This window comes from Coleofasciculus sp. (assembly GCF_046565525.1).
Taxonomy (GTDB): Bacteria; Cyanobacteriota; Cyanobacteriia; order Cyanobacteriales; family Coleofasciculaceae; genus Coleofasciculus.
This window is the reverse complement of record NZ_JBKHUP010000014.1, coordinates 1-97,650: the sequence shown is the minus strand read 5'-3', so window position 1 is coordinate 97,650 and position 97,650 is coordinate 1. Positions and strand designations below refer to the sequence as shown.

The 97,650-nt window shown below is 45.3% G+C and carries 94 protein-coding genes, 9 pseudogenes and 1 CRISPR repeat array; of the genes and pseudogenes, 58 read left to right on the top strand and 45 right to left on the bottom strand.

The features are described 5' to 3' along the window. Nucleotides 1-91: 91 nt before the first annotated feature. Complete coding sequence (lipA, locus tag ACLGGO_RS07550; RefSeq protein ID WP_446418831.1) at nt 92-1,021, bottom strand: lipoyl synthase; 930 nt, start codon at nt 1,019-1,021, stop codon at nt 92-94. 826 nt (nt 1,022-1,847) lie between these two features. Here lipA and ACLGGO_RS07545 point away from each other — a divergent pair. Beyond that, a complete protein-coding gene (locus tag ACLGGO_RS07545) occupies nt 1,848-2,402 on the top strand; it encodes a response regulator (RefSeq protein WP_446339268.1) in 555 nt (184 codons plus the stop codon). Nucleotides 2,403-2,438: 36 nt separating this feature from the next. After that, complete coding sequence (locus tag ACLGGO_RS07540; RefSeq protein WP_446418830.1) at nt 2,439-3,209, top strand: tryptophan-rich sensory protein; 771 nt, start codon at nt 2,439-2,441, stop codon at nt 3,207-3,209. Between the two features lie 65 nt (nt 3,210-3,274). On the opposite strand, the gene ACLGGO_RS07535 is transcribed toward ACLGGO_RS07540, so the two are convergent. The 4 genes from ACLGGO_RS07535 to ACLGGO_RS07520 form a co-directional block, all read right to left on the bottom strand. After that, nucleotides 3,275-4,162: a hypothetical protein gene (locus tag ACLGGO_RS07535; RefSeq protein ID WP_446339270.1), complete on the bottom strand. Its 888-nt coding sequence runs from the start codon at nt 4,160-4,162 to the stop codon at nt 3,275-3,277. 65 nt (nt 4,163-4,227) lie between these two features. Further along, nucleotides 4,228-4,737, bottom strand: a complete 510-nt coding sequence (locus tag ACLGGO_RS07530) for a hypothetical protein (protein ID WP_446339271.1) — start codon at nt 4,735-4,737, stop codon at nt 4,228-4,230. 32 nt (nt 4,738-4,769) lie between these two features. Beyond that, nucleotides 4,770-5,129 carry a hypothetical protein gene (locus ACLGGO_RS07525; RefSeq protein ID WP_446418829.1) on the bottom strand — a complete coding sequence of 120 codons (360 nt, stop codon included), beginning with the start codon at nt 5,127-5,129 and terminating at the stop codon, nt 4,770-4,772. Between the two features lie 78 nt (nt 5,130-5,207). Beyond that, nucleotides 5,208-5,456 (bottom strand): hypothetical protein, encoded by a 249-nt coding sequence (locus ACLGGO_RS07520; protein WP_446418828.1) that lies wholly within the window; start codon nt 5,454-5,456, stop codon nt 5,208-5,210. Between the two features lie 114 nt (nt 5,457-5,570). On the opposite strand from ACLGGO_RS07520, the gene ACLGGO_RS07515 reads away from it, so the two are divergent. From ACLGGO_RS07515 to ACLGGO_RS07495, 5 genes and pseudogenes are all read left to right on the top strand, one after another. Then, nucleotides 5,571-5,816, top strand: coding sequence for a helix-turn-helix domain-containing protein (locus ACLGGO_RS07515; protein WP_446418827.1), 246 nt, complete (start codon nt 5,571-5,573; stop codon nt 5,814-5,816). Between the two features lie 53 nt (nt 5,817-5,869). Continuing rightward, nucleotides 5,870-6,091 (top strand): annotated as a pseudogene (locus ACLGGO_RS07510) (helix-turn-helix domain-containing protein); the annotation flags it as partial. Between the two features lie 24 nt (nt 6,092-6,115). Beyond that, the gene (locus ACLGGO_RS07505) at nt 6,116-6,355 is read left to right on the top strand and encodes a helix-turn-helix domain-containing protein (protein WP_446418836.1); all 240 of its coding nucleotides are present in this window, start codon (nt 6,116-6,118) and stop codon (nt 6,353-6,355) included. A 153-nt stretch (nt 6,356-6,508) separates the two neighbouring features. Then, a complete protein-coding gene (locus tag ACLGGO_RS07500) occupies nt 6,509-7,525 on the top strand; it encodes an AAA family ATPase (protein WP_446418826.1) in 1,017 nt (338 codons plus the stop codon). Next, nucleotides 7,522-8,037 carry a hypothetical protein gene (locus tag ACLGGO_RS07495; protein ID WP_446418825.1) on the top strand — a complete coding sequence of 172 codons (516 nt, stop codon included), beginning with the start codon at nt 7,522-7,524 and terminating at the stop codon, nt 8,035-8,037. Before ACLGGO_RS07500 ends, ACLGGO_RS07495 begins: the two co-directional genes overlap by 4 nt. 85 nt (nt 8,038-8,122) lie before the next feature. Here ACLGGO_RS07495 and ACLGGO_RS07490 read toward each other — a convergent pair. Then, a pseudogene (locus tag ACLGGO_RS07490) lies at nt 8,123-8,545 on the bottom strand (class I SAM-dependent methyltransferase); the annotation flags it as partial. Between the two features lie 351 nt (nt 8,546-8,896). On the opposite strand from ACLGGO_RS07490, the gene ACLGGO_RS07485 reads away from it, so the two are divergent. The 4 genes from ACLGGO_RS07485 to ACLGGO_RS07470 all read left to right on the top strand — a co-directional run bounded on the left by ACLGGO_RS07485 (nt 8,897) and on the right by ACLGGO_RS07470 (nt 13,840). Next, the gene (locus tag ACLGGO_RS07485) at nt 8,897-10,597 is read left to right on the top strand and encodes an ABC-F family ATP-binding cassette domain-containing protein (protein ID WP_446418824.1); all 1,701 of its coding nucleotides are present in this window, start codon (nt 8,897-8,899) and stop codon (nt 10,595-10,597) included. Nucleotides 10,598-11,023: 426 nt separating this feature from the next. After that, nucleotides 11,024-12,622 (top strand): 2,3-bisphosphoglycerate-independent phosphoglycerate mutase, encoded by a 1,599-nt coding sequence (gene gpmI, locus ACLGGO_RS07480; protein WP_446418823.1) that lies wholly within the window; start codon nt 11,024-11,026, stop codon nt 12,620-12,622. A 63-nt stretch (nt 12,623-12,685) separates the two neighbouring features. Further along, on the top strand, nt 12,686-12,916 hold the full coding sequence (gene secG / locus ACLGGO_RS07475) for a preprotein translocase subunit SecG (protein WP_044209019.1): 231 nt from the start codon (nt 12,686-12,688) through the stop codon (nt 12,914-12,916). Nucleotides 12,917-12,955: 39 nt separating this feature from the next. Next, the gene (locus ACLGGO_RS07470) at nt 12,956-13,840 is read left to right on the top strand and encodes a peptidase (protein WP_446418822.1); all 885 of its coding nucleotides are present in this window, start codon (nt 12,956-12,958) and stop codon (nt 13,838-13,840) included. 93 nt (nt 13,841-13,933) lie between these two features. Here ACLGGO_RS07470 and ACLGGO_RS07465 read toward each other — a convergent pair whose 3' ends face one another. The 4 genes from ACLGGO_RS07465 to ACLGGO_RS07450 form a co-directional block, all read right to left on the bottom strand. After that, nucleotides 13,934-14,614, bottom strand: coding sequence for a tetratricopeptide repeat protein (locus tag ACLGGO_RS07465; protein WP_446418821.1), 681 nt, complete (start codon nt 14,612-14,614; stop codon nt 13,934-13,936). Nucleotides 14,615-15,014: 400 nt separating this feature from the next. After that, nucleotides 15,015-15,197, bottom strand: coding sequence for a hypothetical protein (locus ACLGGO_RS07460; protein ID WP_446359415.1), 183 nt, complete (start codon nt 15,195-15,197; stop codon nt 15,015-15,017). 48 nt (nt 15,198-15,245) lie between these two features. Next, nucleotides 15,246-17,237, bottom strand: a complete 1,992-nt coding sequence (locus ACLGGO_RS07455; protein WP_446418820.1) for an ATP-binding cassette domain-containing protein — start codon at nt 17,235-17,237, stop codon at nt 15,246-15,248. A 144-nt stretch (nt 17,238-17,381) separates the two neighbouring features. Continuing rightward, nucleotides 17,382-18,662, bottom strand: coding sequence for an HlyD family secretion protein (locus tag ACLGGO_RS07450; RefSeq protein ID WP_446418819.1), 1,281 nt, complete (start codon nt 18,660-18,662; stop codon nt 17,382-17,384). 365 nt (nt 18,663-19,027) lie between these two features. Between ACLGGO_RS07450 and ACLGGO_RS07445 the strand changes: the two genes are divergently transcribed. Then, complete coding sequence (locus tag ACLGGO_RS07445; protein ID WP_446418818.1) at nt 19,028-19,639, top strand: TetR/AcrR family transcriptional regulator; 612 nt, start codon at nt 19,028-19,030, stop codon at nt 19,637-19,639. Between the two features lie 18 nt (nt 19,640-19,657). Here the strand turns inward: ACLGGO_RS07445 and ACLGGO_RS07440 are convergent, their stop codons facing one another. Next, nucleotides 19,658-21,136 (bottom strand): CoA-acylating methylmalonate-semialdehyde dehydrogenase, encoded by a 1,479-nt coding sequence (locus tag ACLGGO_RS07440; RefSeq protein WP_446339293.1) that lies wholly within the window; start codon nt 21,134-21,136, stop codon nt 19,658-19,660. A 161-nt stretch (nt 21,137-21,297) separates the two neighbouring features. After that, the gene (locus ACLGGO_RS07435; RefSeq protein ID WP_446335538.1) at nt 21,298-22,395 is read right to left on the bottom strand and encodes a nuclear transport factor 2 family protein; all 1,098 of its coding nucleotides are present in this window, start codon (nt 22,393-22,395) and stop codon (nt 21,298-21,300) included. Here ACLGGO_RS07435 and murG point away from each other — a divergent pair. The 18 genes and pseudogenes from murG (at nt 22,385) to ACLGGO_RS07345 (ending at nt 38,507) form a co-directional block, all read left to right on the top strand. Further along, a complete protein-coding gene (gene murG / locus ACLGGO_RS07430) occupies nt 22,385-23,452 on the top strand; it encodes an undecaprenyldiphospho-muramoylpentapeptide beta-N-acetylglucosaminyltransferase (protein ID WP_446335537.1) in 1,068 nt (355 codons plus the stop codon). The genes ACLGGO_RS07435 and murG overlap by 11 nt on opposite strands. 244 nt (nt 23,453-23,696) lie before the next feature. After that, the gene (locus ACLGGO_RS07425; RefSeq protein WP_446335536.1) at nt 23,697-24,026 is read left to right on the top strand and encodes a hypothetical protein; all 330 of its coding nucleotides are present in this window, start codon (nt 23,697-23,699) and stop codon (nt 24,024-24,026) included. Between the two features lie 24 nt (nt 24,027-24,050). Further along, nucleotides 24,051-24,506 (top strand): annotated as a pseudogene (locus tag ACLGGO_RS07420) (tetratricopeptide repeat protein); the annotation flags it as partial. Nucleotides 24,507-24,514: 8 nt separating this feature from the next. After that, entirely contained in the window at nt 24,515-24,697 is a 183-nt protein-coding gene (locus tag ACLGGO_RS07415; protein WP_446418817.1) for a hypothetical protein, read from the top strand. Nucleotides 24,698-24,998: 301 nt separating this feature from the next. Then, a pseudogene (locus ACLGGO_RS07410) lies at nt 24,999-25,575 on the top strand (APC family permease); the annotation flags it as partial. Nucleotides 25,576-25,757: 182 nt separating this feature from the next. Further along, nucleotides 25,758-26,486, top strand: a complete 729-nt coding sequence (locus tag ACLGGO_RS07405) for an RNA-guided endonuclease InsQ/TnpB family protein (protein WP_446418816.1) — start codon at nt 25,758-25,760, stop codon at nt 26,484-26,486. An 80-nt stretch (nt 26,487-26,566) separates the two neighbouring features. Beyond that, nucleotides 26,567-28,933: a hypothetical protein gene (locus ACLGGO_RS07400; protein ID WP_446418815.1), complete on the top strand. Its 2,367-nt coding sequence runs from the start codon at nt 26,567-26,569 to the stop codon at nt 28,931-28,933. 105 nt (nt 28,934-29,038) lie between these two features. Further along, complete coding sequence (locus ACLGGO_RS07395; protein WP_446336123.1) at nt 29,039-29,452, top strand: XisH family protein; 414 nt, start codon at nt 29,039-29,041, stop codon at nt 29,450-29,452. Continuing rightward, on the top strand, nt 29,443-29,778 hold the full coding sequence (locus ACLGGO_RS07390) for an element excision factor XisI family protein (protein ID WP_446336107.1): 336 nt from the start codon (nt 29,443-29,445) through the stop codon (nt 29,776-29,778). The genes ACLGGO_RS07395 and ACLGGO_RS07390 overlap by 10 nt, the downstream gene beginning before the upstream one ends. A 94-nt stretch (nt 29,779-29,872) precedes the next feature. Further along, a complete protein-coding gene (locus ACLGGO_RS07385) occupies nt 29,873-32,086 on the top strand; it encodes a type I restriction-modification system subunit M (RefSeq protein ID WP_446418814.1) in 2,214 nt (737 codons plus the stop codon). 43 nt (nt 32,087-32,129) lie between these two features. Continuing rightward, nucleotides 32,130-32,420 (top strand): type II toxin-antitoxin system Phd/YefM family antitoxin, encoded by a 291-nt coding sequence (locus ACLGGO_RS07380; protein WP_446418813.1) that lies wholly within the window; start codon nt 32,130-32,132, stop codon nt 32,418-32,420. Beyond that, on the top strand, nt 32,404-32,730 hold the full coding sequence (locus ACLGGO_RS07375) for a type II toxin-antitoxin system RelE/ParE family toxin (protein ID WP_446418812.1): 327 nt from the start codon (nt 32,404-32,406) through the stop codon (nt 32,728-32,730). Before ACLGGO_RS07380 ends, ACLGGO_RS07375 begins: the two co-directional genes overlap by 17 nt. A gap of 19 nt (nt 32,731-32,749) precedes the next feature. Continuing rightward, the gene (locus tag ACLGGO_RS07370) at nt 32,750-33,067 is read left to right on the top strand and encodes a hypothetical protein (protein WP_446418811.1); all 318 of its coding nucleotides are present in this window, start codon (nt 32,750-32,752) and stop codon (nt 33,065-33,067) included. A gap of 62 nt (nt 33,068-33,129) precedes the next feature. Further along, nucleotides 33,130-34,479 (top strand): restriction endonuclease subunit S, encoded by a 1,350-nt coding sequence (locus ACLGGO_RS07365; RefSeq protein WP_446418810.1) that lies wholly within the window; start codon nt 33,130-33,132, stop codon nt 34,477-34,479. A gap of 8 nt (nt 34,480-34,487) precedes the next feature. Continuing rightward, the gene (locus ACLGGO_RS07360; protein ID WP_446362415.1) at nt 34,488-34,727 is read left to right on the top strand and encodes an antitoxin; all 240 of its coding nucleotides are present in this window, start codon (nt 34,488-34,490) and stop codon (nt 34,725-34,727) included. Nucleotides 34,728-34,763: 36 nt separating this feature from the next. Next, complete coding sequence (locus ACLGGO_RS07355) at nt 34,764-34,979, top strand: hypothetical protein (protein WP_446347925.1); 216 nt, start codon at nt 34,764-34,766, stop codon at nt 34,977-34,979. 129 nt (nt 34,980-35,108) lie between these two features. Continuing rightward, nucleotides 35,109-35,345, top strand: a complete 237-nt coding sequence (locus ACLGGO_RS07350) for a PIN domain-containing protein (RefSeq protein WP_446347924.1) — start codon at nt 35,109-35,111, stop codon at nt 35,343-35,345. Between the two features lie 141 nt (nt 35,346-35,486). Further along, complete coding sequence (locus ACLGGO_RS07345; protein ID WP_446418809.1) at nt 35,487-38,507, top strand: type I restriction endonuclease subunit R; 3,021 nt, start codon at nt 35,487-35,489, stop codon at nt 38,505-38,507. Nucleotides 38,508-38,739: 232 nt separating this feature from the next. On the opposite strand, the gene ACLGGO_RS07340 is transcribed toward ACLGGO_RS07345, so the two are convergent. From ACLGGO_RS07340 to ACLGGO_RS07305, 8 genes are all read right to left on the bottom strand, one after another. Then, nucleotides 38,740-39,543 (bottom strand): hypothetical protein, encoded by an 804-nt coding sequence (locus tag ACLGGO_RS07340; protein WP_446418808.1) that lies wholly within the window; start codon nt 39,541-39,543, stop codon nt 38,740-38,742. 128 nt (nt 39,544-39,671) lie between these two features. After that, the gene (locus ACLGGO_RS07335; protein ID WP_446418807.1) at nt 39,672-39,938 is read right to left on the bottom strand and encodes a hypothetical protein; all 267 of its coding nucleotides are present in this window, start codon (nt 39,936-39,938) and stop codon (nt 39,672-39,674) included. 101 nt (nt 39,939-40,039) lie between these two features. Beyond that, nucleotides 40,040-40,651: a hypothetical protein gene (locus ACLGGO_RS07330; RefSeq protein WP_446418806.1), complete on the bottom strand. Its 612-nt coding sequence runs from the start codon at nt 40,649-40,651 to the stop codon at nt 40,040-40,042. A gap of 85 nt (nt 40,652-40,736) precedes the next feature. Further along, nucleotides 40,737-41,378: a Uma2 family endonuclease gene (locus ACLGGO_RS07325; RefSeq protein WP_446418835.1), complete on the bottom strand. Its 642-nt coding sequence runs from the start codon at nt 41,376-41,378 to the stop codon at nt 40,737-40,739. Between the two features lie 213 nt (nt 41,379-41,591). Next, a complete protein-coding gene (locus tag ACLGGO_RS07320; RefSeq protein WP_446336120.1) occupies nt 41,592-42,656 on the bottom strand; it encodes a fatty acid desaturase in 1,065 nt (354 codons plus the stop codon). A 194-nt stretch (nt 42,657-42,850) separates the two neighbouring features. Further along, nucleotides 42,851-43,099, bottom strand: coding sequence for a hypothetical protein (locus ACLGGO_RS07315; protein ID WP_446336121.1), 249 nt, complete (start codon nt 43,097-43,099; stop codon nt 42,851-42,853). Nucleotides 43,100-43,324: 225 nt separating this feature from the next. Next, complete coding sequence (locus tag ACLGGO_RS07310) at nt 43,325-43,528, bottom strand: hypothetical protein (RefSeq protein WP_446418805.1); 204 nt, start codon at nt 43,526-43,528, stop codon at nt 43,325-43,327. Nucleotides 43,529-43,539: 11 nt separating this feature from the next. Next, nucleotides 43,540-44,202, bottom strand: coding sequence for a class I SAM-dependent methyltransferase (locus ACLGGO_RS07305; protein ID WP_446337461.1), 663 nt, complete (start codon nt 44,200-44,202; stop codon nt 43,540-43,542). A gap of 75 nt (nt 44,203-44,277) precedes the next feature. Between ACLGGO_RS07305 and ACLGGO_RS07300 the strand changes: the two genes are divergently transcribed. From ACLGGO_RS07300 to ACLGGO_RS07290, 3 genes are all read left to right on the top strand, one after another. Next, on the top strand, nt 44,278-44,841 hold the full coding sequence (locus ACLGGO_RS07300; protein WP_446418804.1) for a hypothetical protein: 564 nt from the start codon (nt 44,278-44,280) through the stop codon (nt 44,839-44,841). 121 nt (nt 44,842-44,962) lie between these two features. Beyond that, nucleotides 44,963-45,382 carry a BlaI/MecI/CopY family transcriptional regulator gene (locus tag ACLGGO_RS07295; protein ID WP_446418834.1) on the top strand — a complete coding sequence of 140 codons (420 nt, stop codon included), beginning with the start codon at nt 44,963-44,965 and terminating at the stop codon, nt 45,380-45,382. Beyond that, nucleotides 45,382-46,224: a M56 family metallopeptidase gene (locus ACLGGO_RS07290; protein ID WP_446418833.1), complete on the top strand. Its 843-nt coding sequence runs from the start codon at nt 45,382-45,384 to the stop codon at nt 46,222-46,224. The genes ACLGGO_RS07295 and ACLGGO_RS07290 overlap by 1 nt, the downstream gene beginning before the upstream one ends. Nucleotides 46,225-46,252: 28 nt before the next feature. Here the strand turns inward: ACLGGO_RS07290 and ACLGGO_RS07285 are convergent, their stop codons facing one another. Further along, on the bottom strand, nt 46,253-46,594 hold the full coding sequence (locus ACLGGO_RS07285) for a hypothetical protein (protein ID WP_446418803.1): 342 nt from the start codon (nt 46,592-46,594) through the stop codon (nt 46,253-46,255). Nucleotides 46,595-46,857: 263 nt separating this feature from the next. Then, nucleotides 46,858-47,916: an anthranilate phosphoribosyltransferase family protein gene (locus ACLGGO_RS07280; RefSeq protein WP_446418802.1), complete on the bottom strand. Its 1,059-nt coding sequence runs from the start codon at nt 47,914-47,916 to the stop codon at nt 46,858-46,860. A gap of 233 nt (nt 47,917-48,149) precedes the next feature. Between ACLGGO_RS07280 and ACLGGO_RS07275 the strand changes: the two genes are divergently transcribed. After that, nucleotides 48,150-48,353 carry a hypothetical protein gene (locus ACLGGO_RS07275; protein WP_446337457.1) on the top strand — a complete coding sequence of 68 codons (204 nt, stop codon included), beginning with the start codon at nt 48,150-48,152 and terminating at the stop codon, nt 48,351-48,353. Nucleotides 48,354-48,451: 98 nt separating this feature from the next. Next, nucleotides 48,452-48,889, top strand: coding sequence for a hypothetical protein (locus ACLGGO_RS07270; protein ID WP_446418801.1), 438 nt, complete (start codon nt 48,452-48,454; stop codon nt 48,887-48,889). 209 nt (nt 48,890-49,098) lie between these two features. On the opposite strand, the gene ACLGGO_RS07265 is transcribed toward ACLGGO_RS07270, so the two are convergent. Beyond that, nucleotides 49,099-51,000, bottom strand: coding sequence for a ferredoxin--nitrite reductase (locus ACLGGO_RS07265; protein ID WP_446337455.1), 1,902 nt, complete (start codon nt 50,998-51,000; stop codon nt 49,099-49,101). A gap of 251 nt (nt 51,001-51,251) precedes the next feature. Between ACLGGO_RS07265 and ACLGGO_RS07260 the strand changes: the two genes are divergently transcribed. Beyond that, entirely contained in the window at nt 51,252-52,448 is a 1,197-nt protein-coding gene (locus tag ACLGGO_RS07260) for a HEAT repeat domain-containing protein (protein ID WP_446418800.1), read from the top strand. Between the two features lie 225 nt (nt 52,449-52,673). Here the strand turns inward: ACLGGO_RS07260 and ACLGGO_RS07255 are convergent, their stop codons facing one another. From ACLGGO_RS07255 to ACLGGO_RS07230, 6 genes and pseudogenes are all read right to left on the bottom strand, one after another. Then, nucleotides 52,674-53,117, bottom strand: a complete 444-nt coding sequence (locus ACLGGO_RS07255) for an HNH endonuclease (protein ID WP_446354065.1) — start codon at nt 53,115-53,117, stop codon at nt 52,674-52,676. Further along, nucleotides 53,036-53,356, bottom strand: a complete 321-nt coding sequence (locus ACLGGO_RS07250; protein ID WP_446418799.1) for a hypothetical protein — start codon at nt 53,354-53,356, stop codon at nt 53,036-53,038. The genes ACLGGO_RS07255 and ACLGGO_RS07250 overlap by 82 nt, the downstream gene beginning before the upstream one ends. A gap of 66 nt (nt 53,357-53,422) precedes the next feature. Beyond that, nucleotides 53,423-54,220 carry a DUF4058 family protein gene (locus ACLGGO_RS07245; protein WP_446337453.1) on the bottom strand — a complete coding sequence of 266 codons (798 nt, stop codon included), beginning with the start codon at nt 54,218-54,220 and terminating at the stop codon, nt 53,423-53,425. A gap of 622 nt (nt 54,221-54,842) precedes the next feature. Further along, complete coding sequence (gene fdhD, locus ACLGGO_RS07240; RefSeq protein WP_446418798.1) at nt 54,843-55,676, bottom strand: formate dehydrogenase accessory sulfurtransferase FdhD; 834 nt, start codon at nt 55,674-55,676, stop codon at nt 54,843-54,845. 77 nt (nt 55,677-55,753) lie between these two features. After that, nucleotides 55,754-57,160, bottom strand: a pseudogene (locus ACLGGO_RS07235) (molybdopterin-dependent oxidoreductase); the annotation flags it as partial. A 358-nt stretch (nt 57,161-57,518) separates the two neighbouring features. Next, nucleotides 57,519-57,746: pseudogene (locus ACLGGO_RS07230) on the bottom strand (FdhF/YdeP family oxidoreductase); the annotation flags it as partial. A 97-nt stretch (nt 57,747-57,843) separates the two neighbouring features. On the opposite strand from ACLGGO_RS07230, the gene ACLGGO_RS07225 reads away from it, so the two are divergent. After that, entirely contained in the window at nt 57,844-58,569 is a 726-nt protein-coding gene (locus ACLGGO_RS07225) for a sulfite exporter TauE/SafE family protein (protein WP_446418797.1), read from the top strand. 50 nt (nt 58,570-58,619) lie between these two features. On the opposite strand, the gene pip is transcribed toward ACLGGO_RS07225, so the two are convergent. Continuing rightward, entirely contained in the window at nt 58,620-59,570 is a 951-nt protein-coding gene (gene pip, locus ACLGGO_RS07220) for a prolyl aminopeptidase (protein WP_446418796.1), read from the bottom strand. Between the two features lie 26 nt (nt 59,571-59,596). Between pip and ACLGGO_RS07215 the strand changes: the two genes are divergently transcribed. Together ACLGGO_RS07215 and ACLGGO_RS07210 are read left to right on the top strand one after the other, a co-directional pair. Next, the gene (locus tag ACLGGO_RS07215) at nt 59,597-60,493 is read left to right on the top strand and encodes a hypothetical protein (RefSeq protein WP_446418795.1); all 897 of its coding nucleotides are present in this window, start codon (nt 59,597-59,599) and stop codon (nt 60,491-60,493) included. A gap of 159 nt (nt 60,494-60,652) precedes the next feature. Further along, nucleotides 60,653-61,270: a DUF3859 domain-containing protein gene (locus tag ACLGGO_RS07210; RefSeq protein ID WP_446418794.1), complete on the top strand. Its 618-nt coding sequence runs from the start codon at nt 60,653-60,655 to the stop codon at nt 61,268-61,270. A 6-nt stretch (nt 61,271-61,276) separates the two neighbouring features. Here the strand turns inward: ACLGGO_RS07210 and ACLGGO_RS07205 are convergent, their stop codons facing one another. Continuing rightward, the gene (locus tag ACLGGO_RS07205; RefSeq protein ID WP_446418793.1) at nt 61,277-62,119 is read right to left on the bottom strand and encodes a Uma2 family endonuclease; all 843 of its coding nucleotides are present in this window, start codon (nt 62,117-62,119) and stop codon (nt 61,277-61,279) included. A 381-nt stretch (nt 62,120-62,500) separates the two neighbouring features. On the opposite strand from ACLGGO_RS07205, the gene ACLGGO_RS07200 reads away from it, so the two are divergent. The 4 genes and pseudogenes from ACLGGO_RS07200 to ACLGGO_RS07185 all read left to right on the top strand — a co-directional run bounded on the left by ACLGGO_RS07200 (nt 62,501) and on the right by ACLGGO_RS07185 (nt 68,391). Continuing rightward, nucleotides 62,501-64,285 (top strand): asparagine synthetase B family protein, encoded by a 1,785-nt coding sequence (locus ACLGGO_RS07200; RefSeq protein WP_446418792.1) that lies wholly within the window; start codon nt 62,501-62,503, stop codon nt 64,283-64,285. Between the two features lie 15 nt (nt 64,286-64,300). Beyond that, a pseudogene (locus tag ACLGGO_RS07195) lies at nt 64,301-64,462 on the top strand (CRISPR-associated endonuclease Cas2); the annotation flags it as partial. A 249-nt stretch (nt 64,463-64,711) separates the two neighbouring features. After that, nucleotides 64,712-65,684: direct repeats of the CRISPR family, unit length 37 nt; unit sequence GTCAAAATCCTCTATAATCCCTATCAGGGATTGAAAC. Nucleotides 65,685-65,750: 66 nt separating this feature from the next. Beyond that, on the top strand, nt 65,751-66,926 hold the full coding sequence (locus tag ACLGGO_RS07190) for a diaminopimelate decarboxylase family protein (RefSeq protein WP_446418791.1): 1,176 nt from the start codon (nt 65,751-65,753) through the stop codon (nt 66,924-66,926). 190 nt (nt 66,927-67,116) lie between these two features. Further along, a complete protein-coding gene (locus ACLGGO_RS07185) occupies nt 67,117-68,391 on the top strand; it encodes an MFS transporter permease (RefSeq protein ID WP_446418790.1) in 1,275 nt (424 codons plus the stop codon). Between the two features lie 152 nt (nt 68,392-68,543). On the opposite strand, the gene ACLGGO_RS07180 is transcribed toward ACLGGO_RS07185, so the two are convergent. Then, entirely contained in the window at nt 68,544-70,262 is a 1,719-nt protein-coding gene (locus ACLGGO_RS07180) for an asparagine synthetase B family protein (protein ID WP_446418789.1), read from the bottom strand. A 131-nt stretch (nt 70,263-70,393) separates the two neighbouring features. Here ACLGGO_RS07180 and ACLGGO_RS07175 point away from each other — a divergent pair, with 131 nt between their 5' ends. Then, nucleotides 70,394-71,752: a TrpB-like pyridoxal phosphate-dependent enzyme gene (locus ACLGGO_RS07175; protein ID WP_446337442.1), complete on the top strand. Its 1,359-nt coding sequence runs from the start codon at nt 70,394-70,396 to the stop codon at nt 71,750-71,752. A gap of 10 nt (nt 71,753-71,762) precedes the next feature. Here the strand turns inward: ACLGGO_RS07175 and ACLGGO_RS07170 are convergent, their stop codons facing one another. Both ACLGGO_RS07170 and ACLGGO_RS07165 read right to left on the bottom strand, forming a co-directional pair. Beyond that, on the bottom strand, nt 71,763-72,356 hold the full coding sequence (locus tag ACLGGO_RS07170) for a hypothetical protein (RefSeq protein ID WP_446418788.1): 594 nt from the start codon (nt 72,354-72,356) through the stop codon (nt 71,763-71,765). 83 nt (nt 72,357-72,439) lie between these two features. Beyond that, nucleotides 72,440-74,464, bottom strand: a complete 2,025-nt coding sequence (locus ACLGGO_RS07165; RefSeq protein WP_446418787.1) for a cellulase family glycosylhydrolase — start codon at nt 74,462-74,464, stop codon at nt 72,440-72,442. A gap of 614 nt (nt 74,465-75,078) precedes the next feature. On the opposite strand from ACLGGO_RS07165, the gene ACLGGO_RS07160 reads away from it, so the two are divergent. Then, nucleotides 75,079-75,972: a hypothetical protein gene (locus ACLGGO_RS07160; RefSeq protein ID WP_446339454.1), complete on the top strand. Its 894-nt coding sequence runs from the start codon at nt 75,079-75,081 to the stop codon at nt 75,970-75,972. A gap of 139 nt (nt 75,973-76,111) precedes the next feature. Here ACLGGO_RS07160 and ACLGGO_RS07155 read toward each other — a convergent pair whose 3' ends face one another. After that, complete coding sequence (locus ACLGGO_RS07155; RefSeq protein ID WP_446354097.1) at nt 76,112-76,474, bottom strand: hypothetical protein; 363 nt, start codon at nt 76,472-76,474, stop codon at nt 76,112-76,114. 454 nt (nt 76,475-76,928) lie between these two features. Between ACLGGO_RS07155 and ACLGGO_RS07150 the strand changes: the two genes are divergently transcribed. The 6 genes from ACLGGO_RS07150 (at nt 76,929) to ACLGGO_RS07125 (ending at nt 83,445) form a co-directional block, all read left to right on the top strand. Continuing rightward, nucleotides 76,929-78,947 (top strand): M48 family metalloprotease, encoded by a 2,019-nt coding sequence (locus ACLGGO_RS07150; RefSeq protein WP_446418786.1) that lies wholly within the window; start codon nt 76,929-76,931, stop codon nt 78,945-78,947. A gap of 226 nt (nt 78,948-79,173) precedes the next feature. Then, entirely contained in the window at nt 79,174-80,280 is a 1,107-nt protein-coding gene (locus tag ACLGGO_RS07145) for a S1 family peptidase (RefSeq protein ID WP_446418785.1), read from the top strand. A gap of 132 nt (nt 80,281-80,412) precedes the next feature. Next, nucleotides 80,413-81,144 (top strand): hypothetical protein, encoded by a 732-nt coding sequence (locus tag ACLGGO_RS07140; protein ID WP_446418784.1) that lies wholly within the window; start codon nt 80,413-80,415, stop codon nt 81,142-81,144. Nucleotides 81,145-81,424: 280 nt separating this feature from the next. After that, entirely contained in the window at nt 81,425-82,522 is a 1,098-nt protein-coding gene (locus tag ACLGGO_RS07135; RefSeq protein WP_446418783.1) for a hypothetical protein, read from the top strand. Nucleotides 82,523-82,708: 186 nt separating this feature from the next. Next, nucleotides 82,709-82,960, top strand: coding sequence for a UPF0175 family protein (locus ACLGGO_RS07130; protein ID WP_446365775.1), 252 nt, complete (start codon nt 82,709-82,711; stop codon nt 82,958-82,960). Further along, the gene (locus tag ACLGGO_RS07125) at nt 82,957-83,445 is read left to right on the top strand and encodes a DUF3368 domain-containing protein (protein ID WP_446418782.1); all 489 of its coding nucleotides are present in this window, start codon (nt 82,957-82,959) and stop codon (nt 83,443-83,445) included. Before ACLGGO_RS07130 ends, ACLGGO_RS07125 begins: the two co-directional genes overlap by 4 nt. Nucleotides 83,446-83,499: 54 nt before the next feature. Here the strand turns inward: ACLGGO_RS07125 and ACLGGO_RS07120 are convergent, their stop codons facing one another. Continuing rightward, nucleotides 83,500-83,868 (bottom strand): pentapeptide repeat-containing protein, encoded by a 369-nt coding sequence (locus ACLGGO_RS07120; RefSeq protein WP_446365779.1) that lies wholly within the window; start codon nt 83,866-83,868, stop codon nt 83,500-83,502. A 184-nt stretch (nt 83,869-84,052) separates the two neighbouring features. Between ACLGGO_RS07120 and ACLGGO_RS07115 the strand changes: the two genes are divergently transcribed. Further along, nucleotides 84,053-84,412 carry a DUF4342 domain-containing protein gene (locus ACLGGO_RS07115; protein WP_446418781.1) on the top strand — a complete coding sequence of 120 codons (360 nt, stop codon included), beginning with the start codon at nt 84,053-84,055 and terminating at the stop codon, nt 84,410-84,412. 186 nt (nt 84,413-84,598) lie between these two features. Here ACLGGO_RS07115 and ACLGGO_RS07110 read toward each other — a convergent pair whose 3' ends face one another. Continuing rightward, a complete protein-coding gene (locus ACLGGO_RS07110; RefSeq protein ID WP_446418780.1) occupies nt 84,599-85,369 on the bottom strand; it encodes a hypothetical protein in 771 nt (256 codons plus the stop codon). A gap of 703 nt (nt 85,370-86,072) precedes the next feature. On the opposite strand from ACLGGO_RS07110, the gene ACLGGO_RS07105 reads away from it, so the two are divergent. Beyond that, nucleotides 86,073-89,237, top strand: coding sequence for a DEAD/DEAH box helicase (locus ACLGGO_RS07105; protein WP_446418779.1), 3,165 nt, complete (start codon nt 86,073-86,075; stop codon nt 89,235-89,237). A gap of 118 nt (nt 89,238-89,355) precedes the next feature. Here ACLGGO_RS07105 and ACLGGO_RS07100 read toward each other — a convergent pair whose 3' ends face one another. Continuing rightward, nucleotides 89,356-89,691, bottom strand: coding sequence for an element excision factor XisI family protein (locus tag ACLGGO_RS07100; RefSeq protein WP_446418778.1), 336 nt, complete (start codon nt 89,689-89,691; stop codon nt 89,356-89,358). Continuing rightward, nucleotides 89,679-90,095, bottom strand: a complete 417-nt coding sequence (locus ACLGGO_RS07095) for a XisH family protein (protein ID WP_446418777.1) — start codon at nt 90,093-90,095, stop codon at nt 89,679-89,681. The genes ACLGGO_RS07100 and ACLGGO_RS07095 overlap by 13 nt, the downstream gene beginning before the upstream one ends. Nucleotides 90,096-90,688: 593 nt before the next feature. Between ACLGGO_RS07095 and ACLGGO_RS07090 the strand changes: the two are divergent. The 3 genes and pseudogenes from ACLGGO_RS07090 to ACLGGO_RS07080 all read left to right on the top strand — a co-directional run. Next, a pseudogene (locus tag ACLGGO_RS07090) lies at nt 90,689-90,886 on the top strand (hypothetical protein); the annotation flags it as partial. A gap of 102 nt (nt 90,887-90,988) precedes the next feature. Beyond that, a complete protein-coding gene (locus ACLGGO_RS07085; protein ID WP_446418776.1) occupies nt 90,989-91,234 on the top strand; it encodes a UPF0175 family protein in 246 nt (81 codons plus the stop codon). Continuing rightward, complete coding sequence (locus ACLGGO_RS07080) at nt 91,231-91,722, top strand: DUF3368 domain-containing protein (RefSeq protein WP_446418832.1); 492 nt, start codon at nt 91,231-91,233, stop codon at nt 91,720-91,722. The genes ACLGGO_RS07085 and ACLGGO_RS07080 overlap by 4 nt, the downstream gene beginning before the upstream one ends. Nucleotides 91,723-91,811: 89 nt before the next feature. Here ACLGGO_RS07080 and ACLGGO_RS07075 read toward each other — a convergent pair whose 3' ends face one another. Then, nucleotides 91,812-91,994, bottom strand: coding sequence for a hypothetical protein (locus tag ACLGGO_RS07075; protein ID WP_446418775.1), 183 nt, complete (start codon nt 91,992-91,994; stop codon nt 91,812-91,814). A 4-nt stretch (nt 91,995-91,998) separates the two neighbouring features. Then, nucleotides 91,999-93,369 (bottom strand): AAA family ATPase, encoded by a 1,371-nt coding sequence (locus ACLGGO_RS07070; protein WP_446418774.1) that lies wholly within the window; start codon nt 93,367-93,369, stop codon nt 91,999-92,001. A gap of 251 nt (nt 93,370-93,620) precedes the next feature. Here ACLGGO_RS07070 and ACLGGO_RS07065 point away from each other — a divergent pair, with 251 nt between their 5' ends. Beyond that, nucleotides 93,621-93,905, top strand: coding sequence for a hypothetical protein (locus ACLGGO_RS07065; RefSeq protein WP_446418773.1), 285 nt, complete (start codon nt 93,621-93,623; stop codon nt 93,903-93,905). Nucleotides 93,906-94,011: 106 nt separating this feature from the next. Then, nucleotides 94,012-94,911: a radical SAM protein gene (locus ACLGGO_RS07060; RefSeq protein ID WP_446418772.1), complete on the top strand. Its 900-nt coding sequence runs from the start codon at nt 94,012-94,014 to the stop codon at nt 94,909-94,911. A 58-nt stretch (nt 94,912-94,969) separates the two neighbouring features. Here the strand turns inward: ACLGGO_RS07060 and ACLGGO_RS07055 are convergent, their stop codons facing one another. The 4 genes and pseudogenes from ACLGGO_RS07055 to ACLGGO_RS07040 form a co-directional block, all read right to left on the bottom strand. Next, entirely contained in the window at nt 94,970-95,221 is a 252-nt protein-coding gene (locus ACLGGO_RS07055; RefSeq protein WP_446418771.1) for a hypothetical protein, read from the bottom strand. After that, nucleotides 95,218-95,463: a UPF0175 family protein gene (locus ACLGGO_RS07050; protein WP_446353033.1), complete on the bottom strand. Its 246-nt coding sequence runs from the start codon at nt 95,461-95,463 to the stop codon at nt 95,218-95,220. The genes ACLGGO_RS07055 and ACLGGO_RS07050 overlap by 4 nt, the downstream gene beginning before the upstream one ends. Nucleotides 95,464-95,789: 326 nt before the next feature. Continuing rightward, entirely contained in the window at nt 95,790-97,334 is a 1,545-nt protein-coding gene (crtH, locus tag ACLGGO_RS07045; protein WP_446418770.1) for a carotenoid isomerase, read from the bottom strand. 130 nt (nt 97,335-97,464) lie between these two features. Then, nucleotides 97,465-97,650: pseudogene (locus ACLGGO_RS07040) on the bottom strand (hypothetical protein); the annotation flags it as partial.

Genomic DNA, 97,650 nt, shown 5'->3' with positions numbered 1-97,650 from the left:
AACGTCCTATGGGATACCAGGAGTCACTGAGAAGCCCGCGCTCTATGCTTGCCGCATGAGCGTCGGGAGTATGTCACCATGGTATCATCTGTCATTCACCCGCGTGGTAGGAACTGCGAACCAAGGGACCGGAACGGACGTGAGTGAAACCCATGTCTTTGGCGATCGCACCGAGTCGGTCAAATTCCTCTGGTGTCCAATAGCGTTGCACTCTCAGGTGTTCTAGAGAGGGACGCATGTATTGTCCTAGGGTGAGGCGATCGCATTCAGCGCGGCGCAAATCCTCCATGGCTTCTATCACCTCAGCTTCCGTCTCTCCATGTCCCAACATCAATCCTGACTTCGTGGGAATTGTCGGGTCAAGGGTTTTGACGAGGCGCAGAACATCCAGCGATCGCTCATATTGGGCACCCCGGCGCACTTGTCCTTGCAGTCGTTTTACGGTTTCAATGTTGTGGTTATAACAAGCTGGATGCGCCTGAACCACCTTTTTCACCCGTTGGCGCTGCAACTCAGTTGGAGTTTGATTGTCTGTACCTCTCCCGCCCCAAAAGTCTGCCGTTAGCACCTCAATTTGGGTATCTGGATTCAGTCGCCGGATGGCATCCATTGTGGCAACAAACCAACCTGCGCCCTGATCCGGTAAATCATCTCGCGCTACTGATGTCAGTACCACATACTGCAATCCCAATAACTGAACCGATTCAGCAATTTTCTGGGGTTCTTCCGGGTCAAGGGGCATAGGAGAATGACCCTTATCCACTTGACAAAAAGCACAAGCACGGGTACAGGTTGGACCCATTAGCAAAAAGGTCGCCGTTTTGTTAGCGTAACACTCCCCCCGATTGGGACAGCGCCCCTCTTCACAGATCGTGTGAATTTGCCGTTGTTTAACAATGCGCTGCACCGTAGAGATATCACTGGCGTTACCAATGGGGCGTCGCAACCAAGTCGGTAGGGCAGTAATTTCCTCTCGCCAAAGGTTTTTAGTAGACAGATTGGGTTGAGTAGGCAAATCCATAGTAATTTTGATGAGCTATCAGCAAGAGTGTTACTCTTTACGATACAAATGGTAAAGCATTTTACTCGGACTCTGATTCGATCCGAGTTTTGCTCTCAACCAACCAAGCAGATTAATCTAGAATCATGGACAGTCAGGAACCCCACGCCTAAAGGCGGGGGCTTGGAATAAAGCCCATACCTGACCAGCCTAAGACCTACGCGGTCTACGTTATGCCCAAGAGTTAAAGTTCGTACCTACAAATTCGTAGCTAGTTTGTAGCTCTACAACTCCAGCATTAAACAGGCTTACAGGGTTAAACCAGTGTGTTGGAGATAGTACCGAGGCATAACTTATGCGAAGCTAACGTCACTCCGGAAACGGAAGTTAGGGGCAACCATACCCCAAAAATTAACCCCTATGCGTACAGCTTGAAAACACGAGTCTGTAATTGCCCAGACGAAAGGTGAATGCAATACATCGAACGCGGCAAGTAAATCCAAGGCGGTAGGGGTTTCAATTCAAATATGCAGTCGTCTACACGAGGGTAATGGATACCAACAGCTTCTCACTCAAAGGAAGTCCTGTCGGACTGCTGTTTATGTAAGAGGGCAAGATCCTCCCCATACATAAATGACAGGGGTTTCCATTCGCCCCCTTACCAACCTCAATTTTCGATGAGTGCTTTTGGGTTCGATCTCAAAACAGCAAAAGAGTTACAGGTGTGGGTCGGTCATCCGTTGTTTTCCCGGAAACAGACTCTGTAAGGTCTGTCTGAGTGGAATTATGGGGTCTGCTCTACCTGGGCTTAAGACGTTTTTCTTTTATCTCTCCAAAGGAGTCAGTCGTGGCAAGCCATAAAATATTAGTTATTGATGACAGTCGAGTCATCCGGATGCGCGTTAAAGAAATGTTGCCGCCCGGTAACTTTGAAGTGCTAGAAGCCAAAGATGGTATTGAAGGTCTCAATCTAATCCATCAGGAGCATCCCAATCTAATTATGTTAGATTTCCTGCTCCCTAAAATGAGCGGTTGGGAGGTTTTCCAACAAATTCAAAGTGATGGTACTCTCCAGAGCATTCCTTTGGTATTAATGTCAGGTCGCAAGGAAGAAGTAACGGAAAAAATACCTGAGCCATTTGAGTATTTTGCCTTTGTCGAAAAGCCCTTTGAAAAGAAGCAACTGGTTGATGCGATTAAGGAAGCGATGGCAAAGGCTAAAAAACGCCCAGTCATGGCTGTGCCGCCCAAAGAAGAAGTTCCTGCGGCTGAAGCTCCCGGTGTTTCATCAGACGAAGTTCAAGCCTTAAATGCAAAAATTGAACATTTACAGGCAGAAATTGATGGGTTGAAGAAACAAATGGGACAGCTCGTGGCATTTATTAAACAAAAACTTAAGTGACCTCCAGCATTACCGAGATTTTAACTCGGCAGTAACATGAAACAGTTCAACTCTTTAAACCCAGATCGCCTTAGGCAAGTTCTCACGTTAAGTGCTATCCTCGCTGCTTTTGGCATTAATATCTGGGCAAATATCGCACCGATTGGTGGACTGACAATCGGCGAAATCTCCAATACTATTTTTGGAGAGATTAAGATTATCCCAGCCAGCTATGCCTTTGCCATCTGGGGAATTATTTATCTGGGTTTGATTAGTTTGGGCATCTATCAGGTACTGCCCAACCAGGAGCAAAATCCTCATTTGCGCCAGATGGGCTATAGTTTAGTGCTGGCGAGTTTTGCCCAGATTGCTTGGGTGTTTCTGTTCCAGTATCGCCAGTTCGCGCTGTCGCTGGTGGCGATGCTGGGGATTTTAGTGCCACTGATTCGAGTTTATTTGCGGTTGGGTATTGGTTCTGTCAGGGTGTCTCGGAAGCAGAAATGGTATGTTCACATTCCTGTGAGTATCTATTTGGCGTGGATCAGTGTAGCCACAATTCTGAATGTAGCAATTGTACTCTACGACCTCGGCTGGAGTGGGTGGGGGATTGACCCTTCAGCGTGGACGGCAATTGTCCTACTTGTCGGGGCGGTAATCACAGCAACGGTGATTATTCAGCGATCGGATATTGCCTTTCCCCTAGTAATTGCTTGGGCATATATTGCGATCGCACTGCGTCATACAGATACCCCACTGATTTCCGGAGTCGCTGGGGGATTCGCGATCGCGCTTTTGTTATTCGCTGGGTTGAAACATTACCGCCACTGACATTCTCTGTGGCTTGCGCGATGATGATCTCGTAGGCGATGGCTATGAATGGGGTATTTCATTTATCAAATTTCAGCCGCTGCTCGTTCGATTAAACGACGGGCGACGGTTTGAGTGCCAGTATGTTCGTAATAATTCGTTGACGTGTCTAAGAATGCGGCAAGATAGTCCAACTTATCATCCGCAATTTCCACAAATCCTTGCAGGTGATTAACCACCTTTTTGGGTGTCAACCCTCTCGCGGCGACGACACCCCCCATCCAACCTTTTACCGCATCGAAGCTTTCCCCAATAAAGTTCAGCTTTCCTTGAGAACTATTTCCTGGAATTAAGCTGCTGATTTGTTGGAAGGTTGAATTTTGTTCTAAGCGAGAGGGACTTAACCCAGAAAGAGTCGATTGCGCCACTTGAATGAAATCTGGTCCCAGGGGAATCAACCCATCAATACAGATGAGTCCCGCCATCCGGATCATTGACTCACCGCTATAATCGGCTAAAGCATTGACAAAATCCCCAATACTGTCTCCAGGAATGCCATTAATTTGACAAAACGCCACCAATTCTGCCACAACTTTTAAACACAGATCGATGGTTTGTGCCGTATCAGCTTTGGGTGTCAACCGATTTAAAAATCCCAGCAATGAAACTCGTTCACCAATTTTGTTGGCTAAAGCAGCCGCACCGAGAGCGAAATCCGCACTATCAACGGATTGAAAAAGCCAAATTGCCCGTTGATAGCCTTGGGATTTGTCATTATAGAGCCAAAGAGCGCGTTCACTAATATCCTGAATTAATGCCGGATCATCTTCACCTGTAACCTCGCGCACGGTATTTTCAAAGCCGACTACATTTTGCCAATCACCGGGAGCAACAAAGTCTAAGGCTTTCAAGACGGAAACGGTTAGCCCACCTTGAGGTAAGTTATCAACTAATTCAATAATAGATTTACTCACGTAAAGTCTCCTATAAATCGTTTCAATGATATCTTTAGTTTGTTCCCAATGACCAATGACCAATTTTATTTGAGTTGGGATAATCCTTGCAGGTCAAATTTTTCCAACCAAGCCTCGCGATCGCTAGGGGTAAAGGAGTCGTCACGGGATTGGACTTTGACTTGGAAGCGATCGCGAACTAGAATCGCAGTTTGTGTCTTCCCCTGTTCTACACCGGGATAGCCTGCAATTGTTTTAGTGCTATCCTGGAATTTCTTAGCCGCACTGGGGTTATTGGCTAAATCATTAATCGATAGCACCGCCACATCCTTGCCATCCTGTTTCAACTTCGCTTCGGCAAATCCGGTTTTCTCTTGGGCAAATATTCGCTGGTAATCACCGCTAGGGTTGGGGAAGAATTTATTAAATTGCCCTCCAGCCAAAGGTTCGCCTGTGGGCGCCTGAGTGGGTTGCTCAGTGCTAGTTTGAGGTGCTTGGGTAGAAGGTGGGGGAGCGGTGGATGGTGCGGCACAAGCCGTTACCAGTAAAAATAGGGAGAGTGATAAAGCGGTGAGGATTTTACCTATTCTTGACATTAGGGTTATCTTTTTAATCGTGTTTGCCGAGATTACCTCATTTTGCCATAGCGATCGCGCAAATACGTTTGCCGTTGTTGCCAGATGGCTTCGAGTCGAGAAAAGCCTTCTTCTGTATATCGTTGAGATTCTTGGTGGATGAGTAACCACAGGGTATTGAGGGTTTCCAGGTTTGGGCAGAAGCGGATTAAGGAACGACAAGCGGTAATCCACTGTTCTAGCTTGCGGTAACTAATAAAGTAACCGCCCAATCCTTCGATATGTACCCAGAGGACGTTATACCACTTTTCCCAGTTGAGGATACGCTTTGGGTTAATGTTCAGGTATTTGGCAATTTGTTGGAGGGTGATGACAAAGGTTTGGGGATTGATGCGGTGGCGTAAGGGTTGCATAACTATTCGTGATTTGAGATGAGTGTCTTGTTCCCCCTTGTTAGCGACAGAAGGGGGTTAGGTTATTTTTGCTACCGATTAGTCAACCTGAATACGGCGACTCAGGATACTCATTACCTCACCAGGATTTTGAGTCGGCTGAGGTTTGCTCCATTCACTGACTTGGGCGTAGCCAAGGCGGTAAAAGGTGTGAATGGTGTTACTGACGCCTTGGGGAGTGCTAATGACTAAGACTTTGAGGGGGACTCGATTGGGTTCTGATGCTGGATTGGCAGGGAGAGGGGTTTGCTGGTTGGGGGTTGGGTTGGGAATAAACTCTTGTGTCATAGGGATTTAACTGCTTTTTTTGTTTTGTTCCATATATGTAACATTGTGATCATACCTTAGTTTTCCATATATGGAACATTTACTCAGTTATGAGCCTCTGACACAATCTGAGGCATGGGAAAAGCAGGCAAAGCACTCAAACAGGTCTTGGAAAGTTATGGCATTACCCAAAATCGATTAGCCGTGGTAATGCAAGTTGGGCGTTCTAATGTTCACCGCTGGGTTTATGAGGTGGCAGATCCCGTCGGCGATGCCATCCTAGAAATTAGGAAGGGACTGAAGACGATTAATTCAGCAGCAGCAGAAGAGTTCATTCGTTTGTATCTGGATGAGTCAGAGGAGGATGAGGAACAGTCTTAGAGAAGGTGTTTTGTTAGCATTTCGCCTTCATGAGCCTTTGACAAAATTTAGGCATGGGAAAAGCAGGGACAGTACTAAAGCAAGTGTTGGAAGCCTATGGCATTAGCCAAAATAAGTTGGCGGTGGCGATGGGTATTGGGCGTTCTAGTATCAACCGTTGGGTTAATGAAAATCGAGATCCAGGAGGTGATGCCATCTTAGAAATTAGAAAAGGACTCAATAAGATTAATCCGGCAGCAGCCGAGGAGTTTATTGGCTTGTATTTAGATGAGTCATTTGCTTCTGGCACTATAGAAACCATGCGAAAGGCAGGAAAATCTTTAAGACAGGTGTTGGAAGCTTACGGCATTAGCCAAAATAAGTTGGCGATAGCAATGGGTATTGGGCGATCAACAATTCACCATTGGGTCAATGAAAGTCGAGATTCAGGAGGTGATGCCATTCTCGAAATTAGGAAAGGGCTGAATAAGCTTAATCCAACGGCAGCCGAGGAGTTCATTAGGTTGTATCTGGATGAGTCAGATGAGGATGAGAATTAGTTGACCGAGAGTAGTAAGCTGTAATGCTATGAGTGCGATCAAATCGCGTCAGTTCAATCAACCTGTTCAGATTATCATAAAGAGAGCATAGCTAATCCACTCTGGCTGTTGTCGAGTTAAACTTACCGTGCAGAAAGTCGAGAGAAATAACCCATGCTAAACAGCCTTCAACTCAAAAATTTTGGTCCGATAGACCAGCTTCAGTGCGAACACTTAGGCAATATTAACTTAATTATTGGTGAAAATAGCACAGGTAAAACAATATTACTCAAGGCTCTTTACAGTGCCATGCGAACATTGGAAACCTATCAACGGGGCAATGAACCGCGCAGCGCTGAAGAAATACTGGCAGACAAACTGTACTGGACATTCGAGACGATAAAAATCGGCGAACTCGTGAGAAAAGGAGCGGATGAACCTTTATTATTCAAGATTAACGTTAATCATCAAAATTTTATCTATACTTTTGGCAGAGATACAACCAAGACTATTCAGAACTTAGATAATCATGTTACACCCCGCGATAGTAACTCAATTTTTCTACCCACCAAAGAAGTTCTTTCTCTGCACTCAATCATTTTAGAAACTCGTGAACAGGACAAAGAATTTGGGTTTGATGATACCTACCTGGATCTAGCCCGCGCCTTGCGTCAATCTCCTAAAGGTGGCAGAAATTATAGAGAATTTGCTGAATCGCGCAAAAACCTAAAACATATATTAGACGGCAGAATTGAGTATGACGAACTATCAGGAATTTGGCAATTTAAGAAAGGCAATCAAAAGTTCTCTATTGGAGTGACGGCAGAAGGCATCAAGAAAATTTCGATTCTCGATACTTTACTCGGAAACCGCTATCTTGATCCGCAATCCGTCATTTTTATTGATGAACCAGAAGCCGCGCTGCATCCAAACGCTATTTCAAAATTATTGGACATCATCGCTATGTTAGCGAAATGCGGAATCCAGTTTTTCATGGCAAGTCACTCTTACTTTGTGATCAAAAAATTATTTCTCATCGCTCAACAACAAAATGAAATTTCAATCAAAATCATTTCAACTAATCCTGAAGAGTGGACTATTGCCGATCTAAAAGATGGTTTGCCGAGTAATCCTATTATTGATGAATCTATCCAACTTTACAAAGAAGAAGTGAGGCTGGCTTTTCAATGACCACTCAACCGATTATTGAATCTGGAATGACGTTCGGACCCTATCCAGAAGGACATTGCTTCCATATTGAAAAAAGTCAAACCTACCAAGTCATCCAGGAGGGCGTTAAGATAGCAGAGCTTTTGTTGCTACATCCTCCCAATTCACCAAAGGTATTGATTATTGAAGCAAAATCTAGTTCACCTCGTCCTGAAACACAACCAGGGTTTGACGATTTTATCGAAGAAATCAGAGAGAAATTGACAAACGGACTGAATCTCTGTATTGCAACTTGCTTAAAACGCCATGCAACATGGACAGAATTACCTTCTCTCTTTCAGACACTCGATTTAGAAAAAATTGATTTTCGCTTACTATTAGTAATCAATGGACATAAGGAAGAATGGCTTCCACCATTACAGGACGCCCTAAAAAAAGCACTAAAATCGACCGTAAAAACTTTGCATTTATCGGCAAATTCTGTGGTCGTGCTAAATCACACATTAGCTCAACAACAAGGATTAATTCGCTAAGAGTTAAATACCAACTAATGCCTTGAATAGCAATAACTAAAATTATCAAGATTTATTCAATGACAAGATGTGATATATTGCTGCCATCGAAAATGAAAACACCCCCAGGTTCTAATGCATTATAAACACGATAAAATAGCTGGATTAGTGAAGCGCGATCGCTCTTTGGATCAAACAGGTAATTCAGGCATTCACCAATGGAGGTTACAGCATTACAGGCGGGGATATCTACATTGAACAGTGACTCAACCTGAAACTCCGCTTCTGGCACTCGGGTTCGTGCTATGGCGATCATTGACTCAGAACTATCAACGCCGAAAACGTGGTAACCTGCCTTTACCAGTTTTTGCGCCCATAATCCACTACCACAACCCAAATCCACCACTAAGCCTTCTCCTATTTGGTTTTGAGCGAGGATTGCCAATATACCAGGTGCAGATTTAAGGGCGTAATCCCGAAACCCGACATCATGGATATATGCCAAGTCTTCTTTGTATCCCTTTTCCATATTTGCTAATCCCGCAACACCATCTAGACTCTCGGTTCAGTAATCGAAACCGATGCTAAAATTCCTGAAAAGCTGTAACAAATGATACCTAAATCCCTTCTTTTATGACAAAGGGCGGGTTGTGTTGAGAGGTTATCGGTCGATACCCAAATAAACCGCTAAACCCGCCCCTACCACTGACTGGTTACGTTTTTCAGGTTGCACCAACGACGCCCTGGATTATGGCGGTCAGAACCCATAAATAGATCCATTAAATTTTGTTACGATAAACACGGATAGAGAGTCAGCGGCGCACCCAAAACGTCGGGTATCTCAATCTCCCTGCTGTAATCTGCTTGAGACAATACACCCATGCTGAGACTAGAACACATTAGTAAAATTTATCCCACTGGCGAAGTTCTCAAGGATGTCAACTGGGAAGTCAAACCGGGCGATCGCATTGGTTTAGTTGGCGTGAATGGTGCGGGTAAATCTACTCAACTCAAGATTATTGCTGGGGAGATAGAACCCACGGCGGGAGAAGTCATCCGCCCTACCAGTCTACACATCGCTTACCTCACCCAAGAATTTGAAGTCGATCCCAGTCGCACGGTTCGCGAAGAATTTTGGACGGTATTTACACAAGCCAACCAAGTACAGCATAATCTGGCGCAGGTGCAACGGGACATGGAAACCGCTGCTCCCGATCAACTCGATCGCCTAATCCACAAGCTGGATAAATTGCAGCGTCAGTTTGAAGCCCTCGATGGGTACTCTCTAGAAGCGCAAATCGAGAAGATATTACCGGAAATGGGATTTGCCCCTGAAGACGGCGATCGCTTAGTTAGCGCGTTCAGTGGTGGTTGGCAAATGCGGATGAGTTTGGGCAAAATCCTGCTGCAAAGCCCTGACATCCTCCTATTGGATGAACCGACAAACCACATCGATTTAGAAACCATCGAATGGTTAGAAAATTACCTGAAAGGATTAAAAACCCCGATGGTGATAGTATCCCATGACCGGGAATTTCTAGATCGCCTCTGTACCCAGATTGTGGAAACTGAACGCGGCGTCTCTACCACCTACTTGGGTAATTATTCGGCGTACTTGCAGCAAAAAGCTGAGATGCAAGAATCCCAACTCAGCTCCTATGAGCGTCAACAAAAAGAACTGGAAAAGCAGCAAGCCTTTGTTGAACGATTCCGCGCTAGTGCAACCCGCAGCACCCAAGCAAAAAGCCGTGAGAAACAGTTAGAAAAAGTTGAACGCATTGAAGCACCAACGGGTAGCTTAAAAAGCTTACATTTTCGCTTTCCCCCAGCCCCTCGGAGTGGTCGCGAGGTTGTCAATATTAAGGAATTGGTACATACCTACGACGACAAGATTCTTTTCCTCGGTGCAGACTTGCTAGTTGAACGGGGCGATCGCATCGCTTTCTTAGGACCGAATGGATCAGGCAAATCCACGCTATTACACCTAATGATGGGTATGGAAAACGCCACAGAAGGGATTGTGGAACTGGGTCAGCATAATGTGATTCCCGGCTATTTTGAGCAAAATCAAGCCGAAGCGCTGGAGTTAACTAAAAGTGTCATGGAAACCATCCATGATGAAGTTCCCGATTGGAAAAATGAAGACGTTCGTACCTTATTAGGGCGATTTCTCTTTAGTGGTGAAACAGTCTTCAAAAAAGTCGAATCCCTGAGTGGGGGAGAAAAAGCCCGTCTGGCTTTAGCAAAAATGCTGCTACGTCCCGCAAATTTACTCCTATTGGATGAGCCAACCAATCACCTGGATATCCCCGCCAAAGAGATGTTAGAGGAAGCCCTCCAGCATTATGATGGTACCGTGATTATTGTCTCCCATGACCGTTATTTTATTTCCCAAGTGGCGACGAAAATTGTCGAAATTCGTGATGGCGAGTTCCGAACTTATCTAGGTGATTATCACTACTACCTCGATAAAATTGCCGAAGAGAAAGAACAGGCAAGATTAGCCGCGATCGCCGCCGAAAAAGCTGCCAAGAAAGCGGCAAAAGCTGCCAAGAATAAAGCAGCGGCTAAAGGTCAATAAACCAACGTAGACCCGTACCGTGACCTGTCTGTCCTATCAGGGATTAATCGGAATTTTTTCCTATCCCTGATAGACAAAACCTGCCCTCACCGCTATACCAAATCCGATCAAGTTACCCCCTTTTGCCACAGCGATTAAAATCGCTGCTACACAAACAAAGTCCGCCTTTATAACCTAGGTATAAAGGCGGTGGCTAATCCAGATTTGGTATTACTCATGATAGAAGACCGGGCTAATTGAGAACAGTGTCAATAAGTATTATTTCTATAGAGTTTATCGAAAAGGAGGACTCTAGAGAAAGAAAATCTAGCTAATTTTTCGGGCTAAACGCCTAAAAACCCAAAAGAAAGGCAAAGATTAGCTATCAACTGAAGAAACTAATGATATCATAGCGGTGAAATTAGTGTAGGAATAAAGAGCGATACTATGATGCAAGCACCTGTATCTCCTGTGGTGCTAGTCATCTTGGACGGCTGGGGCTACCGCGAAGCAATGGATGGAAATGCCATTGCCATCGCTCGAACCCCTGTGATGGATAGCCTTTTGGCGGCTTATCCCAGTACAACCATTCGGACATCTGGTAAAGACGTAGGTCTACCAGAGGGTCAAATGGGTAACTCGGAAGTGGGTCACCTGAATATTGGTGCTGGGCGTGTCGTCCCCCAAGAACTAGTTCGCATCTCAGATGCTGTGGAAGATGGTTCTATCCATGAGAATGCAGCCCTGCAGAAATTGAGCCAAGAACTTAAGCATCAAGGTGGTAAGTTACACCTGATTGGCTTGTGTTCAGACGGTGGTGTGCATTCTCATATCAACCATCTGCTGGGATTACTGGATTTTGCTAAATCCCAAGGATTCTCTGATGTTTGTGTTCACGCCATTATGGATGGTCGTGATACCAACCCTAACTCCGGGATCAGCTATCTTCATACCATTCAAGAGCATATTGACAAAATCGGCATTGGACGCATTGCCACCATTAGTGGTCGCTACTATGCCATGGATCGAGATCATCGCTGGGATCGCATCCAAAAAGCTTACGACATAATCACCCAGGATGGGAATGGGGATGGTCGTAGTCCGGTTGAGGTGATGCAAGCGTCTTATCAGGCGGACATTACCGACGAGTTTATTCTACCCACTCGGATTACGTCTGGTGCAGTGGAACCGGGGGATGGGATGATTTTCTATAACTTCCGTCCCGATCGCGCCAGACAACTGACCCAAGTATTCACCGATCCGGACTTTAGCGCATTTGAACGGGAACTGATTAAACCTCTAGCCTTTGCCACGTTTACTCAGTATGATCCCAACTTCCCGGTTTTGGTGGCATTTGAGCCGCAGAACTTGAATAATATCCTCGGCGAAGTCATCGCCCGTAAGGGGTTGCGCCAATTCCGCACCGCTGAAACTGAAAAGTACGCCCATGTTACGTACTTTTTTAATGGCGGTTTAGAATTACCCTTTGAAGGAGAGGATCGGGAACTCATTCCCAGTCCCATGGTGTCAACCTATGATCGCGCCCCCGCCATGTCCGCCGTAGAGGTGACGGAAGTGGCGGTAAAGGCGATCAGCAAAATGATTTACTCCTTGGTGGTGATCAACTACGCCAATCCGGATATGGTTGGACATACAGGAAATACACAAGCCTGTGTGAAAGCCGTTGAAACGGTGGATCACTGCTTGGGGCGGTTGATTGAGAATATCAACAAAGTTGGCGGAACCGCGATCATTATCGCCGATCACGGGAATGCGGAATACATGCAAGATGAACAAGGCAATCCTTGGACCGCTCACACAACTAACCCTGTACCCTTTATTCTGATAGAAGGGGAAAAATTAAAAATCCCTGGACATGGCACCGAAGTTGCCCTGCGTAGCGATGGACGTTTGGCAGATATTGCCCCGACGATTCTGGACATCTTACAACTACCACAACCGGCAGAAATGACGGGACGTTCTATGATTAAACCAGTGGAGTTTGATGTGCGGAAGAATCGAACGCCAGTACGAGTTGCCTTGTAGTCTTTGGTCTGGGACGAAAACAACAAGACCAAATTTCCATTGACAAGTAAGCCAGAATCAAGTATGACCAGTCAAGTTCTGCAAATTATTTGGGCAGCATCTGCTCTAGGTTTGATTGTTTTAGTGTTGCTTCATAGTCCGAAAGGGGATGGTATTGGTGGGATTGGCGGTCAAGCCCAACTGTTCACCAGTGCCAAAAGTGCAGAAACTGCCCTCAACCGGGTGACTTGGGTGCTTGCCATTATCTTTATTGGCTTGACCATTGTTCTGAGTGCAGGGTGGTTGAATCAGTGATATCTTCCCCCACTGAATCGAACAAGCAACGAATTTGGGATGAGAAAAATTACCGCTCCCAAGCTGAGGCGTTTCCTCCATAGCACCAGGAAACGTCTCTTGTGGATAGCGATCTTGACCAGTGGTTTAATTCTGTTACTATCGATATCTTGGCATGTCCCTGGGATTCCGTTCTCTCTCCCAACTCCTCAACCTCACCCCCTCCCCCAAACATTGGCGCAGTGGGATGATCAAACTGGTGTCGGTGATTATTTTACGGAGATTAAGTTAACCCCGGTGGAGTATCTGGTTTGGTCGCAGTTTCCGGTTCAGGTTTATATTGAACAACCCAGAGAATCAGCGGAATCTTCGGCTAGTGCTCAACGATTCCATAGTTGGTACAATGCCGTGTTACAAGCGGTAGAGGAATGGACTGTCTATTTGCCCTTACAGGTGGTTTCTGAGACAGAATCTGCAGATATTACAATTGTGCGATCGCGTCCCCCTCTGCAAGCCTCCTTTAACCGCGAAACCCAACGATTTGAGAACATTCGCGCCCGTACTGCAGAAACTCGCTACGAATTTTATCTGCGTCCAGGAGTGAAGGAACCACGGGATATTTTAGCACATAAGTTTACCATTTATCTGAGTCCCCACCAAACGGTAGACTATACCCTAGCCACGGCTCGTCATGAAATAGGACATGCTTTGGGGATTTGGGGTCATTCTCCAGTGGAAACGGATACGATGTACTATTCCCAGGTTCGCCATCCCCCGGAAATCTCCGTGCGGGATATCAACACGCTCAAACGAATTTACCAGCAGCCCACTCGCTTAGGATGGGCGGTGACACCTACAAAGCAGGGGGAGCAGGGGGAGCAGGGGGCGCTTAATACCAGACTCCAGATAAAAATGGGTGAGGATAAAAACGAAACATCGGTGTAGGATTTCGGTTGGGGTTGTTGTACGGAAATCGCGGTGGCGGTTAAGCCGCTAATCGCTAGTCCAATTCCAGCTAAGGCGATAGTATGTTTGAGGTCAGATTTCAGGGCTTGGCTTTGGTATAGCCAGCGCCACACCCCGGTTGAACCAAGCTTCGTGGTCATCAGGTTTGATTTGAAGGGCTTTATCATAAGATGCGACAGCACCGAGAAAATCCCCATCTAGCCATTGCTGACACCCTCGATGAAGCCACCATTCTGCCTGATCACTATCGCTATTTTCAATAGAACTAATTGACTCTAGAGGCGATGTCTCAGCCGATACCCTCTTCCTTGGTTCCACCGCCGCCACTTCCTCCCCTTTCCCCGCAGGTTTCATTAACAAATCCCTACCAATTTCTGCGGCTATTTCCCCCAATTCCCCACACCCTACCCGACTCAACCGCACTAACTGCGACGCCAACTGATGATCCGCCTCTGGCAATTTCAGTAACTGCTTCCCATACTCTCGCAGCCACGCTTTAAAATAGCGGTCATTCATCCGATGTCCTAAATGCTGGAATACCTCTTCTGAGTTCCATCCCTGACTTACCCCAGTTAGCAGTTGCCCAAATAGCTGCTGATAGTCTGCATCACTGAGGGGTTGACGTTTCACCCGCCTGTGTGGTTTCTGTTTGAGGAAGGGTGGTAATATGGGCTGAATTAGCCGGATTAGCCAGCGCCAAAACTGCTTCACCATTGGCTTGTCGAAAAGGGGGTATTGTTTCTGGCTTTTCACGGGAAGTCTAGAAACCTGAGTCGGGGCGGGTTTAGTTACTTATGGGTGCAACCGAAAAGATAGTAGTGAAACCCGCCCCTACACGCATTGCGCCACATACCGTGAAAAGTCTGGGTATTGTTTTAGTGTATATCGTTTATTTATCAGGATTGGGTCGGATGCGATCGCGGCTTTTCTATTCATTCGCCATTTAAGTCAAGGGCGACCCGATACAATTGAGTGGATGGGTGGTGTTCATTGATGCAGACAGGTCGCCCCTACAGTATATTTATGATTGGGTGACTACAGGGGGCTAATTGATTCCCGTGGGATTTAGAAACCTGCGAAGGCAGGTTTTGTTTGTGTAGATGCGGTTTTAACCGCCCCATCCGAGAGCGCCTGATGGGGGATCTTCAGTGTCCTATCCTAATTTGACGAAAATTGCCTGCACCAGCTTCACCAGTTCAAAGGTGACAAAGATTGCGAGAATAGCTGTAACCAAGCTATTTAAGACGCGATTATTGCCATAGCCAAACACAGAGGCACTAAATTTGATCAACACAAAGGCGAGACAGGTAATGACGGCAAGTTGCAAAAAAGTCATAGGTTCTGGTTTAACTAAGTATTTTTGCTGATTAGACTATATTACCAATTAATCGACTGAGGGTGACTGGGTGCGTTGGACAATGCCAATAAAAGCATCTTCTAGAGAAAACGGAATCGATCGCAACGACTCAATTTTAATACCTGCATCGTCTAACACAGAGCGGACTTGGGGGATTTCCCCATCGGGATGATCCAGAACCAAGTGCAAGCGATCGCCAAATATTGACACCCGCCATGAGTCTATCTTACTTTTGAGTAAGTTTGAGGCATTTTGCGTCTGGTCAGTCACCACCTCAATCAACTGACCCGGTTGTGCGGCTTTAATTTCACTAGGCGAACCCTGCGCCACTACCTCACCCGCCACCATAAACCCCATGCGATTACATTGTTCGGCTTCTTCCAAATAATGGGTTGTGACTAACACCGCCGTTCCTGAACGGGCAAACTGATTAATAAACCGCCAAAACTGACGCCGCGCCAACGGATCAACCCCGGAGGTTGGTTCATCCAAAAAAAAAATTTCCGGTTCATGCATCACCGACGCACCAAACGCCACTCGCTGCTTCCATCCCCCCGGTAATCGCCCGGTGAGGATATTCTCTTTTCCGACTAACCCACAAGTGGCTAATACCCAATCAATCTTCGTGGGGCGTAGTCGCCGGGGTACACCGTAAACTCCACAATAAAATTCTAGATTCTGGATGATTGTTAAGTCATCATACAGGGTAAATTTTTGACTCATATACCCAATGCGTCGCCGCAACTTGCTACTGCGGAGGTTATGAGTTTGTCCGGCTAAAGACATGGTTCCCGATGTCGCCGGAATTAAGCCACACAGCATTTTAATGGTTGTTGTTTTCCCTGCACCATTTGCTCCGAGTAATCCATAAATATCTCCATATTTAATTTCTAAATTAACACCTTTAACGGCTTGAAATTCACCAAATAATTTCTTTAAATTATTCGCCCCAATCGCAATAGAATTGGCAGAGATAGACGATGATTGATTACCCGTTTTAACCCCATCGCCTCCTTGAGCAGAGACGTAGAATGCTACGTCTCTACAATCTTTGTGCCGAGGAAAGGGGATAAATTCCGGTTCCTTCCCCGCCGCCCGCAGACGTTTAACAAAGACGTTTTCTAACGTGGGATCAGCGATTTGAATACTGTTTATTTCTAATTGCTGTTGACGCAAGCGATCGCGAATTTCTGCTTCTCCATCCGTCGCGTCTTCCACCAGCACATCCAGTCTATCCCCAAAGGTTTGCACATCAACAATGGAAGTCTGTTGAGTGGGTATCGTCTCATCGTGCAAAACCGCCTCAGCCGCTTCAATATTCGCCGTTCGCACCTCCAGTCGTTGCAATCCCAGACTCTCTCGCAATTGGGAAAGCGTACCAATTTCCTGGATTTGACCCTCATACATTAACGCAATGCGATCGCACCGTTCGGCTTCATCGAGGTAGGGCGTCGCGACTACAATGGTTACACCTTCACTCGCAACAGTAGCCAGAACATCCCAGAATTCCCGCCGAGATACCGGATCAACCCCTGTTGTCGGTTCATCTAAGAGCAAAACCTCCGGTTGAGCGATGAGCGCACAACAGAGGGCTAGTTTTTGTTTCATCCCCCCAGAAAGTTGTCCCGCTAAACGATCAGCGAATTGCTGCAAATTCATTAACTGCAAATATTTGCGGCGGCGCTGCTGAAATAAATCGGCTGGAACCTGACGCAATCCGGCACTATAGCGCAAGTTTTCATCAATACTTAGATCGAGGTAAAGGGAGAATTGTTGGGTTAAATAACCACTTAAAATGCGGGCGTCACGCGGGGATTTTTCCAGGATTTTTACTTGTCCTCCTGATGCGTCCATCACCCCACCTAAAATATGGAAGGTTGTGGTTTTTCCCGCGCCATCGGGACCAATTAAGCCAAAAATCTCCCCGCGCTGAACTGTAAAATTAATGCCTTTGACGGCGAGGAGTTTGCCGTAGCGTTTGTATAATCCTTGAACTTGAATTACATGGTGGTCATTCATTGTTTATTGTTCATTGATATTTGGGGATTGGGCGAAGCATTCGCGTTGAAAGTTTAGTAGGAATCCGACGGATCTGGGCGCGAATGCTTCGCCCCTACATGCCCCTACAAACCCCTACGTGCCCCTACATGCCCCTACATGCCCCTACGAATGAACCTCTTCCTCTAACAGGATTTCTGCATCGGCTGGCATTCCGGGTTTGGCAAATCCTTCGGGATTATCAATCCTAATTTTTACGCCAAAGACTTGCTTGACGCGATCTTCTTTAAAGTAAATATTTTCTGGCGTAAAAGAGGCTTGGGTGTCAATTTCGGTTACCGTTGCACTTAGGGGTTGTTCTGGGAATGAATCTAGATAAACTTTGGCTTTTTGACCCACCCGAACTTTGCCAATATCGCCTTCGGGAATATAGCCGCGTAAATAAACCTCATCTAGATCGAGTACAGTAATCAGGTGTTGACCCGCTGCGATCACTTCTCCGGGTTCAACGGTGCGAGTCAAGACGGTGCCTTGAATGGGACTGGTGAGGGTAAGGTCGTTTATTTTAGCTGCGATCGCATCCTGGGCGGCTTGGGCTTGTTTGATGTCAGACTCGGCGGCGGCGAGTTGGGCGCGGGCTTGGTCTAGCTGCTTGTTGAGGGCGTTGATTTGCGCTTGAGCGATCGCGGGATTCAGTCGGCTGGTTTGGGCTTGTTCGAGTTCCCCTTGAGCCGCGTTAACTTGTCTGCGGTTCGCTTCTACCACGGCTTGTTGAGCGGCGACAGCCGATTGCAGGGTGTTTACTTTGGTTTGGGCTTGGTCGAATTGCTGTTGGGAAATCACGCCACCTCTGAGGAGTTGGGTGAAGCGATCGCGATCGGTTTTGGCTAGAGTTAATTCAGCTTGAGCCTGTTGCAACTGGGCTATGGCTTGGCTGAGTTGCGCCTCAGCCGTCGCGACGCTAGCATTGGCTTGGGAAATGCGCCCACTGGCGTTTTGTTGAGTTTGTTGTAGATTTAGGGTGGCTTCTTGCAGGCGACTCATCAGCACATCAATCTGTAGACGCGCTTGGCGTTCCTGTTGTTGCGTCGCTTCTACCCGGGCTTTGGCTTGTCTGAGTTGGGCTTGAATTTCATCATCATCAAGCCTGACAATGGTTTGACCTGCGCTGACGTTATTCCCTTCCCGTACTGCAACCGACTCGACTTTACCGGGGACTTTCGCACCAATATCCGTTTCGTAGCCTTCAATGCGACCACTCAGTTGCAGGGTTTCATCGGTTGGGGATGGAGTTAAAAAATACCAGGTTGCGGCGGCGACACCGGCGATTAACAACCCGGCTGGGATGAGCAAACGGGGTGAGAGTTTGCCCTTGGGTTTGGCAAATTTGCCTGATTCAGGGGCTTTTTGCTCTTGTTCTTCGCGGGGTGAGAGGGTCTGAGTCATCGTATTTACCTCTCTGGCGAGGGGAGGGTTATTAAATAAGAGGGGGTGACGACCGTTTAAGTGCTGGATTTGAAATTTTTTATATCAAACCAAACTGTACGGTCTATATATTGTTATAGTAGACTGTACAGTTTGATAAAGTCAAGCATCAGTCTCGTTTCACCAACCGCCTTGGGTTTCAACCCAAGGAACCAAAAGCTGGCATTTGTCTGGAGACGACTACAACTCTTATCTCTTATTCAGTCAGCTTTAGCTGACTTGAGTTTTTAGCCAAGAACTTGAGTTCTTGGCGGGTGTTAAGGCTGACGTCTGACTTCGCGAGTACCAGGAACCCTATAGTCTGAGCAGTACCACATTTCCAAACCATGTCACGATCAAAAAACAGCGAATCAAACCGAAAGAGTAGGGTCGATAAAGCCGAACAAATCCTCAACGGAGCCACCCAAGAGTTTCTCAAACACGGCTATGCGGCGACAAGCATGGATCGAGTCGCCGCCGCTGCTAAGGTGTCTAAGCAAACCCTCTATAGTTATTTTCAAGACAAAGAAACTCTATTCACCACGTTAATAGAGCGTATGGCAAAAGGGCGGTTTCAGTTAGTCTTTGGTTCTGTACCGCTACAAGGAGAACCCCAAACTGTGCTGCGACAGTTGGTTAAAACTGGGCTAAGTCGCATTGCTACAGATCAAGAATATTTATCCTTTGTCCGGGTGGTAATTGCCGAGTCGGGACGCTTTCCTCACCTGGCGCAAGTGTTTGTCAGCAATATTACCAAACCCGCCCTGGAAACGTTAACGCTGTACTTTGCATCTCATCCACAACTCAAGATTGCTGATCCTCAAGCCAGCGCCCGAATTTTTGTCGGGTCGATTATTGCATTCGTGTTGACGCAGGAGGTTCTGCATGGGAAGGAGTTAATGCCAATGGATAGCGATCGCCTGATTGATAGTTTAATTCATTCGGTGCTTCACCAGTAGGTCTATTTTAAGGTTCCTTTAGAACTGACGTGACCAATCTTGAAACCAGCGTTCTACCACAACTTTTGTCTGGGTAAAAAACTCCACAGCTTGTCGCCCCTGTCCATGTAAATCCCCATAAAAACTATCTTTCCAACCACTAAACGGAAAGAATGCCATCGGTGCAGCTACACCAATATTAATGCCAATATTCCCCGCTTCGGCTTCATAACGAAACTGTCGCGCTGCTGCACCACTGGTGGTAAATAAACATGCCATATTGCCCCATTGACCCCGGTTCACCAATGCGATCGCGTCCTCTATAGTGTCGAGATGCATTAAACTTAACACCGGACCAAATATTTCAGTTTGAGAAATAGAACTGTCGGGGTTGACATTTTGCAGGATTGTGGGTCGAATAAAATTCCCTTGCTCATAACCGGAAATCTTGGCATTGCGCCCGTCTACTAACACCTTTGCTCCTTCATCCGCGCCCTGTTGAATCAATCCCTCAATCCGGCTTTGACTGTCACGGCTAATCACCGGTCCCATTTCCACCCCTTCATCCAACCCATAGCCAACGACACGAGTTTGAGCGGCTGACGCGATCGCGTCTGTGAAACTATGCCGTGCTTCCCCCACTGTAACTGCCACAGACGCCGCCAGACAACGTTGTCCCGCACAGCCAAAGGCACTATCGGCAGCAATTCGAGTTGTCATTTCCATATCCGCATCGGGGAGGACAATGAGGGGATTTTTCGCCCCTCCCTGACATTGCACTCGCTTGCCGTGGGCGGCTCCTTTGCTGTATACATACTGTGCCACCGGGGATGAGCCAACAAAACTAATGGCGCGAATGGTTGGGTGTTCTAAAATCGCATCCACTACCGAAGCAGCCCCATTCACCAGATTCACCACTCCGTTGGGTAATCCCGTCGCCTCTAATAATTCAAACACCTTTTGCATCGTCAACGGTACTTTTTCCGAGGGTTTAACGATACAGGTATTCCCGCAGGCGATCGCATAAGGTAAAAACCAGAAGGGAATCATACCCGGAAAATTGAATGGCGCAATAATGGCTGTCACTCCCACCGGTTGACGAATCATGATTTCATCAATCCCTCGGGCAACATCTTCTAGATTGTATCCCTGCATCAGCATTGGAATACCACAGGCGACTTCCACATTTTCAATTGCCCGTCGTAATTCTGCTTTTGACTCCTTTAGGGTTTTACCGCATTCCAGGGTAATTGTACGGGCTAATTCATCTAAATTGTCTTCTAATAAAACCTTGAGTTTAAACAGATATTGTACTCGGGTTGGTGGAGGAATCCGACGCCAATTTGTGAAAGCGACAGCCGCCGCCTCCGTCGCCGCTTCTACATCATCTTTAGGCGATAAAGGAACTCGCGTTAAGACATCAGTCGTAGCTGGGTTAACAACCTGAAGCGATTCGGTGGCGCTGGAGGGACACCATTTGCCATTGATATAGTTCGGTAACAGATTTTTTAGATGCACCGTCGGTTCTCCAGAAGTAATAATTAACGGTATTCGTCATGCGTCATGCGTCATGCGTCATTGGTATGTAGGGGCGAAGCATTCGCGCCCAAATATATCGGTTGTTTACTAAACTCTCAACGCGAATGCTTCGCCCAACCCCCAGATCAAATGTTCGCCAATCACCGATCAACAACATTCAAGCGTCGAGTAATCATAGTCATCCCATCACCCCGAATCAATACGGCTGAAATCCAGCGATCCTGGGGGTTTAAGGGCGCTCGTCCCACTTTAAAGATGCCGCCTGCGGATAGTAAATCCAATTCAAAGTCACTGGGTTGGCTGTAGCGATCGCGACTGATCGGTTCTTCTAAGGCTGTTCCCAATAGCAGGTTATCTCCTAGGGGTTCTTGGACGATCACATCAAAGTTAAACGACTGACCAATACGCACCTGTTCCGGTAGAATCACTTGCAGGTTAGGGGGATTGACCCCAGAGGTGAGTTGGGAACGTTCTGCCAAAATTTCCGAGGAAACGATTTTTTGGTTTTCGTAGCGTTGGCGCGATCGCAACGTGGATTCGAGTTTAATCATCGTACCGCCGTTTGGCTGAGTTCCGGTTACGGTGGTTACTGTTTCCGCCACCATACCATCGCCTTGATTTTCCCAAGACTGTAACTCGGTGCGATACATCAATTGGGGATAGCGTTCCCACAGTTGCTTCAGGGCTTCCTCCATCTGGACGTGAGTCAAGCCATCAGAATGTTTAAAATCCTGGCTATAGAACTGCATCACACCCTGCACATCTTGGCGATTTGCTGCTGCATCGATTTGCGCCAGGAGTTCTTTTAGCTGAGGTGGGGCGGTTGCGGGATCTTCTGCTTTTGTCGCGGTTGCCCATCCCACAGTTAAACCCACCGCCAAGAACAAAATCATTGACCCATTCAGGGAATACGCCTTGGTTTTCGCACTCAAGGAACCTGACTTTTCACACCCTGGGGAGAATTCAAAGCCGCTCTCTAACCCCCCTTTCAAAGGGGGGCAAGGGGGGATGGAGAGAGGTTTTCTATATCCCGTGAAAAGGACACTCAAGGAACGGGAAACGCGACGAAATAAATTGACCGGATGGTGCATTAGGGGCATCGTAGGAAATAGTTTAATAAAGAAATTGGCTTCCAATTGGACAGATAAAATGGTATATTCGCTTGCTTTACTACCAATTCTCGATTTTAACTCGACAGAATAGTCGCCTTTAGGAGGAACAACGACCTTGGCTGACACTCCAATTCGCTTATTGATTGCTGCCAGTGGCACAGGAGGACATTTATTTCCGGCGCTGGCGCTAGCTCAACAGTTACCAGAGTACCAAATTGAGTGGCTGGGCGTGCCGAACCGTGTGGAACAATCGGTGATTCCCCAACACTATCCCCTGCACAAGATTCCTGTCGAAGGCTTTCAGAAACCTTTGGGACTAAATACAGTTCGCATTTTTGGACGCCTCGTGGGTTCTATTCGACAGGTGCAGCGACTCATCCAAACCCGGCAATTTGATGCTCTGTTTACCACAGGCGGTTATATTGCAGGACCTGCGATCGTCGCGGCACGTTTACAGGGATTGCCTGTTATTTTACACGAATCCAACGCCATTCCCGGAAAAGTCACCCGCTGGCTGAGTCCCTTGTGTAATCAGGTGGCGCTAGGATTTGACGCCGCCTCGAAGTATTTACCCAAAGCCCATACTGTCACCGTTGGTACACCCGTTCGGGCTGATTTTAGGAAGCCTCAGCCCTTAGATTTACCGATTCCCGAAAATGTGCCTTTAATCGTCGTGGTTGGCGGTTCCCAAGGAGCGGTGAGTGTGAATCAACTCGTGCGTCAATGCGCCAAGACTTGGTTTGAATTGGGCGCTTGGATGGTACATTTAACCGGCGAGAAAGATCCAGACGCTTCCACTTTAGAGCATCCCCACTATATCGAAATGCCTTTTTATAACAACATGGCAGCCCTACTACAACGGGCGAATTTAGCCATTAGTCGGGCGGGTGCAGGTTCGTTAACGGAACTGGCGATAACGGGGACACCGGCTATTTTAATTCCTTATCCTTACGCCGCAGAAGATCACCAAAGCTTTAATGCCGCTAGTTTTGCCCAAAAGGGAGCGGCTCTTGTTTTTCCTCAATCTGAACTCACCCCCGAATTACTCGAAAGTAAGGTTTCCTATTTGCTCAAATCTCCCGAAATTCTCCAGCAAATGGCAGAAAAAGCTGCATCGTTAGCGGTAACGGATAGTGCGGAACAATTAGCCACGTTGGTGCGTAGGCTGGTGGAGAAAAAATAAGATAGCTTGGCGGTTAAAACCGCAGCTACACAAACGAAACCTGCCTACGCAGGTTTGATATCTGTTGTCGAATTTGCGATGTCGATATTTTCCAGGATATCCCACTGTAATACACCAAAACAAGAGTAGAACAGAGCTTTCTCAGGTTAAAGGATGACCTGGTTTTGTCTAGCACAAGTCCAGTTATGGGTAAATGGGTCTAGACTTTTAGAAACTTGGAGCAACACCTTAGTGAAAAATACTCATGATACGTCAAACTGAAGGAGCAGGATTTAAACTTGCCGCCACTGCCATTATCTGGGGATTTGCCACGGGAATGCTAGGGATTTGCATTCCATTAGTTTCGATGACTGAAAATGGTGTTATTTTACCATTAGCGGTGATTATAGGAGCTAGTTTCACTACGACCGTAGTTTGGTTATCGTTCAATCGAGTATCTAGAAACACAGTGGAGTTGAGCAACAATATTGAGTCGTTAAAGGAACAGGAAGCGATTTTAGACACTATGGATAACCATGAAAACTTTGATGAGCCAAATAGTATAAAACTACTGAAACCTAGAGATAATAGCTAGAAAACCATTACCTTCAAACGGATCATGGACTGGATTACTTTACTGCGATCGCAACAAACCGATTTTATTCAACGGCTGAAATCTGGACATCTGCTGCATTGTGATGTAGAAGGACAGCACAGCGAGTTAACGGTTATCTCCGGTGAGAGATTGACACAGCTAAGAGACTTTTGTTGGCAGATGGCGGAAAAGTATAAACGCAATTCTTCCGTTCGTGATGTCTTTATTAACAACCTGAAGGGAAAACTAGCTGAGGAAGTTGTTAAAGCGCGTTTAGGTGATTGGGTGACTGAGATTGACTATGAACAACGGTTAGGTGGTGACGGTAAAGTTGATTTTATGCTGACTTGTGCACCGGATGTTGGCATTCAAGTTAAATCACGGTATGGCAGTATTGATACAGTTCAATGGTCAATTAGTCCTGAAGAAGCCTATAAAAATCATGTCTTAGTTTGTATTTTAATTCAAGAGGAGGTGAATGTCGTGAAATGCTTAGACAGCAGTGTCATTTAATATCCTTTGATGGCAAGGTTGCTTGCATAGGAATTCATACCAAAACTTTGTTAAAATTAGTTGAAGAGAAACTACCAAATATTCAAGCTGCTTTTAAGCATGTTTGCCATTCCGATATTAAAGTAAGGTTTAAGGTAGCCACACCAGATAAAGACTAAACATTCAAAGACTTAAGTTCACAAGTAGTCACAGTAGCCACCTTACTATCATAACCTGAATCTAGGTAAAAAAGAGAGCGATCGCGCTAATTTTATTGCACTGAATTCAGGCTGGTGGGCATTGCCCACCCTACAGTATATTAAGGATTTCGGCGATACCAAAATGCACGTTTTTCAGTGCCATTAAGCCAAAATCCCCTCAATTTCTTGTCGCCTGTATCGTAGATCACTCGACACGAAATTCTACCCCATCATACTTGGTACGATAAGCAGCATAATGATTACTCAGGGAAGTATCTTTATGCCAAAATCCAACGCGCCACCCTCGCTAAAACGAGAATTGGATCTCCGGGGTGCTATCCTAGTCGGACTGGGTTCAATGGTGGGAACCGGGGTATTTGTCAGTATTGGTATCGCCGCTGGCGTCGCTGGAACCGGGGTAATCTTAGCCGTCGCGATCGCAAGCCTTACTCGCCGCCTGTAATGGGTTAAGTAGCGCCCAACTCGCGGCGAATCATTCCGTTAGTGGGGGAACTTATGAATATGGTTATCGCTATCTTACCCCTTGGCTGGGCTTTACTGCCGGTTGGATGTTCCTCTTAGCGAAAACAGCATCAGCGGCGACGGCGGCTTTGGGCTTTGCGGGTTATTTGTTAAATGCATTGCGTCTGGATACGAATCAATGGTTAGTTCCCATGGCGCTGGTTACAGTGGTTATCTTGACGCTAATTGTCTTAGGGGGAATTCGCCGTTCTAACCTAACTAACCTAATTATCGTTTCTATTACCCTACTCTCGCTGATGATCTTTATTATCACGGGTTTACCTCACATTACCCCTGGGAATTTTATCCCTTTTTTCCCAGACGACACCTCAGATAAAAGTGCGATCGCGTCGTTACAGGATAGCGATGGTGAAAGCCCCTGTGTTTCAACCAGGGGATGAAACTTTCGCGTTGCGTTCAGCAAAGCAACTTTAGTTGCGAGTTTAATCTATCCTGATAACACTCAATTAATAGTGTAGTATAATGAGTGTTAGATACATGGCAAACGCCCTAGCAAATGTTTACTTTAATTTACGAGTTTAAACTAAAACCAACTAGCGCTCAAATAACCATCTTTGAGGAATGGCTAGAGCAGTGCCGTAGGGTATACAACTACGCTTTAACTGAGCGCAAGAATTGGGTTAATTCTCGCAAATGTCCGGTAAATGCTTGCTCAATTAAAAGTGAGTACATCATACCAGCCGACAAAGAAGCGCCTAATTATTCAAGTCAATGTGAAAATCTAACCCAAGCTAAAAAGAGTATCCCTGAGCTAAAACAGGTACACTCACAAGTGCTACAGCAAACCCTCAAGCGGCTACAGTTAGCGTTTGAGGGGATGTGGAAGAATGGGCGGGGATTTCCACGGTACAAGAAAGCGGGTCGGATGCGGTCATTCGTGTTTCCCAGTTTGAACAATCAGCCCATTGAGGGAAGGTATGTCAAGCTACCCAAAATTGGGTTAGTCAAGTTCAACCAATCCCGCCCAATACCTGATGATGCACTCATCAAACAGGCACGGATTGTGAAACGGGCATCCGGTTGGTATGTACAGCTCACCTTGCAACACAAGTGTCAGCATTGCGGGTATACGGCTAATCGGGATGTTGCCGCCGCTCAAGTAGTCGAGATTAGAGGTAGGACAGCCGTGGGACACACGGTGGTTAAGCTTTCTGAGGGTAAAGGTTCCGTCCTAGAAGACGATAAACTCTGCCTCCCTGTGACGGAAGAATCCCCCGCGTTTTAACCGGGGGAGTGTCAAACAATCACTAATTCAGTGCAGCGATGATCGGTGATAATAGGTCAGCAGGTGAAAGGGGGAAGCGATTGTCCGGAGTCACAAAGAGACGCCAACGACGACGAGTCCAGAAAAAATCCTCAGCTAATGGCTGTCTAGTCGCATTCGGTGCGATCGCAGCATTAATCGCCACGGGTGCGATCGTTACTGGGGGAATATGGCTAGGGATTCGCCTGATGATTGATCCCAATGCGGCGATCTGGCTGAATCGCATCTTACCCGGATGGACAAAGATTCCCATCGCCGATGCTTCACCCCCGCAAACCCTGGCAACGATACGCGACGAGTTGCGCCAAAATGGGTTAATTGCTGGAGAACTTGTATCACTCAATACAGGGGAAACCTATAGAGAAACCCCCATCCTATTACCGATATTAAAATCTCAACCGAACTGTCAAACCAATTGCCAAAAAATTGTCGAACTGAGACTCTATCAACCCGTCGAATTCCAGAAAACAGACCTCGCTTACCAACTGGTCACTCAGCTAGCCATCAACGAACCCGAAGAGTATTTTGTCCTCTCCTCCACCGACGCAATTAATGGGAGTGCATCTCGTTCCCTAGCCTTTACTCAATTTAACCGTTTAGAAAATAAAGCCCCCGCCACAGGATTTTGGTTTAACCTTTGGGGAGTTCGCCTCACCGATGAATCCCCGAAAACTTACGGACAAATACTCCATTACAACCCCGAACAAATGCACCTGAGTGTTCTGTTGGAATGGCAAAGTCCCACGGATAGTCCACCCTATTGGCAACAAGTCACCGGTGAATCAACCCCAGAATTAGTGATTAATCAAACGGTGGGTTTAGAACCCAAATTCCAGGTGTACCAGGTTCAACCTCGCCAGTTTCTTCTCAATCCAATTCAATTAACCGAAATTTCTCTGAATACATTGGCTTCCGATAGTCCCACCTATCGCAATTCCTTAATGTTAGCCCGGAATGGGTTATGGTCTTTGGCATATCGACGATTGCAACAAGATGAGAAAAACACTGAGTCGGCGACAGTCCAAGCGCAACTGGATGTGATTCGACTTCATGCCCAATTTACTGAAGCCCAAGCCAACCAAACTTGGGCAAGTCAAGGACAACAAGTTCTAGCCTATCTCATTGATGGACGCTGGACAGATGCCTTGCAGGTATTTCAAACCGCCGCCTTGAATGGTTCCGCCCAAGACATTGCCAATTTACTCAAAACCGATACAGAGGGATTATGGCGACGGGTAGAAGCTGCCCTCAATATTAGTCCTAATGATCGCACAGTAAAAACCTGGGGGGCTTTAATTCTCGCCGCCCAAGAAGGGCGGGCTAAAGCCATTTCTTGGTTGCAGCAACTCCCACCCCCTGAATCAGAATCCGATCAGCCTCAACTGGATAATGATGCCCAGATTTATGCTTATCTCGATTCTCTGGATGTCGCGTTAGCCCAAGCCCCACCCATCATCCCTCATTTAAGTCAAATTTTAGGTACTGCACAATCGATTGAAACTGTCAAGCCTGAAGATTGGCGACAACCGGAAGTGGGAAATGGTACAGCAACATTTCCTGTATCATTCACCGCCCAATCCTCAATCCCTAATCCCCAATCCCTAGTTCTCCAAAAAGCACCCCAACAGGTTTGGTATCAGATAGAAGTGGCGGCGTTTAATGATGGTCAGCGCTGGCGTCAAACGCCATTTAGAGACTTGCAATTACCAACCGTTGCACCAACTCAGCGTCTTTGGCAATATCTCGGCTTAGATACTGATCCGCGCCTGCAAATCGCCGTCTGGTCGGCGGAGGGACGCCAGGAGACTATCGTCGCGACTGTCCAAGCGGTGTCCTATCGAGAGGGTGTGATCCAGCTTTTAGCCGCAGGACAAGCCTTACCTAGCCCAGAAAATAGCCGTCCTATGGCATATTCTCAAACAGCGCTACGCTGGCTAGAACCCGGTTCAATTAGCTTGTCGGATCTCAACCAACTTCAGCCGCAATGGGTAGCGGCAATATTACCAACACTGTGGCAGGAATTAGTCAAAAGTGGCAAGCGATCGCCCGAAGTCGAACCCACTATCCCGATGATGCTGCAAGAGATCGGACATTGGTTAGTACAGCCTCTGGATTTGACCGGGAATAATGAACCGGAAGCTGTTTTAACCCTGTATGAGGATCTATCGAGTACCAGCCAAACATTGAATATCAAACGCCCGGAAACGAACACGCAGCAATATAAACCTCGGACATTAATATTTTCGGAGAAGGGGGCGTTACTCTACAGTGAATTTTCCACCCATGGGAGTACATCACTGACTGCGATCGCGGATTTGGGTGATGGGGGAACGGCGGCGTTAGTCCTAGCGGGTGAGAATAAATATAGCCTTAAGCGTTGGTCAGATCAGCGCAAAAGTTTTGAGTAAAAGCAGATTGATCATCCTTGGCATTGTGCTAACGTTTCACTGCAAGTCAGGATGGTATTCGTGCTACAATTAAAACCCAAAATACTAAATTGCAAAATTAGTTAGATAGTGGCTAAAGATCTTTTTCATGATGCAGTTAAAAACGGATTGGAAAAAGAGGGTTGGGTGATTACCGATGATCCTCTGAGAATTCGAGCAGGTAGGGTTGATATGCGAATCGATTTGGGCGCAGAAAGACTCATAGCGGCGGAGAAAGGAGAAGAAAAGATAGCGGTTGAGATTAAAAGCTTTATTACACCGTCAAATATTTCTGAATTTCATACGGCTGTCGGTCAATTTCTTAACTATCGTGTCGCTTTAGAAGAACAACAGCCGGACAGGGTTTTATATTTAGCTGTTCCCCTAGGTACTTATCAAACATTTTTTAACCTGCCATTTGTGGAAACTATCATTGAGCGCTTTCAACTCAGGTTGCTGGTTTATGAGCCTAAAGATGAGGTGGTTTTAGAATGGAAATGATCGAACAATATCGTACCTACATCCAACAGTTATTAAGTGACTATGCGAAAGGAAGTCCATCGGATGACGAAGTGGAAACAGAACTAATTTTTGACAAAGAACGGGATCATTATCAGGTTGTTTATACGGGTTGGAAAAATCGCCAGCCGATGTATGGGTGCGTATTGCATCTGAATATTAAAAATGGGAAAATTTGGATACAGTATGATGGAACAGAAATTGGTATAGCCAATGAATTGGTCAAGTTGGGTGTCCCAAAAGAGGATATTGTTTTGGCATTTCATGAACCTTTTGTGAGGCAATATACAGGGTTTGCTGTGGGTTAATTCAACCTGTAGAGGTGACCTGCTTGCACGAATTAACAACCAGCGATAATAGAAACTTGGCACAATAAAACATAACTAAGATTATTAACCCTCTATGACGACTACTGTACAAAACGCCAATCATCAAGAGTTAGTCGGCTTGATCTGGAGTATCGCCGATAAACTCCGAGGTCCCTACCGCCCCCCTCAGTATCGTCAGGTGATGTTACCGATGATTGTGCTGCGTCGTCTTGATTCTGTCCTAGAACCCACTAAGGAAGCCGTTTTAGCAGCCAAAACCAAGTATGAGAAAGTCTTGACGGGGGAGGCGTTTGAGAAGGCGATCGCGAAAGTTGCGATCGGGGGCGATCGCCAACAGCCTTTGTATAACCTCAGCGAGTTTACCTTTAAGAAGCTTTTGGGGGACTCGGAAGGATTAGCCGATAACCTCCGCGCCTATATTAATGGCTTTTCTCCCCTGGCGCGGGACATCTTCGATAAGTTTGACTTTGACAAGCAGATTCAGAAACTCGATGAAGCCAATCGCCTCTATGAAGTGATGCAAGCGATCGCGAGTCCGGATGTAGATTTGTCTCCGGCGCATCTCTCGAATCTACAAATGGGGTATTTGTTCGAGGAATTGGTGAGGAAGTTTAATGAACAAGCAAACGAAGAAGCCGGAGACCATTTTACCCCCCGTGAAGTGATTCGCCTGATGGTGAATTTGGTTTTCTGTGAGGAAGAGGATGTCTTTCAACCACAGATTTACCGCAGGGTGTACGATCCCACGGCGGGAACGGGGGGAATGCTATCTGTAGCCGAGGAACATATTAAACGGCAAAACCAGGACGCGAATTTGGAATTATTTGGGCAAGAATATAACCCCGAATCCTACGCCATTTGCTGTTCTGACCTGCTGATTAAAGATGAACCGATTAATAATCTTGTTTATGGGGACACATTAGGACTCAAAGACGCCAAGCAAAAGAGTAATAACTTTGTCCCCCACGATGGTCATAGCGATAAACAGTTTCATTATATGTTTGCTAATCCGCCCTTTGGGGTGGAGTGGAAACCGGAGCAAAATTTCATCGAGTCTGAATATCAAACCCTGGGGTTTGAGGGTCGCTTTGGCGCAGGTTTACCCCGGATTAATGATGGGTCGCTGTTGTTTCTGCAACACATGATTTCTAAGATGTACCCTGCACCGGAGAAGAAGGGAGATGGGTCACGCATTGCCATTGTGTTTAATGGTTCACCTTTATTTACTGGGGATGCGGGGAGTGGGGAGAGTAATATTCGCCGTTGGATTATCGAAAATGACTGGCTGGATGCGGTGGTGGCGTTACCGGATCAAATGTTTTATAACACGGGGATTTTTACTTATATCTGGTTAGTGACGAATAAGAAAGCATCCCACCGGAAAGGGAAAGTACAGTTAATTGATGGGACGCACCATTATCAGAAGATGAAAAAGAGTCTGGGGAATAAGCGGAATGAGTTATCCCCTGACCATATCGCGGAACTGGTGCGACTTTATGGGGATTATCAACACAATGGGATAAGTAAGGTGCAGGTTGATGGGGAAAGCCAAGAACGGGTTTGTTCTAAGATTTTTGATAATCGGGAGTTTGGTTTTCTTAAGATTACGGTAGAACGTCCCTTACGGCTGAATTTTCAAGTGAGTGAGGAACGCTTGGCGCGACTGTGGGAACAAACAGCATTTCAGAATTTGGCAACCAGTAAGAAGCGTAAAGATGAGCAGGCGAAGCAGCTTGAAATGGAGATGGGGCAAAACTTACAAAAAGATATCATTACTGCACTATATTGCATGGAGGTGAATAAACTTTATTTGTCCCGTGATGGATTTGTTAAGGACATGGAAAAGGTCTTAAAACAAGCCGGATTAAAGCTGAAAAGTCCAGTTAAAAAGGCGATTTTAGCAGCATTGGGGGAAACTGATCCGGAAGCGGAAATCTGTCAGGATAGCAAGGGAAACGTTGAACCGGATACCAGTTTACGGGATACGGAGATTGTGCCTTTACCGGAGGATATCCCTTTACCTTTACCGTTGGAGTATGACGGCAAAACGGGATTAGATGGGTTAAATAAATTAGTCAAAGCCCATTGTTTGGCGTATCTAGAGGCGGAGGTTTTACCCCATGTCCCCGATGCTTGGATTGATTTTGATAAAACGAAGGTGGGGTATGAGATTCCGTTGAATCGGCATTTCTATGTGTATCAGCCCCCTCGTCTCTTGGCGGCGATTGAGGAGGATATTAAGTCTTTAGAAGCGGATATTATGGCGATGTTGGGGGAGGTAGTGTAAATTAGACTTAATAAGATGCAAATTTAGTGCAAGGCTGATCGGGATGATTCATTTAGGGCGGGATATTCAATCGCTTTCCACCTTTAAGCGCAATACCAGTGACTTGATTCAACAGATGAAGGAAACGGGAAATCCGATTGTTTTGACAGTAAATGGGAAAGCAGAAGTGGTTGTACAGGATGCTACTGCTTATCAGAAGTTATTGGATACCATCGAACACCTAGAATCTCTGGTGGCGATTCAAAAGGGATTAACAGATATTGACAAGGGTGAGACTCAATCCCTTGAAAGTTTTGCGACTGAGATGCAAGCTAAATATGGTATTTCAGATTAAGTTAACTCGTTATGCAAAAGAGGAAATAGAGTCGGCTTATCTTTGGTTAAAAGACTATAATTCTGCCTATGCAGACCAATGGTTTCGAGATTTGATGGATACCATCGCTACTTTACAAGAAAAGCCAAGACGTTGTGCTTTAGCCAGGGAAAATGATGATTTTTCAGAGGAGATTAGACAGCTTCTTTATGGAAAACCCAAGAGTCGATATCGCATCATTTTTACAGTTAAAGGGGAGTTTGTTTATATTCTTTCTGTGCGCCGTGTGTCTAGGTCAGCTTTAGATTTTAACCCTCTCGATATGGAGTAATTTAAGGGAGACTAACATTATGCAGGTAACGATTAATTTACCGGACAAGTTAACGGCAAAGGTACAAAATAAATGGAGAGATTTACCGCAAGAAATTCTCCGTCAATTGGTGTTGAAAGCATTTAGGGAAGGGCTGATTGATTTTGAGGAGTTTCAGGAGTTGGGAACGTTTGCCTCTGAGGGGGAGTTAAATGATTTTTTGAAGCCAAATAATATGCTTCATAGTTCGGGGTTACTCGATTTATATGGTTGCTGTGCAGATGATCCGATTGAAGTTGATAACTTGGGGGTAGATGATAGCCTTGATGATGATTTGATTGGGGTGTTTGATGATTGATGGTTCTCTCAAAGATTTGTTAGATACTGAGGGTTAAATATTGAGGATTGGGAGGAAGGTTAATGGGACAGTATCAGGGTTATGAACAGTACAAGGATTCTGGTGTTGAGTGGTTGGGGGATATTCCCGAACATTGGGAAGCAGTTCGACTAAAACATATAACTAATAAAATTATTGATGGCGCACATTTTACTCCAACGTATGTGAGCGAAGGAATTCCTTTTCTAAGAGTTACTGATATTGTTCAAGCAGGTAGTAACTCCATCAATATGAATAATATTAAATTTATACCAGAAGAAGAACACGAAGCATTATCTATTAGATGCAAACCAGAAAAAGGGGACTTGCTTTATTCTAAAAATGGAACGATAGGAGTTCCTAGAATTGTTGATTGGGATTTTGAATTTAGTATATTTGTGAGCCTCTGCTTAATTAAAGTGATTAAACAAAAGATCAGCAGTGAGTTTTTGCAATATTCGTTATTAGGTAAATTAACAGAAACTCAAATTAATATTGGTGCTAAATCAAATACTGTTACGAACTTGCACTTAGACAAAATAAAAGAATTTTGGGCAGCTTTACCGCCATTGGAAGAACAGGATGCGATCGCACAATTTCTCGACCACAAAACCAGCCAAATAGATGCTCTCATTTCCAAGAAAGAAGCCCTCCTCGAAAAACTCGACGAAAAACGCACCGCCCTCATCAGCCACGCTGTCACCAAAGGACTCGATCCAACCGTCCCCATGAAAGATTCTGGCATCGAGTGGCTAGGCGATATCCCTGCACATTGGACAATCATCAGACTAAAACATTTATCAGAAAAAATAACAGATGGAGAACATATATCTCCAAAAAACACAGATACTGGGATTCCCTTATTATCGGCAAAAGATATTAGAGAAAGGGATATAAAATTTGATGATGCTAGTTATGTCAGTGAGGAAGATGCTCATTCTTTCTGGAAACGATGTAAGCCAGAAAAGGGAGATATATTAATAGTAAGTAGAGGCGCGACAGTCGGAAGGATAGGATTTGTAGAAAAAGATGTAAACTTCTGTTTGATGGGTAGCGTTATTTTAATCAAATTGAACGATATTGTCTATCCTGATTTTGTCTATTTTGCATCAAATCAAAACCATGTTCAAAAAAACATTATTCAAGTTTCTGATGCCAGCGCACAACAAGCAATTTACTTAATAGATGTTAAAGAAACTAAATTTTCTATTCCTCCTTACGAGGAACAGGAAGAAATAGCAAAATACTTAAACCAAAGAACATGGGAACTAGATCAACAAAAGTCAAAAATAAACAAAGCCATTGACCTCTTAAAAGAATATCGTACCGCCCTAATCACCAACGCCGTAACAGGTAAAATCGACGTGCGCCAAGTCCCCATTCCTCAACCCTAGAAACCACCATGAACACCGAATATAACGTTAAACTCATCCAACAAGGGAACAGCCAAACCCTACCCATTCCCCCAGAACTTAACCTAGACACCACAGACGTTATCATCCGCCAAGAAAATGGCAAACTGATTATCGAACCCTATCAAAAGAAATCCCTTCTCCAAGTTTTCTCCACCCTCGAACCCTTAGACGAAGAATTCCCCGATGCTGACAAAGGATTATTACCCCTAGATGATATCGAACTTTAAAAATGCTATACTCCTATTTAAAAGACTTTAGAAACAATGAAACAAACCCTTAAACAAATCAAAATTAGTGATATCCCTGATGCACTGCAACGCTTGGGGATAAGCCAAGACACCACCATTAACCTAACCATCGAAACCGTCGAAGAAGAACAAGAAGATATCCTAACCCTACTTCAACAAATTGGTCAGGAAGCCCAAGCCAAAGGACTAACCGACGAAATCCTAGAAGAACTGTTAGCTGATGAATCCTGACTTAATTGTTATTGAAAACGTGACTAATTTTATCAATTTTTAACCTACTCTATTCATTAAAAACCATGACTCAAAAAACTTTGACCCTGACCAAATAAAAGCCGAATACTTAGCCGAAAAATATAACCTGTGAAAGTTATACTCGATACCAACCTCATTCTTGACTATGCTCTTAAGCGTGAACCCTTTAGTAAACTCGCTGACCAAATTTTTATTCTCATCGAACAAAAGCGGCTGGAGGGCTATGTTAGTGCATCTACCTTTACTGACCTTTTCTATATATCCTTTTTCCTTCAGGACTTACGCAGCGACACCACTTATGGGGGCGAAGGTGCGTTACGCTGCGCTAACACACCCTACACATAGAGGCTTGGCGTAAGTCCTATCCTTGCAACCTTGCTCCTTCCCTTCTGCCTTCTGCCTGGTTGGTGAGCCTGTCGAACCACTGCCCTCTGCCTTGTCTCCACCGATAGTGTAAGTATTCCACCGGACATAATATAATTTACCATGCACCAAGAAAAAGACTTTGAAACTATCATCGAACGGGAACTCCTCAACCACTACGGCTACCACCCCGGAAACCCAGAAAACTACGACCAAGAAACCGCCCTTTTCCACAGTGAGATTATCAACTTTATCCAAACCACCCAACCGAAACAATGGGATAAATTTAGTCGCACCAGCCCCGGAGAAGCCCAAAAAACCCTGATCGCCAGCCTCACCAAAGAACTCAAAAGTCGGGGAATGCTGGATGTCCTCCGTAACGGCTTCAAATGCTACGGCAAAACCTTCAAAGTTGCCCACTTCCAACCCAATACCGGGATGAACCCCGATACTATCGAACTCTACAATAAAAATCGCCTCACCCTCACCCGCCAAGTCAAAATCAAAACCAACGGAATTCCCGATATTCTCCTCAGTCTCAACGGCTTACCCATCGCCACCCTGGAACTGAAAAACCAACTCACCGGACAAACCTACCGCAACGCCATTCACCAATACCAAACCGACAGAGACCCCAAAGACCCCCTATTTCGCTTCAAAGAACGTTGCTTAGTTCACTTCGCCGTCGATACCGATGAAGTCTGGATGACCACCAAACTCGCTGGAACTGAAACCACCTTTCTCCCCTTCAACAAAGGCAATAACCATAGCGCCGGAAATCCCCATGTTCCAGGAGAATACCGCACCAGTTACCTTTGGCAAGAAGTCCTCCCGCGCGATAGTATTCTTGATATTCTCGCCCGTTTCCTCCACTTAGAAACCCAAGAAACCCAAATTCCCACCGCCACCGGCATCAAACACCAAACCAAAGAAACCCTGATTTTCCCCCGTTACCATCAACTCGATGTGGTGCGGAAACTCATCACCCACACCAAACAGCATCAGTCAGGACATAACTACCTGATCCAACATTCAGCCGGATCAGGAAAATCCAACTCTATCGCCTGGTTAGCCCATCGCCTCGCCAATCTCCACGATGACCAAGACGACAAAATCTTTGATACCGTTATCGTGATTACCGATCGCAAAGTATTAGACAGCCAACTCCAAGACACGATTTATCAATTCGACCATAAAACCGGAGTCGTTCACAAAATAGATGAAAACACCCAACAACTCGCAAAAGCCCTGGGTAAGGGTGTCCCCGTCATCATCTCCACCATTCAGAAATTCCCCTTCATTTCCCAAGCCATCCAAACCCTAGAGAAAAAAGGCACAACCGTCACCCTCACCACCAAAGACAAACGCTTTGCCATTATCGTCGATGAGGCACACAGTTCCCAAAGTGGAGAAACCGCCACCGAACTCCGCCAAATCCTCAACCAAGACGGGATTGAAGCCGCCATCGCCCACCAACTCCTCGACGATGAACCCGATGATAACCTCAGCGAAGCAGCCCAACGAAAACTATTACGAACCCAACTCACTCGCACCAAACAACCCAACCTCAGTTACTTCGCCTTTACCGCCACCCCCAAACAACGCACCCTCTTACTCTTCGATGAACCAGGGGAAACCGGACAAGCCCCCTTTCATCTCTACACCATGCGCCAAGCCATAGAAGAAGGCTTTATTAAAGACGTACTCGCCAACTACACCTGTTACGCCCGTTATTACCAGTTAGTCCGCCGTTCAGAAACTGACCCCAACCTCCCCCGCCGTAAAGCAGCCAGGGAAATCGCCCGTTTTGTCGAACTCCATCCCCACAACATCGCCCAGAAAGTCGAAATCATCGTTGAACATTTCCGTAACCATACCCGCCATAAAATCGGGGGTGGGGCTAAAGCAATGGTTGTGACGCGATCGCGTGAACAGGCGGTTAAATACAAACTGACCTTCGATCACTACATCAAAGACAAAGGCTACACCGACATTAAATCCCTCGTCGCCTTCTCCGGTTCAGTCCCCCTCAAAGAGTTCCCCGACGAAACCTTCACCGAAGTTAGTATGAATGGCGGGATCAAATCCACCGAAATCCCAGAAAAGTTCGCCAGCGATGACTACCAAGTGCTACTCGTCGCCAACAAATTCCAAACAGGCTTTGACCAACCCCTCCTCCACACCATGTTCGTCGATAAACGCCTTGCTGGAGTCCAAGCCGTGCAAACCCTCTCCCGCCTCAACCGTACCGCCCCAGGGAAAGAAGATACCTTCGTTCTAGATTTTGTCAACCCACCCGAAGACATCTACAAAGCCTTTAAACCCTACTACGAACAAACCCCCGTTGGCGAAACCGCTGACCCCCAACAACTGAATGACCTCGCCTTCCAACTCTATGAATGGCGACTCTTTAGCGAAGAAAATGTTAACCAATGGTGTGAAATCTGGTTCCGTCCCAAAACCTCCCTCACCGGAGGAGAACACAAAAAGCTCAATACCCTACTCGACCCCATTATCGACCAATACAAAACCCTAGAAGCAGCCGAACGAGACCAATTCCGCAGCCAACTCACCAGCTTCCGTAACCTCTACCTTTTCCTCGCCCAAATCATCCCCTACCAAGATTCCGACCTAGAAAAACTCTATGCTTATAGTCGCTTCCTCCTGAAGAAACTCCCCCGCAGTACCGATGCGCCCAAAGTAGACCTATCAGGGGATATCGAGATGAAGTTCTATCGCCTGGAAAAAATCAGTGAAGGCAAAATCGACCTCAACGAAGGCGAAGCCAACCCCCTCAAAGGAGCCACCGCAGTAGGGACACGCCAACCGGATAAAGAGGTTCCCCTCTCCCAACTGATCGACTCTCTCAACGAACGCTTTGGCACCGACTTCACCCCCGCTGACCAACTCTTCTTCGAGCAAATCACCGAAACCGCGATCGCAAACAACCACCTCAAGCAAGCCGCCCAGGTCAACACCAAAGAAAACTTCGCCCCCGTCCTCGACCAACAACTTGAAAACCTCTTCATCGAACGCATGGAGGGGAATGAGAAGATCTTTATGGAGGTGATGAACAACCAGGAGTTTAAACAAGTCGTCTTTGAAAAACTGCTCGAATCAATCTACAAGCAGCTAAATTCATAGGCGACACAGAATGAAGGTTTGGTAAATCCGGGTTTCCTACCTCCGTTATAATTGAGTCCGCGTAGGCGGACTTTGTTTGTGTAGCAGCGATTTTAATCGCCATGGCTGTTGTAGAGACGTTGCTTAGATATCCTCACTATAAAGCGCTGGAGGTATAGCCAAAGGTTGTACCAAAGGAAGCCTACACTGACCCTTAGGGTACAGTGTAGGAGGATTTCACTGAAACGATGCTCTAATCAGCGCTGGCTACCAAGCCATTTCCACGACCAACATATTTAATCACTTCGACACCATTTTCTTCCAGAATCACTAGCGGTTCCTGATTTTCACCTAATTCAATACGCTTAACCTTAACTGCGCCATTTAACAAAGAATCTCCCGCTCGCACATAGCGACTGGTTGTGTTCGCTGAGGCTTTGATAATCGCGTTCCATTGTCCCTCAAGTTGCATCACACCACTCACTTCTACCCCATCAGCCAGTTCAGTGGAAGGGGGAGGTGGTTCCTCAATAACAGTTATCTCACTAGGAGTTGGAGAAGGTTGAGGCTTGGGTTCTTGAGTTTTAGGGGCTGCGGGTTCAGGTGATTTTTCTTTCGCGGATGGAGTGGGAGAGGATGGAGTTGGGGAGGGTTGGCGTTTAGGTTCTGAAGTTGGGGAAGGTTGAGTTTTGGCTGGAGTTTCAGGGGCTTTAGGCTGGGAGGGTTGCGTTTTGGCAGGTTGAGGCTGAGTCGGTGGAGTTGTCTTTGTTGGAGTAGACTGTTGAATGGGTGCAACCGTAACCGTATTAAACGGATCTTGACGCTCTTTGGCAACAGGTATTTTGACTGATTGGCTAGGCGGAATCAGTCCGGCTGGCGGTGGAGGAACTAGAGTTTTGCTTGGATTGTTGGCAGTTTCAGCTTCAGGTTGTTTAGGCGCTGTTGCTACAGCCGATTCAGGTTGTGAGGTTTGATTGACTTGGTTATTTTGACGGGTGCAGCTACTGACGAGCAGAGCAACTAGAGCTAAACCAGCGACCCACCGCAGCTTATTCATAGGGATGACCTGAGTTCTCTTTCTTTAGAATAGCCTTTCTTGAGAAATTAAGACTAAATGGAAATATCTTGCTTACAGCTAAGCGAGTAATAGCACTCAGCTTAGGGTATTATTTTGCGATATATTGCCTATAAACCAACCAAATCAGCATCAACGCCTCTATTGTCAGATCCTGTCAGATAGCCTACGTCAATAGCTCCAGAATAGCTGGGGCTAGGAAACTCTTGAGGCGCAGCTTCTTTCTCGGCTTCAGTTTTCTGTTGACTCGGTAAACCGCTTTGTAGTTCGAGAGCGATCGCGAGCCATTCAGATAGGGAGATACCAGCACTGTCAGCTTGTCGCTTCAAGGCTGCATACACTTCATCACTAAGTTCTAGCTTGACAACTTGGCTCACGGCTGTTCCCTCAACGATTGCTATACAACCCTAGAGTAACATTCCAACCTAAAGGAGTGGAACCGCAGTGCGCGATCGCACATTATTGGGTATCCTTTGGATTACTCAAAATAAATTCTAAAGGGTTCCGCTAGAATACCTAATATCTGATTTAACTGAGGAATAAAATATTCAGTCAAATCAATTTTTACCCGATCCTTTTCTAACAGTATAAACTTCCAGTTCGTTCCGGTTGAAACAGCACCATACACCGCTTGCTGTTCTCGTCCATTACGAGTGTTAAATATTTGGGCGGCAACCATTTGAGCCACACATTGTCCCAAACCAATGCGGATATCATTATCTTTTGCTTCAACTAAGGTTAAAACAGGAGCAGTTACCAGTGATTGATTGCTGGATGCAGTTAACATAAAATCACAAGCCCCCGTTAAACCTTTAGCGTCATCAACATTAAACGTATTTCCCGAAAAATAACCAATTTTGTTCCGAAATCTGCGCCTTATATCCAACAATATTGGCGTAATAATCAATTCAGAACGAGCTTTTTCTGTACTAATACTTACGGCTAAATCTAAGTTTTCTTCTAAGGCTTCCTGAAGGCGTTGGGAAGGTTCAATCGGGGTAACCTGACTAAAAAAATGAGGAATATCCTCAACGGTTAATTCCAGGTTAGAAACGGCTTGGTCAAGACTTTTGAAGTCACTGTATGACATAGTTCCAGAGTCAGCAGCGAAATGGGAATAGGATAACCAGCATTAATCAATTAGGTGTTCTGGGGGCGATAAACGATAGAATAACTCAAGCTTGAAACTGGGACAACAACCAAGCGCTCACTTTACCATGATTCATTTGCCGACTACGCCGAAACGCTTCTTCTAATAGAGAAATCTCTAAACCAGGAAACACCTGAGATTGGTAAATTCGCCGACTCCCGCCATTTTGAATCTCAAAGGCGATAACCTGAACATTTTTCACGTCAATAATCCAATACTCCCGAACTCCCAAGGATTCGTAGAGGAGACGTTTTTCTCCTTTGTCATCGGCTAAAGAAGAATAGGCAACTTCAATGACTAAATCCGGGGGTGGGTAGGTATCAAGATTGATAATTGTCGCTTCCCAAGGGACTACTTCCGCCTTCTCACCGACATAAAACGAGACATCCGGTTGGGCTTCCTCACAGCCCGTCTTACGATACGTGCAGTTATCATGACCATCAAAATCAATCTGATTGAGTCCTGCAAAGAGGCAGACGGCGTGAATAACGATAAGGTGATCACGGGAATGGGGGTTACCAAGTGGAGACATCTCTAGCCTCATGCATCCGTTATAGTAGTAGCCTTTCGCTTTTTCGTATGCTGGATCACTGATTGCCTGAAGGTATTCCTCCCAAGTCGCATTGACCCAGGTATCGGTTGGTAGTTTGGCTTGCAGTTGACTCATGGCAACCTTGCTATGGCTCGCGATCGCTAATATGTAACTTAACACGAATGGCACGCTCAGATGAGGATGGTGGGCAATGCCCACCCTACGATACAGGGTTTCGGCGATCCCAAAATGCTTGTTGAGCGTGCCATTGAACTTAATACCAAAATCCCCGACTTCTTCAAGAAATCGGGGATCTCATCTAATTCACGTTAGTGTGACAATCCGGTATTACTTGTCTCCAGCCAAGGCTTTTCGATAGTCTTTAAACGACTGATAGCACTCTTGTTGATTATAGAGGTGACATTGGTCGGTAATCTGTTTCATCAACGACCAAGAAAAACGGCATTCGCGTAGTTCATCTCCCCAATTCTCCTTGAGAATCCGATGCGCTAACCGCAAATTATAGGACGGAATCGCACTGGAAACGTGATGAGGAATGTGAACATTAATGTCATGGCAGAGAAATTCTACCCAACGGGGATAATCACAGTGAACCGAACCAAATAATTGAGCCTCAGCCTCATTCCATTCCGGTTCCGGGGTAAAGGGAATATCGGGTGCTGTGTGGTGAACAATGGTGAAAGTACTCATCCAGAAATGGTACACCAACCAGGGAATCAGCCAGAATTTGACGACTCCCCATACACCTGTTGTCGCAATGAGTAAAGGAAATGCAACAGCAGCAAAACCGATAACTAACAACGCGGAAAACTTGACTTGAGAACGCTGTTTCCCCTGGAAATTACCCCAGTTAAAATGCATTAATGCCCAGTGGAATATCGAGCCAATCCACCATAATCGACCTCGTATTAGCTGGTAAAACAACTTCACTAAAACCGAGTGGCTGGCATAATACTCTACTGTAAAGGGTTCCCATGCATTATCTTCGCCAAGCTTATTCGTGTGGGCATGATGGTAGTTATGGAGAATGCGCCAGCTATGAAAGGGATAAATTAAAGGTAAAAATGCCAGGTGTCCCACCAAATCATTCACCCAACGGCGATTGGCAAAGGAACGATGACCGCAATCATGACCGATGACAAAAAAGCCAGTCAATGCTGTACCGGTGAAAATCCATAATAGAGGTAAACAAAACCAGGGTGCAAGCGCTAAACCCCCATAGCCTAGACCCACCATTAAAATATTCACCAGAACCACTGTCCAGGCTTGGCGACGGTTTTTTTGAAACACTTCACGCGGTAACGTCTGCAAAATGTCTCTCAACCTTAAAGTAGTCGTAACCTTTTTTAAGGAGTAATCGGGAGTTTGTTCTTTGATTGTCGATATAGTCATGAAAGAATTCAATACATGAGATTTAGTGAATTGCGAATAGTCAGGCAAAAAAAATCCTGCCCAGTCATCTATTCTTGGCAGATAGAAGGGTATCTCCTTGTGCTGATCACTCAGAGTTGACAAAACCTAGCACCCCGAGAATGAGTTCTGGGGTGCAAAAACAGCATCAATCAAACCAAACACTACTGTTCCCCTTAATTATTGGCGTCGGATTGTGCCGTAGCCAACCGTTGTTTTTGGAGGATTTGGAGCTGCTGCAAGAGTGAATCTACTTCTGCTTGCAAATGTAGATACTTGACTTGCTGATCAGCCTGGTAAATCGACTTCATTAATTTTATCAGGCGTTGGTCACTCGTGCCGCTTACCGTCCCGCGATCGCTCTCAGTTGCAGCTTCCCGATTCGGGTTTGGTGGACAGATTACACTAGATGAACGATTTAGCATTCGTTAAATAGTTATTTTTACTTACTCACACCACAGGCTATTGTATACTGAACATCAAGTTTTGTTGCATCATATAGGTCAATTTTATGACTGGCTGAGGTATCCATTACGAAAGCCAACGGACTTGATAGGCTGGAACCCCCATCTGTCAAGTATTTTCCTCGCGGTAGGCAAATAGCGTTAGCCCGGATGGGAAGTCGCCTTTGACCGTGATAACACGACCCTTTAGTATAAACCAGGGATCAGTTTTTTGACTCGCTGCTGATACTCTGTGTATTCCGGATACTTCTGGGTTAACCAGGTTTCTTCCCGTCTGGCTTTGATATCCAAGAAAATCAACAGGATAGCCTGTAGCAAAACCAGGTATTCCCCTCGTCTTCCATTCCGCCATTCCCGCGTAAAACCCCAATCTCGTAAACGTTGCATCATTTAACTCCTCCTTAGACTCCCTGTTGGTTGTCTTGACGTTGGGCGATGAGGGCGTAGAAGGGATCACCCCCGCCAACTCCCAGCATTTGCAAAAAACTGGGAACAGAAGAAGAACGGGTAATCACTTCTGGGGTATCAAATCCGGGTACAGATTGAAAATAACGCTTGACAAGTTGCACACGACTTGCTTCAGTCCCCTCTCGCCATGCCGCGATCGCTTTTTGGAAGAACATGCGATTGGAAAAGCTGATAATGGCGATACCACCGGGTTTGAGGATGCGGTGAATCTCCTGAAACACGGCATCAGGGTATTGTAGGTACTGAATCGAGACACAGTTGAGAACCGCATCAAAATCTTGGTCTGGCAAAGGTAACTGAGGATTTTTATTCAGATCTTGGACAAAGGAATGGTTTAAGCGGGGATTGCGTGCTAGTTCCTGTTCATTCATCCCGTGTCCTTCAACATGGGCGAATTCCATGTCATCGGGCAAGTGGGACACATGGCTACTCATCATATCCAGGATGCGAGTATGGGGTTTCAGGCGTTCTCTATACAGTTGAGTGAGTTGATCCAAAAACCCAGCATCAACATGGGTGACGAAGCGAGGGAAAGAGTAAAACAGCGTATCGTCGGTATCGTCTAGTTTCGTCCGTTGGTTGGATTGCAGCAGCATAGTCTTTAGCGGAAAATTAGGATGCTATCTTTTAGTTTAAGAAAAATTACGGAATGTTAAGTATACCCATCGCCTATGCCCGTCTACGGTTGTGATCCGATCGCCTTTGAGGGAATTACGGGTCAGCGTTATTGGTTCTATGAACCGTTTCACTTCACTGGAATTCGCGATATTGACGAACGGCTGAGTAGTTTTCCCGTTGCCGTCTTTTTGCCACAGGATCGACCTGGCGATCAGACACCGTTGGTGATTGGCATTCAAGGAATGTGTGCGCCTTATGGCTGGAATGCCTTTATTGTGCCAACTCTGACCCAGATGGGGATTGCTGTGGCATTATTTGACACACCCCTAGCAGGTGAACGCAGTTTTACGCGGACGTTTTCCGGAGTGGCGCACGTTGAAATCAAACCGCTTCTGGATCGGGGTATTTCCTTTGATACTCAACTGATGCTGCGGATGTTCAGTGTCACAGCACGGGATATTGGTTTAGTGCGGAATTTTTGTCGCGATCGCTATCACCTCACTGATCCTCGGTTGGCGCTATTTGGCGTCAGTATGGGCGTTTTGTTTAGTGCGTTTGCCTTTACCGATCATGTTCGCTATTTTCTCGTAACTCAGTTAGGAGATTGGCGAGATTAATGGCTATAGCAGAAGGCAAGGTTTTTACCATATAAAGCTTGCCCACCCGACATAAAATCAGCGTTTGACATCAAATTCAGGTAAACTGAGTATCCAGTTTCCTGATTTTAACGGCATAGTTATGGTTCCCATGCCCAGTTACCGCCCCAAGCAACTCTCCCTTGGTCCATTAGAGACAGAAATTTTAGAGATTACTTGGCAGCTCGGTTCGGCTACCACTAAAGATGTCCACGAACGAATTTTGGCTGACCCAGACCGAGAGTTAGCCTATGCTTCCGTAACCACGGTATTGCGCCGTCTCACCCAAAAAGGCTGGCTAAGGTGCGATCGCCAAGAGCGGGCATTTCGTTGGCAACCCTTGCTCTCGCCGGAACAGGCGCGGATTCTGCAAGCCCATGATCAGTTACAAAGATTCTTAGCCGTGGGAAATCCTGATATCATCGCCGCCTTTGCCGACAGTCTCGACCAAGCTAGTCTAGAACAAATCGACGCGATCGCCCAGCGTTTGCAAGCCATCCGCGAAGCGAGGGAGCAGCAATGATCCATCTCATCCTAATTCTGAGTGCTTTAGCCGTAGCTTGGTTCACCCGAATCAGTTGGTCAGGAAAAGTCGGTAGTTATCAGCAGCGCTGGCAAAATGCCTTAAGCAAGTTCTTATTTCCGCCATTGCTACTGATCATGACAGCCATCTCTATTGTCTGCATGGGACCCCAAGGGCAAATGGTTTGGCGCTGGGAGGGTTGGTTCAGTTATGGATTAGCTGGCACGTTCTTGGGATATGTGGGAGTCTCAGGGCTGAAACTGGCGTTTGCCGGATGGCGTTCTTGGCAACAGGTTCGCTCCTATCCCCAGCAAACCTTTCATGGCAGACTAATCCGCATTCTTAACACACCTTTAGTATTTAGCGCTCAAGTCGGATTTTGGCAACCGGAACTGGTGGTGAGTCAAGGCTTACTGGAGACGCTTGATGCGGATCATTTGCAAGCGGTTCTCACCCATGAAGACGGACATTTTTATTATCGAGATACCTTTTGGTTCTTTTGGTTGGGTTGGATGCGGCGATTTTCTTATGGATTAACCCAGACAGAAGCGCTATGGCAAGAACTATTACTGTTACGAGAAATCCGAGCCGATCAATGGGCAGCACAACGGGTTGATTTTTTACTGTTAGCGGAATCCCTATTGACGGTTGTCAGTACACCGCTGATGCATTCTGAAAGTGTTTGTGCCGCTTTTAGCTGCAGTGCACCTAAAAATCGTCTTCAGGAACGCATAGAAGCGCTCTTAGCTGAAATCAATTTACCTAACCAGACCTATCTATATTTATTCATCTGGTTTTTATTATCATGTTTGCCGCTATTTTTAATCCCGTTTCACCGATAATTTTCAGTTTTGCATAACCAATGACAACTTAGTGAGAATCATGATCGGGTTGGTTCGGCATGGGAAGAGAAGGGTTGTGGGGATGAGAGGGGGATTCTTCAGCGCCGATAGGAATACGAATATTTCCCATACCCATTGAACCGATACTCACTAATCCCATCGTCTGAAAACCAATAGCTACCGTCCCCATAGAAACTAGCCCAGCTGATAAGACTCCCATGGCGACAGAACCGAGAGAAAACACTCCCATGGGAACGAACCCTATTGAAATTATCCCCATAGGGACTATACCAATAGATACGATTCCCAATGGAGCAATGCCGATGGCAAAAACTTGAGGCTTGTGGTGGTGAGCAGAGGTTTTGGACATGGGAGACTGAAGCTGATACTATGCTGCTGTTGATCTTGAGGGAGCAACTAACCCTTGTCAAAAGACAGGCTGTCAAACTTGGTGTGAGGACAACCCTTTTCCCTCTTCAAGAAATCCGGGTTTAACCCTTTTATACCCTTGCACCGCTATCAGGGACAATGTACTATGGCTTCCCCAGCTCCCCCAGCTTCCCCTGCTTCCCCTGCTTCCCCTGCTCCCTCCACCAGACTTATTCAGCAGACCCTATTTATAAAGGGGGGTGGCTAACCCGGATTTGGTATAACAGTCGATTTAATTTCAGTTAATTGCTGCTGAAGTGCGCCTGTGGTTAACAAAGACTCCGCCTTGCTTAATCCATCTTCTAACGTAGGGCAAACCCCACAACGCCACAGATAAAACCCACCATTCCAAATCACTGATTTTTGAAATTCTGAAGATTTTCCAGCTAAAACCTCTTTAATTTTTACTAATAATTGTTCCTTTGACTCTAGAGGAACCTCCTTCCCTTCAAAGCCATAATCCCTAGGGTGAAGTTTCAGGCGTTGGGAGGGTTCGCTGTCTCCAGGTTTATGGATTGAAATAATCGCCGTCCGTTCCCGGGGCAAATCGCAACTTCCCTCTAACCCCTTGACTAATGTGTAGTTGTTAACGCCTCGTAATGCTAATGTTCCCTGCATAAATTCTTCCGTTGGGGGATGGACAAAACCAGCCATTAGATGTACGTTCCCAGCATAAGGAAGCCAAATTAATTCAACAGTCGCAAAGGGTGGACGCTTACCAATCTGATCCCGATAATTCACCAAACCTTGAGTCGCCGGAAAATGGTTAGGGGTATAGATAAAACCAAAGCGAGTTGTTTCTAAAACCTGATGAACTTGGGCAAGATTAAGGCGGGTAAAATCGATTCCCAATCCTTGCCAAATTTCCACTAAGGGAATGCCATATTTGGTGGGCATACAGTCGCCGCCATGTTGGATTACCGGAACCCCTGAAGCCGCCAGCATCAGCGCCGTTAGGGGAGTAACTGGGGCGGTTCGCGATCGCCCGTCGTAAGGTGTCCCCATTACCGTTACCATCGGATCACCGGATAACCGGGGTATTGTGCAACCGAATTGCTCATACGCATCCAACATTCCCGCAAGTTCGTCACTCGTGGGGCGCTTAATTCGATGGGCAATTAAAAACGCTCCAATTTGAGCCGGAGTCGCTTCTTCATTCAGGATCATTGCTGTGGCTTTGGCGGCTTCTTCACGAGTTAAATCTTTGTGAGTATGGCTACCGCTACCCACTTTCTTTAGCAGTTCTCTGAAAATAATACTCATGATGGGGGATGAAAAATAGGACGATGGGACTATAACCACAATGGTTGAGGGCGATAGCAGATTGAGAGAGAACCATTAGTGATTCCTGAACAAAGATGCCATCGCTTCGGCATTGAGTGGCTGTGAGGATTAGTTAACAAATCTACAATTAAATTTTATGTATTATTCGATACAGATTTTTATTTTGGTATATTCTGATACAAGAAGCCGATCGAGAATCAGACGGAACAGACATGAAAAGCCCAAAACCACAACCCCCTCCCACCAGCCTCTCGGCTAGTGAAATTTTTCGCTATCTGCAACCAGGAATGTGGCTGAGACTAGAGGAACTCCCCAATCCATTCGCCCACTATGAGGCGTTGATACTCTCCCAAGTCTCGGATCATGAATGGCTAACGTGGATTCCTGAACATGGAGAATATCTGTTAGTGCTGTAGCCACTTTTAGCGAAAGGACAACCTCCTATAGCTAAATTTTTCAGCCAATATTACCTCCCTAAAATACTCACATTTATCGAAAAATTGGAGTTTTGGCAATGATTAAGACGAAACTTTCTCCCTGCGAGAGTTTACTCTATCACTGGATTCTGTTTCATACTAAAACCAATCAGAAAGTCAATTTAAATTGGCATAACTTCCAAGCTTGGACGGCAGAATTCCTTGAACATTCGGTTAGCTTGAGCGAAGTTCACACCGCACTCACGGAGTTACAGAGACTAAAATTAATTACCGTCCAAGGAACCGAAGTTGCCCCAAACAACATCCCAGACATTCCACCCTTAGAACTTTCACCATTACCACAGAAATTACTAACCACCAATCGGAAGTTTAAGCTTTTTTCCTGGGGTTCTGTTATGTCCTTAATCTTTTTAGTAGTGTGGTTAGGTTCAGGAGCTATGTATTTAAAGTTGTACTCAGGAGACTCAAATCATTATACCAACCCCTATCAATTTTTGGGTGAAAAAATCAAATAATTTGATTTCCCAATTTAGTCAATAGGGGACGGAAAGGATGAAGGATGAAAGAGTTTGCCCGAATGTAGGGATCTTTTCACTATTATCTTTTTTGGCTTCACCCGAATTGCACTAAACCCGTCCCCGACTAAATGGGAGAATTATTTATTCGACAAACCAACGACAAATGACGTAGCTTGTTTCTCGCTCCCTTGAGTATGACAAATGCCTTAAGCATCAATAACCACTTGTCCTTCAGGCAAAGCACAACAGGTCAAAACCATTCCCTCCTCTAAATCTGCCACTGCATCATAATTTTCCTCATACTTCACTCGACCTTTCAGTAACTTTTTAGCACAAGTTCCGCAAGTGCCAGCACGACAACTACTTTCGATTTCAATACCTTGGCTTTCAGCCGTATTCAGGATAAATTCCTGGGAATTACAGTCAACCTGCTTCCAAGAGCCCGCGAAAAATATTTTTGTTTGGGCTTGATCTCCGTTCGTTTCCGTCTCAGGTGAAGGTTGAGTCTTCTGCGGAACAGTCTCCTGGATTTCTGGTTCTGGTTCGAGAACTACTCCATCCTTAAGTTTAGCCTCAAAGTTTTCAATTAATAGATTCCGGAGAATCGGTTTTAGGTCATCGCAAGCAATTCCTTTTTCCAATAAGTCTCCTAATTTCGCATCTTTGCCCACTTTTCCCCCGGTATAAAGATTCACCCCTTCGACAGGTTTGCCATCTTTACGAGCTTTCGTACCCATTAACCCAATATCGGCAACCTGAGGTTGTCCGCACGAGTTTGGACATCCTGTCCAGTGTATACGAACTCTTTGGGGAATATCTAATTCTTGATCCAGTTCTTGCGCCAGTTTTAATGCCCGTTGTTTGGTTTCAATGATGGCAAAATTACAATAGCGATTCCCGGTACAAGACACCAATGAGCGGGTGAGAGTCGAAGGATTAATTGGAAACTGCTGTAGTAACGGTTCACTCAGAAATGCTTCGAGTTTTTCATTAGCAATGTAGGGAATAATTAAATTTTGTTCAACCGTTAAGCGAATTTCGCCATTCCCATAAACATCAGCTAATCGGGCTAAATCAAACATGGTGTCGGCTGACAAGCGCCCCACTGGAACCAGTAAGCCAACATAGCTGTAGCCTGGTTGTTTTTGGGGATAAACCCCAATGTAATCCTTTTTCTCTTGAGTAATCTCATTTTCAGGTGCAGCAGGGAGAAGTTCTTTGCCATAAGTTTTTTCGACTTCTGCCCGGAATTGCTCAACTCCCCATTTATCAATTAACCACATCATCCGGGCTTTTTGGCGGTTTTTTCGTAATCCTTCTTTTAATCCATTCTTGGTATAAACGGTAAGAATCGCACCACTCAAGTTAATCACATCTTCTTCATTTACCGGAACCCACGCATTTAAGGGAATCGCTTCGACACAACGCTGGGCTGATAAATAACCGCCGACTAAAACATTAAATCCTAATTCTCCATCTCGATAGGCAGGGATAAAGGCAATGTCATTAATTTCAGCGTGAATGGAGTTATCCCGTCCTCCTTCAATGGCAATATTGAATTTACGAGGAAGATTAGTAAATGCATAATTTCCTTCCCCGTTATTGGTAATCATGTCCTGCAATTTTTGCAGCATATCACGGGTGTCAACTAACTCGTCAGCATCAATTCCGGCGACGGGTGATCCGGTTAAATTCCGCACATTATCCATTCCCGACTGCATACTCGTCAGATTAACGGATTGCAGTTGACGGAAAATTTCCGGAATATCTTCTAAACGAACCCCTCGCAGTTGAATATTTTGCCGAGTGGTAATATCAGCACTACCATCATCACCATAACGCTGCACAATATTGGCGAGAACCCGCATTTTCTCACTGTCAAGAGAACCATTCGGTATGCGTAAGCGCAACATGAATTTGCCGGGAGTCACTGGGCGGAAAAAGACACCTAACCACTTGAGGCGGAGTTCTAAGTCGGTTTTATCAATGTTTTCCCAGCCAACTTGGATTAAGCTTTCGAGTTCCTGTTTAATGTCTAGCCCATCTTTCTCGGCTTTGGCTTGTTCCACTTTGTTTATTTTTATGGATACGTCTGTTGTTGTAGTCATAGAGCTATTGTGATGAATTTTTACGGTTTTCGGTTGTCTAAAATTTACCCTCTTAATTTCAGTAAGGTAAGCAAGGTTAAGGTGGTAAATTGTATATTTGGCTACGCTTTTGATTTGAATTTGAAAAAACTGCATAATTTAAATGCAATTTGTGAATATAATCTGTATAAATCACCGATTTCATGAAACGATAAGAGTGAGGCTGACGTGGCATACCATTCAGTCTGGGTCACGATGTAATTGATCAAACAATGGAAAAACTTCTTAAACAAGCCACAGTTGCAACAGAGCAAGGGGATTGGTTTTCAGTCACTCAATGTTTGCAGCAATTACCGTTGCATGAGTGTAGCTATAATAGTTCCAACCCAGAAACAAAGGAATTGCCCCTAGGATTGGCAATGGCGTTAACGGTTCTGGAACAGGGAGATTTTCAGGCGCGTTGGGATATTGCCAAGGTTTTGCCACAATGGGGAGAAGGAATTGTGGCGCCGTTGGTGCAAATTCTGGAAGATGAGGAGAAAGATTTAGAGCAACGGTGGTTTGTGGGGCGGATTTTGGGCGGATTTAATACGCCTGACGTGATTCGGACATTGGTGAAATTACTGGATCACAGTGCAGATGAAGAGTTAAGTGCGATCGCAGCTAGTGCGTTAGCCGCTATCGGACAACCTGCGGTTGAGGCGTTGACTGATTTGCTGGTACAACCGGAATCCCGTCTTTTTGCCACTCGCGCCTTAGCTCAAATGCGTTGTCTAGAGGTGATTGATCCCTTATTAAGCGTCGTCCATGATCCAGATGTTCAGGTGCGCCTCACCGCCATTGCCGCCCTCAGCAGTTTCCATGACGATCGCATTGTACCCGTTTTCCAAGTCGCGTTAAAAGATTATGCCGCCTCTGTGCGTAAGGAAGCGGTGATGGGTTTAGGCTTAAGCGCCTCCTGTGAAACAGAGTTAGAGATGGTAACGCATCTGCAACCCCTACTGTATGATGTGAACTTAGAAGTCTGTGAGCAAGCCGCGATCGCGATTGGTAGAATCGGTACAGATAAAGCAGCCGAGGCGTTATTTCCGGTTGTGCGATCGCCTTTGACTCCCCTTCCCCTGCAAATGACTGTCATTCAGGTATTGGCGCGGATAGAAACGGCGACGACATTGGAGTATTTACAGCAAGCATTACCCGCCATAGCCGAAGACTCCATCTTAGAAATTGTGCGCGTTTTTGGGCGGATTGAAACCCCAAATCTGAAATACCAAGCCGCTAAAATTTTGCTGGATTTCTTCGAGTCTGGACATCCTAGTCTTGAGACGACGGTGATTAAACAGGCGTTAGCCTACAGTTGGGGACAATTAGGAGTCGCTGATGCGATGAAAGCTTTAACCCAACTCCAGAATGATCCTCAATTGAGTGTCAAATTACACGCTAATGCGGCAATCAAACAACTACAGTAAAGGTTTCCAAATCTTCCATCCAAAGTAGTATGATCGCCATCTAATCCTCCTCGGCTCTTCTCTTCTCATCCTCTGTCCTATGATGAAGGGCGGGTTTTGTTGAAAGGTTATCGATAAGTACCAAAATTAAACGGCTAAACCCGCCCCTACAATTAGACCCTTTGACTACGCTCAGAGCCTGCTTTGTAGAGGCGTTGGGTTTCATTCTTCGACCCAACCTATTAGCTAGAGTCGCGGATCAGACTCCGGTGGATGCCAACCTGCTATAACCCACAATCGACGGGCAATTTGAATCGAAGGTTCATCACGGCGTTCATCATTGATGTCGAGGCGGTTACAAGTCGCCCTACCCGTAGACGTTGTGCCTAAAACTTTTATGCCTTCTTTTGTCCAGATAAAATGGTTTGACCACTGTTGTTGACGAGGGTTAAATAGGGGAATTTCTACTTGCGTTTGGGGGTCAAGACCCGATGTAAAGTTATAATGACGCTCATTACAACGATGACAAGCTAAGGCAAGGTTATCCCGGTGGTTTGAACCTCCCAGAGACTGGGGCATAATATGGTCAATCGTGAAACGGTCTGGACTCAGATATTCGGGGGAGTGACAGTATTCACAAAGGTATCTCGCTCGTTGTCGTACAAGTTTTCGGGTTGGGTTGGACACCATTTACTTTTAGTCGCAAGTTGAGCATTAATTAGGGTAAAGATTCGCTGGAGTTCCGATATTCCTGCATATTCCGCTTCTTCTGTAGGGGTTAGTTGATTCGTTTTTCGTTTCTCTAATAGTTCTTCAAAGCGAGATTGTAGCTCATCATTGAACCGAAAGAGATAAATATTACCGAATTCGCTCATTTTAATGCCGGAGGACATTAAGGCGGAGGGTTGAATCATGAGTTGAGGTGTCATTGGGCTACCACGATTATCAATTGCTCTTTATCCTACTATTTTAGATGGGTCACGCTAGGAGAATAGCTACAGTAATCCCTGTTCAACTAGCCACGTATTCAGCCAAACCGCTACCTCAGAAGAAACAGCAGGAGTGATTGACTGACGATAATCAATGCGGAAGTGATACCCTGCACGCTGATAAACGCCATCGAGAATAAGTTTTAAATCAAGGATGGGACTTTTATCTTCCCCCTGCAACGGTAACTCGACTTTAGGAATCGCATCTGGTAAATTAAAGGCATAAAGCTGGGCATGAGGTCTTAACTCGCTGCGACTAATCAAAATCCGATAGTCTGTTAACTCAGCTACCCCTTGCATCGGCATAGCTTTTCCACCGCGAAGTAAATCAATTTCTACAAAGTGGGTGGAACGGGTTAAAATTTGCTGGCGTTTGCGTAGATACGCCTCCCTCCCCTCACCTGCTCGTTTATTCTTAGGTGAAAGGAGTTCAATCGTGGTGACAACTTTTCCCGTTTTAGTGTCTCGAATCTCTAAATAGCGTTCTTCTACCTCTTCCGCCAAAGGAATCGTTACGGTTTGCGGTTGATCAGGCTTCGATAAGGTAGCGGTAGCCCTGTTGCGCGTGGCTAATTCTGGAGACGCCTCTACCCCTGAATAGACAACGGAAACATCGGGAATGCCAATCAGGATATTATCCTCAGGAGTGCTACTATAGACACGCTTTTCAATGGCTACATAATAGTTAGGAAGTAACGCGGGTGCAATCTCATCCGCGATCGCGACAATTAGACGGCTATGCACCTCAGACCATAATTCTGGATTTTCCAGATGGGGATTCATGCCAGGAAACGGAGATGTCATATCGCTAATTGTTGCCGGGTGAGTAGCTATAACCTAATTATTTGTAGACTGACTACTATAGTATCATCAAAAACTGAAACGCCAGATGGCAATGGCACGCTGCTTCTGGTGGGCAATGCCCACCCTACGGTATATCAAGCTACGAATCGGCGAAGACAGCGCAACTACGAACTGGACGGTAATCATTAGTAAATTAGTCGTTAAAACCGAATTGGCAGTGCTTTTGGTTTGCCTACTATGGGAATCAAGGGATAGATGGTAATGCTTCATCACTTCCCTAAACAACCTATTCTAGGAGAGATAAAACTATGGCACTCGTTTATTGGAATCCTCGGCGTGAAACTGCATCCCTACAACGGCAAATCACTCTGATTAACCGCCCGACACCTGACGCCCGGAGTTCAAACTCCGGGCTAAAAGCTTAAGTCAGCTAAAGCTGACTGGATTGAGTGATACCCAATCCGGGTTAGCCACCCCGGTTATAAACCAGTCCGCGAAGGCGGACTTTGTTTGTGTAGCAGCGATTTTAATCGCCGTGGCAAAAGGGGGTTATAAAGGCTTAAAAGAGTTTTATTCTCAAGTCTACCCAAAATTTGATTGTACATCTTTGGGGCTAACCGGTTTACTTCTCCTCAAGATGTATCCGTTCCTTTCCTGTATAAATATTAAACCGTTTCCCGCGCAAGAATCCAATTAAGGTGATGCCAAACTCCCTGGCTAACGCAACGGCTAAACTGCTGGGTGCAGATACCGCACAAATAATAGGGACACCTGCGGTTAAACATTTCTGTACGATCTCAAAGCTAGAACGTCCACTCACCAGAACAATTTGGTGGGTTAAAGGCAATTGATCACTCAAGAAAGCGGAACCCATTAATTTATCTAAAGCGTTGTGACGTCCAACATCTTCTCGTACTGAAAGTAACTTTCCTTGAGTGTCGAATAAGGCGGCGGCGTGTAATCCTCCGGTACTTGAGAAAATACGCTGGGCGGTGTGTAATTGTTCGGGTAGGTTATAAATTACATCTGGACTAACTTCTAATCCTTTGGGGATAACTGGACATCCTCGTAACTGTAAGGCTTCTAGACTGGCTTTCCCACAAACGCCACAGGCGCTGGTAGTAAAAAAGTGACGTTCTAAGGGTTGCAAATTAACCGATAATCCTGGCTTAAGTTCTACGTTAACAATGTTGTAACGTTGTTCACCATCGATATCAGGATCGACACAATAACTGATCTGCTGAATATCATCGCGATCGCGAACTATCCCTTCAGCGTACAGGAAACCCGCCGCTAGTTCAAAATCAGCCCCCGGAGTTCGCATCGTAACCGCTACCGTTTGCTGGGGAGAGGTGAGACGAATTTCCAGGGGTTCTTCCGTCGCTACCTGATCCTGGCGCGATCGCACGTTACCATTGTCTATAACCCAAACCCTGGTTTTCGTTTTACTTCCCATCGACAAAAGGAGTTAAAGGAATATGCACCACACAGGCACAGAGGACACAGAGGATTTTTCTGTTCGTGGTTTGTGTTTTAACTTGAATAGCTTTCTAACCATACCAGGGCATTATAATCAGGGATGGCGACTTCACGCGATCGCTTATTCCTGTCTAAGAGTATATTCCCTTCGGGCCAATGCACTTGCAGGTTCCCCGGTTTGATGGGTGCCGTATACACTCGTCCCTTAAATTCCCCAACCTCATTCTTGAGAATCACGGTATCGCCATCTTTTAATCCTAATCCTACAGCATCCACTGGACTGATCAACACCGCCTCACGTACTGCACCGGTAATCGCATCTTTCTTTTCCTGCACCATACTATTAAACTGCTTCCCGCGCCGGGTGGCGACTAAGAAACACCCCTCTGGTAAATCCCGTTGGGGTGGGGATAAAGGAGTAAACCGCGCCTTCCCATCTGGTGTGGGGAAATTCCAGCCAAAACAAAGATGAGAACCCCCATATTGAAACTGATCTCCCGCTTCTTTAAGATGTTGAATCCCAGCATATTGGGGAATTATTTGGGCAATTTCTTGGCGAATCGCGGATGTTCCGTCGAAGTTTAAGGGCGTCTTATCATCGTTTTCTCCGGCTAAATCGGGACGTAATCTCCTGGCTAATTCCATGAAAACCTCCCATTCTGGACGCGCTTCGCCAATGCGAGATCCCTGAATTTCGGGACTAAAAATCACTCGTCTTTCTGTCGTTGTTTCTGTTACTCCTCCTGGCACTTCGTAGCGAGTGGTAGCTGGGAGTAAAATTACCGTATCCGCCGGATCAACTAACATTTGGCTGGAACAAATAATATCCTGATGCACCCGTAGGGGGACTCGCTTTAATGCCGTTTCCACATAGTCGGGTTCGGGTAGAACTTCCAGGAAATTTCCCCCCACCGAAAACAGGACATCCAACTCTCCCCCATAGGCTGCTTGAATCATTTCCGCTGCGGTTAATCCTGGGGATGTTGGCACCTCAAATCCCCATTTTTCACTCAACTGTGCTGCATTTTCTGATGTAATCGGCTTCCCTCCAGGGAGTACCGTGGCGTAGCATCCCATCTCTGCCCCCCCTTGTACCCCAGAATGTCCGCGAATCGGCATTAAGCCACAGCCTTCTCTGCCGACAAAGCCTTTAGTTAGTGCTAGATTAATAATGGCTCGCACGTTATCTTCGCCACATTCATGCTGGGTAATCCCCATACTCCAGACAAAGACAGCCTTATTCGCCTCAGCCACCATCTGGGCAAAGGCATACATCTGATCACGAGATGCCCCAGATAGCCGTTCGAGTTCCTCCCAGGATTGGCACTCTAGGGTGGCTTTTAAGTCTTCAAAGTTGCCTGTATAGGTGTTGATAAACGAGTTATCGACCCAATCATTGGCGATTAAATGTTTCAGTGTGCCATTGATGAACGCCATATCCCCGCCCATATTTACCGAAAAATTGGGTCTAAAGCCTCGTTCTTCTAGGACGACTTTGTGTTAAAATTAACGCCAGAGGAAAGGGTGTTTAACCTCTATAAAAACCCAGAGCCGAGAGGCATCGCACCTTGAAAACTAGGCTTAGAGGGTTCTGTACAGGAATGCTTGTACAGGTAAAAAGTCTAAGCACCAAGTACCAGAAAACACATTTTTTCTTGTTTTCAATAGTACGGTAGGGCATATCGTAACTAGCTTCTGCAATGGAGCAAAACGCTTCTCTTAGAGATGCTCCTCTGGTATGAAATAGGACCCCTGTTTCATAGTAAGAGCGCTCGATGAAAGAAGCGCTACTCATGCCTTTAGGCTGAGGAGTGTCAAAGACATGAATGCCTTCTAATGTCCAGTCTTTCATGCCCGTGGTACCTAAAGCACAACCGTCGCAAACCCCTTGGTTAAGGATGTCCCAGGCGTAGGGAAGTTGATCCCGGTTTAAGAAGATGGCGCGAAATACTTCCCAGTAATTATTCGGGTATTGTTCGCCGATACCGAATGGTTTCCAGGTTGCCCAGTATTCAGGAGTCCAGCGCTTTTTAGGTTGAGGTAACATAATTGGAAGTGGTGCTAATGCAAGGGATTCTTTAAGGCTATCATTGCCCTAATCTAACAAGATGGTATTGTTATTCCTATCATGAGTTGGCGATTAAATGTTAAGCTTATTATTATTTTTAGCCCTGGGTTTTGTGGGCAGTGGTCATTGCGTGGGCATGTGTGGTCCTTTTGTTATGGGCTATACTCGACCGCAGTCTAATCCCTGGTATTCTCATGTTTTGTATGGGCTAGGGCGTTCGACAACCTATGCCGTTCTGGGATTTCTTGCCAGTAGCTTTGGTCAAATTATACAGGGTTTACTGGGATTACGAGCCAGTATTTTAATTGTGGCGGGGCTAATTATGGTTTATTTAGCCTTGGGACAGTTACATTTATTACCAGTGCAACTCCCGCCTGTGCAAAATTGGCGTTGGTATCAAAAGAGTATGGGGCGGTTATTTGCTAGTACGAGTTGGTATCGCACCTATCCCTTGGGTCTATTGTTGGGGTATATTCCTTGTGGATTAACTGCGATCGCACTGAGTCTGGCTATCACTCAACCTATTCCTGTCGCCACCCTGGGTATGTTTCTGTTTGGCTTAGGCACAATGCCCGCTATGGTAGGATTTGGGCTATTAATTCAGCGGCTGAAGGTTCCCAAACTGCAACGGTATATGGCAGGGGCGATGGCTGTATTGGGAGTACTAACGATTTGGATGGGTATTCATCGTTTAGGTTGGCTTCCTGCACCGCCTCAGAGTGCATTACTGATGCGATTACATCCGACTTCCATTCCGATGGAGGATTCGGAGATGCCCCAAATGCACCATCATCATTATTGACATCCTCACCACGCCGTAGTAGGGGTTTGGTTACCAAACCCCTACTGTCGCTATTCCAAACTGGCAAACTTATCTGTCGCTTCAATTAACGCACGACGAATCCCCGGTTCGGTTATCGCATGACCCGAATCTGGAACCACAATAAACTCAGCTTCCGACCAAACCTGATGCAACTCCCACGCCGATATCATGGGACAAACCACATCATATCGTCCCTGAACAATCACCCCAGGAATATGACGAATCCGGTCAATATTTCGCAGCAACTGATCCTCTGATTCAAAAAAGCCTTTATTAATAAAATAATGACACTCGATTCTGGCAAACGCCTCGGCAAAATTACTCTCACCAAACCTTTGCATCAAGTCGGGGTCTTGAATCAGTTTACTGGTACTCGCCTCCCAAATTGACCAAGCCTTCGCTGCGGCTTGACGAATGTGGGGATCAGGACTGGTTAAACGCTGATAATAGGCTGAAATAAAATCATCCCGTTCCGCCTCTGGAATGGCTTTAATGTAATGTTCCCAAGCATCTGGAAAAATATAGCTAGCCCCTTGCTGATAAAACCAACGCAGTTCCTTTTGTCGTAGCATAAAGATTCCCCGCAGAATCAATCCTTGACAAGGTTCTGGATGGGTTTGGCTGTAAGCGAGGGACAGGGTACTCCCCCAACTTCCGCCAAATACAACCCATTTTTCAATCCCCAAATGTAGCCGCAGTTTCTCAATATCGCTGACTAAATCCCAGGTGGTATTCTCTTGGAGTTGAGCATGAGGTGTACTTTTGCCACTCCCACGTTGGTCAAATAAGACAATTCGCCATTGATTCGGGTTAAAATATTGGCGGTAAAAGGGTTGGCTACCTCCCCCAGGTCCACCGTGTAACACGAGGACCGGTTTACCTTCCGGATTCCCTGACTCCTCATAGGAAATCCTGTGTAGGTTACTTACCTGTAACATTCCTTGGTTATAAGGTTTGATGGGGGGATAGAGTTCGCGCATAGTTTTCGATTACAGTAACAAAGGCGGTGGCGCTATTATCGCCGACGACGGATGGTGGTGCGATCGCGTATAATTTTTTCCTAGTTTTTACTATGGCAAATTCTAGGCAATTGACAACAAAGATAGACGCGAAAGCGGGTCAGGTGTATATCCCAGACTCTCATCCTGACAACCGAAACCCCTACTGGCGGCGTATCCACGGGATTCAGTGGCTGGTGATTCTCACGGTTGTGGGGTTGGGTATGTTTGGCTGTAAGTCCTCTAAACCCACTCAAGACGCCCAGAGTTCCTCACCCCCCGCATCAGAAACACCCGCAGATTTTTCCTTTCCCGTGATTACCCCGAATGTCTCACCCCTTCCCACAGAAACACCGACGCCCTCACCTCTCCCCACGCCCGCGATTTCACCCACGCCACCAGAGATAGTGGTTTTACCGACTCCTGAACAAGTCCCCAATAATACACCATCTGTCCCCCCTCAGATACCCTCGCCCACTCCAGAAATTTCTAAAGCTGTCCCACCCCCTTTACCCAAACCACCCGGCGTTGATACCCCTAAGCCGACGATGAAAGGTTTACCCGATGGCAATTATTTTTATGGCGAATCAGCGGAATTTGACCGTCCGGGTAGTCGGTATTTAGTGTTTATCAAAACTGATGATAGGCTGATTGGACAGGAGTATTTTTGGCAAACTGAGCAGAGTCGTTGTTTTAAAGGGATAGCTAATGAAAATATAGTCAAAAATGTGAAAACTGCTTATCGAGAACTTTCTCGCGAGGCGGAAGAGGTACAATGGTCATTTGAAGATATGAACCCGATAAAGCTGAGTGAACTTCAGCCGATTGGCTGGGAGAAAGCGCCTGATTTTGCTAAGAGTAATTTACAAGAGTGCGTGAAAATTTTTAGTGTTTTTACTGAGTAACTGAATCTCAAGAAAGCAATACCTTGAGACAGACCTCACCCTCACCCTCCCCTAATCAAGGAAAGGGAACTTTTAGTCGCGCTGACCTTGACGGAATATAGGTTTTATGGTATAGAGAAAGTAGGTAGTCTCAAGCTTCTGGTTTAGAAGTAATTAATTGTGACTAATGAACGACTTACTCAAGATCAGTTAACCCAACTCGTCGCTGAGGTGGATCAATTAGCTAGACGCCACGAGGCTGAAATTGACCGCCAAGAAGTTCAGCAGATTTTGCAGGAATTAAATTTACCACCAGAGTTGCTGGATGAAGCGCTGTTACAGTTACGCCGTCGTCAAGCGTTAGCCGTTCAACAAAAACGGAATCGCTGGATTGGGATAGGAGTGGGGGTGGCGATAGTGGGTGCGATCGCAGCCTCCACAGTATTCATTGTAAATCGCCAACGTGCGATCGCGGCAGTGTCTGTCTCTCAAAGTTGCATTACCCCGAATCAGCAGACGTGTGAACCCATATCGGATTTTAATCGCCAACAGATAGTCTACCGCGTTACCTTACAAGACGCACCTGTGGGACAAAAGCTTTCCTTACAGTGTGATTGGATTGACCCCAATGGTCAAATCGCCCATCAGAATCGCTATCAAACCCAGAAAATTGACCGAGAGGTTTGGCATACCTATTGTCGTCACACCTTGGGTTCTACTGCAACCATGGGGGATTGGCAAGTGCAGATGAGAGTAGGCGATCGCGCACTCGACCAAAAATCATTTACAGTTAAATAATCGGAACTATTCGCTATTTTCCAAATCATCGGGCTCAATACCTAACTCTCGTAATCGTGCGGCTAATTCTTGAACCCGTCGTTTAGCCGTTTCAGCTTCCTGTTTCGCCATTTCTGTTTCTTGTCTGGCGGCTTCCGTTTCTTGTCTGGCGGCTTCCGTTTCTTGTCTCGCCACCTCCGTTTCTTCAGTGGGTAAAGGAATCCAAGTTCCCTCCAGTGTCATCCACCGTAGCCACAGTCGGTTAAACCCGCGAAAATTACCTTGCCATACGCCTAAACTTAATCCCAACTCCGGTATCGGTAAACAGCCTTGAGTCAAATCTACGGATTCGTAATGACCTCCAACTAGATGAAAGGCAAGCCATTCATTAGTATAGCGACTAAAAATAACATAGTAAGGAATCCGCAGAATCTCTTCATAAACTCGCCATTTTGTCGGCGGGTGTCTTAATTCGCTTTCCCTTTGACCCAAATCTTCATCTTCCGTACCTGGAGACAATAACTCCACCACGATAAAGGGATTCACCCGTTCTTGCCAACACACATAACTCAAACGCATATCGCGTTCCTGATAAAGCCTTGGTACACCGACAACTCCGAACCAATCAGGACGTTTATACCAGTTGGGATGAGTAGGGTCATAATAGAGATTCAAATCACAAGCACTGAACACTCTATTGGGATACCAATTTGGCGGTAAAAATGTCAAATATAGTAATAAGGGTTGCAAAAAATGGAACTCATCAGGCAAACCAGGTTCCTCCTGATTTTCGCTAGGTAAATCATACATCGTTGGCAGGGTTTGCCAAGGGGGAAGTGGGGGTTCTGTTTGGCGGGGTAATTGAGTCATTTGATGATTAGAGTTATTGATAAAATCTATTCGACTATTTTAACGGTTCGTAGTAATGGATGCGAGCCTATCATCGTGTTGGGTTGCCTACATCCGACAAAACAACAACTATAGATGTGACCATTGAATCGGGCGCACGCCACTGTGGTAAAAGGGCGCACGCCACTGTGGTAAAAGGGCGCACGTCACTGTGGTAAAAGGGCGCACGCCACTGTGGTAAAAGGGCGCACGCCACTGTGGTAAAAGGGCGCACGCCATGCGCCCCTACAGTTTCTGGATGGAATTCTAATTCATCTTGCTTAGGTGTGCCACACCACTACGATATATTAAAGTGCGTATTTCAGTGCTATTGTACTTAAATTAATTCAAGATTCAATTATTATGAGTAATCCCTATCAATTTATCGGATATTGGGGTATAGATTCACCCGATCAACTCGAAGCGGCGTTAACCAATATACTCGTCGCTGCGACAGGTTTAAAAACATTAATACAAGTAAAAAAATCCATCAATAAACTGTCTGAAAATTATGCTTTAAATGGGCGGGTTGCTTATATTGGCAGTAATCCTCCTCCTTCCTTAGCTAATAAAGACGGTATCATCGCCGCGTTATCCGCCTCTGGTTTTTACGACTCAGCCGATGCTTGGGTGAAGGTGGAAAATAATCATCTAACTTTAGGGCGTGAACCCTTTGGACGAGTTCCTCTCTATTGGACAAAACAGGAAAAGGTTATCTGGTTTGCGTCTAAGTTACAGCTATTATTACCTCTGCTTAAAACACCAGAGGTGAGTAGTCATGGGTTGTATGGTTATAGCTGTTTTTCCTATGTTCCCACACCATTGACCCCAGTAGCTAATATTTTTTCCGTAGCTGCTGGAACCGTAGAAACCTGGCAAGTTACATCTGAACACGACTTAACTCATACCACTCATCGTTATTATCAATGGCAATCCGCCTCTGTACTGATTCAAGATGAAGATGAAGCCGTATCTCAACTGCAAATCCGGTTAAAAAATGCCGTTCATCGACAACTGGAAAATTTACCCCGTGAACCCGTTGGCGTTTTTCTCTCTGGCGGGTTAGATTCATCTACAATAGCGGCATTATTAGTGCAAGCGGGAGTAAAGGTTAAAGCCTATACCTTAGATTTTGGGTTAGCGGGTGTCTCAGAAGTACCCTATGCGGAACAGGTGGCTGACTATCTGCATATTCCCCTAGTTAAAGTTGATGCAACACCTCGTCGAATCAAGCAAGCGATTCAAGCGACAGCCACGGCGTTAGATTTGCCCTTTGGTGATGGTGTAACGGTTCCGTTATATTTATTGTGTCAAGCGGCGAGTCAAGAGACAAAAGTGATTTTTAATGGGGAAGGCGGCGACCAACTTTTTGCGGGATGGACAAATAAACCGCTAATTGCGGCTGGTGTTTATAATCAAGAACATCCGGGCGGAAATACAGGATTTACCCAACAGTATTTACGAACCTTTCACCGTCTCTGGGGATATGAGGAGCGGGTATTTCAGAATCAGATAAACCAGGAGTTATCGATACAACCGGAACAATGGTTAGCAGAGGCTTTAGAGTCCAAGTTTACCACGACTCTTTTAGATCGATTGCGTCGGGCGACGTTAATGTTAAAAGGCGCACAAAATATCCACCCACGGGCGACTAACTTAGCATTCTCTCATGGATTGTGGGTGCGATCGCCCTTTTGTGACATTCCGTTATCGGAGTGGACATTTCAGGTACCGGGGGAGTTCTACCTGCGGGGTGCTTGTGAAAAATATATCCTCAAACGTGCGGTGGAATCTTGGTTACCGCCAGAGGTGGTATGGCGGGAAAAACGGGGGATGGGAGTGCCATTAACGGCGTGGTGTTTAAATGAGTTATGGTCTGAGGTAGGGTATTGGTTAAATTCGGGTATTTTAGCAGCCGAAGGACGATGGCAACCGCAATTACCCCTGCAACTGATTAAAGGAGAATTTAGCGCCTATTTGCGAGGGCGACGAGTGGGTGAGATTCTTTGGTTACTGATAATGTGGCAAGTTTGGCGCAGGAGGGTGTTAAATGAAACAGTATCTGGGTATTCTGGGTTACATCCCTTTTGGTTACCCTCTCGGTTTTGGCGATGGTATTGGAAATTAAGAGCAGTGGATGTAGTATAGTGTGTTGGACGCTGTTTGACAGATATCCAGTCTGCCAAGTTGCGATCGCATCTGGATAAGCTGATTAAGCCAGACCAGGATAAGATTGGCTTCTACTTCCTCTGTGGCTGTTGTCAAGGGAAGGTTGAACGCATCGGCGGGGAACCGCTTCGGGATAATTCGATTTTCTTGGCTTGAATCCGAGAAGGGGTAGGTGTTTTCAACGGCTAGGGTGATTAATAGGCTGTATCCCTTATGGGTTCTGGGTTTGAGGACACCACCCAAAAATTAGGGTCTCGGAAATCTTGAAACGCTTACTGGGAGTGGGTTTTGGAGTTTTTTTTGAAGATGTCTCTTGTCTGTCGAAGTCTGAAATGGTATATTAGATGCAGTCTCTCGGAATTGAACCTTGAAAACTACATACAGTAAGCGTTTCAGAGGTCGGCGGTCAAAATCCTCTATAATCCCTATCAGGGATTGAAACGTATCCTAGATAAGGTCTCCCATCAATCTCAAAAGTCAAAATCCTCTATAATCCCTATCAGGGATTGAAACCGCGCAAGAATAAGGCGCCCTCGAACGTCGTAAAGGTCAAAATCCTCTATAATCCCTATCAGGGATTGAAACGAGTATAAATGGTGAAGCACTCAAAATGGCTAAAGGTCAAAATCCTCTATAATCCCTATCAGGGATTGAAACTTTTTAATGACTCGGAACATCTCCCACCAAAGCTGGTCAAAATCCTCTATAATCCCTATCAGGGATTGAAACATTGCTGCTTTAATTGAAGCTAAAAAACAGTTTAGCAAGTCAAAATCCTCTATAATCCCTATCAGGGATTGAAACGTTAGTTGCATTTGCCTTAGATATAATCCACGAGGTCAAAATCCTCTATAATCCCTATCAGGGATTGAAACTGGCGATCACTGGGCATGAAGGAGGTGACCTCCTGCGTCAAAATCCTCTATAATCCCTATCAGGGATTGAAACTATAAATCCCAAGAGGAGTGGGAATCAGAAATACGTCAAAATCCTCTATAATCCCTATCAGGGATTGAAACTAGTTTTTGGGCATAATCCATAAGTGCTGCGGCAAACTGTCAAAATCCTCTATAATCCCTATCAGGGATTGAAACTTATCGCAAGAACGGGGAATAACCAACGGCATAAGTCAAAATCCTCTATAATCCCTATCAGGGATTGAAACTGAACGAATAAGACTCGCCGAGCTGGGGCGGTGACGTCAAAATCCTCTTGAATCCCTATCAGGGATTGAAACGCTAATATTTCAACCTGAGAACCACGATAATAGGGTCAAAATCCTCTATAATCCCTATCAGGGATTGAAACACCAAAGTAACGCCCAGTAACCACACCAATCGCGTCAAAATCCTCTTGAATCCCTATCAGGGATTGAAACAAAACGTTGTAGGGGCTTGGTTACCAAGCCCCTACGCTGGGAATTTCTTAAAAACGACGAATGCCCATGACAAATGACCAAGAATTACTGGATATCTACGGTTCACCCCTGTATGTTTATCAAGGCGATCGCATACGGGATACAATTCGTTATATCTCTTACTCTGTCCCCTATCCGCGCACTCGGTTCCAGTTTGCGAGTGTGACGAATGGTAATATCGCCTTACTGCAAATCTTCCAGCAGCAGGGGTGGGGACTTCATGCAAACACCCCTGGAGATATCTATTTAGGATTAAAGGCGGGATTCGCCCCAGATAACATTGTTTATAGTGGCAGTAATTTGAATTATCTGGAAATGGAGCAAGTTCTCCACTGGGGAATTACTACCTTAAATTTAGATAGTGTCTCCCAATTGGATTTATGCTGTCAAGTCTATCACACCTTAACCCCCAAGTTACCCCAATTAAACTTAGGATTACGCTTAAATGTACCGGAATTAACCGGAGATAGCCGGATTGGAGTTCAACCCGAAGAATTCCCCGAAGCGCTGAAAATTACCCAATCGGCGGGATTACAACTCAATGGTATCCATTTCTATCGCGGAACCGGGACAAATGCGACCAAAGCCTTTACTCAAGTGATTGATTCCTTATGTGAGATTGGTCAACAATTACCCGATTGGGACTATTTAGACTTTGGCGGTGGATTTGGCTATCCCTATCAGGGGAATGGCGTCGCCTTTGATTGGCAAGGATTTGGTCAGGCGATAACTCAGAAGCTAGAGACAGTAGGCAGAACTATAGACTTAATTATAGAACCTGGACGAGCCGCGATCGCAGGATGTGCTTCCTTGTTGGCAAAAGTCGTTTCAGTTAAGTGGCAAAACGGCAAACAAATTCTCGGTGTCGATACCACCGTGGCGAATTTATCGGTTCCTTCGGTACATGGTGGCTATCGAAAAATTGTCAGTTTCACTGATAACCAGCAAGAATATTATCCTACAGATGTGTGTGGGAATACAACCTATTCACGGGATTACTTGGGGCGCAATTGTCAACTCCCCGCGTTAAAGATTGGAGATGTTATCGCGATTCTCGATAGCGGCGCTTACGGATATGCGATGTCGTCTCATTTCTTACACCGTCCGCGTCCGGCTGAGGTTTTAGTCGAACAGGGAACTCACCGATTGATTAGAAAGCGGGAAGATTATAGTATTTTATTAAATAATCAGGTATTTGCTTAATTTCACAGGTGCGTAGGGGCGAACTGACGTGCGCCCTTTACCTAATGTACACCTTAGTAAACCTCAAAATTATATTTTTTTAACGCAGAGGTACGCAGAGGTTGACGCAGAGGTACGCAGAGGAATGGAGAGTATGTGAGTGAATTGTTTAGCAAATTACCGAAATAATTTTAAATAAAAATCGCTGATCATGAAATGTATTCAATGTCAAACTGACAATAATCTCAAAGACCGCACCGCCAATCAAGGGCGATGTAAAAACTGCAGACATCCTTTTGTCTTTGAACCCACGACGATGGGTCAGCCAAAATTCACTGATCCATTTTTTGCTAAAGCTATCTCTGATTTATCAGTCAACGGGAGTCTATACTTTACCCCTCAACAATTATACTACCTCATCGACAAGCGATTAAAACGCAAAATCAACAATGTTGCTCTGCAAATCTTTGCCTTAGTTCTGAGTGTTATTATTCCTTACATCGGAATCCCGCTCTTAATTTTTGCCTGTTACCGAATCAGTAACTCTGCCCATACGCCCGGAAGAGTACGCAATCGCAATGCTAGATATTTAGAACTTATTGGTGGATTTCTGCTTGGCTTTGGTGTATTTTCCTTGTTTGGCTCTACCCTAGATAGTAGTGGAGAAAGCTGGCTGATTTTTTTTCAATTCGCGATAACTATTATTGTCGGTATGTTATCTTTGTATTTAGGAATTCGTCAGTTGCGTCGCCAAAGCACATTAGTCCAAACCTTTTCGATGACACTGCATAAATTCCAAGGTTGGTTAGAACGTTGGCAACAAATTAATGGCACAGTTGAGCCACTTTTACCCTCTCCAAATCAGGAACGTTTACCCACATCGGTTAATCCGGATATCACCGTCTATAGTTTTGACCGAGTTGTCATTTGTGATAGTGCTACTATTGCTCAACTGCTGATTGCTAATAATTTTCACTTTGAAAATAACTGTGCGGTGCTAAGTATTACGGGGTATCCTCAAGGCATTTTTTCAACGGTATTAGAGATGCTGCGACGCAATCCCGAATTAAAGGTTTACGCCCTTCACAATGCTAGTCCCCACGGTGTCACTTTGATTCATAACTTGCGAACGAGTTCTTACTGGTTTGCTGAGAGTACCGTCACTATTTATGATTTAGGATTACTTCCGCGTCATGTCTTAAATAGTCGCAATCTTTTTATTGAATCTTCCCCAGAATCAGCAGAACAGGCGAGACAATTAGGGTTAGAGATACGGCGAGAGTTATCGGCTGAGGAACTAGCATGGTTAGAATCCGGTAATTTTGTCGAGTTGGAATCATTTACACCGCAACGGCTATTACAGATAGTAACTCAAGGAATTAATCGGAGTCAAATTAGCACAGGGGGGAGAGATTCAGTATTTATAGACGTTGAAAGTGATAGTAGTAGTGATGTTTATTTGGTTTCCTCCGACAGTTTTGGTTAAAAAGTATAATCAAAGCTCCCACTTTAAAGGTAAATTTTAGGTATTAGGTTTTGGTTTTTGCCTCCTCAACCCTTAACTCCCTCTGCGCCCCTCTGCGTAAACCTCTGCGTCCTCTGCGTTAAAAAATATAATTTCGATGTCACCCATTTAAATCAACAATTAAGCCAATATTCCAAACTCACCAATAACCAAAGTTTCACCCCATAACGGTTCCAGGTATCCCCACGATACTCAATCCAATCGCGAATGATTGCCTGATTTAAATAAGGCGCGATCGCAGATTTTTTAGACAACAATAATGCCTTGGTTTGTCGTTGCCAATAGTGACGAAACCAAAACTGCACCGGCACCATCATCCCGCTTTTGGGACGCTGAATAATTGCCTCTGGTAAGATATCCGCAACGGCTTGCTTGAGGACGGCTTTCTCCTGATTTCCCGCCAGCTTATATTCCGGCGGAGTTTCCATTGCCATCTGCACAATTCGCTGGTCAAATAAGGGAGAACGCCCTTCTAATCCAGCAGCACGAGTCAGATTATTCACCTTGGTTAAAATATGATCCGCGCCTTTAAATTTAATATTGAGTCCCATTAATCGATTCAGATATTGCGCCGATGAAAATAAGTCCGCCTCAAAGACAGATGGCGTGGTTTTAACCGAATCCCATATCTCTGGATTCAATAACCTCGGCAAATCAGCAGCGCATTTTTTAAAAGAGTTGAGATAAGCAGAAACTAAATTAGGGTTATTATCTGGAGAACCGTATAACTGGTTAAGCAACATCGGCTGATTTTTCGGACCACCAAAACAGGGATCTCCCCCTTCGCCATTGAGAATAATCGTAACCGCTTCTTTCGCTAGTTGCGCTAATAAATAATTGGGAACCGTTAACGGATCACCAATCGGATCATCCAACTGTGCCATAGTTATCGGTAATTGACCCCACATTTGTTCTGGAGTAATTTCTAAGATGTGGTGCTGGGTGTGGCAATGTTGGGCAACTAAATCGGAGAATTCTAATTCATTGGGACAATCTGCGCCAAAATGAATCGAGTAGGTATGAACTGGATGGGGATGAAATTTAGCCGTGAGTGCAGTGATGCAACTCGAATCCAATCCCCCCGATAAATAAACCCCCACAGGTTCAGTATTGGGTAAGTATTCCTGAACCACCTGATCGAGGCGCGATCGCAACTGTTGAGCGTGCCATGCTAAACTGTGCTGAGGATGGGTAATTTCCTCTTGAGGTTGCCAGTAAGGTTCTGGCTGTCCATCGGGTAACTGTAACACCGTACCTGGGCGCAATTCCCGCACCTGTTGCCAAAGTGTGCGTTCTCCGGGGACAAATGCACAACCTAAATAATCCCGCAACGCCACTAAATCCAAGTCGGCTGAATGGTGGGGGCGCAGGGTTCTCAACCGAGGCGCAATCCAGCAAGAGGAACCCACAGTCGTATAATATAACGTCCTACCGCCGACGCGATCGCGCACCAACCACAACCTCTGACTCGGCTGATGCCAAATCGCTAGCCCAAATACCCCTTCCAGGTAATCTAAACAATCCTGTCCCCAACGTTCCCACAGTAGCGCCACCAATGCTTGATCTGTTCCCCGCCAATCCCTAGGTGCAATTCCTACTTGTTGCAACAATCTGACAGAATTACTTAACCAGATATCCCCAACTACCCCATAGTCTCCTTGAGGACTAAAAGCGGGTTGAATCTGACTTACCGCTAACTGGTTGGGAATCAAGAATGTACAATCTGGCGGTTCAGCGCGAAATTGCCCCCAGGCTAACAACCAAACCGGGTGAACCGAGGGAATGGACTCGTCAACTTGTTGCTCATTTAATCCCGAAAATAGCCATCTCATACAATATCCGATTGAATCCTTACTGTTCCCTGTTCCATTCCTCCCTCAATCCTAGTTTCACATCCTAATTGAAAATGCTATATAAGATAAATCTCAGCCATTACGACTTGCCTAAACCCTAATCTCCTAATATGCAGATTAAATATACCCTGTCCGAAAGCCAAATGCCCAAAGCTTGGTACAACATCCAAGCGGATTTACCCACACCCTTACCAGGAGTTCTCAATCCCGTCACCGGTCAACCGATTACGCCGGCTGACTTGGAACCGCTGTTCCCGATGGCATTAATTGAACAAGAAATCAGCACCGAACCGGAAATAGAAATTCCTGAGCCTGTACAATCAATTTATCGTCAATGGCGTCCCACTCCGCTTTATCGTGCCAGACGCTTAGAGAAACACCTGGATACACCTGCCAAAATCTACTATAAATATGAAGGCGTTAGTCCAGCCGGAAGTCATAAACCTAACACCGCCGTTGCCCAAGCCTACTATAACAAAGAGGCTGGAATTAAATGTTTAACCACAGAAACCGGGGCGGGACAATGGGGTTCAGCCTTAGCCTTTGCTGGGGCGCTGTTTGACTTAGAGGTTGTGGTTTATATGGTGAAAGTCAGCGCCCAACAAAAGCCCTATCGACGCGCTTTAATGGAAGCTTATGGTGCCAAAGTCATCCCAAGTCCCAGCAATGAAACCCAAGCTGGACGCTCGATTCTGGCAGATAATCCCCATAGTACAGGCAGTTTAGGGATTGCGATCGGTGAAGCGGTGGAGGTAGCGTTAGGGAATAAAAACACTAACTATGCCTTAGGTAGCGTTCTAAATCACGTTCTTTTACATCAAACGGTGATTGGGTTAGAGGCACAAACCCAATTAGAAATGGCAGGGGATTATCCGGATATTATTGTCGCTTGTACAGGTGGGGGGAGCAACTTTGCTGGAATTGCCTTTCCTTTTCTGGGTGACAAGTTACGGGGTAAGCAAGAAACGACTCGATTTGTCGCCGTAGAACCCACCGCTTGTCCAACCTTAACCAAAGGAAAATACGCCTATGATTTTGGCGATACGGCTCATCTAACCCCCTTGGTTAAAATGCACACATTAGGCAGTTCGTTTGTGCCGCCAGGGATTCACGCAGGTGGATTACGCTATCACGGAATGAGTCCTCTAATCAGTCATTTAGTTGAATTAGGGTTAATTGAACCTCGTGCCTATCCCCAATTAAATTGTTTTGCAGCGGGGGTCATGTTTGCCCGTGCTGAAGGGATTTTACCCGCACCGGAAGCCAACCACGCGGTTAAAGGGGCAATTGACGAAGCCTTACGCTGTAAGGAAGAAGGGATTAGCCGCACGATTTTATTTAATTTATGTGGTCACGGTCATTTTGACATGCAATCTTACATTGATTATCACGCGGGACGATTATGTGATAGCGAGTATAGTGACCAGGAAATTGCCATGGCTTTAGCTGGTTTGCCGATTGTTTCATAGGATTTGTGGCTTATGAATTTTTAGTAGACCAACGATCGGAAATTGTCCTGATTGCGGCAATCGCGATACAAGCGATACCTCCTAATTCCAATATCCAGTTCATTCTCAATCCCACCAGTTGCCAACCTAGCAAGGTATCAATATGATGAAATGATGAGGCGCGAATGACAATAAAACAAGAAAGAAACATTAGACCTAAAAGCGCTAATCGATAGGTTCGTCGTTCAGCATAGACGGCGCGTCCGATAACTGAGAGTAAAATTAACGCCGCAATCACGATTCCCCCAATGAATTGCACCTGAACCATGCGGCGCTGCTGATACCAACCCTGGGATAGTGCTAATTCCTTGCCAACTGTAGTCAACCAAGACTGAAGATCGAGTTGCTTGTTAATACCCAGCAATACTAAAATAAGGGCAAAGAATCCCCATAGCAAAAGATTTCGATTCACTCGCTGTAGAAAGACGAGCCGATGAGGTAAGGCACAGATCAGGCACAATAACGCTGTGATAAAATACACCACAACTGTAAACCAGCCCATGAACGTAGGATCACCGATTCCGGGTTGCCAGTGACCATTAATAATAACCGCAAAGAGTTGCATTCTTTTGGGAAAAACATTCTAACATACCCACATAGAGTAGGGACACGACATGTCGTGTCCCTACTTCTTTTATTTATACCCTATTATCGACTCGACGCCACAAGTTGCTGAGGCTGGTAATCGGAACCCTGCTTATTGGCACAAAATCCCAAATCACGCTTTTGTCCCGGTTCAATCACCTGTCCCCAATCCATCGGCGTGACAATATAGTGCGATCCTTTCTGTTGAAAATTCCCATTCCAACTCTGATTAATCGCCGCCTGATTCAGGTTAAATTGCACTTGCCAGTCGCGCACTTTGTTATCCGTAGGATTGATTACCGCTAAACTCATGCAAAATCCCTCTTGCCAATCGGATTGTAGATTAGAGACGACTTTTAATTGGGGTGGAGTGGTGGGAATCCTAACGGCGGGGGAAAACTCAGAGTTAGGGCTAACCGCTACTGCTGAAAGTTGTCGCGGCTGATAATCCGAACCTCGCTTATCAGCGCAAAATCCCAACTCCTGGCTTTCTCCCGGTGCGATCGCGCGTCCCCAGTCTAAGGGTTTTCCGACATACTCTGAACCCTGGGCTTTAAAGTTCCCATTCCACGTCTGACTAATTGTCGCCTGATTCATCTGGAACTGCACTTGCCAATCCTTCACCACCTGATCTGTGGGATTGCTTACCTCAATACTCAAACAAAACCCATCTTGCCAATCTGATCGCATCGTCGAAGTCACTTTCAATTCAGGTTGACGGGGACGGGGTTTGGGGGTGGGATTAATCCCTATGGACGGACTCGGTTTAATATTAGGAATTAACGCGGTTGCGGGCTTATGGGCAAACCGAGTGGCAATTAGGACTCCTTGCAGTAAGTCTTGCTTCTGTTCCTCCACCGTCAACCAGTCATCTTTGAGCAGTCCTCCCGTATCATCACTATTGGGATTCCAACTCCAGTAGGCAAAACCCAGATTCTCTTTCTGCACAAAATTAATCAGCTTCCGTTGCCAAACGCCTTCCTTGGATTGGGGATCAACTTGTCGTCCGCCAAACTCACCGATAAAGACCGGCGCGATCCCTTTTCTAGCAATATAATTCCAGCCAATTTCCCAACGACGGGTGAGATTTTGAGGAAAACTCGGTTCAGAAAACCAGGGTTGATCAAAGACACCAGCACCGTATTCATGGGGGGAATACACCACTTTGTTGGCACGGGACAATCGCACTGGGAATCGTTCCACGCCCTCTAAATTGGCGCCCATCCAATGAATGTCTAGTTTTTGACCAGGAACGTTATTTTCCACCCCTTCGACAACAATTAACCAATCCGGGTTTATCTCCAGAATCGCATTCCCAGCGCGTTCCGCCGCCAGTCGCCAATCGGTTTCTAAATCCCCAGTTCCCCAACTGGCGCGACCATGGGGTTCGTTTTTCAGGTCAGCCCCAATCACATTTAATTGATTTTTGTAGCGTCTGGCTAACAGTTTCCAGGTGTCGATCCAGTCTTCCTCTGTGAAGCCATCACCGTACCACAATTCGGGAATCCGTTCGTCGTTGAGTCGGTGCGAGTCCAACAGAATCATTAACCCTTGGCGATCGGCTTCCTGGATAATCATATCCATCACCTCTAGGGGCGATTTTCCTTCCAGTTCCGCATTCGCACCGATACTGTAGTCAATACCCGTCACGTCTTTTGATCTGAGGGATTTTACGGCATAAGGAAGTCGGATCATGTTGTATCCTAATCCTTTAATCTGAGCCAACATATCTTTGTAGTCCCGTTTCCACAAACCGTGGGGCGCGTTCATTTCGGTTTCAATACCAAACCAGTTCACGCCTCGCAGCAGGACGGGCTGACCCGTCGCATCCACGATTTTCGCACCCTCGGTCGAAAGGGGGAATGTAACGGTAATTACGGGATTATTCGTCGCCGCCACGGGTAAATCAGCCGACCAATCTACGCCCATCACCAGTGACAAGAGGAAGGCTAAGGCGAAACAAATACCTCGGCGCAAGCCCCGGTTTCGCATCCGGTATCTGTTGGTCTGAGTCTGTTGGTCTTGGACAAATGGGGAAACACCCCGAGGCGTGTCTCTACACCGATCTGGGTGGCGTGGTGATGTCAAGAGATTCCACCTCCTGCGTAGAAACAGGGATAGGGTGTGGCTAATGGATAAGAACGGGTCTCGGAAAAATTTATACATAGTGCTGTGGACATCCGAATCAGAAACGGTGATGATTTCAACCTCGGCTTGGCAATTCCTGTAGGTTGCGGTGGACTTTTATTCCGATCGACTCCTCAAACCGATCACTTTCCTGTCTAGTAAACATTCTAGATAAAGTCTAGGGGTTACAGCCAACTGGCTTAGGGTTAAGAACTCAGCCAAAAATTGTGAGAATAGGGTAGAGCTTGGTCGTTTTTGGTTAAGACTGTTGATTAACCTGTCAAGTTTGACCAAAAGTCACGCTCTTATGTTCCATCGTATGAGTAATATTTTCTCTCTTAGAACTTTAATTGTAAAGCTATTATGAATATGTAAAGTCTTTGTAAAAATACGGATTACTTGCCGGATTTTTAATCGAAACTTCATAAAGATATATGGACATATTCTGATACAAAGATTAACCTAAAAATAGAACTCCTTGACGTGCTTCTGCCAATCGGAATTTCTCTCGCCAAATCTTAATAGTAATCAGCAGTAGGACGACTACTGTAAATTGTCACGAGGAACTATACATTATGACGGGTTCTCCACTACAACGATTCGTGCTTATACCAGCGGTTATTTCGGCAGCAGTCTTTGGTGTGTTGACCTTGCCCTTAGCTATCTTTGGAGATCAGCCAGTAACCATTCAACTTCAAGATGAACCGATATTTCATGGGCAGCTCAGAGATCCCGATGTGGCAATGCCTTACCTAGGTTTAGCGGCTGTACTCGCCTTAACCGCAGGAACCTCTAGCATCGCCGTAACAGGTTGGCGTCAGTCTGCCCGTAAATCGGCGGCGGCACAAGCCCAACTCTCCAATTTGGAGCAAAATTTGAAAGAACGAGACCAATTGTTAGAATCTCTCAAAGCTGAAGAATCCCGATTAACCGCCTCTGGCTTAGCTTCCTTTTTGGATGAAGAACTCCAAAGCGAACTCCAGGCGTCTTCACAACACAAGCAGACTCAATCCGAATCAGAACCACCACCCCAACAGAGTCAACCGGAACCCGCCTTGTCATTACCCCAAACGACTAAACCGGAACCTGTACCGACTCCTCAGCCAGAAGTCAAACCAAAACCTGCACCGTCATCCCCTCCCTTTGTGATTAGTACCTCCCTGGTGACGGCACCTTCTGGGAGTTCTGCTCAAGCCACAGTACAATCCGCCGCCGCCAAGTTTGCTTCAGCCCAAACCTACATGGCTTATGCGTCCAAAAAAGCCATGAGCGAACCGCAGAATGTGACCCCTGCGCTCACTCCCTCGGACTTAGAAAAACTTCAAAGTCAATTTAAACAGATTAAGGAGCAAATGGAATTTCTGCACAAGGCAATAGAAGCCCAGCAGGATAAAGCACCCGATGCCTCAGGGACACACCCAACACAACTCCGTGTGATTAAGCATTGGTCTGTGGAAAAAATTTCTTAGCCTTTATTACCCCCTGCAAGAGGCGATTGAAATCGCTGCTACACAAACAAAGTCCGCCTGCGCGGACTAGGTTAGAACGAGGGTAGCATTCCCCGGATTTGGTATAACCCCTTCGCTTCGCTCAAGGGCAGGCTTTGGGCTAGGTTTGACCTTGAAGCTGGTTGGAGAGCATAGAAATAATTTGATCCACTTTCCGGCGATTTTGTTCGCCAATCCATAACGGCAGGACTTGAGTCTCTGCTAATTGTAAGACGAGGGACATAATTTCGCTGTTCGATGCTTCTCCGTGGAGAAGTAAGACTAACATGGCTTGGTGTTCGTCTGCCATGCGTTTCGCTTGCGGCAAAATCTCTAAGGACTTAGCCCAGTGGACAGGGAACATCAGGTGAGGCGGTTGATTAGCTCCAATGTCAACGAGGGTTGCCTCTAAAATGGCACAAGTCCCGTCCTCTTTTTCATACCAAGGGCGACTATTTTGGGGAGAAGCTGCTTGTGATTGCATAAGATTGCCCATTGATTGTCTGAATTATTTTTTTCCTATTTAATCAAATTTTTATAAAGATTGTCGAGCTTATCTCAAAAAAATACCGTGGAATTACAGACAGGATAATTTCCGAAGAAATAAAATTAAGTAAATTCCACGAGTTTGATTGGTTAATCCATGGATTTCCTTAAAAATTTAATTGATTAAATATGAGGGCGAGTCGCTGGACTACTGTAGATGGGGCAATCGATTAGGGAGGGTGACTTGCCCTTAAGCAAATCAAGCGCGATCGCGCTCTTCCTGGGCAAAACCAAAACACAATGGAACCAAGCCTCTTCGCGAGAGTCATCTAGAGGATTAACCCCTCATTCAGCTCGAACTGAGCTACCCTAATTAAACAGGTAGAGCCAACTAGCGCCACTGCCTCATGGCTACAATCAAACCCTAACGAGCAATCCCTGGAGATCGGCTGATGAAACTGCTCTGGAACTCCCTCCTACTCTCCTTAGGCATCCTACTGCCAACTTCGACCTCTATCGTTTTAGCCGAGTCTGCGAAAACTCCTGAATCCATTCGTTCTACTCAAAATCTAACCGTTTTAGATTCCCACAGTGAGCCAACGGTTCAGACGCCAGATCCCCTCCATCACCAGATGTTGATCGGATCGCCTGAACAAGTCGCGGTTGAATACCAATTACCCGCAAACACGGCTGAAACTATTGTCATTCCAGACAGTCCCCCAGCCGCTTCCGCTTCAGTGATCGTCGCTGAGGATTCCTCGGAAACGCCAGAAACTATCGTCATCCCAGATGCTTTGCCGCGTTCAACTCCTTCAGCCCCTGAAGAGGAAACACCACCAGAGTTAAATACTCAATCCCCCTCATCTACAGTTGAAGACTCTACCGAAGTAGAGACAATAGAAACCCCAGAAACCGTCAGCGATGACTCGGCTGATGTAGAAGAGGACACAGAAACCACGGCGGAAGACTCTACCGAAGTAGAGACGACACCAACCTCACAAACCCCCAGCGACGACTCGGCTGATGCAGAAGAAGACACAGAAACCACAGCCGAAATTCCAGAACTGACACCCGAACAACGGGAACGTCAACAGAAGCTGATTGAAGCCGATCGCCTCTACATGAGCGGTCAATTTACCGCCGCCCAACAGCTTTATCAGGAAGCGAAAGCCTCTTTTGAAACGGAAGCAGCCCCAGACAAACCCACCGCTATTTATCAACCCAGCGAACTCTCACCGGCTGGTGCAGTGTACTGGCGTCAGTCGGAGGAAGGGTTAGAACAGCAGCTAGAAACCAAAACTCTTATCCCCCTCCAGTTTTTAGTCGAACAGCAACCAGAATTTATTCCGGCTCATCTACGCTATGCTCAAGTCCTTAAGGAGTATAACCGTCAAGATGAGGCGATTCAGATATTGGAGCGGGCGACAACCTTATATCCAAATGAGCCGGATTTGATTAAAGCTAAAGTTATCGCCCTAGCCGAGACGAAACGCTGGTTAGAAGCTTCTCTAGCCGCCCGTCAGTTTGCCATGCTTAACTTCAATCATCCCCAAGCGGAGGAGTTTGAGGTGCTAGCGGACGAGAATTTAGAACGGTATCGATCGCGCCTGCGGAGTGAACTGAGGGGAAACGCGATCGCGAATGTGGTTACGGGGGCGTTGGGTTATATTTTTACCGGAAATCTCTTTGGTCCGATTTCGGCAATTGAAACCACCACGTTAATGCTGCGCGGTGAATCAGCCGTGGGTGAAAGCTTCGCCGGAAGGGTACAAAAGCAACTCCCCATGGTTGAAGATGAACAGGTGCTGGAGTATGTGCGGGAAATTGGCAACAAACTCGCGATCGTGGCGGGGCGGGATGAGTTTGAGTATGAGTTTTATGTGGTCATGGATGACCAACTAAATGCTTTTGCTTTACCAGGTGGGAAGGTATTTGTCAATGCTGGCGCGATTCTGAAAACGGAATCTGAGGCGGAGTTGGCGGGGTTATTGGCTCATGAACTGGCTCATGCGGTATTATCCCATGGCTTTCAGTTGGTGACGGAGGGAAATCTGATTGCCAATGTTACCCAGTATATTCCCTTTGGTCGCACCGCCGCGAATTTAATTGTTCTCGACTATAGCCGAGACATGGAACGTCAAGCTGATGCGTTGGGGACAAAGATTTTAGTCGCTAGTGGTTATGCGGCGGATGGACTGCATAATCTAATGATTACTTTAAATGAACAAGACCGCGATCGCCCCTTATTTGCATGGCTCTCCACTCACCCGAATACAGAGGAACGGATTAGCAATATTGAAACCCTAATTGAGCGCAATGGGTACAACCGTTATACCTACGAAGGCGTAGCCCGACATTTGGAAATTCAAGAGCGAGTGGCGCAATTGCTTAAGGACTACGAAGCACAAAAAGAGTGCGAGGAAAATGATGATGAGGAGTGTGAACAGAAGCAGGAAACACCTCAAGAGTAGCAAAAATAACGCTTTGCCACCGTCCTAATGCCCACAGATATGATAACCCTGACAAATATTATCCAGTGTGTCTATAATTGGGGTTATATACTTTCCTCGTTAGAAAACAAGGATTTTTATGAAAGTCAGATATGTATTAACCAGAGGGATAGGGCTGGTTGGGCTGATTTGGCTGCAATTAATCTCAGGAGAGCCAGCCTTCAGTCAAACTGCGGCTAGTGTGGGTGTGAGTTGTTCTGGCGGTCAATGTGTCCCTTCAGGAGATTTTAGTGATTTTAGTGATTTTAGTGGTAACGTAATGGGTGGCGGGATAAGCTGTATCAATGGTCAATGCCAATCCAGCGGGTTTTCGTTTTCCTGTACAGATGGTGAATGCAATAATGCATTTGACGCGGAAAACTCTATCAGAGATCAATTTGAAGAGAAATTAAGGACAAATATACCATATTCTCACCCAATTTTAGATCCAGTGGCAACCTTTGAGCAACCGAGTTTCATCTCTCCATTGGCTCCAGATCAAATCGAAGCAGAAGAGGGAATTTCTGGATCAGATATGCAAGTGGAAAGGACTGAGAATGGAGAAGGTTTGAGAATTTTCGACTCGTATCAATCACCAAAAGATCCTCCACCAAAAGATCTTGCTTGGGTTCCCAGTGTGGAAAACGATCGCACTGTTCCCATTCGCCGACCTGTGGTACGTATAATAACCAATACTGGCAGTGGTACTGGCTGGGTGGTGAAGAAAGATAAAGAGAATACAGCCTGGATTGTTACCAATCGCCATGTTGTTAGCAATCCTGACAATCCACAACGAACAATAGATGAAATTGAAGTAGAGTTTTTCAGTAATCCACCTCCTGATACTGAACACTGGCGTCAGCCTGCTCAACTTGTTAATGTGACAGCTAATGATCGGCAGCTAGATTTAGCAATCCTAAAAGTTGTTGATATTCCTAATGACATTGAGCCATTGCCGATCTGTTCAGATTCACCTTATATTGATATGGATGTTAAGGTAATTGGACATCCTGCAAATGGCAGCCTCTGGTCAGTAACCAGTGGAAAAATTAGCAATATCATTCGCAACACACATCAGTTAGAGCTAAGTGGAATTACCTTAGCATCAGGAAATTCCGGTAGTCCAGTGTTATCAGAAAAAGACTGCGTTGTTGGTCTTGTTGTCGAGGTTTCAAAATCGAACCAACAAGGAATAGCAGCAACTGCTGGCTTTGGCTATGCCTATAAAATAGACTGGGTTAAACGAAAATTACAGGAGTGGAGAATTATAGAGCAAGAAGGCAGAAGACAGAGGGAAGCGGTCAGCATTCCGTAAGGTTTACTATGTTTTACTTTTTCGTTTATTGTGAACAGGTAGTCTATTTCCGCTGCGTTTCACTAGAGATCTGAAATACTTTAGAATCTTCATAAGAGTTACTTAATTCTAAAATAGAGTTTTAAAGTCAACATGAAATATAAACTTTTATTTGCCAGTTTATTACTCTGTAGTCTGACCAACGTATCGGCTTCAGCTTGTCCCACTGGTGATCCAAAATCCATTCGCTATATCCGTCGTAACAATAATCGCTGTGAAGGAATTATTGGTATAAACGACAACATTCCTATTAGTGCCACCTTTCAACTCATTTCTATAGCAACTCGCAATTTAAATAAATGGGGAGAAACTTTGACAATCCAACTTCCTCCTGTAGCTAACAGCAGCAATCCAGAAGTAAAACTGCGGTCAATTGAACAAGACTATCAACTGGACAAAATTGATATCCCACCCAATACATCTCGTTTTTCATTTTCGACGTATGTGCTTAAGAAGGCACAAATTCCTGTAAACAGATTACGTGCAATTGCTTGGGTTAATTTTGAAGACTTAGCTCATACCTATATACCTGTTAAAATTGGCAACCCTTCCCACGAATATGAATTTGTATTTTTCACGAGCAATTGGACAAAGATAAATAAGTTTACAATATTACATGATGGCAAGAAAGAGGTGTATAGTCACCAGAGAAGAAATTCTCAATCTCCAGGAGAAATCATTTTCAAGTGGGAAGCTAGTAATGCTCCTACAGGACGCTATGTATTGAAAATAGAAGCTGAAGTAGACAGACGAGGAGTAGTAGCGCCAGAGTCAATAAAGCAAGATATCGTTTTTTTCCATGATCAAACTTGGCTAAACCAATAACATTAACTTGGATTAAATCTCGATAATATTAGAATAATCTAATCAAATATGTATAAAAATGGAAATTTTGAAAAAGATTATAAGCTTTTCATTGTGGTTATCCCAGAAAATTATACAGGTAATATTGGAAATAATTACTACGCTTTTCTGGCTGCTAATTCAGTTAATTGAGCTGTTGGCTTGGGTTTGGTCTGAACTTTGGCTGTTTATAAAACAAGATCGGTTACATAGGCGGCAAGTTTCCCATAATTCTCTATCAAAGAATTCCCCGCACAATACCATGACAAAAAAAGAGTTGCCTGGGAAATTACTATACATTTTCGTATTCTGTATCACAGTAATATTTTGTGGCATTTCTGTTGCAGCAATTATCCCAAGTTATCACTCCTTTGAAGGGAATCTCGTTGTCGAAGAACTCAACTTCACCTATGCTGGATTACAACCCAATCAGCTTTTCTTACAAAAGATTCGTGGTATTGATAAGATTCTAGTTGAAGGGGAACAATTTATTACACTTAATGGTACTTTTGAAAGCCAAAATAACCCCAAGCTTAATCAGCTTAAATCTATTACAATTGAATTGCCCAGTGACAAAAGTAAATGGAGTATAACTCCTGTTCAAACTAGCGACATAAATCAGTTAACATTGGAGGAACTAAGACTACAGAATAATACAAAAGTTGCTCATCTTAGTTATTACTCTTTTCGTAACCGCTTGTCTTTGGAGTTACAACCAGGCATAAGTCCAAATGATTTAAACCTCTATCTAGGATCTCAGCCTCTGAGAGTGATTGTAGAAGGCTATCGAATTTTAGAACTAGACACCAACGATAGTGTAAATAGCCCTAATGAGTTAGAATTTATATTTAAACCGACGCAAAAGCGATTAAAAGTAGATTTACCAGGAAAAAGTAATTTATATATTGTTTTATCGGAAATAGATGATTCGAGTCAATGGTTTCGTGGAGGGTTAAAAGTTAAAGACGTACTATTTTATCGTCTTGATAAAACAGGTGTAAACATAAAAGACAACCTGTATCATTCCACTATTATTGAAGGTGTCTTGACTATGGCAGAACGAGAGCTATCTGTGAAAAAGAATCAATTTTTAATTATAGGCAAATTTGGAATTAATAGTCTACAATATTTACTAATCAATCATCAAAAGCCTGAAGGTCTTGAAGTTGGGGTTGCCGGAAAGTCTAAAAAAATCCAGGTCGGTTTAGACTATAAGTCTCCTGCAAAAAGTATTCAAGCAAGTTTTTTGAATGAATTTTTACCTCAAGATATTACTATAGCTATTTTGGCTTTCTGTGCTGCAGTGGTAAGTTATCTGCTCTTTTGGTTAATTGACAATTATACAAAACTATTTACATAGCCAGTATTAATTAACAAAATAAGTTTCTCATCGCCTATCTATCTTCCTATAAAGCAGATTTTAGAATTAAAAAAGTGCTTCATACTAAATCCGGGTCAACTACCCCTGTTATAATTCAGTTCTTGTCAAGCGGAGTAAACGTCCCCGGTTTGACTCTAAATAAACCTATAGCGCTAGGGAATTACCATGCAAATTACCCTCGACCTCCCCGACAGTCTCACCAAAACCGACACCTTCAACCAGAGCGACTGGCTGCGGGAAATTGCAATCGCCCTGTTCAAGCAAGAACGCATCACCCTCAGCCGCGCCAGCAAAATTGCCGGAATCGATCTGATGGAGTTCCAAAAACTCATCGCCGATCGCGGCATCTGCGTCCACTATGATGTTGAAGACTTTGAGCAAGACGTGCAACACCTGCGCGATCGGGGCTGGCTATGATCGTTGTCAGCGACACTTCCCCCCTCTGTAATCTAGCCTTGGTCAATCATCTCTGGTTGCTAGAAGCCCTCTACCAAACCGTCATCATTCCTACCCTCGTTGCCGAAGAACTTGCGGCTGCCAATAATCCCGCTATTCCTGCCATTCTCCAGCTTGATTGGATTCAAACCCGATCTTCCACCGATGCCACAATCGCCCATCAACTTCAGCGTGATCGGGGACTTGATGCCGGAGAAGCCAACGCCATAGCCCTAGCGCTTGAACTCAAAGCCGATGACCTACTTATTGATGAACGCCTAGGACGACGGGAAGCCCGTCAGCTTGGACTTTCTATCATTGGGATTCTGGGCATTCTGGTCACAGCCAAACAAAGAAACCTCATCCCCCAAGTTCAACCCCTCATGGATGCCTTGATCCATCAAGCTGGTTTTCGCGTCAGTCCCCAGTTGTATCAACGAGTCTTAAACCTCGCTAACGAATCCTAAAACCTACATTCCGCAGATTTTGACTCAGATGTCTTGGAGTGAGTGAATATAATATCAATCACACCCTTGCTCAGAGGTTTCACCATCTGGCATAATCACACCGCAAAGGTTAGCCCGTCTAAGGTTTGCATCAGTCAGATTGGTTAATCTCAAATAAGTCCCCCTCAAATCAGCACCTTTGAGATTCGCATCAGTCAAATCTGCCCGTCTCAAATCGGCTTGTGTGAGATCCGCCCCTCTCAAATCCGCATCTCTCAAGTCAGTATCTCTGAGATCAGCGAATTTCAAATTTGCATCTCTCAAATTCGCCCCTTCCAAGTCACATCGGCGACAGGCTCCAGTTTCCAATAACTGGCGAACCTGATCCGCATTTTCTGCCCGAATGGGAGTCACTAATCCTAATCCAGTCAGAAAAAAAATCATTATCAAAATTTTTGGGTACATATTTTCTTTCCTTGTCAAGTATCTCTAGAGGCATTGTGCCAAAATATACGGTATGGATTTCTTTATATTGTCCCGAATCATCGAATCAATTCAATCCAACTGGTTAACTCTCCAGCAACTGAGTTCGCTACCCTGAAAGGTAGTAACATACAAGAGCTTAAGGATGAACGAACCAATTCGCACAGAAGAAAGCTTCGAGGAGATTAACGCTAAAACTGTTCCTCTAGAAAATGAGTTACAGTCTATTGAACCTGAGGTTGGTACCACAACCCAAGTCAATGTCGAAGAATTCACCATTAGTGGCGATGACTTAGTGGGCAAAGTGAGGGAACTGATCCATCAGGGTAACATTCGCCGGATTATCGTCAAGAACGAAGAGGAGCAAATCTTAATCGAAATTCCCCTAACTGTTGGCGTCGTGGGTGGAGTCGTTGGTGTGACGTTGTTTCCCGTCATAGCCGCTGTCGGCGCGATTGGGGCGCTCGTTGCTCGTTTGAAACTTGTTATTGAGCGACGAGAGTAGGCAATCCGCGTCGCGTTAAGGCTGGTGGGCATTGCCCACCCTACGGTATATCAAGGTTTCGGCGATCCCAAAATGCCCATTTTCACTGCCAATCGTTTTAAGTGTAGGGGCGGGTTTTACTACTATCATTTATTTTGCACCCATAAGTAACTAAACCCGCCCCGACTTAGTTTCCCCTCTCGCCCATCAGCGCAAGAACTCTGAGGGCAAAAGCGGTTGATTTGTTTGTTCAGTTTTCAAAGGTTGCGGACGCAAATTCTTAGGCGCTGGGGATTGTGGTGGAAGTTCATAGCGCTCCTTTCCCCAACCCCAATTCATATCTTCAGGTTTAACCACAGGGGGAGTTTTTCGACCCGTTGGTAGAGGAATCCGTTGGCTTTGAGTGACCTTGACATAAGGCTGACCTTCGTTCGTAAAGCGAACCAGTTGACCTTCAAGTTCTGGTGTCTGGATGGTTTGATTTTCTACAGTTGGCAGTTGACCCTGTGGATCAAATAATGCCACAAATGATACATCAGCAGAGGGTTGTAAGGAGTCACCAATGGGTGATTGCTCCAGTTGCCATGCTTCCCGGAAATGTCCATCAGGCGCTACCTGCCATAAATTTAGCGTGGCTTGCCATTTTCCGTCCTCAACCCTGACCACTTGACGATCGAGAATGGAATAAGGGGCATTCGATTCATCGCCATACACCGCCTGATCAGGGAAGCGTAAATCGCGAATTGCGGCTACTGTAATTTGACTTTGATCAGGGAGATTGGTTGTGCCACTTAAGCTGTAGAGTCCAGGACGCCCTCCCGCTTGGGTGTTGAGGGTTAAATTGATCTCTTGTGAGTCTTGAAATGAACAGCTTGTACACCAAAGCAATAGTAAGACTAAAATCGTCCAATTCCGTAAAAAAGATAGGGGGCGCATTTTAAGGGCAGACGGTTGGTAAGATTGACTGAGCATAGTCATTTTTCATTTGTCATTCGTCATTTGTCTTAGGAGCCAAGTATTCCCCTGTAGGGGCGGGTTGAGAGACTCAAACTAGCTTGTCACTAATAACTGAGCAACAAAACCCGCCCTTATTCAATTGTCGAAGCCAAGCCTTCGTCCTGTAGGGGCGTAGATAAGTCATAAATTTTAGGAAGCAAAATGCTTCCACTACCAATAATTTTGCTGGATTGAGATGCTTCCCTAACTAACTACCTCTGGAACAGGATCAGACTTGATCGCTGAACCAATGATATAGTAGTCCTATCGACTGACTATCATAGCAATTTTATGGGCGTACTGTGTAGGGCTGTACAGTAAAATCTTAAATAGGAAATTATTAATAGTTGATTTATCAAAAAATAAATTTATAGATCAATCATATAATCAAGACACAATCGTGTCCCAGCTTTTAGAGTTGGGCAAAAAGTGGCGAGCTGACTCAGTAGATATAACTGATGGTACGAATGAAGACTACAGTTGGCGGCTCAAACGGCGACTGATGAATTGATTAGAAGCTGGGCTTTGTGATCAGGAAATGCAACGCGATCGCGACGCTGTGGTGATTTACTATTGGTGGGATTGAAGGTTAACCCCAGAGTTCCTTGTCCCCTACTGTACAATACAATGATTGAACAAGCGAACGTGATCGGAATAACGCGCTAGCAGAATGGTGGCTTAGAGCATGGCTGATCCAAATTGGGAAACCCAGAAGACGTTTCTCTACCAATTGTTGTTGGTTAGTTTAAACAGCAACAATGATGTATCCGTGGTGCATACAATCCTGGCGGAGAACACAGATAAGCTGAATGAGACGTTTGCCCTTGTGCTGCAAGAATGGGCGATCGCGACTTTGGCTGAACTAGACGATTATCACAAGCCGGATATAGCCAGACGCCTACGGGGGATTAGTCAGTTGATTAACCAGTTTCCTGGGGGCGATCGCACGGATAATCTGGAAATTGTCCGCATTGGCTACGAAATTGCCGCTCAGGTTTTTACTCAGACAGATGCTCCCCTGGATTGGGCGCAAAATCATTATGATTTGGGGTTAATTTACCTAGAGCGGAGTAGGGGCGATCGCGTCAGGAACCTACGCCAAGCCATTCAACGATTTGAAGCCACTTTAGCTGTCTACACCTGGGCTGCGTTTCCCGATCAACGAGCCAAGGTAGAAGTGTATCTGGAACACGCCTACCAGGAAATTCGACACCATGAGTTGATTGAAGCCAGCCATTCTGCTTTATCCCTAACCCCTCCGTTGTCGGAGTTGGGAACCCTCCAAGTCAGTGAAGCCGAAATAGCCGCAATTCAACCGCCTGCATTTCGTGCGATCGCTCAAAGCCTACTAGATGCAGAAAAGTTAACCGCCTTAGAAATTACCCCCGCTTCCCAGGAGGAGGCGAAACCCTTACCCCAGGATTTGCCCCCAGTTCTCCGCTATGCTTTAATGACCATTGGCATCAACTCTTTGTGGTCTCATCAGTACGCCTCATTACAGGCGTTGCGTCAAGGGGGAGATATTTTACTCTCCACCCCGACAGCCAGTGGCAAAACTCTGGCGTTTCTTCTCCCAATTCTGGAAACCTGTCTGAGCAATCCCCACGCCACCGCCCTATTTATTTTTCCCTTGAAGGCGTTGGCGGTGGATCAGTTGCGGCAAATTCACGACATTATTGACAATATGCCGAAGTTCCAGCGGATTAATGTGGTGATGCTGACGGGAGATGTTCCCATGGCTGAACGGATTAAATTATTGGAACAATCGCCGCAAATTGTTTGTATCACCCCTGATTTACTCCACCATCAACTCTTTAAAGCTTTTAAACCGCAATGGCAATCTTGGCAATGGTTTCTGGCTAATCTCCGTTACTTAGTCATTGATGAAGCCCATACCTATCGCGGTAGTTTTGGCGCCCACTTTGCCAATTTAATGCGACGGTTGCGATTAGCGATCGATCAAAGTGGGGGAGATTCCACTCGATTACAACATATCTTTGCCACGGCGACGATTGGCAATCCCGGCGAATTAGCAGAAACATTTAGTGGAAGACAGGGAAATCTATACCTCATAGAAAACAGTGGTGCAGCAACGGCGGCGCGGACAACTCTCTGTTTAGCCCCATCTAAGTATGCCAATATTGAGTCTTGTGCGATTGTCCTATCTTGGTTAGATCAAGGACTCAAGGGGATTGTTTTTTGTAATAGTCGCATTTCTCTAAAATCTCTATTAAATCAGATCCAAGAAAATCTAGAACAACGGGGACAAGGCTATCTCAAATCCCAGGTTAGGATATTCTACGGTTCGCTGAAGCCCCATCATCGTCGCCAAATTATTCAGCAATTGAGTGCAGGAGAAATTAGCGTTATTCTGGCAACGTCAGCCTTAGAAGCAGGGATTGATATTCCGGAACTGGATTGTTGCTTACTGCGCGGTTATCCCGGTTCACTCATGCAGTTACGTCAACGTCAAGGAAGGGCGGGGCGGAAAAGCCCAGGTTTAGTTATTTTTCTGCCCATTGCTCAAAACGCCTTGGATTATTTTTATGGGAATAACCCGGATTTATTGCTAAGGGGTGAGGTGGAAAGTGCGGTGTGTAATCCCGACTATCAAGTCTTCCTCAAACAGCATTTACTCTGTGGGGCTTGTGAGAGTGGTATTCCTTTGGAGAAATTTCATCAGTATTTTAGTCAGCCAGCCGCAGACATTGCCATTCAGTTGATAAATCAAAAGCAGTTATCCCTCTCTCGCAACCAGCATTTGTGGACGAAACCTTACCCTCATAAAGAGGTACAAATGCGAGGAACTAACCATTGGACGGTGACATTAGTAGATCAAGATACGGGGGAAGAATTTGAAGAATTGGATGAAAAGCACGCCCAACGAGAAGTGTTTCCCCAGGCAATTTATCAGCATCAGTCGTCCTGGGGTGAGCGGGTTTGGTATTCTTGTCAAAACCTTGATTTGCAGAACCAAAAGGCAATTTTAAAACCTCTAGACAAAGATCCTAAGCAGTTAACTCGTGCGGAGCAAGAAACCGAGATTGAACTTAAATCTCACTTAGCCGAACCGAAGATTCTGGAGACAATAATTCCGGAAGGACGAATACGCTTAATTCTGGGTTGGGGAGAAATTACTGATTATGTTACTGGATATACACTCTACAGTCTAGAATACGACAAAACCTGCAAAAATTTCCAATGTCGGCAATATCATAAGCCAGTTAAAGAAGCTCAATGTCCAGACTGTCGGCGCAAGACGCGGTTTGCTGAAATCCAGAAACGGATTAAAACGGTGAATTTTGAGGAGCCTTATTTAACCCGACTTGAAGCACCTGTACTGCAAATCGAAGTTAACCAACCCATTAAGGACTATTTGACTCAACAGGTTAAAGGCGTTAAACAAAAAGTGATTCAGCAGTATGGGGAAGATATTCCTAGTGACTATAAATGTCTTTGGTTTTGTCCGCCAGAACAGATTGCGTTACATTCTCTCACTCACCAAATTAATTTAGCTGTACCCTTGTTAATTCTGAGCGAGACTCAGGAGGTGAATAGTCTAATCGTTGACAAACCCAACCGTCAGCAAACCTTACCCACAATTGGGTATTGGTTTGATACAACACCAGGGGGAAATGGGGTATCTGAGGCTATTTTTCATCGTTTCTGGGACTTTGCATTTAAAGCCAAGGTGTTAGCCCAAGGGTGTGACTGCGATGAGGGTTGTCCTCGCTGTTTGATGCAGCACAGTTGTCCTGAGAGTAACGTGGCGTTGAATAAGAGTTTGGGGCTTTCATTATTGGATATGATCACCCAGGTGGAGACGTTACCTTTGGCTTCTGGAAGTTAGATATGAAAAGGTTTTACCCTATAAACTGACGTTCATCCGTTAGATTAACTATCTGTTTGACTCCATGAATCACCACTGAATGGATACCAATGTGGATAGTGGCATGACAGTTTGAAGCCTAAGCAACGCCATACCCAGTATAAGGGCGTTTGTAGGGCGGATGTAACCCTAATACGATGTCTTCTTTAGGGATGCCCATTTCCTGCAATTCTTGACCTACATCAACGTCAGTGGTGTTTTGCTGTAGCCAAATCTTGCCATCTTTAATATCAAAGTGCAGGACAGTGTGATAGACTCGCTTTAAGCCGTTCCAACCTACTCGCATGAATTGATAATGATCTCGCACTGAGTCAAAGAATAGCTGACTTTCTACATCTTGATCACGGGATTTATACTGGCTGTGTTTTTCTAAAAGAGTTTGAATACAGTAGCGATAATGTTCTAGCTTATCCATTGCACAATCTCCTCAGTTACAGGTTCGTAAATAATGAGTTTGAGTTGATAGCGCTCTATGGCTACCTGAGCAAATTTACTTTGAAAAAAGGTTTCATAAGTTTCTAGGGGAACTGCCAGGTAGAGCAAGCGATCAGGTTGCTTAACATCCAGCATAATTTTATAGTTGAGGAATTGACCCAAAGCGGTATGGAAATCACTGATTAATGAAGTTCCGATAAAGCTTTTAATTTCAACAGCAATCTTTTCTCCACCTCGTTGTGCTGCAATCAACCGCTCGGCTGCCAAATCAATTTTAACCTTGACCTCTTCCCATTCCAGTTCCAGTGGATCGTCGGTAATCATCCACTCTTCTTTCTCTAACCCGCGTCTGACTGATTGGTGAAAAAGGTCTTTTGCCGCCATATTCTCGATTGATTTGTCAATTAGCCTGGTGTTTCCTGTGAGTCATTCATGCATTATGTCCTATTTCTACTTGAATAATTGAAAACTGGAAGCGTAGCAAAGAGAACGATAAGTATAATCGGCTTCACCTGACGCTTGTGAATAATTGGCAGAAATTCTTGTAGTGTAGGAGAAACGCGATCGCATCAAAGTGGGACAGCCACGGGGGACACCACCATTCCGAAGGGAGCGATCACATAATAGCACCACGCACAGCGCGATCGCACGCTCATCAGTTGGCGGATTTGGTGGTTCTCCTTAGAAAATTCTGTAGGGGCGGGTTTTACTACTATCTTTTCCGTTGCACCCAGATGAGACTAAACCCGCCCCGACTGACGTTTGATTCGCTGTGGTGAGAGGTTGACTAGCTTCAATTCTTCTAAGATACCCGTAGTTTTAAGGGTTGGCAAATTGGGAATTTCAGGATTTGAGGGAATCCGCCAAGTTGATAGAAAGTTGACCCCCTAACCGTCGGGGCAATCCCTTGTGGTTGCCCAGCCCAGATGTTATCTTGTTATCTCCGGGGATGGGGGTGCTGTTTTGACCTTGCGGCTATGAATGAAGAACGATCGCAGGCTTATCTCTCTCTGATTCAAGAACTCCTCGCCTGTCCCAGTGGGGAGGAACCGCAAATCCTCAACCGTCATCTGGAGTAGCTGGATGAGGGATTTGTGCAGGTGTGCGAGTTGGTGGCGGCACAGTTGCAGGAAGAGGGACAAGATAACCAAGCGCAGTTTGTGGGGAATGTGGCGTAGGAGGTGGGAAAATATTTCAACAGTCAAACATCTGGACTAGCCACGAGTGAGGGTCAAGCTAAGGCGAAAAATTACTGATTTTGAGGTAAGAGCAAGATTATGAGCATAGTGATTTCCGAAGACATTGTTAAAGCTAGTGGACTCTCTGAACAAGAGTTGATTATCGAGTTGGTATTATTGCTGTTTCAGCAAGAAAAAATTAGTTTGGGTAAGGCAGCAGAGTTACTGAATATCTCTCAGGTTAGATTTCAAAAATTTCTATCAGATAGGGGTATCAATATTCATTATGATGTGGAGGAGTTGCAGGAGGATATACAGCATTTAACGGCTAAGGGATGGCTATGATTGTTGTGAGTGATACTTCTCCTTTAAGTGGGTTGGCGATCGTCGGTTATCTTGGATTATTAGAACAACTCTACGGACGGGTATTGATTCCTTCGGGGGTTTGGCATGAATTACAGCGAGGAGGAGAAGATGACCCGCGCATCACAGATGTGTTGGGTCTTGATTGGATTGAGGTTCGCCAACCCACTAATCAACAACTGGTAAACGTTCTACAAACTGAACGTCATTTAGATCGAGGAGAATCAGAGGCAATTGCTTTGGCATTGGAAGTGAATGCAGAAGAATTATTGATTGATGAACGGTTAGGACGAAGGCAAGCAATTGATTTGGGGTTATCGATTACGGGATTATTGGGGATTTTGCTAGTGGCAAAGCGTCGGGGTTTGATTACTCAGATTAAACCGATTATGGATAATTTAATATCTGAGGCTAATTTTCGGATTAGTCCAAATTTATATAGAGAGGTTTTAGCGGCTGCTGGGGAATGATAGAAAGCTGAGTCTGGGGTGTGGGGAAAGAAAATGGGTTTCTAGCAGTATCTCTGTTTCTCAAAAATTCAAGAAAGAAACCCGGTTTCTCAGTTGCGGGGATGGGGTAAAATCGGGGTGGTATCCCCGACCCGGTGCGCGGCTATGGATGAACAAAGAAGTAACTGTTCTAGAAGGGCTTGTTGTTGCAGCACTAACGTCACCAACTCCGATTTGGAGAGTTGCTGCAGGGCTTCTGGGTCTTTGGGGATGGCTGGCAGCTTGATGTCCATAATTCTACGCTACGGCTCTTGGCTCGTTTGTCAAGCCTTCCCCACCTGAATAGTTACTGCGGATGTATTGTCGAATGACGGGCTGTAGGCTTAAATTGGATGAGGGTTCTAATAAACTGCGTCGTTTGAGAGATTGGATGGCTTTGAGAAACTCTCGATCTGAGAGGAGATTGGGGGGTTTCTGGTTGAGGTTGACTGGGGAGTCTTGGTTGGCTAACCAATGCAGCAGGGTTTTTTCGGCGTTCCCAAGGCGTTGGTAATGGAGCTTGAGGACGGCTTCTAAGTCTCCTAAAAAGAGAGTGGGATAGGAGAGGAATTGCTGAACGCTACCGTTGAATAAATCGAGAATTGTTGAAGCGGTAAGGTTTAGCCACAAGGGATTGTTGTTATAAAGCTGAGTGAGTTCTGGCCAGGTGTTGGGGTCTTTGAGTTGGCGATCGCGGAGGATTTGGTTGGCGAGTTGAGGAAACCCTTGAACAGGGAGGGTTTTACAGTAGCGGGTTTCACTTTCTAAGGCGGCGATTTCGAGGGGTTGTTCCCAACTCAGCAGTAGAAAACAACTTTGGTGAGAGAATCTCCCGAGTTCATCAATGAGTTGACCATAGCCTTGATACTCTCGACGGTAGGTTCCGACAAATTCACCGGGGGTTAGAGCCTCTTGGAGGTTGTCTAAGACGATCAAGCAACGGTGATGTCTCAGATGGTCTAGGAGCGATGCTTTCGGGGTGGGGGTTGCAGCGAGAAACTGGCGGATGTGGTTTTGCAGGGTTTCCAGGTTGGGGAATTTGCGATGGTTGCACCAGAGGATGTGAGTAAAGTGGTCTTTTATCTGTTCGACGAGTTGTCGGGCGAGGGCGGTTTTGCCAATTCCTGATAATCCGGTGAGGGTGATGATGCGGCTGTGTTCGCTGAGTATCCAGTGTTTGAGGGTGGTGAGTTCGTCGTGACGGGTATGGAGGCGATCGTATTCGGGGGCTTGGCTGAGATCGTGGCGGGGTAAGGTGTCTGACTCGCTGCTAGTGGGCGATCGGTTGGTTGAGGTGGTTGGCTCGTTGTATAAATCGCTACAGACATTATTTATGTGATCGCCAATATGTACGCCATCGTTGTGATAAGAGAATATTCGGTTTTCGATGAGCGATCGCACATTCTTCTTTTTTACGTCTTCTTCCAGCAGTTCTGACAGCAGTTTCCATAAGTCGGACGCTGATTTCCTGACATGATCGCTCGTACAGTGGTATTCTTCAGCGATTTCCTTATATCCTTTACCTTGCCATGTTCCCTCCAAGATGGCGCGTTGCAGTGTATCTAAATGTTTTCCCGTAGCCGCCAGAAGCAGGCGATCTGTCCACTGCAACGCTTCCTGAATCCCCATAGCTGCTCCACTAAATTATTATTTAAATTATTATTTTTTCTCTTACCCCACATTTTGCCACATTTTTATCTTTTTGACCACAAAATCGCATATTTTACCATTTTTGATTTTAAAACCCCCTCGAAAATACCTCCCTAAATGCCACTTTTAAGGGGTTGGCAAATAAAAATTAGGGTGAAACACTAACAATAGTAGATGCAATCTTGATGATTCACTAAGACTGTTAATATTGATTTTCACGGAGTATAGATATGGAAGATTATTTCGTGTCAAGTAATGCGAGCCAACATGAAAATACTCAATCACTATCAGTAAAACTTTTACCTTCCGTATATCATTCTGAACCTAAATCAGGTGCTAGTTGGTCTAAGTGGAGTGGTAAATGGAAAAGGAATATGTTTCATAGTTCAGAAAATCAACCATTCATTAGATGGCGCAAAGAGTCGGATGATACTTATGTGGTACAAGATCCAGAAGGAGTAGTTTGGCTTATGAATGAAGTATCTTTAAAGAAACTGCTTGGTAACAAGAAGTAAACAAAGATTCATAAATAAATTTTTATGGTATAAGCAAAACACCATAAAAATTTATTTACTTGCATGATAAATTCAGTGTGCTTTATTTCAATTGGCATAAATTAAAATGTTACATAATTTTGAAGCTGTCAATTTTCAAGCCCCTTTGCACCTTGACATTGAGATTACTCATAAATGTACTTTAAATTGTAAATACTGTTTTAATCAATCAAGCTCACTAGAATATGCTGAGATTTCACTAGAAATATTTAATGAAATTGTTGAAGAAGCAAAAAAAATGTCTATTTTTGAAATTTGCATTAGTGGAGGTGAGCCATTCATACATAAAGATATTATGAAAATGATATCAAAAATTAAAAACCTAGGTTTTGGTATATCAATAGTAACCAATGCAACATTAATTACAAAGAAAAAAGCAAATCAGTTAAGTGCTTTGGATGTAATTTCAAATATGCAAGTCAGCTTTGATGGGCATAATAAAGAAATACATGAAAAAACTCGTCGTGACTTTGATAAATCATTAAAAGGTTTTTTAAATTTGTGTGAACAAGTTCAGGATAGACATAGAGCGCCATCGGTAGGTATTGTAATTAGCAAATATAACTATATGCAAATTCCAAATATTGTTAATTTTTTCAAAAATTACACTGATAGATTTAATTTAATGGCTGTGCAAAAATGCAATGAACTGGAATTGTCTACCAATCAAAAGAGAGAATTCGAGACTAAGTATTTGCCCATTACAAAAGATATCTTTCAACAAGAAAAACTACGTGGTCGCATCATAGAAGATAAGGACACAAGTGGCTTTGAAATGTCCCGAACACATATTGATTGTCTGGCAGGTATTATATTTTTAGTTATTTCTCCGGAACTCGATATATATCCTTGTGACATAGTACGCAAAAGTTTGGGTAAATGGGAACATCAAGGTTCATTGAAAAAAGCTTATGAAAATGCTAAGGTGTGTTGGAGTAATCTAAATTGTAGTTGGTGTCAGAATTAGTTTTTGCATCCTGTTACAATAGGTTTAATGGAATGAAATTAGACTCAATATTTTACGGTTAAATTTTTGGTTTAGCGCTCGCTAAACCCTTTTTAAAATTATTGAACAAAATTTGATTTTGTACGGATTGAATGCCTATCCAAGTTGCCGATCGCACTCCTGTAATCACAGTATCCCTAGCCCTAAAATCCAATAATTCCTCATGCACCGCACAGGGAATTAAAATTCTGCCATAAAGCTGAGGCATTAGGCTGAGTTGCCCGACCTTCGCCAAATTGGAAATAGGTGAAGTGTTGCTGACAAAAATCATGAACACTCCGTTTCCTCTAAGGTTTTGAGGTCTTCCTGAAACTCATCAATATCATAATGAACGCAAATACCCCGTTCAGAAATGAGTTGTTGAAACTGCATCCGATGCAATCCCAATAACTCACTGGCTTTCCCCAAACTAATTTTATCTTGCTGAAATAACATCAGCACAATTTCCAACAATAGCTCATTTTCAGAAAAGCCACTAGCTTTGACTAGGTCATCGGAAATCACTAAACTCATGGTGAACTCTCCCTGGCTGAAATCTCCTGCTTAAATCTTAACAGCCCAAGGTTAACACACATTGCAATCATTTTGTAAATACAAGTGATCTGTAACATCAAAATTTTACAAAAAAGGCTGATTTTGAATCAATGTTCAGCATTTAAACCTTAGTGTCAATAAGGGATATAATCTTTGTAGTGCGAGCATCTTGCTCGCTACCCATTCCCAATTTAAATGCATGAAAGCTTAACTTAACAAAGTTCAGTAATGGTGCGTTACGCTTCGCTAACGCACCCTACAATTCGCCTACAACTTTATGGTTGAAAATGATGCAAAATGCGAGCTTACAATCCCAAATCCACCGCCACCCGATGGGCGCAAGCAAACCCAGAAAAGGCTACTGCATTCAACCCTTGTCCCGGAAACGTACTATCCCCCACACAATATAATCCCGGAATCGCAGTCCGATTAAACGGCATCCCCAATAACCCCCTTAACTTGCGGCGCGGAATCGGTCCATAGGTGCCACCCTCACGCCCCAAAAACCGCCGATGACTGCGGGCGGTTCCCACTTCCATATAATCCAATCCTGCATCTAAACCAGGGAAAATTGCCTCCAATCGTTCAATAATTCGCCCAGCCGCTTCTTCCTTTTTATCCTCATACTCCTTAGCCGATAATCCCTGCCAATCCTCCATCCAACTGGGCGTAAAGGTATGCATGATATGATAGCCTTCCGGCGCTAAGTCCGGGTCAAGTAACGTGGGAATAGACACAAAAATTGTTCCCTCAGCCTCCTCCATCTTGTCCCATTCTTCCAATAAAATATGGTGACATTCTGTTCCGAGCGGGAAAACCTTTTCCTCAACCCCTAAATGCAAACTCAAAAAACTGGGTGATTTCTGATACCGCTGCTGCCACTTTTTCTCACTTGCAGGCATCTGTTCTGAGGGCAGTAATTTCTCAAACGTATCCCAGCGCGTTGCATTAGAAACCACTCGCTTTGCCCGATACTCTTCCCCAGTGGCTAACCGTACACCCACAGCTTTGCCCTTTTCGGTTAAAATTTCGCTGACCCTTGCTGAATAGCGAATCTGTCCCCCAGCTTTTTCCAATCCATCAACCAATTTCTGGGCAATTTCACCCACACCCCCTTTGGGATAATTAATTCCCCCATAATGGCGGTCAGAAAACACCATCCCCGCATTAATCATGGGTGTCTTATCAGCAGGTACAACTGACCAACAGTAACATTCCATATCAATAAACTGGAGTAACTGAGGGTCATGAATATAGCGACGGGCAATATCTCCAGCATTCTGGGGCAAATATTTCACCAATCCTAAACAAGCCAAAGGATGCTGAAAAAACACCCGCATCAGATAGCGAGGTTCTTCTAGAGACAGCAATTCCATCGCGTTGAGACAATTAAATACCTTCCAGCATTCATCATAAAATTGACGAATTCCCCGTCGTTCATGGGGAAATTTTTCCGTCAATTCTTGTAAGAATTTCTCATACTCTCGATGAACCTTCAGTTCTAATCCTTCGGGTAAATGATAGTGAATCTGAACCTCATCGGGAATCGTTTCCACACCAACATTTACCGCGTCTAAGGCTTTGGTCAATAGATTGGTGGTTCCTTCAGTACCCAAACCAAAAATCATCGACGCGCCAACATCGAATCGATAGCCCTCGCGTTCAAAGTATCCAGCACTACCACCCGGAATCAGATAGCGTTCCAGTACCAGCACCTTAGCACCCTTAGCCGCTAGCTGAGTCGCCGTCACGAGTCCGCCAATACCAGAACCAATGACGATGACATCAAATACAGAGGTTTCGTTGAGAGCGTGATCCGTTGATGAGGGAGATTGAGAAGCAATAGCCATGAATTATGAGACGAGAGAGGTCTTTATACAAATTCGAGTTTAACTTTTCTAAATTCTCCCTTCCAGATGTGCCATGACAGACGTACCATGCTACGCAATACTGCTTGGCTAGCTCTCATTTAATTTTTTCTTACCCATCTCCCCCATCTCCCCCATCTTCCCCATCTCCCCCATCTTCCCCATCTTCCCCATCTCCCCCATCTCCCCCATCTCCCCCATCTTCCTCATCTCCCCCTGTTCCTGATAACTGATAACTGATAACTGATAACTGATAACTGATAACTGATAACTGATAACTGATAACTGATAACTGATA

Excerpts from the sequence above, each read along its gene's own strand:
- lipA (WP_446418831.1), bottom strand. The coding sequence starts at position 1,021 with ATGGATTTGCCTACTCAACCCAATCTGTCTACTAAAAACCTTTGGCGA.
- ACLGGO_RS07540 (WP_446418830.1), top strand. The coding sequence starts at position 2,439 with ATGAAACAGTTCAACTCTTTAAACCCAGATCGCCTTAGGCAAGTTCTC.
- ACLGGO_RS07530 (WP_446339271.1), bottom strand. The coding sequence starts at position 4,737 with ATGTCAAGAATAGGTAAAATCCTCACCGCTTTATCACTCTCCCTATTT.
- ACLGGO_RS07525 (WP_446418829.1), bottom strand. The coding sequence starts at position 5,129 with ATGCAACCCTTACGCCACCGCATCAATCCCCAAACCTTTGTCATCACC.
- ACLGGO_RS07520 (WP_446418828.1), bottom strand. The coding sequence starts at position 5,456 with ATGACACAAGAGTTTATTCCCAACCCAACCCCCAACCAGCAAACCCCT.
- ACLGGO_RS07515 (WP_446418827.1), top strand. The coding sequence starts at position 5,571 with ATGGGAAAAGCAGGCAAAGCACTCAAACAGGTCTTGGAAAGTTATGGC.
- ACLGGO_RS07505 (WP_446418836.1), top strand. The coding sequence starts at position 6,116 with ATGCGAAAGGCAGGAAAATCTTTAAGACAGGTGTTGGAAGCTTACGGC.
- ACLGGO_RS07500 (WP_446418826.1), top strand. The coding sequence starts at position 6,509 with ATGCTAAACAGCCTTCAACTCAAAAATTTTGGTCCGATAGACCAGCTT.
- ACLGGO_RS07495 (WP_446418825.1), top strand. The coding sequence starts at position 7,522 with ATGACCACTCAACCGATTATTGAATCTGGAATGACGTTCGGACCCTAT.
- ACLGGO_RS07485 (WP_446418824.1), top strand. The coding sequence starts at position 8,897 with ATGCTGAGACTAGAACACATTAGTAAAATTTATCCCACTGGCGAAGTT.
- gpmI (WP_446418823.1), top strand. The coding sequence starts at position 11,024 with ATGATGCAAGCACCTGTATCTCCTGTGGTGCTAGTCATCTTGGACGGC.
- secG (WP_044209019.1), top strand. The coding sequence starts at position 12,686 with ATGACCAGTCAAGTTCTGCAAATTATTTGGGCAGCATCTGCTCTAGGT.
- ACLGGO_RS07470 (WP_446418822.1), top strand. The coding sequence starts at position 12,956 with ATGAGAAAAATTACCGCTCCCAAGCTGAGGCGTTTCCTCCATAGCACC.
- ACLGGO_RS07460 (WP_446359415.1), bottom strand. The coding sequence starts at position 15,197 with ATGACTTTTTTGCAACTTGCCGTCATTACCTGTCTCGCCTTTGTGTTG.
- ACLGGO_RS07455 (WP_446418820.1), bottom strand. The coding sequence starts at position 17,237 with ATGAATGACCACCATGTAATTCAAGTTCAAGGATTATACAAACGCTAC.
- ACLGGO_RS07450 (WP_446418819.1), bottom strand. The coding sequence starts at position 18,662 with ATGACTCAGACCCTCTCACCCCGCGAAGAACAAGAGCAAAAAGCCCCT.
- ACLGGO_RS07445 (WP_446418818.1), top strand. The coding sequence starts at position 19,028 with ATGTCACGATCAAAAAACAGCGAATCAAACCGAAAGAGTAGGGTCGAT.
- ACLGGO_RS07425 (WP_446335536.1), top strand. The coding sequence starts at position 23,697 with ATGATACGTCAAACTGAAGGAGCAGGATTTAAACTTGCCGCCACTGCC.
- ACLGGO_RS07415 (WP_446418817.1), top strand. The coding sequence starts at position 24,515 with ATGCTTAGACAGCAGTGTCATTTAATATCCTTTGATGGCAAGGTTGCT.
- ACLGGO_RS07405 (WP_446418816.1), top strand. The coding sequence starts at position 25,758 with ATGTTTACTTTAATTTACGAGTTTAAACTAAAACCAACTAGCGCTCAA.
- ACLGGO_RS07390 (WP_446336107.1), top strand. The coding sequence starts at position 29,443 with ATGGAAATGATCGAACAATATCGTACCTACATCCAACAGTTATTAAGT.
- ACLGGO_RS07385 (WP_446418814.1), top strand. The coding sequence starts at position 29,873 with ATGACGACTACTGTACAAAACGCCAATCATCAAGAGTTAGTCGGCTTG.
- ACLGGO_RS07380 (WP_446418813.1), top strand. The coding sequence starts at position 32,130 with ATGATTCATTTAGGGCGGGATATTCAATCGCTTTCCACCTTTAAGCGC.
- ACLGGO_RS07375 (WP_446418812.1), top strand. The coding sequence starts at position 32,404 with ATGGTATTTCAGATTAAGTTAACTCGTTATGCAAAAGAGGAAATAGAG.
- ACLGGO_RS07370 (WP_446418811.1), top strand. The coding sequence starts at position 32,750 with ATGCAGGTAACGATTAATTTACCGGACAAGTTAACGGCAAAGGTACAA.
- ACLGGO_RS07365 (WP_446418810.1), top strand. The coding sequence starts at position 33,130 with ATGGGACAGTATCAGGGTTATGAACAGTACAAGGATTCTGGTGTTGAG.
- ACLGGO_RS07360 (WP_446362415.1), top strand. The coding sequence starts at position 34,488 with ATGAACACCGAATATAACGTTAAACTCATCCAACAAGGGAACAGCCAA.
- ACLGGO_RS07355 (WP_446347925.1), top strand. The coding sequence starts at position 34,764 with ATGAAACAAACCCTTAAACAAATCAAAATTAGTGATATCCCTGATGCA.
- ACLGGO_RS07345 (WP_446418809.1), top strand. The coding sequence starts at position 35,487 with ATGCACCAAGAAAAAGACTTTGAAACTATCATCGAACGGGAACTCCTC.
- ACLGGO_RS07340 (WP_446418808.1), bottom strand. The coding sequence starts at position 39,543 with ATGAATAAGCTGCGGTGGGTCGCTGGTTTAGCTCTAGTTGCTCTGCTC.
- ACLGGO_RS07330 (WP_446418806.1), bottom strand. The coding sequence starts at position 40,651 with ATGTCATACAGTGACTTCAAAAGTCTTGACCAAGCCGTTTCTAACCTG.
- ACLGGO_RS07325 (WP_446418835.1), bottom strand. The coding sequence starts at position 41,378 with ATGAGTCAACTGCAAGCCAAACTACCAACCGATACCTGGGTCAATGCG.
- ACLGGO_RS07320 (WP_446336120.1), bottom strand. The coding sequence starts at position 42,656 with ATGACTATATCGACAATCAAAGAACAAACTCCCGATTACTCCTTAAAA.
- ACLGGO_RS07315 (WP_446336121.1), bottom strand. The coding sequence starts at position 43,099 with ATGCTAAATCGTTCATCTAGTGTAATCTGTCCACCAAACCCGAATCGG.
- ACLGGO_RS07310 (WP_446418805.1), bottom strand. The coding sequence starts at position 43,528 with ATGATGCAACGTTTACGAGATTGGGGTTTTACGCGGGAATGGCGGAAT.
- ACLGGO_RS07305 (WP_446337461.1), bottom strand. The coding sequence starts at position 44,202 with ATGCTGCTGCAATCCAACCAACGGACGAAACTAGACGATACCGACGAT.
- ACLGGO_RS07300 (WP_446418804.1), top strand. The coding sequence starts at position 44,278 with ATGCCCGTCTACGGTTGTGATCCGATCGCCTTTGAGGGAATTACGGGT.
- ACLGGO_RS07295 (WP_446418834.1), top strand. The coding sequence starts at position 44,963 with ATGGTTCCCATGCCCAGTTACCGCCCCAAGCAACTCTCCCTTGGTCCA.
- ACLGGO_RS07285 (WP_446418803.1), bottom strand. The coding sequence starts at position 46,594 with ATGTCCAAAACCTCTGCTCACCACCACAAGCCTCAAGTTTTTGCCATC.
- ACLGGO_RS07280 (WP_446418802.1), bottom strand. The coding sequence starts at position 47,916 with ATGAGTATTATTTTCAGAGAACTGCTAAAGAAAGTGGGTAGCGGTAGC.
- ACLGGO_RS07275 (WP_446337457.1), top strand. The coding sequence starts at position 48,150 with ATGAAAAGCCCAAAACCACAACCCCCTCCCACCAGCCTCTCGGCTAGT.
- ACLGGO_RS07270 (WP_446418801.1), top strand. The coding sequence starts at position 48,452 with ATGATTAAGACGAAACTTTCTCCCTGCGAGAGTTTACTCTATCACTGG.
- ACLGGO_RS07265 (WP_446337455.1), bottom strand. The coding sequence starts at position 51,000 with ATGACTACAACAACAGACGTATCCATAAAAATAAACAAAGTGGAACAA.
- ACLGGO_RS07260 (WP_446418800.1), top strand. The coding sequence starts at position 51,252 with ATGGAAAAACTTCTTAAACAAGCCACAGTTGCAACAGAGCAAGGGGAT.
- ACLGGO_RS07255 (WP_446354065.1), bottom strand. The coding sequence starts at position 53,117 with ATGGTGTCCAACCCAACCCGAAAACTTGTACGACAACGAGCGAGATAC.
- ACLGGO_RS07250 (WP_446418799.1), bottom strand. The coding sequence starts at position 53,356 with ATGACACCTCAACTCATGATTCAACCCTCCGCCTTAATGTCCTCCGGC.
- ACLGGO_RS07245 (WP_446337453.1), bottom strand. The coding sequence starts at position 54,220 with ATGACATCTCCGTTTCCTGGCATGAATCCCCATCTGGAAAATCCAGAA.
- fdhD (WP_446418798.1), bottom strand. The coding sequence starts at position 55,676 with ATGGGAAGTAAAACGAAAACCAGGGTTTGGGTTATAGACAATGGTAAC.
- ACLGGO_RS07225 (WP_446418797.1), top strand. The coding sequence starts at position 57,844 with ATGTTAAGCTTATTATTATTTTTAGCCCTGGGTTTTGTGGGCAGTGGT.
- pip (WP_446418796.1), bottom strand. The coding sequence starts at position 59,570 with ATGCGCGAACTCTATCCCCCCATCAAACCTTATAACCAAGGAATGTTA.
- ACLGGO_RS07205 (WP_446418793.1), bottom strand. The coding sequence starts at position 62,119 with ATGACTCAATTACCCCGCCAAACAGAACCCCCACTTCCCCCTTGGCAA.
- ACLGGO_RS07200 (WP_446418792.1), top strand. The coding sequence starts at position 62,501 with ATGAGTAATCCCTATCAATTTATCGGATATTGGGGTATAGATTCACCC.
- ACLGGO_RS07190 (WP_446418791.1), top strand. The coding sequence starts at position 65,751 with ATGACAAATGACCAAGAATTACTGGATATCTACGGTTCACCCCTGTAT.
- ACLGGO_RS07185 (WP_446418790.1), top strand. The coding sequence starts at position 67,117 with ATGAAATGTATTCAATGTCAAACTGACAATAATCTCAAAGACCGCACC.
- ACLGGO_RS07180 (WP_446418789.1), bottom strand. The coding sequence starts at position 70,262 with ATGAGATGGCTATTTTCGGGATTAAATGAGCAACAAGTTGACGAGTCC.
- ACLGGO_RS07175 (WP_446337442.1), top strand. The coding sequence starts at position 70,394 with ATGCAGATTAAATATACCCTGTCCGAAAGCCAAATGCCCAAAGCTTGG.
- ACLGGO_RS07170 (WP_446418788.1), bottom strand. The coding sequence starts at position 72,356 with ATGCAACTCTTTGCGGTTATTATTAATGGTCACTGGCAACCCGGAATC.
- ACLGGO_RS07160 (WP_446339454.1), top strand. The coding sequence starts at position 75,079 with ATGACGGGTTCTCCACTACAACGATTCGTGCTTATACCAGCGGTTATT.
- ACLGGO_RS07155 (WP_446354097.1), bottom strand. The coding sequence starts at position 76,474 with ATGCAATCACAAGCAGCTTCTCCCCAAAATAGTCGCCCTTGGTATGAA.
- ACLGGO_RS07150 (WP_446418786.1), top strand. The coding sequence starts at position 76,929 with ATGAAACTGCTCTGGAACTCCCTCCTACTCTCCTTAGGCATCCTACTG.
- ACLGGO_RS07140 (WP_446418784.1), top strand. The coding sequence starts at position 80,413 with ATGAAATATAAACTTTTATTTGCCAGTTTATTACTCTGTAGTCTGACC.
- ACLGGO_RS07135 (WP_446418783.1), top strand. The coding sequence starts at position 81,425 with ATGACAAAAAAAGAGTTGCCTGGGAAATTACTATACATTTTCGTATTC.
- ACLGGO_RS07130 (WP_446365775.1), top strand. The coding sequence starts at position 82,709 with ATGCAAATTACCCTCGACCTCCCCGACAGTCTCACCAAAACCGACACC.
- ACLGGO_RS07125 (WP_446418782.1), top strand. The coding sequence starts at position 82,957 with ATGATCGTTGTCAGCGACACTTCCCCCCTCTGTAATCTAGCCTTGGTC.
- ACLGGO_RS07120 (WP_446365779.1), bottom strand. The coding sequence starts at position 83,868 with ATGATTTTTTTTCTGACTGGATTAGGATTAGTGACTCCCATTCGGGCA.
- ACLGGO_RS07115 (WP_446418781.1), top strand. The coding sequence starts at position 84,053 with ATGAACGAACCAATTCGCACAGAAGAAAGCTTCGAGGAGATTAACGCT.
- ACLGGO_RS07110 (WP_446418780.1), bottom strand. The coding sequence starts at position 85,369 with ATGACTATGCTCAGTCAATCTTACCAACCGTCTGCCCTTAAAATGCGC.
- ACLGGO_RS07105 (WP_446418779.1), top strand. The coding sequence starts at position 86,073 with ATGGCTGATCCAAATTGGGAAACCCAGAAGACGTTTCTCTACCAATTG.
- ACLGGO_RS07100 (WP_446418778.1), bottom strand. The coding sequence starts at position 89,691 with ATGGATAAGCTAGAACATTATCGCTACTGTATTCAAACTCTTTTAGAA.
- ACLGGO_RS07095 (WP_446418777.1), bottom strand. The coding sequence starts at position 90,095 with ATGGCGGCAAAAGACCTTTTTCACCAATCAGTCAGACGCGGGTTAGAG.
- ACLGGO_RS07085 (WP_446418776.1), top strand. The coding sequence starts at position 90,989 with ATGAGCATAGTGATTTCCGAAGACATTGTTAAAGCTAGTGGACTCTCT.
- ACLGGO_RS07080 (WP_446418832.1), top strand. The coding sequence starts at position 91,231 with ATGATTGTTGTGAGTGATACTTCTCCTTTAAGTGGGTTGGCGATCGTC.
- ACLGGO_RS07075 (WP_446418775.1), bottom strand. The coding sequence starts at position 91,994 with ATGGACATCAAGCTGCCAGCCATCCCCAAAGACCCAGAAGCCCTGCAG.
- ACLGGO_RS07070 (WP_446418774.1), bottom strand. The coding sequence starts at position 93,369 with ATGGGGATTCAGGAAGCGTTGCAGTGGACAGATCGCCTGCTTCTGGCG.
- ACLGGO_RS07065 (WP_446418773.1), top strand. The coding sequence starts at position 93,621 with ATGGAAGATTATTTCGTGTCAAGTAATGCGAGCCAACATGAAAATACT.
- ACLGGO_RS07060 (WP_446418772.1), top strand. The coding sequence starts at position 94,012 with ATGTTACATAATTTTGAAGCTGTCAATTTTCAAGCCCCTTTGCACCTT.
- ACLGGO_RS07055 (WP_446418771.1), bottom strand. The coding sequence starts at position 95,221 with ATGATTTTTGTCAGCAACACTTCACCTATTTCCAATTTGGCGAAGGTC.
- ACLGGO_RS07050 (WP_446353033.1), bottom strand. The coding sequence starts at position 95,463 with ATGAGTTTAGTGATTTCCGATGACCTAGTCAAAGCTAGTGGCTTTTCT.
- crtH (WP_446418770.1), bottom strand. The coding sequence starts at position 97,334 with ATGGCTATTGCTTCTCAATCTCCCTCATCAACGGATCACGCTCTCAAC.